This is a genomic window from Fuerstiella sp., from assembly GCA_022447225.1.
GTDB lineage: Bacteria > Planctomycetota > Planctomycetia > Planctomycetales > Planctomycetaceae > S139-18.
In genome coordinates this window covers 1-115,343 of sequence record JAKVAZ010000012.1, presented here as the reverse complement: position 1 = coordinate 115,343, position 115,343 = coordinate 1, and the positions used below count along the sequence as shown (strand labels likewise).

Below are 115,343 nucleotides of genomic sequence, written 5' to 3'. Positions count from 1 at the left end.
CTCCGCGTTGGTTTCAGATACCAAGTGATTCATCAGCAGTCAGTTTAACTGAGTAACGTTTAACCGGGATGGTCAGGCAGACCCGGCCAGATTCGAACAGAGAAATCGCCACCACATCCTGCTCTTCCTGAGCTATAGATTGCTCAAACGGCAGAGGCATTTGTCAAACGCCCTGTGGAGTTTGGTTCTGACGACCATGACGCACTGAATAAGACCAAATAAACACAATGGCAGCGGGGTTCATGCGATGGCCTGGACGACTCCGGACGGTCTGTGCCTTCCTCTACCCCGGCGCCGCCTGGACTGCGGCCGACTACTATAGCCCTTCAGGTTGAAATACGGACATACAACGCACTGCCTCTTCGCCATTCCACCCGGTGGGAGCAGGAACTCAATTCGATACGAGATCCCGAACTTCACGGGTTCAGAGTTTTTTCCGTCGCAATTCGTAAAGAAGCATTCCGGCAGCTACGGCAGCGTTCAATGATCCGACACGTCCACACAAAGGTATGCTGATCTGCCGATCACAAAGTTTGAGCAGTGATTGGTTAATCCCCTGAGCCTCACTTCCAATGATTAGCCCCGTTGGAAGCGATGTGTCGACACTCCAAACGGATACGGGTGACTTTTCACTTGCGGCCAGTATCTGCATCCCCGCATTTCTGAGCAGATCAACCGCATTCTGCAGTGTGTCAACTCGTACAACAGGAATGTGACTGACGGCTCCGGCGGACGCACGAGCAACCTGAGGCGTCACACCGACCTGCTGTGCTTTACCGATAATGACAGCATCCGCAGCCATTGCTTCACACGTCCGAAGAATGGCTCCCAGGTTATGGGCGTCCTGAATGCGGTCCAAAATCACAATCAGAGGAGACAGGGACTGTGACTCGTTGCGTTCGTCCAGTCGTCGCGCCAGACTGACCAGATCGAGATACGGAAATGGCCCCATTTGAACCGCGACACCCTGATGATGTCGGCTGCCACAAAGTTGTGTGAGTCGTTCCGCGGTGACCTGTTCAATGATGGGTTCACCGAGTCCATGTTCCGCAAACGATGGCAAAACTTCCTGCATTTCTGCCCGGAACTCGGAAGTCGAACACAAGCGTCTCAACGGCCATACGTTTGCTTTCAACACTTCAGTGACGGCATGTCGACCAATGAGCCAGTTGCGCTGGTGGCTGGCGTCCAGTTGTTTTCGACGTGACCGACGTTTGTCCGACATGTGACGTTTCCCGACATGATGTGATCGGCAGAAAAGACAAGGTCAAATCGGATGACTGCCGGTTTGTAACGAGAGACAGCAGGTCCATCATGTTTTGCTGCCTGACGGCTAAACTTTTGTTTTGGGCCGGTTGAGCCTGAAGATTTCGGAGTCTGTCTCGCAGAGACGTCAATCTGCACGCAGTCCCTTCACAATGTGTTCAATCGCAGCAGGTGCCATGTGGTTGAAGTAAGCCCATGAATGTCCTCCCGCCGACGTGTCGAAATCACGTTCGTGCATGATCCCCGACGATGACAGTTTCATTGCAAGTCGTGCACATCCGTCAAACCAGTCGGTATCCTGCGGATCACAACACAGGAACTGATGGCGTGGCCAGGCTAGGGGATGCAGATTCAGTACAACGGTTTCCTGACGGGCATCTTCCGTCGAGGCAAACATGCAGTCCAGAGGTAAACCAAGACCATGCAGCTGGTGAAAATCGATGGCCGGCGAGATCGCAGCAATCACGGGGAATTCCCGAGCGTAACGATATGCCAGCTGCAGAACACCCTGACCACCCATACTGACTCCCAGCAGAGCAATTTTTGGTGTTTCGATCTCCCATTGTGACGTAATGTACGGCACCACGGATCTTCGCAGCCAGTGCATGGGAGTGACCTCTGTGTCAAATTCGGGGCAGATTCGGTCAAGCCACCACGACTGCCCGCCGTGAGGGCAAACGGCCATCAGCTTGTGTTCCAGAAACAGCTGCGAGAACACGCAATTGTCACTGAGTCCAATTCCACCATGACCGTGCAGAAAAAGCACGCAGCCGATGCAGTTTCCATCGGCGGGTCGATAGATATCGATCCGGCGTTGGTCCAGATCCACAGTGGACCACTCACCGGACGTATAGACCGATCGGGCAAAACTCGATCTGAAAAATTTTCCAACGGATCGAAACATCAATCAGCGTTTGTAATGGCCAGGTAAATTCACGTCCACGGAGGCTCTGACGCCCGTATGATCATCTGTTCGGTTTCCGTGACGTGCCCTGACGTTGGGTCGAGAGACTGTTTTTGAACGTGCGACGTTTTTTTACTACTCCGGGTCCATCATCCCGACACTGTGCGGCGTTTCGAGGAACGAAGGTATTGTTTTCGACTTTCCGTCAATTCAGAACAGGAATTCACCGTTATGACGACGCAACGGTCGGGTAACATAGGAATCCAACGTCCATTCCGAGGAGATATGAGCCGTGATTATCGAAAAACAATACAAGTTCTATGCTGCTCACCGCAACGAAACTCTGCGCGACAAATGCAGCAATATCCATGGTCATCGTTACGGTTTGAAGCTGCATTTTGAAGTAGAGCGAGACGGCGATATCAGCACGTTGTTCGGGGATTTTGATGCAAAAATTGAACCCTGGCTCAGACAGCAGTATGACCATGGAATGCTGATCAACCGGCATGATCCACTTTACGCTATTCTTCAGCAGTACTGCCGGACTTCCGGTGAGGATCTGCGGTTCAAGGTCATCGACGGTGCCACCAGCGTTGAGAATCTGGCATGGACCATGTTCAGTGAGGTCACTGAAATGGGTTTTCGCCTGGCACGCCTGGAGATCCAGGAAACCGACACCTCCAATTTCCTGTATACCCGTGATGACTGGACCCAGGACAATCGACACTTCGCAGAACGGCAGCACTCGGCAACAGCTTCGCAGATGTGATACTGCCACGACCAAACCATGGCAACCGCAGGAAGCCAGCACGACCCGATACACCGATTCTCCAAAAACGCACACTCAGGTCTTAGACTCCAATGCCAATTTCGCGACCGCCACGAAATGTACAGTCTGTCAGATCCGAAACCCATCGGACGTGGGTACCGGCTCGGACCACAACATGTTCTCGTGGCCGACGGAGCCTGTGTCGTTGCTCAAACCGTTGTGAAATTTCTGGGGCAGCGACACGAATCAAAATTTCAAATTTATAATGAGAGTTTCTCAGCTGCTTCGGTACTGAAATTCATTGGTCAGCAAAACATCAAATGTTCTCAAAGTCACAAATCTAAATCAGGATCTTAAACACCAGAGAGTGAGTCACTTTTTATTTCCGGCGCCGGACATCACAGGAGCGCAGTGAACCGGTCTAAGAGGGCACCCCGGCGGGGGACAACCTGGAATACTGTTTCCGTGTGAGGAACATTCATGACTCCAATTCGATTCACTGCCAACAGCTTCCCCACGATCGGTGTGGAAATTGAGCTGCAGCTTGTTGATGCCGAAACGGGTGAGCTTCGCAGTGTGATTGATGAGGTCATGTCTCGGCTGCCGGAATCTGCCCGGATGTTCGTCAAACCGGAACTGATGCAGTCGTATCTGGAAATCAATTCCGGTGTCTGTCGTACCGTTGCGGAAGTCGGGGAGGATCTCAGCAGAAAAGTAAATACGGTGCTGTCTGCAATCGATCCACTGAATTTAAAACTGCTGTGGGCAGGGACTCACCCGTTTTCGTCCTGGCGTGAACAAAACGTCACAATCGACGACCGCTATTATCGTCTGGTGGAACTGATGCAGGATGTTGCAAGGCGTCTTGTAACTTTTGGGCTGCATGTGCACGTAGGTGTGGATACCGGTGACAAAGCAATCATGATCTGCGATCGGATGATGCGTCATTTGCCGTTGCTACTGGCGTTGTCCTCCAATTCTCCGTTCTGGGAAGGACGCAGTACGGGCCTGCATTCCAATCGTTCCAAAATCATGGAAGGACTGCCCACAGCCGGATTGCCTCATCAGATGCGCAACTGGTCTGAATACGTATGGCTGGTCAATCACCTGGTCGATACCGGATTCATCAACACAATCAGGGAAATCTGGTGGGATATCCGACCGCACCATCAGTTTGGCACAGTGGAGATTCGTGTCTGTGACATGCCTCCCGGCCTGGATCAGGTGAAGTCCATCACGGCGCTGGTACAGTGTCTGGTTCACGCGATCTCCAACGAGATCGATCAAGGCACGTTTCAGTCCGAATACCACCCGATGATGGTGCAGCAGAATAAATGGCGTGCAACCCGCTACGGCGCGGAGGCAAGCCTGGTCAGTACACGGGATTTTAAACCTCGCTCTGTACAAAGGGTGGTTATAGATCTGGTCGATGAACTGCTGCCCATTGCAGAGGGCCTCAACTGTACAAATGAACTAATGGGCGTCAGATCACTGTCGGAGAACACCGGGGCAATCCAGCAGTTGCGGATCTTCGAGGAAACCGGCAGCCGTCGCCAGGTCGTGCGACAGATGCTCACCGACTAACCACATACCTATCGACAGGCCCGGTTATACACTCCTTTTCTGCGACAGAAGAACTTCAGGGCCTTGAAAAGGTACGCAGTGACTTCCTCCGGCTGATATCGTTTTCGCAGCTACAGAATATTTTTCGACGGCAGGGAAATGAGCGGCAACGCCGGTGAGTGGGAAAAACAACGAACTCGAGGGGCCTCTATCACCACCGCGTTTTCGTTATTTGTGACGTAGTGGATCAAAATTCGCATGAGGATCCATTAACTGCGTTCCCCGGGTGGTGAACCGGCTTCCGCCAGCACATATCCGAAGTTCAATCGCTGCTGACTGCCCCATCCAGAAGCGGTCCTGTTGGGAGGTCCGTTTGAAATCATAAGTCAATCCTGTCCTAATGCGGCAGAACACAATCAAAATCGAACGAACGCCGGGAAACACACCCGTTGGTGGCTCTGACCATTGGCGACAAATTCTAAGAGTGCTCGCAGAAAGACTCCGGCAGCTCGGCTCCAATGTTCCAATCTGTTTAAGACTCAGGGGAGAACTACAAGATGTCACGCACCTACCGCGTCGGAATCATTGGCAGCACAGGTAAAGGCAACTACGGCCACGCGGTTGACGTTGCGTTTACCAATCTGGCCAATGTGAACATAGCTGCGGTCGCAGATCCCGATAACGCCGGTCGCGCCGAGGCCCAAAACCGCACAGGTGCGACAAAGGCATACGCCGATTACCGAGAGATGCTGGACCGTGAAATGCCGGACCTGGTTGCCATTTGTCCTCGATGGGTCGATCAGCGCCACGACATGTTACTGGCATCCGCCGAGGCCGGATGTCATGTCTACATGGAAAAGCCTTTTTGTCGAACACTGGCAGAATCAGATGACATGGTACGTGCACTGGAAATGCGGCATCTGAAACTGGGAATCGCCCATGTCTCACAGTATTCACCGGTACTCGACACTGTTTTGTCTCTGATCAGGAACGGGGAAATCGGAGAACTGCTTGAGGTCCGAGGTCGCGGCAAAGAGGATCGCCGAGGAGGTGGAGAAGACCTGTGGGTATTGGGATCACACGTCTTCGGGCTGATGCGAAGCATTGGCGGTGGTCACCCGTTGTCATGCACCGCCACCGTGCAGAGCAAAGGTCATGCAGTCACCCGTGCTGATGTTGTCGAGGGCGCTGAAGGTATCGGCTTGCTGGCTGGTGATCACGTACAGGCACGCTATGAATTTTCAAACGGGGTTTTCGGGCATTTCGCGTCCAGAAAAGCTGCTGCCGGCAAACCGACACGGTTCGGAATACAGATCTTCGGATCCAAAGGAATTATCGAAATGTACAGCGGTTATCTGGCTCCTGCTTACATTTTACGTGACAGCAGCTGGTCTCCCGGCAGAACCGGCAGTCAGTGGGAAACCATCACATCAGCCGGTATTGGCAAACCAGAGCCTCGCCCGGATGGTTCATACAAGGGCGGTCACATAGCAGCAATCAAAGATCTGATCGAAAGCGTTGAAAACGAACGCCCGACCAAATGTTCAGCGGAAGACTGCCGGGGAATCGTGGAGATGATTGCAGGCATCTACGAGTCCCATCGGGTTGGCGGTCCTGTCGACTTTCCGTTGACCACACGAGAAAACCCGCTGGCACTTCTCTGATATTGGTGGATCGTATTCAGCCAAAACCGTGACGATGGACCACAAAATTGATATCCGTTTTGGAATCATGTTTCATGTGATTGAGGTAGTGGCCTGCTTGAGTCTGGTGCAGCGGACCTTTAGGATTGCGTCCTGCCAATCGAGAGTATCGGAGTCAGCGTGTTCTCGACGATCCGGTTCGGACTTTTGCTCGGCCCCAGTGGTCCGATTTCTTCACATGCTCCCCGCAAAGGACTTCGTCATGTTCCGAAAACACCACTCTGTCGCGAGCATCGCAGCTCTCAACGTACTGATAACTCTGTCCACATTGAGAGGACAGGAATTAACAACCGTGCGGAAGGTCGATCGACAGCCGCTGATGGCATCAGTCCGCCGAGTCGAAGAAGCACTGAAGTTTGCCGGGGCACCGCTCAGCGAAAGCATCAGAAAACGATTAAATGAAATCGATCGAATGCAACAGGATCGTCGGGCCGTGCGCGAACTGCAGAAACTACTGGATCCACTATGCGTTGCCGAGGTTCACATTAATCCGGAGAGTCGAGTAAAGGTCGCCCCCGGACCGGTAAAAAAAGAATTGATGCAGCATGGATGGCGAGCATTTCTGGTTAAGGTGCGCAACGAAGCAGGAATCAATCCGGAGCTGATCGCTGACAGCCCGCAGGCTGCTCCGGTGTACATGAGAGGAACGTCCCCGCGGCAGCGACCGGCGACTGTGGACAAGCTCGTCGATGCCAGTGAGATTCCGGATCGATTCCTGGACCTGTCAATGTTAAAGCGTCAGCCCATGAAAGGAACACTTTCGGGCCTCGAACTGGAATATCAGATCCTGATGATCTCCAGCCGTGATACCGGAAAACGTGAGGCAGCGCTGTCCTTCAACGTTGGGCAGGGAACTCAGGATATTGGATTCCGAAATGCGGTCCCGATTCTGTTTAATTGTATACCTGCTGTTGCTGTCAGGCTGCAGGTACTTGATTTTGACGGCAATCCGACCACAGCCTCCTTTGTCGTGAAAGACGACCAGGAACGCATCTATCCGAATGTCGCCAAACGTCTGGCACCGGACTTCTTTTTTCACGAGCAGGTTTATCGCGCTGATGGCGAGACACTCCTGTTACCGCCCGGCGAATACACAGTTAATACTGCTCGCGGCCCGGAATACCTGCCTGTAACAAAACATATCACCGTACCGGATACACCAACGCACACCGAAGTGTTTCGACTGGAACGATGGATTCATGCTGCGAAGCACAACTGGTTTTCCGGTGATCATCATGTACATGCCGCCGGATGCTCTCACTACGACAGCCCAACCGAAGGGGTGGGCCCTGAAGCCATGATGCGTCACATTCTGGGGGAAGACCTGAATGTTGGTTGTGTTTTGAGCTGGGGACCCTGCTGGTATACACAAAAGGAGTTCTTTGAGGGACAAGTGCACACCCTGTCGACGCCCGACAACCTTATGCGATACGACGTCGAGGTCAGTGGGTTTCCCTCTTCGCATGCCGGACACCTGTGTTTACTGAACCTTAACGATGACGACTATCCCGGAACCGAATCCCTGGAAGAATGGCCCAGCTGGACGTATCCGGTGCTCAAGTGGACGAAGGATCAGGGGGGCGTAGCCGGATACAGTCACAGTGGCTGGGGACTGAGCCTGCCCGATATCATGCCCAACGGTGATCGAGAGTTTTCCGGTCAAAAATACGGTGGAGCAGCAGCGGGCTGGAAGGGAAAATGCGCCAATCAGCTGCCAGACTACGCAATGCCGCGATTTAACGGGATAGGGGCAAACGAATATGTCGTCACCACAGCTCTGGGCGTGTGTGACTTTATTTCAGCAGTGGACACACCGGTCATTTGGGAACTCAATGTGTGGTACCACACACTCAACTGCGGCATGACCAGTCGAATCAGCGGTGAGACGGACTTCCCCTGCATTTATGGCGAGCGTGTTGGACTCGGACGGATCTACGTCAAGCTCAAAGATGAGGAACTGACTTACGAAACCTGGGTGGACGGACTCCGCGACGGACGCAGCTACTGCTGCGATGGCCTAAGTCATCTGATGAATTTCAAAGTCAATGATCTGAATGTGGGAGAACAGGGACCCGGCGGTGTTGCCAGTCGCCTGGATCTCGATGGACCTCAAACGGTGCAGGTAACATTCGACGCAGCGGCGATGCTGCAGGAGTCTGTGACATCGGAAACGGAAGCGATCCGCAGTCGTCGGCTGGACGAAAAACCATACTGGCATGTGGAACGAGCACGCATCGGTAACACCCGGACCGTTCCGGTCGAGATTATCGTTAACGGTGAAGTCGTATCGACAACGGAATTGGTTGCAGATGGACACATCCAAGCAGTGTCAGTGCCCGTTGAGCTGGAGGAGTCCTCGTGGGTTGCTGTCAGAATTCTGGCATCCTGTCACACCAATCCCGTATTCGTACATATTGACGGAATGTCGATTCGCGCAAATCGCCGAAGTGCCGAATGGTGTGTTGAAGCCGTCGAAACATGCTGGAATTCCAAGAAGGATCGCATTCGGGAAGAAGAGCGATCAGAAGCGCAGAATGCATACAATCGCGCGACAGCCATTTACAGACAAATCCTGACCGAATCCTCAAAGTAACCACTCAACACGATTTGTTGCCGGGAGGCAGACAATGTGTTGGATTTGCAACATACCTCTGTGCATGAAGCCACGGACGTGTCTTTTGCCATTACATCAGTAGATGTACATAGAGTGAGCGCCTCAGCAATGATAGTCAAACTGACACACTGAGCCGTGTGGTCGATACTAACCTGCGGGATGGAAACATCAGGACTCACGGATCGCGTGTTGCTTCTGTTCGGTCTTCGGAACCGAAGTTGCATTTGAAAACCGAACGAATCGGTTGTTCAATCAGATATCCGTATGTTGGTCCTGCACTATGCTCCACATTCTGCTCATTATACAGGCTGCCGTTGCAGCAGTAACGGTGCCATCGGGATTAACGACCTCGTCGGTCGATGAGCTTTCGCTTGAGTGGATGGCCGCTATCGTCAGAGAGTCTCAGGCATTCGACGAAGAGAAGGACTATCGCAGGCGACAAGAAGCTGAGACGGAACACATTCACAGGCTGGGAAAAGCATCCAAACGCGAACTGGCTCGAGCCGTTGAACGGGCCACCCAGGCAGAAGAATGGTCAGAGCTGCTGCGTCTGCAGCGGACGCAGTTCAACAGGTTACATCGCTTTCCGACTGATCCTATCTCAAAGGTTGTTCTTTTTATTCCTGGTGTACCACTGGCCTTCCGAAACGATCCATGTGCCAGAATCCTCATTCCTCCGGATCGCCGTGTTATGTCAATCGTTCACCGCATTGAGAAGCTGACAGCCAAAACAAAGTCGCGTTTTTCAGACATCGTGCGTAATCGGAACACAAGACAGCTGTCAACGTGGCGAGAAACGGACACCGCTTCTGTGTGTGATTTCATTTTCAAACCCGAAACAGCCACTGAACTCCCGGATCTAATTCCAATGGTCCCCGACCGTCTGGACCGAGTACTGATGAACCCGGTCCAGTTTGAATATGCACACCGGGCTGATAAAGGAGGCGATCAGTATACAGCAGGAACAACAACTATGTCCGACGCTGCTCAACGGTGGGTAGTGGAAAGTCGGCGTCTGCTGGTCATTCAGGCAAAACGCAGCCTGGTCCGCCAGCAAAGTTTTCGTCGATTACTGATGAAGATCAGTGCAGCGTCAATGTCACCTTCCAATCAACTTAAAGCAGTCGATACGAAAATAAATCAGTCCCAAAAACTTATCCATCGCCTGCAGAGAGAGATCCACATTATGAATCGACCGGGTTGCAGCGGTGTCGAAGACTCCGACTGTATCAGCCGAATAAAAAAGATGGGACTGTTGATGAGGATCGCAAAGGAATCCTACGACGCCGGTCGAGAGCAACTGAACACCACTCGGTTACAGACATTACGGTTTGACAAACGTTCCGTGACGCCTGCTGATGCCCCGTTGTTGCCCACACAACACACTGTTTCACGTAACGAAATGAGGCTGGTCAAGGCAATAGAAAATCTAATGACGGCAGAATTGACACGGCGCAAAGCCTTTGTCTTTTATGCCATTTCGCTCTACCGCCTGGAGACAGGTCGTGACCCGGAGACAACAAATGTAAACCGTCAGCGAGAGGTACTATTCAATTTAGCCACTGATCGACAGCCGGAACTGGATGTTATCGCTGCGCAAAAGAAACTCGCTGAGCATCAACTCCACAGCATGCAGCGACTGTATGCTGAAGGTTATTCGACAGAAGAAGACGTTCAGCAGGCTGCAACAGTACTTGACTGCCTGAATGCTGAGCGCAGCCGGACTGAACTCAGCGCAGCTGTTTCAGTTTTTTGCAAACACCTCTTTCAGTGTACGAACATACAGGATGATGTGGCACACATGCCGGCGCAGCATCCAACACTGAACAGGTCTGACGTTAATCACATCCAGGTTGTGAGACATTAGACTTGAAGATTATCTGAGATATCACGACTTGAGTTATATTCCGGAACACAAATTTGACAAACCGGCAAGCTGTTCCAGTGACAGGTTGTCGCGGTGGGATGAAACAATGTTGTCTCTTCCTGTCTGCATTGATGTTCGGATACGGCTCATGATTCAATCATTTTCATGCGTTCCCCTACCGGTCGTTTTCACATCATCGGCGTAGGCTGCAGAACATAACCGTTCAGGTGCACGACCATTCAGTCGGTTCGGATCGCCAAGTTCGTTGTTTCTGAACACCGGCTCAGGCCCCGGACCATTCAATCCGGCAGCAAACCCACCGGTCACAAGAGAATCGGTACTGACTCAATGATTGCTCAGGGAAGTGCAATGATCATGTATCGACACGATCCGACACCGGGGATCGACGGTGGTGTGTTCTTTCCACATCCGCCCCTGCCTGTCATCCCTGAACACGGAGATGGAGCACGCGATTACGGAAGCAGCTTCAGCTTTCCACGCAACCCGTTTTGCCACGGGTACGATGAAGACCTGCCGAATACCATCCACCACCCCTGTGCCACTCCAAACATCCACGGGGATTAGGGATTCAAGTCAGGCCAAATTAAGAATTTGCCGGCTCACTCGGAAACGCCACGGGTAATACCATCGTCTCTGAAACGGTTTGTTCACCTGACGCAGTCGTACCCGCTGTTGGACCGCATTTGGGGAAGTATACAAAATTTCGAATCAACCAGGCAAGACGCTGATCCTGCAGAAAACGAGGCCACAGGTGGCCAACACCAATGAATTCTGACACGTCGTAATCCTGAACCTTACGCGACCAGTTCCCGAGGTCACGTCTGTCTCCGTCAGTAAATCCGATTGAACCAAGTGAACGGCCGGCAAACAGGTTGCTTAACGGATAAATAAAAAGTGCGGGGTCGTATCTGTTTTCCAGATTAATCAGACAATCAGTGCTGCAAAGGGCTCTCCCGTAACGTTCACCAGGGTTCAGCCAATCGTGTCGAATAGCGGCCGCAGCGAACACGGTGCGAATCGGTCGCATGTCGGAACCGGCCGCCAGATGAGTGATTCCCTGCACCGATCCTCCACCCATTAAGTGCAGTGCAGATGCAACCGTTCTGCAGCCATGACTGTGCCCAATGAGACACACGGGACATTCAGGGGGAAGGTGACGAATGAGTTCTGCAAGATACCAGCCGTTCCGAGCCGCTCGACGTCCCAGCAGATTCACATCAATTTTGACGGTCGGAATCAGAATTGGCCGGGAACTCGGCCATATAAAATTGATCACCTGCAGGGGGTGTCCACACGCTGAAGATCTGAGCCAGCGATGGGTCATTCCGGCCTGCTGCCTGTTCTCGGCCAGGCTTACAAAACTTCCGTGAATAAAAATACAGACAGGTACATTCGGCACCAGTGATCGGCACATTTGTTTGAAACAGACGCGCGAGTGACCGCATCCACATTCTACTCGCGTTACAGAGGGAACAAATTCCGGCGATTGCAAGCAGAACGACTGAGGTGATTCATAGGTGGAAACGATCCAGTAGCCACCGTCGGTTCCCCACGAGGTCGCCGGAAGCGAGGCCGGATCTTTGTCCGGAACAGCAGGAACATCAAACGTGTGTGCTCCGCAGACAGTGGCCCAGAACAACAATGCAAGGTTGACGGCTAAATGTCTCAATCGAACTGACACACCGGTGAGAAAACACAAGGACATCGATGACCCCGGAAGTCTGCAGTCGGAAAACGATACACACGCGATCTGCTGTCAGCTGAACTGGAACCGGCCAAACAGCACAGACAATTACATCTCCAAAAAAGATGTAAAAGCCTTCACAGGATGCAGAAACGCGCAACCTGAAGAACTGACTGACATATCGGCTTTTCCGAAAGACGACCTCTGCCATGCCTTCAGATCACCGACTTTGACGAATAAGACGGTAATCATACCGGGATCGGTTGTGAGAACAGTCAGTTGCCGAATACGTCGGTATCCATTTTACACACCGGCGGCTCGCCGGTGAGCGAGAACCCGCGCCGGCTGATTTCATGACCGGCACTGCGAAGAACCATTGAATACCGGCCTGGGGAGAGTCGATTACCGAGCAGGTAGGTAAATTGCCCCCGCAGCATCTCCCGTGTGATCACCTGTCCGACTGTATCAAGCTTGTGTTCGTCTTCATCTTCCAGGACACATTCGACCCACATATCTTCATGAGGTGGATTCAGATTGCACTCGGCAATCACAACATCACCGTACTCAAAAACTTCCCGACGATTTGCCAGCTGGCCTCCAAACGAAGTATTTCCAATCTGAAATGAAAAGAATTTGTCTTTCTCACGCAGGGGAGTCTCACCGCTGATCAAAGCAATAGCCCGTTCACGCTGTATTTCTGTGAGAGGCATCATTCCCGATTCGCCCCGGACTCCATAAAGATCCAGACGGTATTCCGCTTCCACGGTGCCAACTGCAAACAGTCCGGCCGCAATAAACCAGGCAATACCAGAGGGAACGGCTGACGGCATTTGTGTTCGAAGAGCCGTGTTTCTCAGCCTGGTCACCTGCCAGCCTCGGGATTTTAACCAGCGCCGAACCCTGACCACGTCTTCGGTAGTAACAAAACACAGGTAGCCGGAAAGACAAACCGCCGGAAAAATATACAGACCGAGAAGAAGCCAGGTACCAAGATGAAACACAGCGCCTATAGCCAGCATCGGCACACGCAATCGCCGGTTCCACACAAGAACTCCGAACAAAATCTCCCAGACCACCGTCAGGTATGCACTGACCAGCAGCACGGGAGGCCACATCGCCAAAAGTTCTCCAACCGGATTTTCGTAATTCCAGTTACTAAGCATCCAGTACCTCATCTGCTCTCCGCTGAAGAAAGCGTCCGTCTGAATTTTTGTAATTGCGGCTCCAAAATAAACGTATGCAAACAGCAACTGCATAAGCCGAACGGACCACACCGGAAACGCCTGTGGTACGACCGGCACGGCGCCATTTTTCCGCTGTCTCAGCCACTCATCGACGGACCACATTCGGCCACAAGGCGACAGTGTCAGCAGCATCAGTAAGTGTCCTGCGATCACACTGTACTTCGTCATAGTGCCAATCCCATCCATCAGATTGAAGTACACATACAAAGCCGTTCCGACAGCGAGCGAGAGGCGGGTTTTCCATCCCACAACTCCACACATCAGACAAAACACCATGAGCGAATAGAGCATGACAGCCAGTCCGGGGCCTGGGACCGGAAGCACTTGTCCGTTACCGAACAACTCAAACATCTGCACAGGTGTACCGTCCGAAGAATACAGTTCACGTACGCGAGGAAACCGCATCAGCATGGGCAGTAGTGCCATCAGCGGTAAAAAGACACGTGTGAGAGCGGCTCCCACCGGCACCTGCTCGTCGAAGAAGAAATCCGATATCGCATCCCGCAGACTGGCCTCTTTCTGTCGTGGACGATTCATAAGTGAGTGCTCACATGGCTTGAGGGTAATAATCCGAAGCAAAGCGTCTCTCGCTGCTGCACCGAACGGGATCCTCGATGGAATTAGTTAGTGGAAGGCAGTGCTGCTGCTGACTTCCGAAGTCCGTGACGAGACGATCCAGAAGTTGGCACGTACCACATTCCGAAGCTGGAATGCGCCTGACTCACTTCACGACGAAGTCTCGGATTATCTCCGATTGAATTCAGCACCTGCTGATTCAGCCAGTCCGGATTTAAATTGACAACCCTGCCGTCGCCGTTGCAGGTTGCACGAAGATGGTAATACGAAATTTTGTCACGTTCGGTGCCAAAATTCTGCTTCCACAATCGCTCCGGCAGGTTGTACTGTTTTGGCCAGGCCTCCTCGACAACATACACGGAATCAATCGGTTCATGTTGAGTATGGTTCAAAAGATGATTGATGTGTTTTGACACCATGTGACCAAGGACATCGTACTGAAAACGTCCCAGGCTTCCGTATGGATGAAACTCCCCCCACGGTTCACGCAGGTCGTAGTACCGGCCGGACTCCGATTCGGCAATCAAATGAGTACGCTGATCATACGCCTGCCATCCACAGAACATGTCCCAAACAACCAAATAGCTGAGAGTGTTTCCGGCCACACCAAACTTCAACGCATGGCCGATGATTCCGAACGATAACACTGCCAGATAACAACCAATAAACACCCCGACGATCCATTTACCTATCTGGCTCATCTCAGCACTCCATTGCGGATTGTTCCGGAATGCACCGCCAAAGGACGGCCCTCATAACGACGTGCGACACCGGAAGTTACCACGATGAGGCAATCTGGAGCTTTAGTTAAATCTCGTCAAGATCGGAATTTTTTGTGGATGTTAATCTGAGCAGACTTCTCCTGTAGTCGCACCCTGCACTAATTCAACTGCCTGCCTCCCGGCAGTGCTACCGGCAAATCCCGCCGGTGGCGCTGCCGTTCGTTCGGTAATCAAGACAGTGGCATGACACAGACCTGAATTTAATGATGGAGGGAATTTAATAATCCACAGCACGGATAAGTTCAATGTGTGGACAATTCCATTTTATTCATTTGGTTTTTGAGTTCGGCCAGGATGTTTTTCCAAGACTTCTTATAAATTCCATCAAACGCAAAGACTGTAAAATCTTCCAATCCGCCGGCTTAAACAAATACTGGATGAACAGAACATTAGTCTTAAGTGCCGAAACGACTTTCAGTTCACGAAACAGCACTACCACGCTGAAACAGATCCACGACCCGACACAACCGAAGGTTGTTCGCACAGCAGTTTCCTGTTGAGAACCCAGCGCAGCGCTGTTTTGGGTCGTTTCTCAGGCACCGATTCAGTGCCTGAGCCGGTTTTGGTTGCACCGGGCCATGATTCAAGAAACGTTGAGTACGCAGATTTGCGAAATCGTCGACGAATATGGATGGGGTCCATTCCAAACCAGTGTGACGGCTGTACAGCCAGCGTCACATCAGACAGTCGCTGAATCTCTTCGTCCAGTTCCCGTGTTGCATCCACGATTTGTGACAGTGACTGCCGGCACGCAGGAAACAGGGCCGACCGAATAAAACGATATCTCAGTACGGAGAGTGCCTGTACTGACTCAAGCGGAGGACGAGTGACAACGATTCGACAGTCTGGATTCACGTCCCGTAGTCGTGCGACGGCTTCTGCGGCCGCCTGTGTCACCACTGATGCTGAATGACCGTAAACGAGATCGTTGCCAAGATCTGTGACCAAAGCAGCGACCGGCGGCCGGTCTTGAGTCAGTGCTGGCCACAACCCACTATCCAGAATCCCGGGTACCTTGCGCCAGCCAAAGTAACTGGGCGCAACATAGGACCGTCCCATCCCATGCGCTGTATTGACGTGAATAAATCCATTCCATCGACTGAAAACGAGCCTCATCAGTACAGACCAGTGGAGAACAAGGTTGCTGGCCCCCAGCAGCACAACATGCCTGCCGGTATTCGGACATCGAGAGCAGGTCAATGCAGTCTCCAGAATCCGGGGACGAACAGTACCATGACAGCGAACAGTTCGAGACGTCCCAAAAGCATCAGTAAAGTCAGCAAGATCTTCCCTGGATCCGAAAAATGTGTGTAATTACCGTGAGGACCACAGACCCCGAGTCCCGGACCAATATTGTTCAGTGTCGCAGTCACAGCGCCTGCACAATCCGTAAGAATAGAACCCGCCCCCCGGTCGGAGTGGTTCCATTGCTCCAGAGATCGTGGTGAGAATGATTCAAGGCCAACCAGTGCCATCCAGCTCCCCGCAAAGATTGCAGTAATCAGGCAAATGTAGATCAGTACATCTTTGCCAACCGAGTCGTCCACCCGTTGTCCGGAAAGACGTACCGGCCGAATCAGGTTCGGGCGGAACGCGCGTTCTGTTTCGAGCAGCAGAACCTTGAAAAGGACAATGCAGCGAATAACTTTAATTCCGCCGCCGGTTGATCCGGAACAGGCGCCCACAAACATGAGAACCAACAGCCACGCCTGACCAAACCACGGCCAGGCGGCAAAATCCTGCGTACCGAATCCTGTTGTGGTGATCACTGCAACAACATTGAACCAGGCATGGCGTGATGCCGTTGCCAGTGTGTCGTAGGTGCCGGAATTCAAAAGAACAAGCGATACCCCCATTGCTGAAACAACAATAATACTTAAATAAACCCGAAATTCCGGATCACGTGTAATTAACATCAACCGTTGCAGAGGCCCGGTCCGGTCCGGTCCGGGCGGTTGCTTCAGAAATACGTAGTACAAATTGAAGTTAATACCGGCAGCCAGCATGAAAATCGTCAGTGTGAACTCGATCGTGTTACTGCCAAACGCCCCCACACTTCCGTTACGCGTACTGAAGCCGCCGGTCGCCAGTGTCCCGAATGTATGACAGAAGGACTCGAACAAGCTCATTCCCTGACAAAGTAAAATCAGAACCAGAAGGCCTGACAATGCCAGATAAATCGTCCACATAATCATTGCCGTTTCGCGCACGCGAGGTCGCAATGTATCCGCGATCGGACCGGGAACCTCGCGGCGCATCAGTGCCTTCCCGCCGACTCCCAACTGCCCAAGAATCGCCACAAACAACACAATAATTCCCATACCCCCCAGCCAGTGCGTCAATGATCTCCAAAAGAGCACGCTGCGCGGTACATAAGCAATGTTTCGGTTCTTCGCTGCCAGTTCGCAATCAGCCACTCCAGGCGGAACCTCAAGCTGAGTCAGAACAGAAGCGCCCGTTGTTGAAAATCCCGAAATCGATTCGAACATTGCATCTGCCAGCGACATCGGGACACCGGGCAAACGATAAGTCGGAGTCAGCAAATAGGGCAGACTTCCCAGGAATCCGCAAAGCAGCCAACCAAGTCCTACAACAGCCAGTGCTTCTTTCCGTAAAACGCTTCCTGAAGAGTTTCGGCCACAGGCGATGAGTCCGACCCCAAATAACGTACTGACTCCAATCGCCAGCAGCATTCCTTTCAACGCCCGAAATTCAAATACGGCAGTCTGCCCCAGTTCCGGCCAGGACCAGGGGAGGCTGAGTACCATGCACGATGCGATCAACAGGGACAGCAGTCCGAGTAGTCGTGCAACAAGTCGCCAATTCATTGCGTCACGCCAGTTTGCCGATGACTTCGCGGTGATTTCTGCATCACACCTATCCGCACCAGAATCCCGGAACGCCCAATTCAAACCCAGGTTGAAATCATTTCCCGAATACCTGATGAAATGCTATCGACTGCTGCACCGGTGCACCACCTCGCTGCGCTGCCGTTATCTGGCCTGCATCATTCCGTATTTTTTCATTTTGTTATAGAGAGTAACACGACTGATTCCCAGTTCACGTGCGGTACGCGTCCTGTTGAAACTGTTTTCCAGCAGTGCCTGTTCAATAATATCTTTCTCAGTCAACTCAATCCGATTCTCAAGCGTTGCTTCTGCTGTTTCGCTAAAGCATTCGGCGACCGAGGGATCGTTGGCCGGCCCCGCAGTGCCGGCGACAATGTGAGGAGGCAGTGAGGCTGCGATCAATTCACCGTTTTTATTATAAATCACAGCACTTCGTATCGCGTTTTCCATTTCTCGAACATTTCCTGGCCACGGATAGTTCAGCAAAGAACGCAGAAAATCGCGGCTGATCTGCAGAGAATCAATACCGTGTCGCCGGGCATGAGAGTCGACAAAATACTTAGTCAGCGGTTCGATATCGGGAAGTCTCCTGCGTAGTGGCGGAATACGAAACGTCAGTGTGTTCAACCGATAGTACAAGTCGGGACGGAACCTTCCCTGTTCGACAAGTGGCTGAAGTTCGAGATTGCTGGCGGCGATGATGCGAGCTTCCATATGGAGTGTTCGATTAGACCCCACAGCTTCAAATTGTCCTGTTTCAATCACACGCAGCAGCTTGACCTGTTGTTCAGGAGGTAATACGTCAATTTCGTCCAAAAGAACGGTACCACGTCCTACTGCCAGAAATTTTCCGTCCTTGTCTGCGTGTGCGCTGGTGAATGCACCTCTGACGTGACCAAACAGTTCACTTTCAATCAATTCGCCTGGCAGCGCCCCGCAGGCAACGGTCACCAGTGGTTCGGATTCGCGTAACGATGCCTCATGAATCAGTCGCGCAAGATGAGTCTTTCCACAACCGGTTTCCCCGATCAGTAAAATCGTAACATCGTGCTGAGCGGCAACCTGGAGTCGGTCCAGCATCTGGTACAGTTCAGGTGTTTCCGTCCGGTACCGAACTGCAATCGGTGCGTCTGATTCAGGTGTCGCCGGTGTCTGAATTCCTGACGGTGTCCTGTCATCCGTATTGCTGTGACTGTACTGGGCCAGAGCCGTGACGTCGCTGAAAACGGGGTCCTTCCGGGCAGGATTTGTGTTCATTTCGTCCACGAACTCTAGTGTGGTATCCATTGCGGCTGCCACTGCCAGTGAAACGGAGGTCAGGTCGGTGTCGACCGACTGTTGTTCAACAATCTGAACACGATTTGAAAGTTCAATGGGCACGTCAGAAGTTGACAGTTCTTCAGCATGTACGACAGCAATGCATCGACACTGCTGAGCGTTCTGTAATAACGCCCAGATTCGGTCGCATTGCTTACGACCGGAACGGCGCAGGTCAACCACAATAAAATCCGAATCATGCATATGCACCATCTGCCCTGCTTCCGGAATAGAGTAGCATTCAAACTGTCGAATTTTTCCCGCGAGAGCAGCGCTGATGCATCGAATGAATCCAGGCATAGCGCTGCAAATGACGGTCAAATTGAACGACTGCATTCTGATACTCACATTAAAATGACAGGAACGCCGGGGCCTTCGACCAAATCCTTGACTGGTCATTGACAGGCATGAAGGAACCACGACACAGACCGCGACAATGTCAGCATACATCGGTATCAACAAACGGAGTGCCGGACTGTTCCAATCCGTTGACATGAGGAGAAACACTGCCGTTTTCCCGGCAACCGCTGCTGCGACCGTTGAGAAAACACATCAGGTGTTGACGGTTTTCAACACGCTGCCGGCCAACGCGCCCTGACAGACAGCTGACGATGACACCGGTATGACTCGGCATACAGCGATGTCGTCGGTTGAACGTATCTGCAGAGGTCAGCAGACTTCGACTGGTCACGGTGCAACTGCCAAGTTGCCAGTGAACCACCGGGGCGCGCCCTGGAGATTGCGATAAACCGTCAGTCAGCCGGTAAAGAATTATTGAAAACGAATTTCGACGAGGCATCCTGCACGGAGCCAGCGGACGACTTCTCTCGCTCTATAGCGGCTCTAAGGCGTTTCAGCAGTATGCCAACTCGTTTTCGGTCCGGATTTGACTCATGGTCTGCTTCGCTGAACGTGACAACGGCAGCATCATGTCGTTCCAGTGCCATTTCTGACAATGCCTGATTCATTAACGATGGATAGAACCATTTTCCCTCGGGATACTGGCGTCGATAACTCATAAAACTGGAAATCGCAGTACCCAGCTGTGACCGGTCAATTTGACACAGGGCGATCCAGTACAGAGCGTTGCCACCGGCTTCCCGATTGACTTTCTGTAGTGACTCAGGGATCGGAATTGACTTCTGTCCGCTGTGATCAACAGACCGCGGTACAGTGAACTGAATGGCGTCGTCTATGCATGCATTTCGTATCCTGAGCAACTGCTGAATAATCCTGCGATCACTGCTTCCTTCCACCTGCTCCAGCCGAATTTTCAGCAAATAACTTGATGGCCGTCCAAACAATTTTGTAACGTCACGTTCCTTTTCCAGTTCCCTGATTTTCTCGACTTCCATCTTCCATTTCTGTTCCCACAGTGATTCCCGCTGTTGGGCCGTAAGTGTCGGATCACTCAGAACATCGTTGAAGTCCGTGTCCAGTTCCAGTGGTGGACGGTTGTAGGGCGCTTCGAATGGTTTCATCAGTTGATCATGAGTTCGCTGCTGTGCTTCGTCGGGCGCAATGGCGGCAATAGCCTGTTGATCCGGCCAGTCCCATCGGGCGAAATGTTCAGCTAAAAATACGCCAGGACCTGAGGAAATCACACGGTCGATCAGAGGCCTGATTTCAGACGTGCCGCCTGCGATCTCTTCGTAAAGCATGGCCGACAATTCAACGGGAAGCTGATCCTGGAGAATCAGCATTCGGGGACAAATTGCAGATGTTTCGGCAATAATTCGGACCTGTGGCTCGTGCCATTTTTCATTGGCCGCCAAATATTCTGATCCGGCAGGTTCATTGATTTGAATCGAATCGTCTTCTTCCGAAGGAATCGGCAGCCAGGTTAGCGGATCAAACAGTAGAACATCATCATTGACACATACGGCAATCAGGAACTCTGAGTGATCTTCTGAACCTTTTGGTGTATCATGAGGCAACAGAATCACCACGTCCGTTTGCAGTTGCCGCAGCAATACAGCCAAAATCCAGACTCGTGACCGAACAGTCCCTCGCCCGCTCAGCAACGTGTCCAGAAACCCTTTTGATGAAGACAATGCTGCCGTGTCCTCCAGACTGATATTATTTCCAACCCAGCGAAAGATGCTGAGGATACGCGAAACCTCTGAACCGTCGTGTGAACTCGGCCGTTCCACAATGGCCTGCGCCAGCTGTGACGCAATCAGGGAATCACGAATATAGACAGCATCACGAGCTGTGAATCGAGGTGCTGAAACGGAACGCTGTGCCGATGAATCAAGAAATGCCAGATTGGCCTCGCTTACCTGCAGTTCCTCGAGCCCGTCTAGCGCACATTCAGTCAGCCATCCGTTGAATGCACTGACGTTCGAGGCTATCTCATTGACGGCAACCAAAGAGTCCGGACGTAGCCGACGAGCCGCACCTTCGAGACGTGTTCGACACGAATCAAGTGTGCTCTGATTACGCGACTCGGTCGGTGCGATCGATGTCACTGATGGTCCCGGTTCCGGACCGCAGCCTGCAATAACCGTCATAAGGCACAGTAATGCGGCCACGACGGGCACATTGTTTTTTTGAATCCAGGAGGGGCTCACTAATAACATTTCAAATTCCTGATTCTCAGCTCAGAATCATCCGATTGTCGTAACCGATGGATCCTGCTCATGAAACATTCAACTGATCCCCCGATTCCGGCGGGGATGTAACCGTCCGGCTTGGGTCCTGACTGGACAGATTTAAGGTAACTTCACGGATCGCAGACAATTGTCTGACCAGTGTCGCTGCCTGATCAAGCCGGACCAGATTCGGTCCGTCGCTCATTGCTTCTTCCGGATTGGGATGGGTTTCAAAGAACACGGCGTCGGCCCCTGCTGCCACAGCAGCTCTTGCCAGTGGAAACACCATGGCGGACTGCCCGCCTGTCGTTTCGCCTCCGGGAAGCTGGACGCTGTGCGTCGCGTCAAACACCACCGGTACGCCCAAATTCTGCATAATCGGTATACTGCGAAAATCGTTGACCAGGCGACCATATCCGAACGTTGTTCCCCGTTCTGTCAGTAAGACCTTCTTCAGACCCTGAGCCTCACATTTACGTACGGCATGAGCGGTGTCTTCGGGGGCAACAAACTGTGGTTTCTTGATATTCACACAAATGTTCCGGCATACGGCCGCATTTGCTGCGGCCACCAGCAGGTCTGTCTGCCTGGCCAGAAATGCGGGAATTTGCAGGATTGAACAGATTTCACTGCACGGTTCCGCCTGCGATGCTTCATGAATGTCTGTCGTAACCGGGAGACCTGACATCCGGGAAATCTGTTCCAGCATGCGTAGCCCTTCGTGAAGCCCTGGACCACGATAACTGTTCACACTCGTGCGGTTTGCTTTGTCAAAACTGGCCTTGAAGACAAAACGGCACGCCTGTTTCTGTTCTATCTCCGCCAGATGGTCTGCAATCCGTTTCAACAGATCCTCGGATTCGATCACGCACGGCCCCGCAATAAATAACAGTGGCTGATCCGATCCCGTACGATGCCCCCCTATTGCAACCGGATTCTGCAGACATTGCTCTTCCGAATCAGCTCGATCAACCATCAACCGACTCCCCGTGTAAGGTGAGAATCAAACGACGACTTCCACCGTGATTCCGATGCTCACACAGATAAATTCCCTGCCACGTTCCGGTAAGAATCCGACCATCCCTGACAGGAACACTGATCGAAGAATCTGTCAATGATGACTTAACATGAGCAGGCATGTCGTCCGCCCCCTCACAGGTATGACTCCACGGCCAGGTTTCAGGTACCAGCCGGTTACAGGCCATCGTCATGTCCGTCAGCACATCCGGGTCTGCATTCTCATTGAGCGTCAGCGACGCAGACGTATGACATATGAAAACATGCAAAAGTCCTGTCCGCATCTGACGAATTTCGGGACAACCACCCACAACGTGCTGAGTAATCACGTGACAACCACGGTTGCACGCGGGAAGTAAGATTTCGTGTTGACACCACATACCACTGCAGATCACAAAACATAAATGCCCAGTATACGCCACTCCCCCCCAACTCGATTCAAACTGCTCGGACTCCAGAACACGTCCAGCTGAGAGGAACACCCGAAATTCTAGCCTGAAACACTTTTATCCGCTAATGCCGTTTCTCGGAACGATTTGTCTCAATCGAACAGTCCGGTGATCCAAATCTGCTGACGTCACCTGGTACCCGATTACGACACCCCAGCCACAATCGTCTGCACGAACAACGAGATCCGGCGCATCTCCGCAAAGCTGAGATGATTGGGTCGAGCCACCGTATTGATCACAGACGCAAGTATCTGTGCAGGAGAACTGACCGCCCGGAAGTTGTTCTGAGCCAAACCCCGTAAACACAACCGTTCCGCAACGCGCCAACCGTCATCAACCAACATGATGAAGCAAATTTCGGACAATTCCTGACATTCCTGCACTGATGTTACAGTTTGATCCTCGAGAAAAGGTCCGGAAGTCCCCGCCAATGACCACAAATTGACTCATCACTGTTGTCTTCAGCTGCACCAGTAGCCTTCGGTGAAAGCGATATCTTTGAGCACACCCACAGGAAAATGCGATCTTGCGCCGGCAGTGTTATGTACAGGATGACTAAATCTTCGCCGATTTGATTAATTTCAGCATGATTTATTAAGGATCATCAATTGTGAATGTCACCACCTGGTAACCAGTACGCCAATCGCAGATAAAATTGCTGCAACGGCTACGTTTACCCCCATTTGTGGAACCGTTGCAACCCACAGACTCCGTTGGACATTACCGATCCGCGTTTTTTTTGTAGTCGGGGTGACAAATTGGCCGACACTCGAAATGGAGCGATGGATCGGCTTACCACATCATATGGTTATGTTTCGATATCATTAGATTAATATAGATAAATACCTCGTTAGTTGTTTCTAGAGCCATTCATGCAGATCCCCCTGCCTGGTAAGCTCACAGAAAGCTTTGACCAAAGCACCCGTGGAACAAACAAAGATCTTGCATCTCACAATTCCTCAACTAAAAATCTGGAATCAGTAGTAATATGTGTGAGATCGTGGTGGTCGCCAAGTCGCGACTCGCACAATGCAACTTAGAAACGAGTTCCGTGATTTCACAGAACCCGTTCAGTCTGTCCACCCGACTTCTCGGATAGATCGTCGAGCATGGCAAAAAAATATCTGACGCTGGAAGAAGCCGCCAAACGACTCGGGATTACTCCGGTTGAGCTCTCCACTGAACGTGAAGCCGGTGTTATTCGCGGCTTTGCGAACCGTGGTAGCTGGAAGTTTCGCCAAGAAGATATAGACGAGTTTGCGCGCACTCGTGAAACCGATTCGTCACCGGAAATTCCACTTGATGCGATCGAAACGGAAAAAGACGCAGAAGCGGATCTGCTGGACGCCTCAGACAGCGACGTCAAACTCTACTCTCATTCTTCATTGTTTGACGAAGACGGTGTTGAGGACTTGAGCGCCTCGGACAGTGACGTACGTCTTACCGGTGATTCAGGACCCACACTCGAGTCTAACGATTCCTCTGAAACGGATGATAGTGTGCTGGAGTTCGATAACGACTCAGAAGCGTCCCTGTCGGACTCTGACAGCGATGTTAAGATGGCAGGCGGCGATCCGGGTAACAATAAAAAAGATCCCGACAGTGGAATCACACTGGGTTCCGCGGACGACGATAGTGGAATCAGCCTCGACATTTCCGACAGCGGAATCAGTCTTGAAGGCGTTGACAGCAATTTTGCCGCTGACAGCGGCATCTCACTGGAAGTTGGCGACAGCGGGATCAGCCTTGAATCCGGCGACAGCGGAATCTCACTGGATGCTGATCACGGCAGCGGAATTTCACTTGAGACCGATGACAGTGGAATCACGACGGCGATGGTACCACCGGTCTCAGCAGATCAAGGCGACGAAACTCAGCAGATGGATATGAAGGAAGCCGAATTGGGCCTTCAGGATTCATCCGACGATGCGTTCACCACCGGAGAATTCGACCTGGGATTGCTGGACGCAGAGGAACAGGACGCTGGAACGGACACCAGTATCCTGATGTTCGACGACGATGGTGCCACCGACACCGACATGGAATTCTCGTCCGTAGACGAAGAATTTGCGGATGAAGAATCGTTTCAGGATGATGAATTCGGAGACGATTTTGAAGACGATATGGATGATGTCTTCGAGGCAGACGACGAAGAGGAGTTCGAGTCCGGGCAGAGTCAGGTTGGGTTTGAAACTCTTCCGCCCCCCGGCACGCGTGGCGCAGAAGCACCATGGGGAACCGGCGTTGCACTGGGTGTCGTAGGTGGCTCGGTGTTTTCCGCAGTCGGAGCGTTCGCCGGTTTCGAGCTTGTGCGAACAATGTGGATGTGGTTCCAGCCAGGAACCGGTGAATCCGGCTTCCTGAAGTTTCTCGGCGGATTCTTTGTTTAAAGTTTCAATTTAATCACCGAGTACGACACAAAACATTCCGTTCAAGTCGTCGAAACCATTTCCCCAGAAGCCTTACGCCCACGCTGAACAGGACCAGGGCCCACACCATCCATCCTGCGTGAAGCGGGCTGATCACGTAATGAACTGCGGAGGCTGGATCCGTAGACCCGTGACCGGGATGCCCCATCGCGGCGGCCGACGTCAGTACCGGAACGATCAGCAATAGCAAAGCACGCATAATTTGTGTCTTCCTTGGAACGACATAGAGTAAGCGAATATCAGGTCAAAGCTTCTTCGGTCGCAGCCACCTCTTCAACTGAATCTCGGGGGCGGGTGGCTAATTCATCCTTATCACAGTGAAGATACCTCGGATGGTTCGATGGGTGTCGATTGCTGTCATTGCCAAAAAGTCGGCCCACCGCTTCAGAATACAGTCGTACGCGGGATATAAAAGCCGAATTGGCATTAAAGTCGCCTCCAACAAATGTCACAAATTTACGAGACAACCAACCTCCCTGGAACGTCGTGACCATTTTCTGTACCGACGTGTGGCGACTGGCGAGATAAAATGCGTCAACCATGCGGTGCACAGATTTTTCATGTTGGCGCATATCCTTTTCGTACTGATGAAACAGCGACAACGGCAGCGGAGTCTCTCGCGGAGCACCGGCGACAAGATCCGCGATCGCCTCACCCGACTTCATTGCCAGATGGACACCGGACGAATAGCACGGATCAATGAAAAAGGCAGCGTCGCCTACAGCGACCCATCCCTCACCACATAATTGTTCCGATGTACTGCCCATGTTTCCTGTAACCATAACGTCAGAAATCCGCTCGTAGCCGTCTGCCATTCCGGTTGCCAGCAAATCGTTTTCCTGTACCAGATGTTCGAGCAGCTCGGCCGGAGATTTACCTGAATTCCGGAATCGATCCACTGTCATTACGGCTCCAACTGAATACCGATTCCCTGAAAGTTTGAGAAGCCAGGTCCAGCCATCATAAAACATCTGCCCGATGAACCAACCTGATTCAATGTCTTCGCGACCGGGCTGCGCACAGTACTGAGCATAGATACCCATTCGCTGAGGCTTTGTTATGTTTCGCAACCCCATGCCGGCAGAAATCAGCGAACGCAAACCGGTAGCATCGATCACCAGTCGACCGAAAGCTTCAAAGAACTCGCCGGTTTCATCCGTTCCCTGGACACCTACAACGCGCCCGTCACGGACAATTGTGCTTCGCACTTCAGTTCCAAAGCGAACATCTGCCCCGGCCTCAATGGACCGCCGGATCAGGATCTCGTCAAAGACAGAACGTTCAACCAAGTAAGAATACGGAGTCGCGGTAAAACTGGCTTTACGATCCGATTTAGAAAAATCTCCCGCAACTTCTCGGGAGCCATACAGCCACTTACCGCCAGGCTTATGAACGAAGGCGGCACGGATTCGATCGTGAACACCCAGACGTTCAAAGATTTTAACGGTTCCCGGCAACAGGGACTCACCAATATGGAAGCGGGGGAACTGGGATTTTTCCAGAACCAGAACATCCAGGCCGCGTGCTGCCAGCAACGTGGCCGCCGTGCTGCCCGCCGGACCACCTCCGAGAATCACCACATCATGCTGTGTCATCGTACTTTCTGGTCCTGGATCGTCAGCGTGTTATGCTTTCGCGGGAGGACAAATCGCTCTGCCGTTTCTTCCCAAAAAAACTGTGCATCTGACGCATTTCGAGTAACGGTTTCCTTGCAGGCCGGCGATTCCGTCGACCGCTTGCCAATGTGCGTACACCACGCACGCACATATCTTTACATAACTCTAAGACACTTTCAGCCCGTATCCAGTCAGTGTGCTGCGTAACGCTGACCGTTGATCTTCGCTGAGCTCATACAGGGGCAACCGAACTCCGCCGCAGTCACGTCCTGTCATCTTCATTGCCGCCTTCACCGGAATCGGATTGGTAGACAGACCAAGCATGTCGCGACAAAGCGGAAACAACCGGTAGTGCCATTCCACGGCCTGCTGTATGTCGCCCCGAGTCCAGGAACTGACCATATTTTTGACGTCAGCCGGCACGACATTAGCCGCCACAGACACCACGCCGCTCCCGCCTAATGCCAGAAGCGGAAGCGTCAGACTGTCATCACCGGACAGCAGTGTAAGGTCAGATCCGGATAAGATCTGCGAAGCCTGATCCATGTCACCGGTGGATTCCTTCACTGCCACCACACGAGGACAGGCGTCGGCAATCCGGCATATGGTTTCTGCTTCAATATTTTTCGCCGTACGACCTGGTATATTATACAAAATCAATGGAAGGTCGACGGTGTCAGCAATCGTTCGGTAGTGTTCAATGAAACCTTCCTGCGTAGGCTTGTTATAATAAGGAGCCACCTGAAGCGATCCGTCTACACCCGCTTCTTTGGCAGCTCGGGTAAGCCGAACGGCCTCAGTGGTACTGTTGGATCCGGTTCCAGCCATGACACGAATCCGGCCCGCGGCCTGATCACACACCACGCGGATCACACGTTCATGTTCATCATGAGACAGCGTTGGACTTTCTCCCGTGGTCCCAACCGGGGCGATGCAGTCCGTACCTGCCTCAATGTGAAAATCGACCAACTCCCGCAGCATTGCTTCGTTGAGCGAACCGTCCATGTTCATTGGCGTAACAATTGCCACGGTCACTCCTGAAAACCACTCACCTCGACGCGACATAACACACCTGAATCAGTTGTGAACAACAGAATACTGAATCGCCAACAACACTGTCTTTACTGTTTCGTTACTGCGATCAACATAAGCAACGACAATATGGGACCCACAGCGGTATAAGTCGCTGCCCTGACCATCACTGAGGACAGTCCCAATGGCGAAGCCTAAGGTTTACCGTCAGTTCTGACAATTCAACGCTGCTTCCAGTCGATCCCCGACATCTGTGCCAGGGCAAGTTCCAGTGCATGCGTTCCCTCACGCCCATAACCCTGAGCCTGAACTGCGTGATACAACTGGTGTCCCAGTGCCAGACCTGGCAAAGCCAGACCCAGCCGGTGACATTCCTCAAGTGCAATTCCCATGTCCTTGATAAAATGTTCAACAAAAAATCCAGGATCAAAATTATTTTCAATGATTCGAGGCCCCAGATTGGTCAGTGACCAACTGCCGGCGGCGCCACTTTCTACCGACTTGAGAACCGTTTCGAGGTCCAGTCCTGCACGCCAGCCGTACAATAATGCCTCACAAACACCAATCATGTTTGTGGCAATCAAAATCTGGTTCACCATCTTGGTGTCCTGGCCGGCACCTGCAGGTCCCTGATGTACGATAGTTTTTCCCATCGCATCCCAGCACGGCTGCAGTGCAGTGACGACGTCGTTGTCCCCGCCAATCATAATGGACAACGTCCCGTTCCGGGCCCCCACATCTCCACCGGATACCGGAGCATCAACTGAAGCCACATTACGTGCTTTTGCTGCTGCATGAATTTCACGGGCAAGTGATGGCTGACTGGTCGTCATATCCACAAGAATACTGCCGGCCGCTGCCCCTGAAAGTGCTCCATCTTCCCCAAGCAGAACCTCACGTACATCAGACGGAAAACCAACAATAGAAAACACAATATCTGATTTTTCGGCAACCTGACGAGGGGAATCAACCCATTCAGCTCCCTGGCTGAGTAGTCCTTCGGACTTCGATTTCGTTCGGCTGGTGACTGTTGCACGGAATCCTGCACTAATCAGATGCCCACACATACTGGCACCCATCACACCGGTTCCGATCCAGCCAATACGTGTTGTTTCCGGACTGATTGTAGCCGTCATCTGGTTTCCCCTGTTCCCTTTACTGGCGCTATGACATGAATCTGTTTTCTGTACCAGGTGCTCAGTGTAGCTATCCGACAGCGTCCGCAAAGTCTCCGCGGCATTCCATTTGTCACACCACTATCGGCAGGCGGATCTTGCAGTCTGACCCGCCAGTCGTACAAAATGAACACCCCGACAGCTCAACAACTGTCAATCCGATCCATCGGCATCCGCCATACCAAAGGACTGTTCGCGGCACCGATATCTATCTCTACGGAACGGAAACAATTCACTGATGCGGAACGAAAACAGACTCCGAGTGACAATTTTCCGGCGGATTCCAGACGGCAGACTGAGTTGCAGAGGTCTGTGTCTATTGCGGACAGCTGACTTCGTCAGCACGACCCTGATGCGGAGCCACGTGGGAACCGGTGCCGTAGTTCTGATGGCGTGGTTCCTGATTACTGCCGACTGTCCGGCTGACAAATCCACCGGAACCGTCAATCGCCTGAGATTCGATTCGTCCCTGCTCGACGACACCGTTTTTGAGTCGAGGTCGCATCACCGACTGTTCGCGGCAGCTCAGAAGGCTGTTGCCGAAGGCAATTACAACGCCGGTTTCGGTGTTCTGCTCGAACTCTTTCGAAAACCGCACGACAGCAGCCGCTTCATAACAGACGACGGTCCCGTGGTCGGCACACGTTCCGCAGCGGTGCAATTGCTGTCAAGTCTTCCGTTCTCTGTCCGCCGCCGCTGGGACCAGTTCTGTAAGGGACACGGCAGTGCTCAACTTACCAAAGCGCTGCAGTCTGAAAGCCGACTCGCACTGGCTCAAATTGCGACTGCATATCCCTGTAGTTCTGTCGCAGCCGACGCCCTCATCACTGACGTCCTCCTGGCACTCAAAACCCAGGACATCACAGAAGCCCAAATGGCGATACGGCAACTGCAGGAGTTACTGCCTTTATCAATTCTGACCAGGTCCCGAACAACACTGATTCGCAGGCTGAGCGCTGCCATTGAGGCCGAACAGAAATCATTCGCAGCAATACCAAAAGACGCAGCTGGCAGTATCCGGCGTTCCCTGGATCCGAAACCGATCTGGTACTGGAGTGACAACGCGTGGACACACCCCCAGGGACCGGACCTACTGCCAAAACGTAACATCGGCAGTCAGTTTCATCATAGGACCGGCTGGCAACAACCGGTTCTTAACGACGAGACCGTAATATTGCGCAGTCCCGCCGGGATCGTCTGTCTGGATCGGTTCTCCGGAGAACAACAGTGGTTTCTTCCATTGTCATCTGTTGCTGCTCCGCGCAGAACGAACGACGTGGCAACAGATCCTATTTTCGAGCTCGCAAGTGATCCCCTTCGGCGACTCGAAACAGCCGGCGACTTAATCTACTTCGTGGACGGTCAGCGATCTGCACCTGTTGATTCGCCTCGCGGAATTCCTTCCCGTCTGGTGCTGGAACCGGGTGCCACAAACCTGGTTGCGGTCAGAAACGGCCGGTTCCCGGTTGTGTTGTGGCAGGTGACAGGTGAGGACAAAAACATCGCGACCTCAATGCATGGATCATCACACAGCCGCCGGAATTTCCGGTATCGTTTAAAAACAGCACCTGATCGTCCACACACCGCTGCTCCATACCCGGAACATGATCTGTCTGTCTCAGCAGACCCGCGTTTCGCAGGTCATTTGTTCCTTAGCGCTCCGAAAATCTTCGCGGGACGGCTGTATGTAACTACTCTCTATGACGGGATAACCTGGCTCAACTGTCTTTCCGCTGCACACGGAACCTTAACCTGGCAGCAGCCGCTGACCTGGCTTGGAGGAGACTTCGATAATCGGAAAGAGAGTTCGGCTGTGGTTGGGGGAATTACAAATGACACGGTCATTTGTCTGTTTGGTAACGGTTTGATCGCGGCCTGCAGCCCGATCGACGGGCATATTGAGTGGATTCAGAGTGTTCGTTTCGAAGATGAATCAGCCCAGGACATTCAGCATTTTGGGGCTGGACTTCGGGCAGACAGCAGACATGTCCCGCAGACAGCCGCCGGAACTGAATTTGGCGAGCTGTGGATGATGTTGTCACCTGCAGGTATCATCTGTGCCCGACGTGGATCGCACGGGATCACCTGCCTGGACACTCATACAGGGGAAATTCGGTGGGCGATATCACGCGGAGTGCGGAACGGGCCAGCTGCCGGTCAACAGGATCTGGCGTGTATTGGCCTGATCGGTTCCCGACTGATCACAGCGGGCTACGGACATTGCAGAGCCATCAATGTCACCGATGGCTCAGAGACATGGGCACGTCCTTTAGGAAATCATGGCGCCAGGATCTGCACCGATGAACTGGCTGTATACGTCGCACTCAACAGCGGCCGCCTGTTGACAATAGACGGAAACACCGGTTGTGTTATCGGTGTTCAGGAATTGAATTTATCTCAAACCGGCCCAGGGTTTGTGATTGACCTGACTGGTATCGTGGAAACTTCCGCATGGAGCGCTCGTGCATGGCAGTGGCGCACTCAATCAGACAATTCGCCACACCTTACTGCCCAGAAAGCTCTCGACTGTCTGACAGCACATCGCCTGAATCAACTGCATCTGACAACCCCCGATTCAGGCTGGGCAGCAGCCCACTCCCTTAAAAACTGCTACGACGTAGTCAATTCCAGCATCCTCTCCCCCGTTCAATTACTCAAACAGGCACTAATACGGCCCGGAACACCGGGTCAGCGAACCATTCTCAGAGAGCACCTGAATACGACTCCTGACCGGCTGATCGATCTTATTCCCGGCTGGACGGTACCACTCCACACTGCTGTTCGAACGCTTGAAACAGATACACAAGACACCGTTCAGCCTAACAGTCCGGGTGAGTCAGTTCTGCGACCAAACCATTTGGGAGCTACGGATTCTCAGTTTGCAGCTGCGAAGAACTTGATCCACGATAATCAACTGAGCAGAGCTGAACTGCTCCTGCTCAACATGGATACAGGTACGAATTCTGCCGACGCTGTCCAGCGAGACGAACTGCTGAGGACCGTAAGGAACTCTGCGATGGCTCCAGGCATGCGGCGAACTACCCCGGTGGCGTCCGTTAAATCCGAAGTTCACGTCGAATCTTCACATACCGATGGTTTTCGACTGAATGACATCGCGATGAGTTATCAGAAATTTCGACTGCGCTCCCCGGCAGCATCCGTACCGACCTGGAGTCAATCGCTGTTCATTACATTTATTCCGTCCCCACTGCGCAACAATCTGGGTATCGCGCCTCATATTGGTTTAATTGATCTGGGTCGTGGTATTGAAACTGCCTGGGAGCCGCTTTCGAATATTCGTTTTCCTGCCGGGGTCAGTTATACGGGAGACTGGAACAGTCCAGGGCTCGTCGTCGTGGCACGTCAGCAGCGTCTTGGTGTAATTTCTCTTTTGAATGACGCACCACTCACCCCGCTGTGGACTCGCCCTTACGACAGCGATGCGGCAGGTCTGGCAATTGCAATCACTGCTCGCCAGCTTGTTGTTTCCACAAACAGCGGCGTACAAAGCCTTCATCCACTGACGGGTAAACTACTCTGGTCGCGGGACTGGACAAAAAGCTGCGACCTTCACCATCTGGAAGGTCAGTTTCTAAAAGTTTACTGCTCCGATGAACACCTCATTCTGTTGTCATCTCTGGGTACGGGGTACGTCGTGCTGCGTGCTGCGGACGGAGCAGTTGTCAGACAGGGTTCACGTGGTACCGGAAAACTCTCGCGAGTCATTGATGAGTACCTGCTCACGAAGACAGCATCCGACACTCTGGAAATCATTAATCTGGTCACCGGCAACTCCATTCCTGTCGATCCGTCCGTGCAACCAATCTCGGACTTTCATTCAGGCGGAATGCTGGGGCAAAGCAAAGCCATGGTGATGACCGCCGACTCACATTTCATCATTCTGGACCCGGCTTCCGGAAATATGGACACCCGTATCGATATCTCCCACGACTTCAGTGCTGCCGAACACCCTCTGCTCTCTCCCCTGGTCTTTCACCGATCCGGTTTAACCTACGTCGCACTTTCAGTCAGAAACTGGAGGTCTCCGTATGTGCCTGTTTCGGTATTCGGAGAAGCAGTCACCGGGCGGGGTGTTCTGATTTGTATTGATCCGACTACCGGCGAGGAACTTTGGCGACAAAATCGAAATTCTGTAGTCATTCCCCCCGTTTTCGGCGATCCTTGTCCATTTCTGGTTCTTTGGTCACCGAACTACACGAGTGGGCGAAGGCAGTTTACGTTCCCGGACGGACGTCGGCATACTTCACTCGAAATCAAGGTTCTGGATTCATTTACCGGACAATTGGTGGCCCGACATCAGCAACCATATGCCGCTCGTCCACTGCAGGTACTCCATGATGCAACCGGGCAGGAAATCACTATCACAACAGACCAGTCAACAGTCGGTGTCAGTTATTCGCAGTAACCGGAGGGTCACTAACCTGCATTCAGTCCCGATGTTCGGCATCAACGCCGGCTGATGAGCTGTCGTTTTGTCTGCAGCCGGTCACGGTAAGTCCGATACACTTTTCCCTGGAGACTCGACTATGTCTCTATGCTCCAGATCCTTTTCGTGAAAACATGGTCTATGTCCGCACAGGCAACCACCGATGAATCTACCATTCTCATCTTCGGAGCTTCCGGTGACCTTACAGCACGTATGCTCGTCCCGGCACTGTTTGCCCTGTTCCGACAGGGATACGTGCGCCGCGGTCCGATCATCGGTGTGGCCCGACGGAGTAAGACGGACGCCGAGTTCCGATCGCAACTCAGAGAAACCGTTCTGGATGCACCGGACGAAGAAACGTCAAAAGACTGGAATCGATTTGAACAACTGCTGCACTACGTTCAGGTTGACCTGTCAGATCAGGCCGCTTACGGGGGACTCGCAGAAGCTGCAACTGAGATCGAAACGCAACACGGATCACCTCAGCCCGCCCCGCGGGTGGTGTATCTGGCTACAGCTCCGTCTTTGTTTGACGATGCCGTTTCCGGATTACATTACTCCGGACTGATCCCTCCACTGGAACACAAAGAACGTCTGCGCGTCGTGGTGGAAAAACCGTTCGGTCATGACCTGCTGTCAGCTGAAAAACTCAATCACACGCTGACCCGCCGACTACACGAAGATCAGATTTACCGTATTGATCATTATCTCGGGAAAGAAACCGTCCAGAACATACTGCTGTTCCGATTCGGAAACTCAATCTTTGAACCGCTTCTCAACCGCAATCATGTCGACAATATACAAATCACGGTTGCTGAAAGCATTGGAATGGAACGTGGACGCGGGGCATTTTATGACACCGCCGGAGCAGTGCGCGACGTACTGCAGAATCATCTGCTGCAGTTACTGTGTCTGGTTGCAATGGAACCTCCGGCACTTTTTGAGGCGCGTCAGATCCGGGACGAAAAAATGAAGGTTTTGCAGGCCCTGCGTCCTGGTTCAGATGTATCGGTCAATCACTGGGTGGTCCGGGGACAGTACTCTGCGGGGCTCGTTGATCGGAAACCTGCACGTGCCTACCGGGAAGAAGATCGAGTCCCCCCAACGTCCAATTGCGAAACCTATGTGGCAATGAACGTCGGGATTGATAACTGGCGATGGGAAGGAGTTCCGTTCTTCCTGAGAACCGGCAAACGTCTTCCGGAACGTGTCACCGAAATCGTCATCCAGTTCAAGCAGCCTCCCCTGAACCTGTTCAGCACAGTCGAATGTGATGGTGACCTGTGCGATCTGGTGGAGACACAGCCAAATCAGCTTGTACTGCGGATTCAGCCCCGGGAATCCATCTTCCTCAGGTTCTCGACAAAACGTCCCGGAATGCAGTACCACGTAGAGCCGGTTGTAATGGACTTCGATTACGAGGATCACTTTTCGGCAGATCTGCCGGGCGCTTATGAACGTCTGCTGCTGGATGTAATGAGAGGCGATTCCACTCTGTTCACACGCAGTGACGAATTGCTGGCAGCATGGAAATTCGTCACTCCGGTCCTGCAGGCCTGGGAAAAACGTCCATCGTCACCCGAGTTTTACAATGCCGGGACATGGGGGCCGCCGGCGGCCGATCGACTGGTATCAGAAAATGGTCGCCGATGGAGAGAACCCCGCCCGGTTGAATGATACGTACTGTTCGTCGCCAACCGGTTCACAATCCTGCCACCTCACCACCGATGACTATGAAGTTTGTTGATCTCTCAAAACCAATTCGGTTCAATTCCGGTGACCCTTCATTCATGAGGGTCAAAATCCGGCACAAACCACATCGAAAAGCAAAGTGGTTGTTACGAATGCTGGGATTGCCGTTCCGGCTGTTCCCCCACGGATTTATCGGCTGGTCGGACGATACCATCGAAAAGATGGGAGTTCATTCCACAACACACATCGATGCCCCCTGGCACTACGGCCCCGTCTGCGAAGGAAAACCGGCAAAAACAATAGACGAAGTCCCGCTGGACTGGTGCTTCGGAGATGGCATTGTGGTCGACATGAAACACAAAGCCGACTGCGAAGTGATTACGTCATCCGACATTCGCACGTATCTAAGCGAACACGGACTTAAATTGCAGCCCGCCATGATTGTACTGATTAAGACCGGTCGGGACCGGTACATGGGTACGCCGGATTTTTTTCGCAAGGGTACCGGTATGTCAGCCGAAGCCACTCGATGGCTAATCGACCAGGGTATCCGGGTCATGGGAATCGATCAGTGGGGCTGGGATCTCCCCCTGCCTTATATGATCCGCAAAGCCAGGGAAACCAAGCACAACGAGTTATTTTGGGAAGCACACCTCGTCGGCCGGGATCGCGAATATTGTCATATGGAACAACTGACAAACCTGGATGCTCTGCCACATTCCGGATTCAAAATCGCTGTGTTTCCACTGAAACTGGTTGGCGCGTCTGCGGCCCCGGCCCGTGTGGTAGCCATGATCGACACCTGAACGACAGCGGCACGACGTCACGTTTTCCAATGCGTCTGGTTCCTTTTTTGTGTCGCCCCGACTAACCGCAGGGAGACTTCCACATGCAGGAGATGGCAGCATGTTGTGTGACTCGGCAGAATTTGGGATGTTCCCGCTGGAACCTCCCCGCCCACAGAGAACACCCCACATCGTGGTACCGGTCACAACCAAAAACACCCAAACGTCTCCGTTGATCCGGACGGACGGTATAACGCCTCGGAGGTACAGGATATTCGAAGTTTCTGTTTGAGATGACTGCCATCGCGTCGTTCCAGACCAGGAAACCCAGCCATCAACGACTCAGATCTTTACTAATACAAATACCGGTTCAACTTGGAATAACATCGCTCGCAACCCCAAAGGAAACGATCGCAGACAGTTTTCCTTTCACATCAAACGACTCGGCACAGCAGAGGGCTCAGGAGTCTGCATGCTTTTCTCCCTGAGCAACCCGTGCTAGGTTCCGTTTTGTGTTGGTGAACTCGTTCACTTTCGACAGGCAGGATTCTTCGCCGGATGGTCGCGTAAGCCCGTTCGCGTTCCTGGAACGTTTTTCTTTGTCGGACGGGAAACACCACAACTATTTCGGAAAGCCCGCGATGCCAAATCTCGAAGTCCTTGATCACAGTACAATTTACCGTAATTCCTGTCCCAACACGGTCAGTGAATACGTAGCATTTCCATCCGTCTGTGCTCTTAAAAATGACACTCTCCTGTGCCTCTGTCGACACGGTTCAGCCAGGGAGAGCAACGACGCACTGGCAAAGGTTCATCGCTCAATTGACGGCGGCCGGACATGGCAATGTACCGGCCCACTGCCGAATCTGCCCGGTCCGGACGGCGGCGCACCGCGTTCACCGGGGGGCTTCGGTGTCACTCAGGAAGGAGACGTCATTGCGTGGGCCGCGTGTGAGACAGGTGATGATGAGCGAACGATTTATTCGGTCCGGTCACAAGACGGAATTCAATGGTCAGATTTCGCGTTGTTTGAAATTGCTCCCTATCCGGTGTTCTATCTGTGTATGAACCTGGCAAGACTTCCCGACGGCACTCTCGTCATCCCCGGCGAAGCCCCCGGAGGGAGATGTCCTGAAGTTCCGAGTGACCACTGGGCTGGTCTGGTTAGTCGATCGACTGATGACGGGCGTACATGGGAGTCGGTCCGGTCAGCGCATGTTTCCAAAAACCCCTTCTATATGGATCTTCGGCTCACCGCGCTTAACGACGGGCGAATTCTCGGCGTTTATTGGACCCACGACATGGAGAAAGATATCGGGCTCAACGTCCACACAACATTTTCCGAAGATGCAGGTCGTACGTGGACCGAACCGCAGGACGCCGGCTTCTGGGGACAGGTCACTGATGTGTGTGAATTACAAAGTGGTCGTGTGATCGCTGTCACCAATCATCGGCGTGATCCTTTGGGAATCCGGGCCATACTTTCCGAAGACGGCGGCCAATCATTTGATGAAGCAAATCACATGGAACTGTGGGGCGTCGTTCCGGCACAGGTTCGCAGCGCACCGGTCCTGGCTCCAAAGCGTGACGTCGTGGACAATGTGATGCATTCTTATCATCATTTTACATTCGGGACTCCTTCAGTCACCCAATTGTCCGACGGCACGATTATCGCCGCGTTTTATGTAACGGAAGAGTCCGTTACGTATGTCCGCTGCTGCCGCCTGAAGGAACGTGACTAACAGCCCTCAAAGATTCTCCGGCCGGGCTGTTCGGTAAGTTCGTGCTTCCACCCTGTTCTTGCGCAGACGCAACTGTTTCTTTGACAACCAAAAGACGTTTGAATGACAGAGCACGAGTACTCCGTTACGGGTGACGCTTTACACCTTCGAACCACAGTCTCTGATCAGTTAATAATTGCATTCCTGACGACTGCTGTTATTTCGTTGCACCCGTCACGCAACTCCCGGAGTCGATGTGCCTTCAGCAGCGCACAACCGTCCAACGCCACGAAACAATTATTTGTATCTGCGTCAGCGGCAACGCTGATGTCCAACGGATCAATCCTGACCCGTTTCGCGTGTTGCCGTCATTCGGGCTATGTGGCCGTTGTCGACTCAAAACCGGATTCCGGTTTCGGCTGCAGTGGTTTTGCAGCATCCTGTGGCAACGGCGCTCCACTGCACTCTGAACACGACGACCAGGCAGAGCCACAGACGGTCTGGGGCACCAGACGACAGCGTGTGTACGGCACTCGCCTGGTGATCTGCTTCGGCACCATGCGAGTGCACGTGTATTCGACTTCCCGCGGCACGCATCGGGCGACTCGACGTGTTGAGGTGTACTCAACCTGCTTCTGAACACAGTACGGAACCCGCTTCGTACACTGTCTGGACTCGATTCGGCACGCCGTATAAGGAACCCGGCGAGTTTTCTGCTCCGAAACCATACGGCACACCCGGTACGGGATTTTTTTTGTCTTCTGCTCACATTCCATACGGCATACCCGGTACGGAATTCGCTGTACGCGTTCTTTCGGAACCATGCGAACGACCTGCGTGGGAATCTTCCTGACGATTATTTCGGGAACGTACCGGGTCACCTGAACAGGACAGCTCCGGCGCACAACATGCGGCACCATCACGGTGTAGGGAACCTGTTGCTCCACGACCCGAGGACACCAGACACGGCGGCAGACAGTCCGTGGGGGAGCCTGTCGCATGCACCACGTGGGACCGCACGGACCCCAGATTAGTTGTGGACACGCAGCCCCGGGAATGCGGTGTTGTTTGGTAATCCATTGACCGGTTAACCGCCGGACGCAGCGGGTTCGACATTCGGGCCGCATCACCGTGTAACAGCGTTCGCGATTCATCGTTTCACAGACCGGTTTCATAACGGTGTACCGGCACTCACGTTCAACTGTTTCGCAGACCGGCTGCGTCACTGTGGACCTGCACTCGCGGATGCGTTCCTCCCATACAGGACGTTGAACCGTGTAGTTGCACTCACGATACCTGGTCTCCCAGACCGGACGCTGAACACAATATGTTTCTTCACGGACCTGCGATTCCATGACCGGCCGACACACGGTATATGTCTCATTGCGATACGCTGTTTCGGTGACGGTCCGGTAACAGGTTTGAGGAACATCTTCGTAACGTGTTTCATACACAGTCCGTCTGGCTGTGTACTGTTCCGGTTGCATCACGGTTTCGCACACCGTCCGATAACATGTTTCCTGTTCAACTTTACAGGTGGTATAACAGCAGGTGGGCTGACAGGCTTCGGGAGGACAACACGCGTACGAAGGAATCCCACACAACTGAGCAGATGCCGAAACCGACCAGGTCACACAGGTAGTGACAGCAAAAAATCGAAAGACAGACATGGAAGATCTCCGCAATCGAACCTATAGGGCGACTCCATTCGCAGCAGAAACATGAATGGCAAATTGTTCCGGGCAGAAAAACTCAGACAAGGACTTTATTAGAATTTCCGAAATCCTAACCTACCCGTGCACCACAACGGGTAACACGCTAAACCCCAACAGACCGGGAAGTCTTCACGAATTTATTCGATTCCACGACCGGTTCCATAAACAGCTTAACCTGGGATATTTCCAGCAAACTGGAGATATACGTCACTGGCGTAAATTGTGGTGTTCAAAAAAACAACATAACGTCGACGTCGGAACAGTTTGCATGGTGCGAGGATCAACGATGCAATTTCGGGGCCGTTTGTAGGGATGTGCTGCCCAATCGCAACCCGTGACAGACATTCCGCACCTTGGCTCTAAACGGGGATGGCAGTCGGTGGAACCAAGCAGATCTGGGTAAATACCGTCAGCGACAGAACGGATCAAAGATACTGAATTTACAGCACTGACCGAACCTGGCCGCCGACAGCCAGACGCGACGATTGGTTACCTGTTGAGCCCGGACTGTGAACCTGAGGTGCACGGCCAAGGTGACATGTTATGTTTCGACACAGAGCCAGCTCTGATGGCTGTATCTTCGTTTCCCATGCCATGGTTGTGCTGACAGTCATAAGCAGTGAAACAGCAATGCACTCTTTGGTGGTATTCCTGTCTTGTTGAGGACGTCGTCGGACCATCCCCGCGTACCTGACCTCACTGTCCCGGTCCGCTGGAATCAGATTAATTTAATCAGGTCCGTCCCTCGATTGCCGGTTTTCAACAAGCCCTGACCAGCACTTCGTTCGTGTCACTTAAACCAATCGCCCGAGAGACTCTTACCCAACCCTAATGTGGAATCCGTCAACTGAAGAACGCTCCAGTCAGGCGGCCTTCCGGGCACGCCGTTTGCCGCGACGTGATTTTTGCACAGACTTCTTTGCCGAGGGTGTCTTGACTGGTTCTGTAACACCAATCAGTGCCAGATCAGAAGCGTTGGAATCGGAAACCGGATCATCAATCCCGGCATCGGGCTGGCTGGACGGTACTGAGGCGACTTCATCCGATGTATATTGTTCAACACTTGCGGTCGCCGCCGGTGAACACTCAGGAGGATCATTGGAGATGTACAGAACAAATCGTGTGTGAAGCAGTAATGAACACACCAGCAGACCGGTCGAAACCAGCAGGATGCTGTCCATTACATAAACCGGACATGACCAGGGGCTCGCACCGTATGACAGCAATAAACGCCCCGCCGCAGTGATTACACCCGAAACGAACAAGGTCTGCGAGTACCGATTACGTCCTAGATCGGGTATGACCCGACTCAGGATCCAGATACTCACTCCGGTGATCGGAACAATCACGAGCGTTCTTCGAGCCGCGCTGACTCCGCCAATCAGTGGCTTTACGAATCCCTGAGCCAGGTGTGGCAATGCATCCTGACAGTTCGTGATCCATAAGATCCCAATCGTGATCAAAGCTCCGGCAAGCCATTTCCAGCATCGATAACGTCCACTGAAATCGACAGAACTGCGGGAACGAATCCATCCGATTACCAGAGAGAGCTGTCCGGCAAGAACCAGGAATGTTCCGGCCAGTCCCCTGCCAATCCGCGGCTGATTCGGACCGGACAGACCTTCAAGCGCTTCAGGTCGTTCGATTTCACTCCACACCGCTGCCATCGATACCAGCACAACCGCCAGCAGTAACAGGATGTGTTTCCAGAGTTGACCGGAGACCATGCGACATATAACCGGTCGCTCAGATGTGGTGACCGTGTTATTTGGAATGACAGCAGCTGTCGTTTGAGGAGCGAGAGCTTCGAATTCCGCGACCAGCTCCTGGGATTCCTGGCTCACCAGCAGTCGGCGGCGACGGCCATGTTTACTCGATTGTGACGACCATGCATCCATGCAGGCTGACTTTAAAGAGCAGTGCTGTGTAAGAAATACAGGCGACTGACTGAAAGGCTGGGCTTCAAATCAATCACCAGACATTTCTGATGTCCGGAGAACGGGGTCGCAGAAGAACAAACATTGATGCTGCAGGAAACGACAGGGCAGTCTCCTCGCGAAAGTTGCATCTTCAGAATAATCGTCACGGCACCATCATCATCGTGACCGGGACTCATTCGTCCGGTACAACTGCTTCAACTGCGCCAATCCAAACAACGGACATCAAACCATAAATTGGCTGATTACTGAGAATCGGCTTCAGATCTGCGGCTGAGCGTACGTTTGACAGAATCCAGCAGAACTTCCATCGCAAAGGGCTTCCGCAGATAATCAACCACACCCAACATTTCCGCATAGGCTTTGTGTCGACTGCCTTCATTAGCAGTCATCATGATCACAGCAGGGGAATTCTCCATTTGTCCCAAATGTTCCAGCACAGGAAAGCCGCCCATCCGAGGCATCATCATGTCAGTTACAACAAGATCCGGATGACGTGACTCCACCAGCAGTTGCCCGTCATGCCCGTTTGCAGCAGACAGCACGTTATAACCGGCGGCTTTCAGGACTGCCTGGACAGTGTTGGCGACCTCTCGGTCATCTTCGATGACAAGGATGGTTTCACCGGGCATAGACGGTTTCACAACAAAGAATCGGCATTCGAACTGACCTAACCAGCATCAGCACCGGAAACTGATCAACAGGTTCAGGATAACAGTCTTCACTCGTGTTACTACTAAAGAGTCTGATCCGCCAAACGGCAGGACATTGATTTAGAGTCAAATCACGATAGAATAACAATTGGCGTACGTGGTCTCATTTTTCCGGAGTTTTCACAGCAAACCTTTGTAACCGCTGCACTTCGGTCCCAATTGACCACAATGCCCGAAATTTCTCAGTGGATCCTTGAATAAGACCGCTAAAGCTGCCACTAATCGGCGAATGAAGTCATCAGCTGGCGCGTGAGATTGAGGACATATCGATTTGCTCTGGTGCATTCTCCTCCGTTCCGCCCTGGAATACTTTACTCTGCCCTGGAAGTCAGTCATGAATGTTTCATCACTGGTCAAAACCGTGTCCACTCCGGCGTTTTTTGGGGGCGGAGGCTGGGAAATCGTAATTGTTGGCGGCATCGCTCTCCTCTTGTTTGGCAATCGTCTGCCAGGAGCCGCCAAGTCGCTTGGAATGAGTCTGAGCGCGTTCAAGAAAGGTATCAAAGAAGGCGAAGACGACCTCGATGACCATGACCAGAAGGCATCCTCATAGAGGATAAAAAGTCAATCGTCACCCGAAGAAACCGCCATTCCGTCTTCTGTCCGGCCTTTTTACTGCGGTTAATCAAGTGGTTCTTCAGTCCCCGCGTTTGTGATAAGTCCTATGTTCACCATCCTGAATCACCTGCCGATTTCCGATTTCGCATCCCTCAGTTTTATTTTCCCCGGCGGCGGTCTTGGAAGTCAGGAAATGATCATTGTGGGGATCATTGCGCTGCTGCTGTTCGGAAAGAGGTTGCCGGAAGTTGCCCGTAATCTGGGCAAAGGACTCTCGGAGTTCAAAAAAGGCATGACTGGTTTTGAAAATGAGGTTCGTTCCGGAGCCGGAAATATTGATTATTCAAACGGCTCAAGTTCCACATCGGTGGATCGACCGACCCCGTCTGAACAGGACACCGAAGACGACGAGTTCTCGGCTCCAAAATTCGAAGTCCCGAAAAATGACGGCCCGGCCGCAGATGACGCTGAAGTTACGAACGTGGGCCAGCCCGATGATGAAGATGAAACCAGGCTTGCGTCCTCTCAAACTGAAATGCCGCACGACTGATTCGGTTCCGGACAGAGGCATCTGAGTGTCAGGCACAACAGATTCCGATAATCTTAAATAGCCGCCGTGCTGCAGTTTAACTAAACGGTCGAACAGCTTTGTAATGAATTGCCTGAATCAAAAGTCACATCAGTTGACTAGTTTCGCATCAATTTCACCCGCGGTCTGTCCGGATTTTCTCCCGTTAAAACACGAAGTCAATGCGTGTTCTCCTGTTTGAAGACAAGGCCTGTTCGGCGCTGTCCCCCATTGCACTGTTGCGACCGGCGTTTGAACTGATCTGTGGACAATCATGCCTGAGATCCCGAGTTCACTCGGCTCTGCCGATTTCAGAATGGGGTGTCTGCGTGCGTCCGTGGCTGGCAGATGTCTATGCCGAAGCACAGCCTGAGTGTCACGTCAACGACCAGGAATGGACCACCGACGGGAAGACGCTGCTGATCAACGGTCGATGGATACCGCAAACACAGTTGCTGGTCGAATCGTTCTCTGAAGGACAAGTGGGGATTATCGATTCAGAAGTGGCCTGGGCAGTACTCAGCGGCAACGATCTGTCTGAGCTGAGTGGAAATTGGGAAGCGCTGCCTGAATTTGTATCTTCCTGGCCCTCGGTAGCCGCCGGAGGAACCATCATTCGATATCCGTGGGACCTGATAAAACAGAACCCCGTTCAGCTACAGTGTGATTTTAAAGATTCAGGAGTATCTCAGACACCGGCATCTGACCATGTGCAGTGTCTCGGTGATCCCGCTGACGTATACGTGTCCGAAAATTCTATTATCGACCCGTATGTTGTGATCGACGCCAGAGGCGGTCCGGTCTCGATCGGAAACCATGCTCATGTGCAGTCCTTCACACGAATTGAAGGGCCCTGTCACATTGGATCCAACTCACAGCTGTTTCGGGCGCATGTACGCAGCGGCACGACGATTGGTGAGATGTGTCGTGTTGGCGGAGAAATTGAAGAGTCAATTCTGTTGGGTTATGTCACAAAATATCATGACGGGTTCCTTGGACACAGCTATGTCTGTCCGTGGGTCAATTTTGGAGCAATGACGACAACTTCAGACCTCAAAAACAACTACAGCAGTGTCAAAGTTCCTCTTCAGGGACATGGAATTGATTCCGGGATGAATAAAGTTGGCACGTTTTTTGGAGACCATGCAAAAACAGCCATTGGCAGCATGTTCAATACCGGGAGTTCGATCGGCGTCATGAGCATGGTCCTGCCGACGGACGGACTGTTGCCACGGCACGTGCCCTCATTCAGCAGTGTTAGTTCGGGAAGCCTGTCCCTCCCGTGGACGCTTCAAAGTGGTCTGCAAACAGCACGAATTGCGATGCCACGCCGAGGCAAAGAACTTACACCGGTCCTCGAAGCACAGCTTCGCGCTGTTTATGACCTGACACAGCAAGAACGTGATCGCGCCGTTCAACGTGCCAAACGACGTTCCTCTCCGACGGCCGGTTGACGGTCTTCATGTGTTCACAAAACCGACTACAGGACCTGGTGATTTCCCGGTACCGGAATCTGATACGTCATATCGTCTTTGGGCAGTACCGGTGGAGTGTCGCTGTAACTGTGGTAGCTGTCGACATCAGCAAGTCTGTGGTCCGAGTGCAACGCCTGATCCCAGGTCATTTCCTGGCCTGAATAAGTGACCATGCGACCCAGAATTGAAGTCATGGAACTTTTGGCACCGTATACGGCTTCGTTAGGTCGGTTCCCTGCCCGCAGATCGGCAAACAGATCATGGTGTTCCTGCTGATGACCGCCGCGCCCCCCACTGCCGTACTCCCATACCTGTCTGCCCTTGGCGTCAAAAATCTTTGCTCCGCCAAAATCAACCGCGCCCTGAGAACCGGCGGCATATTCATTGACATGATTCCAGCAGTCTGGAATGTGCCTGCACTGACTGAGCAGCGTGACGTTGCTGCCCATCGCGTTGTCTTTGCCGTAGGTGTATTCCACAAAGAAGTGATCGTAGATTTCGCCAAATTCCTGTCCTGTGCGTACCTGGCGTCCGCCCTGTCCCTGAGCTTTTATCGGAAAGTCATCCATCAGCCAGTTGATCACATCCAGGTTGTGAATGTGCTGTTCGGTAATGTGGTCGCCGCACAGCCAGTTGAAGTAATACCAGTTTCGCATCTGGTACTCCATTTCTGTCTGATTGTCCTTACGAGGACGCACCCAGACACCGCGACTGTTCCAGTAAGCACGGGCCGAGATGATGTCTCCGATGGCACCGTCCTTGACGCGCTGCATGGTTTCCATATAGGCACGTTCGTGTCGTCGCTGAAGCCCGATCTGTACCAGCAAGTCACGTTGTTTCGATTCCTCTGCCGCTCGCAGAAATCGGCGTACGCCGGACGGGTCGACAGCAACAGGCTTCTCGGCAAACACGTGCTTTCCTGCAGCCACCGCAGCTTCAAAGTGTAAAGGACGAAATCCTGGTGGTGTCGCGATCAACACAAGATCAATGTCCTGTTCGAGCACACCTTTATAGGCATCGAACCCTGTGAACCGTCGGTCGCGAGGGACATCAACTTTGTCACCGTAGCTGCCCTGCAGGTTTCGAATACTGCGTTCCAGATTGTTTTCGAAAGCGTCTGCAACAGCGACCAGTTTGACAGGTCCTTCGGTATTCATTGCCTGACCGGCTGCGCCGGTCCCGCGGCCCCCGCAACCAATCAGCCCGATGCGAACTGTTTCATCACTGCTGACGTGTGAGGCCTGGACGCTGCTGAGATCCTGCAGGATCGATCCACCGGCAATCGCAGCCGCTGACGACGTCTTAAGAAAACTGCGGCGGGTTGAATTATCGTTATCGGTTTTCATAGGGAGGTTTTCCGCAATTCAGTGAACTGGAACACAAACGACGATTTGTCTGAACATTGAAGCCGTCTGAGGAATTGAATCATCTATTCATCGACCGCCTGACGGGCAACCACTTCCTGGGCAGCAGAAACTTCAGGATTCGGAGACGAAGCTGCGTCACCACTGATGCGAATCCATTTCACACCGGCCGCAATCGAATCGAGATACGCATTATTGGACCAGGTTTCCCTGTTGTGCCCAAGGTTGTTGTAGTAAACCCGGCCTTCGCCGTAAGACTTCACCCACGCCACCGGCACGTGGTAAGGCTTTTTCTTCTCGCATTTTTCCATATCGAGACTCATCAGAACACGCACTTTTTCAGGCTGCCAGTGTCGATACTCGTAGATCTCATCTCGTATTTGAATTTCCTTCCCAAACGGCTTCATCAACGAATGATCCGGTTCATGAACACTGATTGTGACCGTATCCCCGGAATTCCAGGGATGCGCTTTGAAAGTTCCACCGATCATGTCCCAGTACGGCTCGTAGTCGCCGAAGGTATCTGCTGCGGAGTGAAACCCGATAACACCGTTGCCCTTTGTCTTCAGCCATGTGTTAAAAAAGTAATCCAGATCAGACTGCTCAATCGGAAGAGCGCCGGTCGTGTAGAACACGACGATCTGATAATTTTGAAGATTTTCCTGAGTAAAGTCGGCAGCCGCATCCTGGGTGCAGTCCACGGTAAACAGGCCCGACTGCTGACCAAGCTGAATCATGGCCACTTCGGCCGTAGCCAACTGTTCTTTCTCCCGAGTAACGGACGCGTGTCGATATCCCACGCTCTGAGTGACCATAAGAATGCGGGTCTCTTCAGCACAAAGCCCCTGCAGCGAAACCAGCAGGACCATCAAGACAAACCGTGTCACTCGCACGCACATAATGAACTCCAGGGCAATCCAGGAAATAAAACAAGGTTCTTTCAATCACGGATTATTTACGCGGACCTGATTCTTTTCCAGCAATCATCAGCATGGAATGGATCAATGAGTTCAGCCAGTCCGGATTCGGCCAGTTCCGGTCCATCGACAAACCGTCCTGGATTATTCCATTTTTCCAGTGCCTCAGCGGAAATCGGGAACAGCTGTTCAAGCAGATTGTCCAGTCGGGTTTCAAGATGACGAAAATGACGAGCCCATTCGGCTGCTTCCTCAAGGCGGACATCCTCTTCAGACTGCCAGCGCATGGGGTGAAACAATAATGTGGACAGTGGTGTTACGAACCGTTTACGACAGGCTGCAAACGGGATTAAAGCAGCTGAAGAACATTCTCCCAGCACAACACCGGTCGCCATCAGTCCCCTGATGCGAATAACACTGGCAACGGCCAGTCCTGCATACACGCTTCCCCCGCAGGAATCGAACCAAATGATCCCGCGACTTCCCGCGGGGAATTCTGTCAGTCGTCCGAGAAGTTCAGTCTGTTTTTCCGACAATTCGCCTGTAATGCAGACTTCCCAGGAACCTCGATCACCAATCGGGAATCCGGTTTCCTGACCCAGGACCGGATACGGTTTCAATCGTACGGCTTTTGATCGCGCCATCGAATCATTCAGATTTGTAGTGGATGCCCAGTGTTCTGCAGCGGCAGGATCGACTGGCGAACAGTACATGCCGGGATTACAACATGCAGACGGGTTCGTTGTCCAACCATTTGATGGGCTTTGTGGACTTCTACTCGAACCATCCATTCCCGAGATAATCAACCAGCAAAAACATGGCGAAATCAACAAGATACTGGCTTTTCAAATCCGAACCCGATGTCTACTCCATTCAGGATCTGGCCAAAGAAACAAAACAGACCACGACGTGGGAAGGCGTCAGAAATTATCAGGTTCGAAACATGCTGCGGGACGACATCAAGATCGGTGATGGCGTCCTTTTCTACCACAGTCGCGTCGCTCCCCTGGGCATAGCGGGCACGGCACACGTGGTGAAGAACGGCTATCCGGACCACTTTGCGTTTCAGTCGGACCACAGATACTTTGATGCAAAGAGTCAGACGGACAACCCGAGATGGTTCATGGTCGACATTAAGCTGGATCAGATCTTTGATAGCATCATCACTCGGGACATGCTGAAAGAAAACAAAACCACTGAGCGAATGCGAGTCATGGCTAAAGGCAACCGGCTGTCGATCACTCCCGTGACGCCTGCGGAATGGAAAGCGATTCACGTACTGGCGGGTGCAAAAATCACATAGAGGCAAAGGCACCCAATCCAGGTTTCCTAACCTGCTATCGAATCATGTCAAGCAGTCTGGCCGCGTCGCTTTCACTCTCCGGTTGCTGCGTGGACTCCAGATACCATGCGGGGTTATCTTGAAACCGCTTCCGATTCTCGATACTGGCAAAGAAAAACATTTCACCTTTATAGAACGCACCGAACTCGATCGCCCCGGTCCGGGCCAGTTTGCTGAAGTGCAGCTCCACAGGGTCACATCCGTGCAGATGTGGAACGAACCTGTCAGGGTTGGCTTCGAATCGGGAGACCTCCTCCGCTGACTGTAGAAAATAATCAACCTCCTGGAAGCTGACGATGAATTCTTCTTTTCCGGCTTCCCACCTGCGATTTACGGAGAGTGCAACCGGTGAAAATCCGCCAAGTCCAACCATCTTGCCGTCGCGACGAACAATCAGACATGAACGCGTTTTTTCGGTCTGGACGACCTGTCCGCTCCTGGTCTGATCATTGGCACTGGCGGTATCCTTTTCGGAACCGGATGCGGTGACCTGCTCAGCGATGACCTGCAGGCGTGACAGATACCCCTGCAGAGAAATCGCGCCAACGTAACGCCCGCCTTCTGCACCGCCGGGTAAAATCACAATTTCGGTCGGGAGTGTCGCCACCCGATGAGTGTCAATGAGGTCCCGGTGCCGATCGGCGTCAACACGCATCCCGATCAGCCGTGTTCCGAGATATTCGCGGACGGCAGAATCATTCAGAACCTGGGTATCCATTCGTCGACAGGCGCCACACCATGAGGCTTCAAAATGCAGGATAACCGGAATGTTCTTCTCTGCAGACAATCTCCGGGCTTCATCCAGTGAGTTTGTCCAGTGACCCTGGTTCACACTTAAAGTTGTCTCTGTATTCGACGCCTTGACACCGGACAGAGGTTTGTCCGGACCGAGGCCGGCAATCACAATCGGCAAAACAACCAGCGGGAATGACGACAACATAAACAGATAACCCGGGTTAGAATCCGGCACAGCCACCAGGCGGCCGATCCCAACGAATCAGGAGGCGGGATGTTGGGAGAAATCAGCGAGGCGAATGACCGGATTATTCCTCAATCAGGGCCGGACAAAATCCATCGGCCTGTGCCGGGACCTTTTCAGATGATGTTTTCAGTCAGACACTCAGGAAGCCGTTGGATTCCAGATACGTGATGACCTGATTCGCGAGTTCTTCGATTCCATAGCTGTCAGAATCAAGTTCCAGTTCACCAGACTCAGGAGCTTCGTACGGGGCATCGATCCCGGTGAACCCTCGAATTTCTCCGGCGCGTGCTTTCTTGTACAGCCCCTTAGGATCACGACGTTCGCAGGTTTCGAGGCTCGCATTCACATAAATTTCAATAAATTCATTGTCTGCAAACAGTGAACGAACGGCGTCACGGTCGGCCCGATAAGGAGAGATAAATGCAGTCGTCACGATGGTTCCTGAGTCTGCGAACAACTTTCCGACCTCCCCAATTCGACGAATATTTTCCGTACGATCCTCCGGAGAGAAGCCAAGATTTTTGTTGAGCCCCATACGGACGTTGTCCCCGTCCAGCACGTACGTATGCACGCCTCGATCATGCAGCAGGCGGTCAACAGCATTTGCAACAGTACTCTTGCCACAACCACTCAAACCCGTAAACCAAAGCACCGCACCTTTGTGCCCGTTCAGCTGAGCTCGTTCCACTCGACCGACTGCGTGATCGTGCCAGGTAACATTTGTTGCCTTCTGTTCAGCCATGAATTCTACTTTCGCCACGTTCAGATGAACGGAATGGTCTGGAAGTACCGATTCGTGTTTCGGAGACAGGGGTCGCCAACCCAGTGTGTCCATAGGGTGGGATGATAGGCGACTGAGAACGACGGGCAAGTTCACGTAATGACCAATTCAGCTAGTTCTCATGCCCGAAAATCGTGATGTTTCGCGACGCAGCGGTTGCTTCGGCCCGTATTCAAAAAAACACGGCAAAACCGATAAGAGCAGGATTTGCAAAATCCGGAAGACGGGGAGTTTCATCGGCTGGTGACAGTCTAATGTCGTTGATACGCTTGGAACTCCTGATTAGTTCTGATGGGGAATCGTGAATATGAGCAGCGCCGACTGGCCTGATTTTTCAAAACACAAACTCATTCCGGCAATCGCTCAGGATGCCGAAACCGGCGACGTGCTGATGATGGCCTGGATGAATGAAGAGGCATTTCAGGAGACGCTGGCAACCCGTCGTGTTGTCTATTTCAGTCGCAGTCGGCAAAAACTTTGGAGAAAGGGCGAAGAAAGCGGTAACGTGCAGGAGTTAAAGGGGATGTATTTCGACTGTGACGCAGATGCGCTGCTGGTGCGGATTCACCAGGTGGGCGGTGCTGCCTGTCACACCGGGTACCGTAGTTGTTTCTTTCGACGAATTGACACTGGCTCAAATACGGTCGTCGTTGAAGGCGAACGCATCTTCGACCCGAAGCAGGTATATGGCCGTTAACCAACGAGTCTGTTCGCGCAGCCCGCTGTGGCCGGAAATCTGATTCAACATCTTTTCGACTTTTTTGCCTTGGAATCACATCAAAATGACCCAACGAGTACTCAAACTGGGGATCCCCGCAGGCAGTCTGCAGGAGTCAACAGCCGAGTTGTTTCGTCAGGCCGGATACAAAATTACGTTTGCTTCCCGGTCTTACTTTCCAAAGATTGACGATCCCGAAATCGAATGCATGCTTATCCGTGCTCAGGAAATGGCACGATACGTGGCGAACGGGATTCTGGATGCCGGTATCACGGGACATGACTGGATTGTTGAAACACAGGCCGACGTTCAGGAGATCTGCGAACTGAAATTCTCCAAAGTCAGTCGTGGACCGGTTCGCTGGGTGCTCTGCGTCCCCAATAATTCTCCGATTGAGTCAGCGGCTGACCTGGAGGGCAAACGCATTGCCACCGAAGCTGTGGGTCTGACAAAAGCCTACCTGCAACGTCATGGTGTCACGGCCCAGGTCGAGTTTTCATGGGGAGCAACGGAAGTCAAGCCTCCGCGACTGGCCGATGCCATCGTGGAAGTAACGGAGACAGGTAGTTCGCTTCGCGCCAACAATTTGCGTGTTGTAGATGAAGTTCTGCAAAGTACGACTCGCTTCATCGCCAATCGTGAAAGCTTCAAAGACGACTGGGTACGTACCAGAGTTGAGAACATTGCACTGATGTTGAATTCCTGTCTTCAGGCAGAAGGTCGGGTTGGCCTGATGATGAATGTCCGCCGGGACAATCTTGAAGGCGTCGTGTCTATTCTGCCGGCGCTGCAAAACCCGACAATTTCGCAGTTGTCAGACCCCGACTGGATCTCAGTTAACACGATTGTGGAGGAGCAGATAGTACGAACTGCGATTCCTCAGCTGAAACAGGCAGGCGCGCGCGGAATTGTTGAGTACTCCATCAACAAGATCATCGACTGATGTGCCACGGTGGAAAGTGCACCGTAGTCAAGCTGGGAGGCAGTCTGCTGGATCTGGACGATGTTGCAGACCGCCTGACGTGTATCGTCACTGATCTTCACAACCCTGTCGTCGTTGTGGGTGGAGGTCCGACTGCAAACCTCGTCCGCCAATGGCATACACGACGACTCGTGGACAGCAGCGAAGCTCACCGGCTTGCGATTGCAGCAATGTCATTCAATGCCGTCAACCTCTGCGGAAACGATCGTCGAATGTGTCTTGTGTCATCAAAACCTGAAGCGACAGCGGCCGCAAAACGTGGAAAGGTCCCTTTGATCGACATACTTCAGGTACTTAAGTCGGAACAGGTGTCGAACCCACACGATCCCGGTCTTCCTGTCTCGTGGGATGTGACCAGCGATTCCATCGCCGCCTGGCTGGCCCGCGTCTGGGAAGGAGAATTATGTCTGCTGAAATCTGTCGAGGCAGGGTCAAATCCCGCAGTTCACCTCGATGCGTGGTTTCAATCGGCCTTAGGCAACCGTACACAGTTCATGTGGGTCAACCTGAGATCCAGCGATCGTGTGCCGACGAACATCACCCTGTCGCACACTGGCGACGTAAATGTCTAAACTCAAAAAACTTCAAAAACCCAGGCTGGCAGCTGTTGTCCGCCTGATTCGACAAACTTGAATCCTGATACAATACGTTGGCCACGTAAAATCCCGTTCTTGTTCCACAGTCCGCTCATGTTTACACTTGTAGTGTACCCAATGAATTTTGCGTTGTGGGTTCGTCCACGAACTTACCAAACAGTCCTGCGTTCAATTCTGTTAGTGTCGTACGTCAATTAATGAAATTCGTATGATGTGACAGTCATTCCAGGAACATCGTAATGTTAAATCTCACCGGAAACGGATCCTCGCAAACATGCAGCGGAGTCAGGCGGCGTGATTTTTTGCAGGTCGGTTCCTTAGGCGCGGCGGGACTGTCTCTGCCGACCTATCTGGAAGCAAAAGAACGGGGCGCAGTGGAACCGGGACAGGACGAAAAATCGTGCATCATGATTTTCAATCTCGGTGCGCCCAGTCAGCTTGATACGTTCGATCCAAAACCCGGCGCACCGGCTGAAGTTCGCGGTCCTTTTCAGCCGATCTCCACGCGGGGCGACTTTGAATTATCTGAGATCCTGCCCCGACATGCAGAACTGGCCGATCAGTTTTCACTTGTCAGATCGGTTCATCATGGTGGTGCCGCTGTCCATGATGCGGGCTGGCAGATGATGCAGACCGGACGGCAGTTCACCGGAGGCGTAAATTCACCCCATGCCGGTGCCGTTTTATCCTGGTTACGCGGCCGACGGTCTGACTTGCCGCCGTTTGTAGTTCTGCCGGAAACGATGGGACGTGGTGGCGGAAATCTGCCAAATGGTCAGTCCGGTGGATTCCTGGGCAAAGCACACGATCCGTTCGCGCTGATGGCTGACCCTTCACAGGAAAATTTTCAGGTACCCGATCTGTTACCGCCGGACACAATCGGTGATGTGCGTCTTCAGCGTCGTCGTAAACTCAGAGACCTGATTGACAATACTGTCCAGGATTTTGAATCAGCAGAAGATGCTCGTCTACTGGATGATAATTTCCAGGCTGCGTGGCGAATGATGACCAGTACACAGGCTCGAGACGCCTTTGACCTCACAAAAGAACCTCAGGCTGTCCGCGAACGTTACGGGATGAACCGATTTGGCCAATGTTGTCTGTTGGCACGTCGACTGGTTGAGGCCGGCGTGCGGTTCGTCACAGTCAATACATTCCTGACAGTGTTTAATGAAGTTACGTGGGATATCCACGGTTCAGCCCCGTTCACTTCAATTGCCGGAATGAAGGACATTGTGGCCCCAATGTATGACCAGGGCTACTCCGCCTTAATTGAAGACCTGAATCTCCGCGGATTGCTGGACACGACCATGGTGTGTAATGTCGCAGAGTTTGGCCGAACGCCCAAGGTAAATCCGGCCGGAGGCAGAGACCACTGGCCTCAGTGTTTTTCGGTCTACTTCGCAGGTGCCGGTGTCAAGGGAGGACAGGTGGTCGGAGCAAGCGATCCGATGGGAGGAGTTCCGGCAGACCGACCTGTTGTTCCGGCTGACGTCATTGCAACGATCTTTCGCGGTCTTGGTCTTAAACTTGATGATCATCTGCCGGGTCCGGGTGGCCGTCCGTTTCCTCTGGTCGATTTTGGTCATCAGGACATACATGAATTGTTTTAAAACCTTGACTGTCCTGCCTGACACATGTGTCGTTTTGTGTTTGTCATCACAGGCTGTTTCAAATTGTGCAAGGAAGGCACACATAAGCGTCACAAAACGTTGTTCGTATGACCTGCACACTGGGTTGTAATACACCGCGAACCTGGTGCGATCAGTCGGAGCAGGTCCTGGGATTCAAGGGCAACAGCATACGGATAAATTCCCATAGCTTCTGTTTCGCTGAATATTTCCAGGTAATCAAATGAGTGACTGTCTTTATGGTGAATTCTTAATCGCGGCAGATCATTTACGTGATCAGAATTTCTACCGGACCGTAATACTGATTCTGGAACACAATGCCGAAGGAGCCATGGGACTTGTTATTAACCGCCCTTCGTCGATTGCAGTTGATGCCGCGCTCGGCAGCAGTGCCTCCCTGTCACTCGACGCACCCGTCTATATAGGCGGCCCCGTGGAAACATCAGCCCTGTTCGTTCTGCATAACCACCTGCGGCCCGGACTCCGGGATCGCGAAGTCATTCCCGGTTTGTTCCTGGCAGATAGTGATGATTCCCTGGAAGCTGTGTTGAGTCCGAAAACTGATTCGGACCCGCAGGTTTTTTTTCGTGTCTATTGCGGATATGCCGGGTGGCAACATCAACAGCTGGAAGATGAAATTTCACGAGGTGACTGGTTCAGTGTTCCGGCAGACTGCAGCACTGTTCTCGAAGAAGATCCCTATGGCATCTGGGAAGCATGTACGAATCGTTTCCGCAGGTCTCATCGCATACTGCCACATGACGTGCGCCATCCGGAGTGGAATTAGCGTGATGGTTTTACGTACGGATCATGTTCCATACCCCCCCCTGATCGGCCGCTGCGTAAACGATGATTCCGCAGCACAGAGACCACAGAAACGATATTTGCAGCTAATGAGCAGAAGCCTTCTACTGTTCTCTGCGGCCGCACTGATACACGTCTCATTTCCGTAACGAGATGTTCACTGCCATTCGGAAAGAATTGTTTGCTTAGAAAGCCGGGAATGAATCACGAGCGTTCTTCCAGCGTGCCATGGGTACTGATGTTCTGTCTGACCGGAATGTGCATTACTCTGGGATTGCTGTTTTTTGTTACTGAGCCGTCTGGTGGCCACGGCACAGTGCATGCCCGTTTTCCCGACACAATGAATCAGGGCAGTACCGGAACTGACCGCCTCGGCAATGTGCGCTGGATCGGACTGTCTTTTGCACTGCTGCAGGCATCGTTCTTCGTCGTTGTCCTGTTTCTGGGCACGAAAGAACGGAGAGCACTGGGAAGCTGGTTTGGCTCAGTCGGCTTCCTGTATCTGATGATGATGACAGTGATGATCTTCGTGGAGGCAGCCTACGCGAAGGGCGATACTCGGGACATCGTACTGGGCCTGCCGCTGCCGACCGCCATTATGGTTTACGGGGTTGGAGGCATCCCTGTTCTGTTCAGTGTGTTTTATCTTCTCCAGTTTGATCGGTGGATCCTGAAGCCGGAAGACCTGCAGCGCATTGAAGAATTCGTCCGAACGCGACGTCAGGAAACCATGGAGAAGGCTGACTGATGGAAGAATATCGGCAGGGCATTGTCGTCACCTGTGTATTGATCTACATGATTGTCTGTATTGCGGTTGGCCTGTGGGCGATGAAACGCACCAGGGACTCCGGCGACTTCTTCATGGCCGGCCGCCACCTTGGGGCCTTCGTGACTTCGATGGCCGTGTTTTCCAGCACCCTGAGCGGCTTTGGGTTCGTGGGTGGTCCGGAGCTGGTATACCGAATGGGGATGAGTTCGATCTGGATGGTCGTCTCTGTCACCATCGGGTACACAATTTCATTCTTTCTGCTTGGAAAACGCCTGCGACTGTTTGCTGAAGTTCATCAGCCATTGTCACTTCCCGACGTGATTGCCGCGAGATACGGAAATCAGTCGACTCGTTTGCTTGCATCGATTGCGATTCTGGGAGGAGTGGTCGGCTATCTGGCATCCCAGATGAAAGCCATGGCTGTCGTCCTCAGGAGTATCATCGAAGAGAATACAGTGATCATGGGAGTGATCCAGAATCATGCCGTGCTTCAGGCACTGTTGCTCGATGCCGACGGCACATCCGTCACTATGGAAGCCACCATCACGATAGGATGTGTCGTCCTGGTGTTCTACTGTGTCACAGGAGGCATCATTGCGTCCGTCTACACGGACGTCTTCCAGGGCCTGATCATGATCATTGCGGCCATTCTTGTGTTTCTGACTGCGGCGACGACCGTCGACGGCGGATTCACTGAAATGTCACGAACAATCATGGCCGACGATCCGGAAGCGATGGGCCCCTGGGGAACACTCGGCATGATGGGCTGCCTGTCATGGTACTTTCTGTTCGCGCTCGGTGGGGCCGGACAGCCTCAGGTTGTCACCAAGATCATGATGAACCGTCGAGTGAAGGATGCCAGAACAATCCTACCGTTATCGATGGTGGGTTACACGGTATCGGCACTGTTATGGCTGAGCATCGGTCTGGCGATGCGAACCGTTGTATTGCAGGGGCGTTATCCAGAACTGGAGAGTTCCGGAGATGCAGCTACCGCGTTTCTGCAGACCTACGCACACCCCCTGCTGGCCGGCGTTGTGTTTGCCGGTCTGTTTGCTGCCATTATGTCGACAGCGGACGGATTCCTGAGTGTAGGCACCGCTGCCCTTGTACATGACATCCCTAAATCAGTTCTTGGACGGCCTTTGAAAAACGAACTATTGTGGGCCCGCATTGCCACTCTGGTCCTGGCAGTCGCAGCATCTGTGTTCGCCCTCAAATCCGGAATCTCGCTGATCGCACTGCTGGGGGCCTACGGATGGGGCATTTTCGCGTCAACACTGGTACCGGCAGTGGCAATCGGACTCAACTGGAAACGCGGAACCGCCCTTGCCGCCAACTGTTCCATCATTGCCGCTCTGACTGTGAATGTTTCTGTTCTGCTGTGTGAACAGAAAGGAATTCGACTGCCATGGGGACTCAACGGTGGCGCGGTGGCACTGCTTGTGTCGCTCACCGTTTACATGGCAATTTCCTTCTGTTCCCGAGCCCATCCGCTGCCAAAAGATGTCGAGATCGTCATGGACGTGTAGGCAATTCAATTGGCCCGTCACTTCCTGAGGCATCTGTCACACCCATCTGCTGATCCGCCGGAGGTGAGATCTCCGGCGCGCTTTGAATAAAGCGCATATTTCCAGAGTGCACAAACCTCAGCAGCAATTGCAAAAACAATCGTGGATCGGAGTGCAGCAGATCGAAAACACATTTCCACTGGCGGACTGTCTCAGGGGTAAAAACGCTGAGGCGGCTGCCATGGCTCCACTGTCACGATTTACCAGCGGAAACAGGGTTGTACGATGGGCGGTTTGCCGGACGAAATGCATCAAACCGAGGTGACGATCGTTCAAAACACGAACGGCTCAGCACATTGTTAAAACTTATGACGGAACTGTTCAGGTGTTTAGTAATGAAAGTGACAAAACATTCGCACAAATAACTGAACGTTCGATGCTGAGGATGTTGTGGAAAGGGATACACCACTGCGCTCCAAATACAACACCGCTGTAACAACCCGATTTTGCATTTGCTTGCGTGGAAGCGACCAACAGTTAATCTGATTGATGAGTTGAGTGAGTCCAGTCACATTTCCTTGATAACTTTACAGTGACTTTTCTCCCCGACACCCTGATTCAGGAGAAGGACTTGTCAAGATATTGCGTCTTCTGGTTCACAACGATCTCTGTGCTGATCGTATCCTGCGGCCTGTCTGCGGAAGAACTCACGTCTGTCTGTCTGGATAATTCCACCATCGTGAGGATGGTGAAACAGATCGAAGTCAATATTGATCCACAGCGGGATCTGCACGGACCATGTGTTATTCGGGCGGCGAATGGCGATCTTTTGCTCAGTCATCAGGACTCAAACAAACATCGAGGTGGTGATGGATTTGTGCGTCAGTGGCGCAGTACTGACAATGGACTGACCTGGCACAACGAAGGACCTGTCTCAGACTGGCGCAGTGATGACATCGATTCACTGTTTGGCGAATACGGTCTGGCCCCGGATGGGCAACTGGTGATGATCACTCAGCGTCGCAGAACGCTGACCGGAGATCCCGGGATTACTGCGTCATGGGTCCAGACAAGTCAAGACCACGGGAAAAGCTGGCAGCGAATCGGCCCGATGGATGACAGCAATAAATACGCTGTCATGTTTGCACGAAATCTCATCACACATCGAGGTGTTATGTATGCCGGAGTCTGGTCAAGACTTGGAAACTCGCTTTACGTTTCTGAGGACTGCGGCGTTTCGTGGATCAAACGAAGTGTGATGTTTCCTGTTGAATTTCCTGATTTCACCAGTCTACCAAAGGCCGGGCCTCCGTTTTATCCCCACGTTGTATTTTGTCCCGACGGTTCACTACTGGCAATGACCTATCACACACCACCGAAAAATCACTGTTATTCACGACGCAGTCACGATCACGGCAGGACGTGGGAACCAATTGTGAAAGAAACCGGCTTGAAGGTATGGGCTCCCCGGATGAATCGTCTCGACCACAACACGTTGATCCTGACCGGACGTGATATCTCTGAACGTGCAACCGTCGCCAGTTTTTCGACGAACAATGGTCAGAGCTGGAGCAGTAAAATGATTCTCGACCGGCCGAGACATGGTGGTAGTTATGCCTATAGCGACTCCATCAGTGCGGGTGACGGTATGTTCTGGGTCTTTACAAGTAGTCCGAAAACACCGAGCAAGGGTGACATCGTGGCAATTTTACTTGAGATCAGCCGACCACAGGTGAACTGACGTCATGCGAATTGTGTTTGCTGTGTTCTCCGGACTGACCCTTTCGCTGTCACTGAATGTGCAGGCGGAAAACTGGCCACAGTGGCGGGGATCTCGTGGTGATGGAACCAGCTTCGAACAAAACCTGCCCGTTCAGTGGAGCAGCACTGAAAACATCGCATGGAAAGTCGTCCTGCCGGGACAGGGACATGCGTCTCCGGTCGTGTGGGAAAATCGGGTTTTTCTGGTGGCCTGTATTCCGGGAACCAGGGAACGGGTTTTGCTGTGTCTCGATCGGCGAAACGGACACAAGCTGTGGAATTCAAAGGTCATCGCTGCGCCGCTGGAAAACATGCATGACCTCAACAGCTATGCTTCAGGAACTCCGGCAACCGACGGTGAACTGATATACGTAGCATTCCTGGAGCCTGACGGCAGTGAACTGGATGCCGCCGTTGTCAGGGCCCGTTCCGGAAATCTGCGTGCCGACAACTCCGGACGGTCCGTGAGTCCTGGCCGGATGGTTGTCGCTGCTTTTGACTTTGACGGAAACCTGCAATGGCTAGTCCGCCCCGGTCCCTACGTCAGCGTCTGGGGATTCTGCAGCAACCCTGTCGTGTTCCAGGAAACCGTGATTCTGAATGCTGATCATGACGGCGATGCCTATCTCATCGCACTGGATCGGCGTACAGGCCGAACGATGTGGAAAGTGAACCGACAGCATCGTATACGCAGTCATTCCACACCATTATTTCGAACGGTAAACGGTCGCCCGCACATGTTTATGTCGGGAGGGCACGAAATCGTGAGTTACAATCCCACTGATGGATCCGAGCACTGGCGCATCAACGGTCCCAGGGGACGCGCCGTCGCTTCGCTGGTTTACGACGGCAGTCGTCTGCTTGTGCCGTGTGGCTACCCGAATCGTCAGGTCTGGGCTGTTCGTCCCGACGGCCAGGGCAACGTTACGGATACTCATGTGGAATGGCGTATAAGACGAGCATGTCCCTACGTCCCGTCTCCGGTTGTCGTCGGCAACTCCTTTCTGATGGTTTCCGATAACGGCGTTGCTGGTTGTTACAACGCAACATCGGGAGAACAGTTGTGGATGGAACGTGTCGGACGAAGATACAGTGCATCACTGATTTCTAGCGGGCGACTCGTGTACTTTCTGTCAGACGACGGTGACACAAAAATTGTCCGTGCCGGACCGACATTCGATCTGCTCGCTGATAATCCACTGGACGAAGCCTGCAGTGCGTCGCCGGCTGTCAGCAACGGACAAATCTTCATCCGTGGCGACAGGCACCTCTTTTGTATCGGCCGCTCCGGCCGTGACCAAGAATAGTCTTGGTACGAACAAGGACACTCCGACTGCTGGAGAACACAATGTGAATCAGCAGATTCTGGAAACAATCCGGCCAGAACAGGCAGGAGCCACATAACGGGCGAATGCAATACGTACCAGGCTTTACCAGGCGCAGCAACGTCTCCCCACAGTGAACACCCGACGTTTTCCTCGTTCGGTGCGACTGCTGACATCCGGCCCGGGTGAGACGACTTGTCTCAATCAGCATTTAACACCAACTGCAGGCAGCCTGATCAATCCACTGGACCTTCAGGAATCCGGACTCGACATGTCCTGTCAGGCGTTGGCCGAACGATGAAAGTGTACGTGTTTCCAACATTCGTTTTTACGATGCCAGACACGAGTTTCCTCGAACCGACATGTACACGCCTCACCGGAAGAGTCCACCTGCTGTACCAAACGCACATAGCTCACAACAGCCACATCTGCCCCCAGCAGTCGAACGTGTGGCGAAGCAATGGTCGTCTGTCCTGGATTGTTGCCACCCAGTTCGAAGTAGAATTTGTGAAACGGCATTCCCTGCACCAGGTGTCCCCGAGCTTCCGGCTCGAAACAGCTCAGTGAGGGATCACATAATTCGGAATAGACCGGCCAGTCTCCACCTGAAATGGCGTCCAGAAGACGGTCAGTCAGTTCGATTAATTTTGTTTCATCAGGGGACATAACGGATCCTCGCAGCGTCGGTGGATTTAGAAGGGTTGATAAAGCAGCCGGTGAAAATCCCAAACTGGTCATATTAAGTGTTCAGCCATTCTGATATTCCTGCTCACGAATTCACGCAAAACCGTCGTTCACCCGCTGACTTTTTGAATGGTTTTCAGACCAGCTCGTGTGGCGGTGAACTCTACTGAACTCTTTATGCAACAACACAAACACCAATCCCTTCAATCGGTTAAATATTCCGGCCCCAAACACTGGTGTCAGCCTGGTATCATGTGGCGACTCACGGCTATAAGCGGTTGGAGTGCCGTGATAATATCGCTGCTAACGGTGTTTGCAGATCATTGGTGGCTCGCAGATTTGTTTGCAAATCTACGAGTGCAGTTAACCATATGTCTGCTGGCAACTGCTGTTCTGCTGATGTGTTTCCAAAAATGGAAGCTCGCAGTCCTGCAATTGGTGCTTGCCGGCCTGCACCTGCCGTGGCTTATCTGTGATTTCAGATTTGAGACAACCGGAGCAATGAATGATCCCCCACTATTAACGGTCACGACGGCCAATGTGCTTACCGGCAACCAACGCAACAAAGACATTGAAGAGGAGCTTATCGCCGGCAGTGCTGACGTAATTGCCGTTCTGGAACTCAGTACAAACCTCAGGGAACAACTGGCCGGCGACTTCGCTCAGATCTATCCGTATTCAGTATTAGCGCCGCAGGATTCTGCAAACTTCGGTATTGGGCTGTATTCAAAACATCCCCTGAATGATCCACGGATCGACGAATTCATCACGGAAGGCATCCCGTCCGCTTCAGCGTCAATCAGCTGCGACGGGCGTCAAATCCACATCCTGGCAACTCATCCACCGCCACCGATCAGTTCGATGGGTTATGACCAGCGAAACGAACACCTGAACAGACTGAGCACCTACGTGCGGCAATATCGCCATCTTCTCCCCGATGTGCCGGTCGTGGTGATGGGTGATTTGAATCTGACACCATGGTCACCGGTTTTCAGTTCCTTCCTGAACAATGCTGCTCTCCGACGTGCCGGAACACAAACCATGTGGTCTCCCACGTGGTATCACCGGTTTCCATATTTTCCTTTCGGCCTTGTAATCGACCATGTGCTGATGACCAATGATTTGACTGACGTCTATTACACAACTGGCCAGGATGTTGGTTCCGATCATCGCTTCGTCTCAGTCAGCTTGTCGGTAAAGCAGGTGGCGCAAAACTCAGCATCCGCCGATTGACCATCTCCTACACGTCTGATGGTGCAAAATCGTGTTTGACCTTCAGGACCCCGCAGGTTTCACAAATCTGGCTCCAGGTGGTGTCGTCCAGATCGATTCCATGTTTCAGACGATGATTCCTCATGCGCTGCTCGATCTCACCCGGCATGAGAATCTCACCGTTTTCATCGATCGTTCGCGAACTCCTGACGAATTCTATGAACCGGGACACTTCCGGAACGAACTCATCGTCCGAACTGAAGAAACTACGATCCATAAAAATTGACAACATCCCGTTTACAACACGCCAGCTGTGCTCCGGATTCGTACAGGAACTTCCGGTCAAGGCACCCGCCAGCATCTCAATGATCATTGAAAGCCCGGAACCTTTATGACCGGCAATCGGTAGAATGGAGCCCGGTTCACTGTAGAACGCCGCGGGATCGTTTGTGGGGTTTCCGGCGGCATCAATGATGCAGCCATCGGGAACGGGCTCACCTTTGTTGAGCGCCACACGAATCTTGCCTTCAGCAATGGTGCATGCCGACATATCCAGAATCAACGGAGTACCGCTACCGGTTGGAACACCAGCCGCAAAAGGATTTGCCGAAAGCCGTCGGTCAATTCCTCCAAACGGTGCGACCAACATGCCGGCACCACTGGTGTTGACAAAATGCAGAGAGAGAAGGCCGGCGTCAGCTGCCATCTCGGCCCAGTCTCCAATTCGTCCAAGATGCCCGGAATTTCTCAGGGCGATGACGGACACTCCATGTGTTGACGATTTATCGATTCCCAGTTGTGTCATCTGTTCACCAATGATCTGTCCAAGACCAAACTGCCCATCGACAACGGCAAGGACATCGTTCTCAGTGACAATCTGCATCGACTGGTTGGGAATCACCTTACCGTCCTGCAGCCACTGCACATAGGAAGGCACCCGAATCACACCATGCGAATCATGCCCCGCCAGATTCGCGCCAACCAGATGTTCGGCCACTCTCAACGCTTCATCAGCGCCGCAACCCGCTGCGGCAAAGATGTCGGTCACCAGAGTGATCAGTTGATCCTTTTGAAAATTCATGTTCGGTAACGTTCCGGTATTCGATGTGTCGGAAATTAGTTCAGAAAGAGAAACGTTGGCCCTCAACACCGGCTCAACGGCACCACGTCTGAAGAACACAGTTTACCGCGTCTGATGCTTGTAAGTCAAAAGACGAAAACAGAGCCTCAGTCTCTGATGACCGTCATGAACGAACCTCAGTCAAAGAAAGCATGCCGTCCTCTTTTGCCGGCGTCCTGGAGTTGCAGCAAACGGGTGCTGCGCGTGAGCTGATCTGTTGAATCGTGCCGGTGATGCCCCGTTTCGGCCGGCTCAGACATTTTATCAGCCGGACACAAAACACCCCTTCTTCTGTTGACGGAGATGAAAAATGGCAACACTCGTTGACCTGGCCCAACATAGGTATGTCAAAAAGCATTCATGAATTACACTCCCACAGAGGCTACCGCGTAAAAAATGACTGCCGATGGACGTCCTGAACGTGTAAGATAATCGTCAGGTTTTTTTCGCCGGCATCGATGTTACTTCAGCTGAGACGTTCGTTTTGATGTCCTGGGTCAACCAGTAATTTCAGATGAATACGAATCTTTGGTTTTCAGCCGCCATTTTGGTACAGCTGAGCATAGCGACCGTTGCATCGGGCGGTGTGAACGCTGATGTCGTGAAAATTGTCACCGACCCTGAGGTTGTACAACTCAATGGTCCGCGGGCGAATTATCAACTGCTGGTTGACGCCCGGAACACGGATGGAAGCGTTGAGGACATAACAGCTACCGCTGACTACGATTCCCTGTCGCCTGAGATTGCGACAATTACGAATGATGGACTCCTGCGGGCAGTTTCCGACGGCAGTGGTCAGGTCCGTGTGACATTTGCCGGACATACGTCACTGGTTGACGTGGTGGTCCGCGAATCGGACCGCGCAGAGTCTTTTGATTTCGAAAACGACATTACACCATCCCTGACCAGGTTTGGATGCAACATGGCCGCCTGCCATGCGAAAGCTGAAGGACAAAACGGGCTGAAATTCTCTGTATTCGGTTACGATCCTCGAGCCGATTTTGAGGGTCTCGTTTGCGGTTCACGAGGACGGCGTGTGTCACTGGCTGCACCTGCCCGCAGTCTGTTTCTGCTCAAGGCAACACAAACCATTGCACACACGGGCGGACAGCGAATCACACCGGAAAGTGATGCCTATCAGAATCTGCTGAAATGGGTCGAAGCAGGTGCTCCGTTTCGTGATGAGAACGCGCCCCGAATCACAGGCATTGAGATTACACCTGGCCAGCGTCAGATCAAAATGAACGGATCACAGCAGTTACGAGTGACGGCTGTTTTTGATGACGGTAGCCGCAAAGATGTGACCCGCATGGCTCGGTATCGCTCGAATAACGATGGTCTGGCAACCGTCGACAGGAATGGACGCATCACGATCGGGATGGTCCCTGGTCAGGTGGCGGTCATGGCCATCTATCTTGGCGCCGTCAACACATTCGTGACATATATACCTCAGGCCACTCCTGTCGTTCCCTATCCTACGCTTCCCGAAAACAATTTCATCGACACGCTGGTCCATAAAAATCTGGAAAAGCTGCATTTGCTGCCGTCACAGCCTGTCAATGACTCCGATTTCATGAGGCGGGTCTATATTGACATCATTGGCACACTGCCAACCGCACAGGAAGCCCGACGATTTCTTACTGACGAAAATCCACGTCGCCGGGAATTGCTCGTTGATGAACTTCTGGATCGGCAGGAATATGCAATTTACTGGGCACTAAAGTGGTCAGACCTGTTGCACGTCGACCGTGCAATTCTGGGTCATCGAAGAGCCTACGCGTTCTACCGCTGGATTCGGGACGGCCTTGCTGTCAATCGTCCAATGGATGAATTTGCAAGAGCCATTGTGACCGCCGACGGCCCACTGGACGAATCGCCCGAGGGTGGTTTCTACAAGGCCGTCGTCGAACCTGGTGACCGGGCCAGTGCGTTTTCACAGGTTTTTCTGGGGATCCGAATCGATTGCGCGGAGTGTCACCATCATCCGTTCGACCGCTGGAGCCAGCAGGACTACTATGGCATGACCGCCTATTTTTCCAGGGTAAGGGCAGAGTCGGCCCCGACCGGTGATGCGCTGGTGATGGACACGACGGTGAAGACAATTCATCCGCGAACGGGTGAAGAAGTGTCCGCACAGCCACTCGGAGGATGGGGGTCTGCAGCGCCCGCTGACGGTGATCTCCGTCAGCGTCTTGCCAGATGGTTGACGGCTCCTGACAACCCGTGGTTTGCACGTAATCTAGCCAATCGAACCTGGGGCCACTTTCTCGGACGTGGATTAGTGGAACCCGTCGACGACGTACGTCAGACAAACCCATCGTCAAACAGTATGCTGCTGGACCAACTGGCGGACTGGCTGCAGTCTCATGATTACGACATAAAATCTCTAATCCGTCTCATAACCCGATCTCAGGCCTACCAGCGCACCGCACGTACAAATTCGACCAACGAAACCGACGTTCAGAATGCGTCCCGGGCACTTCTCAAGCCGCTTGACGCGGAAGTGTTGCTGGACGCCATCACCCAGACGACCGGCATTCCGGCTCGTTTCGACGGTGCATCCGCCGGCACCCGTGCCATTGAACTTTGGGACAGCAAACTTCAGCATCCGTTCCTGCGTCTATTCGGGCGCCCCGAGCGCAAAACAGCCTGCGAGTGTGAACGCGTCAGTGAACCCAGCATCAGTCAGGTGCTGCATATCATGAACTCACCGAAGATATATGCCAGATTGACCCATCACGGAGGGACCGTTTCCAGACTGGTTCGCGAGATTCCGGAGAACAGCCGCCTGGTGGAAGAGCTGTATTTAACATTTTTGAGCCGATTCCCGACTGCTGCAGAGCGACGGGTCGTCGACGATTATTTTACGGTCCACTCCGGATCTCGACGCGACTCTGCAGTTGATCTGACGTGGAGTCTGCTCAACTCGCTGGAATTTTCATTCAATCACTGACACAATTTGCTGAGGAAAGTGGCCACGACAGCAGTTTTTGTCGGTAAACTTGGTGGAGAGGGGTAAATTCTGCTTGGTATTACGGTTTGCCCGTCTGACGCCGTGAATCTACCAAATACTCCGATTTCTTTTTTTCTAATACGGTCAATCCGTTCTATGATATCAGTTTCGACTCGATTGATTGAGCCGGGCAGAATGAGGATGAGTCGCGGCTAAGTAAAAAGACGAATATCCGGATACACTTCGTGTTCTTCCTATGGAGACGGATCTTGTCAGGTATCAGACATCAAACATCAAATTTTTGTGACGGAATTGCCCGACGCGACCTGATTTCCGTCGGCAGTGCGGCCCTGTTCGGTGCTGGATGGAACCTGAGCGGACTGATGCAGACTCAGGCGCGCGCCAGCGAGCACCGTGCTGCGGGAGTGGACAATGACAAAGATGATGTCTCCCTGATCGTCGTATTCCTGCGTGGTGGCCCCAGTCATATTGACATGTTCGATATGAAACCAAACGCCCCCATGGAAATTCGCGGTGAGTTCTCACCCGTTTCGACAAATGTACCTGGAATCCAGGTCACCGAGCACTTGCCTCTGACTGCACAGCAACAGGACAAATTTTCACTAATTCGTTCGTTTACTCATCCCAACTCAAGTCATGGCCTGGCCGACCATTACATGCTGACCGGTTATCATCCGACTCCGGCATTTAATCCGAAACTGCTGCCAAATAATGAACGACCGTCTCACGGTTCGATCATTTCAAATCGCAAAGGACCGCGTGGTTCGGTTCCTCCATATGTGTGTCTTCCGAAAATGCACAAGAGTGCCGGGTCAGCCTATCTGGGTCCGGGTTCAGCACCATTTGTTATTCAGGCCGATCCGAACGCTCCGAACTTTTCTGTTCCTGACTTGATGCCACCGCTGCAAATTTCACCTGCACGACTGGATGATCGAGCAGGGCTGCGAAAACGACTTGCCAGGTTCGAGCGTTCCGCAGAGGAAGCCCATAATCGTAAAGCACAGTCTGTGAGCGTTTACCGTGAAAAGGCTGTTGCACTGATGGCCTCGGCAGAAGCCAGGCGAGCGTTTAACATCGACGCCGAATCTGACCGCATGCGGGAGGAGTACGGTCGCACCACACTTGGCCAGAGTTGTCTGATGGCGCGACGTCTGGTTGAGGCCGGTGTGCGTTGTGTCACAATCCAGCATATTGACTGGGATACGCACCAGGAGAATTTTCGAATCCTCAGAAACGACCTGTTGCCGGCACTTGATTCCGCAATGGCAACATTGTTCAAAGATCTTGCCGATCGTGGAATGCTGGATAAAACCATGGTCGTGGTAACCGGAGAATTCGGTCGCACGCCAAAAACTGATGGAAAAGGAGGCCGTGGTCACTGGGGTCCCGGATTCACAGTGGCCATCGGGGGTGGTGGTGTCGAGGGTGGTCGTGTCATTGGCCGAACTGATGCCCATGCGTCAAAACCTGTCGAAGACCCGCATGGTCCCGAGGACCTCGCGGCGACGATTCACCATTCAATGGGAATCGACCCGAACGATGAATTCCTTTCAGCGGAAGGAAGACCGTTTAAGATCGTCAATGACGGCAATGTGATCAGCAAACTACTGTAGCATTTTCGATTGCCGGCCAGGTGTTGTTAACTCAGCAGGCTGGCCGTTGCAGTTCAACTTATGTGCAACCGCCTGAATCATTTTTTTGTTGCTGCCCTGCTCCTGATATACGGAGGGGTTGTAAACGCACAAACGTCCAGTCCAGCTGCCTCTTATATCTTTCCTGCCGGCGCTCAACGCGGACAAACCGTTGAATTCAATGTGGGAGGTCTGTTTTTACTGAACGATCCCTGGTTTGAAATGTCCGGAACGTCCGTTCACGTGCCGGAACGTCTGCGCAGCGGGAACACGGTTTGGTTTGACGGGCAGCTACTGACCGGCCAAAGAGCTTTGGGACCTGATGAATATCCCAAAGACCATCAGGGCATTGCCACCATTTCCGACGATACACCTGTTGGGGCTCAGTACTGGCGAGTCTGGACGTCCCAGGGTGCGTCCGCTGCAAAAACATTTATCATCGGCGACCTGCCTGAAGTCGTCGAACAGGAAATTGATGGAGATCCGCTCCCGGTTGGAATTGATGTACCAGTGACCGCCAATGGTCGGATTTTCCCACGATCTGATCTCGATATCTGGACATTCGACGCCCGACGTGGAGAGATCTACACCATTGAGTTACATGCCAAATCATTCGATTCGCCGCTCGACGCCCGAATCGCCGTGTTTTCCGGCGGCAAGCTCATAGCAGACGACATTGGAACGCAAGGTACTGATCCCGTCATCCAGTTTCTGGCGGAATCCGACCAGGAACACGAAGTTCACGTGCATGATGTCGGCTATGCAGGTAACCAAGCCTGCGTCTATCGTCTCACAGTTCGGCCCGGGGTGCATGCTTCCTGGGTTTATCCGCTGGGTGGAAGACGAGATGCGCAGACCGAGTTTGAAGTTGGCCTGATGCCAGTCAACGGTCAGACTAAAATACACAGGATGTCGCTCGCCCTGACACCAGATAAGTCACATACCGAATTTATCCGACACCCATTCACAATCAACGGACGAATAACCCAGCCTGTACGACTTGAGGTCAGTGATGTTCCGGAGCGACTGGAAGTGGAACCGAATGATTCCCTTTTAGTAAACGCACCCATGGCCGGTCCCGTGGTGCTCAACGGCCGCATTGACCATCCAGGGGATGTGGACTTCTGGCCAGTTGCCGCGTTGGCGGATCGACAAATCGAATTGAGACTTTCCGCGGGCCGGTATGGCTCACATCTGCTGCCGGATCTGGCGATCGTAGACAGACAAGGAACCGTCCTGGCGCCGAATGACACACAAACTCTCAAAGAGAACACGATTTCATCAGACCGGTTACTTGTGTTTAATCCGGAACAGGATGGTGTCGTCTGGCTGCGGGTGCGTGATCAGTTTTTGACCCGCGGAGGTCCGGCATTCGGCTACCGTCTGCAGCTTGGCTCACCAACTCCGGGATTTCATTTAAGCTTTGACAACGATGCGCCGACTGCTGTACGGGGCGGTGAGGTAACCCTACCGATCCATATTGAGCGTTACGGCGGACTGACCGGTCCTGTGACAATTGAACTGTCCGGCCTGCCACCGGATACGGAAGCAGGTGATCTGCTGATTCCGGCCGACAGGGATGAAACTGCAATTAAACTGAAGCCTTCAATGACGGCACCCATTGGAGGCCATCGACTCCGTCTGCACGGCACGCACAGACTTAACGGTCACTCAGTGACCCGACTGGCAATCAAGAAAACATCAAATACGGACACACCTGTTGATTCGGTATTGTTCAGCATCACCATTCCCACACCGTTCAAGTTCAAAAACCGCGGCCCCTATTTTGCCTTCGCCAATGCCGGAACCGTGTATTGGCATCCGTTTGCGGTTGAGCGAAACGGTTACGACGGTCCAATTACTGTCCGACTTGCAGATCGGCAGCGTCGACATCTTCAGGGAATCCGAAATGTTCGCGAATTTGTTGTTCCGGCCGGACTCAGCGAATTCGAATTTCCGTTTTATCTGCCCCCCAATATGTCACGAGACAGTTTGCGGCGGGTCCTGGTAATGGGGATTGGTCAGGTCGCTGACGAAAACGGAAATCATCACCAGGTGGCATTCACAGATGGAGAAGAGTCGCAGGCCCCAATCAATGTACAGGCACCGCGGCTCGACATTGTTTCCAGAGTCTCATCTGTCTATGTCCGGTCCGGTTCCAAAAACGCAATTGAATTCGAAATTCAGCGGGGCGCTAATCTCGACCTGCCGGCCACAGTCGAATTGATCGTGCCAGCTCATATTGAAGGATTCAATGTGAGTCCTGTTACCGTACCATCGGACCGAAACACCGGTCGGTTACTTCTTGACGTCGATCAGGATGCCGGACCGGTGAATATGCCGTTAACATTGCGGGCAACAATCCTGGAAAACGGAGATCCGGTCGTCGGTGAAAGCACAATGACTATTGTTACAGCCCCTGCCGACGGCAAACTGCTCATATCCCAACAGATTACCTCTCCGCCGGTTGACACAGACTGAATCAGTCAAGTCACGCAGCTGACAATGACCCTGAACAGACGGACGATCAACTCGGTTGTTGATTTCATTACAGAAAGAACGGCCGTATCCGTTGCTGCCCCGGACCCTCGGACCCCATGCTCGCACAGTGATTCAAAATCTGCTGCCGAATTACTGATTTAACCGAGTGCCCCTGCTGAAGACCGGACAACGATGTTCAGCAGCTGGCCGAAACAGGCAGGAGCTTAAGGACGGAAACGGGACTTCGCGCTCCCGTCAGTAACTGCTCAACGATCCTCCGTGTTCGGTTCCGGGGTGTTGTGTCCGGGTGCCACCCAAGCGGTGAACAGGAACGTCGCACAGTCCTGCCCCACGTTTGAAACGGATGGCTACTTCAGACCTCGTCGGATCAGCAAAGCATCAACAGCAGGCTCCTGACCCCGGAATGCTTTGTAGGATTCCATAGGATCCCGACTGCTGCCTCGGGAAAGGACCTCTCTCCGGAGATCGTCACCATTGGCACGCGTGGCTCCGCCTCCGGACTGCATAAACGCAAACGCGTCGGCCGCCAGGACTTCGCTCCATAAATAGGCATAGTAGCCGGCCGCATAACCCCCGCCCCAAATGTGAGCAAAGTACGGTGTGCGATATCGAGGCGGCACAGCAGGTATATCGACACCATATTTACGCAGTGTGACCGCTTCAAAAGATTCTATATCATCGGGAATTTCATCCGGATTCAGGGAATGCCATTCCAGATCCAGAATAGCAGCAGCCAGATATTCCAGCGTCTCGAACCCCTGATTAAACCGGCTGGCCTGAACCACGTTGTCCAGAAGTTCCTGAGGAATCGATTCACCCGTTTCGTGATGCCGCGCATAGCGGCTCAGAATTTCGGGTTGAATGCACCAGTCTTCTTCAAACGTCGACGGAAATTCCACAAAATCACGCGGTGTAGACGTTCCTGCAACCGACGGATACGTCACATCAGAAAACAGTCCGTGCACCGCATGTCCCATCTCGTGAAACAACGTGGTGACATTGTCGAGACTGATCAATGCCGGTGCTTCCGCTGCCGGTCGCGGATTATTGAGCACATTGACAATCACAGGTTTTGCTTCCAGCAGATGAGACTGAGTTACCCATGAACTCGCCCACGCACCCCCACGTTTCGAGTCACGTTTAAAAAAATCAATATAAAACAATCCGAGCTGGCTTCCGTCCGTATCCAGCACATCAAACACCCGCACTTCCGGGTGATAGACCGGCAGGTCTTTACGTTCGCGAAATTTGATACCGAACAGGCAGTCCATCGTGAAGAACACACCGTTTTCCAACACACTGTCAAGTTCAAAATACGGCTTCACAGCAGCCTCGTCGACGTCAAATCGCGACTGGCGGACCCGTTCTGCATAGTACTCCCAGTCCCATGGCTGCAGAGCATGGTCAGCACCAAGACTCGCGATCATGTCTCTCAATTCCCTGGATTCCTCCCGAACACGCGCCACGACTCCGGGTACCAGATCTGTCAGCATTCGGCGTGCGGCATCCGGCGTTTTTGCCATCTGAGTCTGCAGTTGGTACGTGGCGTAGTTTTCGAAGCCGAGCAGTCTGGCTCGTTCCGAACGCAGCTGAGCGATCTCAAGCACCAGGGGACGATTGTCGATACCGTTATTTTCACCCGTCGCCCGGTTGGCTGAAGCCTCCCAGACTCGTTGCCGTAATTTACGATTGTTCAGTGATGTCAGAATCGGAACACGTGTGGTGTTGGTTATCTCCAGAAGATATTTGCCCTCAAAGCCACGCTCACGTGCACCTTCCGCCGCAGCTGCGATGTCTCCGGCTGACATGCCATCAAGTTCAGCAATATCATCTACAAGAACCGAACGTTCTTTCATAACCGCCAGCAGATTGTCCTCAAAACTGTTTTGTAACGTCGACAGCTGCTCATTCAGTGACCGAATCTGACTCTGCAGTTCGGGAGAGAGTCTTGCGCCGGCGCGAATGAACGCCATATAGTGCTGTCGAACAACTTCCCGCTGTTCGTTGCTGAGCCCAGTTGACTCTCGTGATTCGTAGAGTGTTTCCACGCGTTGAAACAATTCACGATTCAGCAGAATATTGTCGGAATGGGCGGCAAGCAGAGGTGCCATCTCAGTCTGGATATTTTGCAGATGCCTGCTGGTGTGAGCAGATGTCATGTTAAAAAACACCCGTCGAACGCGTTTGAGCAACGTTCCTGACTTTTCGAAAGGCACGATCGTGTTGGCAAACGTCGCAGCCTCGGCCTGTGCCGTAATAGCAGCAATCTCCTCACGTTGCTGCTGCATGCCGCTGTTGAAAGCCGGCTGGTAATGTTCGATCCGAATCGTGTCAAAGGGCGGCGCATGAAACGGCAGAGGGCTCGGCATCGAGAACGGATTTTCAGCCGGAAGTCCGGAAATATTTACGACAGGCTCATTATTCACAATGACGTCACCAATCAGACGAAACAGAAGGGATGCCTGGGCAGCCGCAAACATCGGAGAAAACATGGATGTGACCGTTACAGCAAAGCGGAAAACCATTCGGGCAGACGCTCACAATCAAACGTCCTTCTGCTGGTGGTTTGCCGGCTGTATGTCGTCATAAAAACTGTGAGATTTTTCAGCCATTTCAATCAGGAGTGGCGCCGGTTCGTACCGGTTACTGACATTTTTTTGCAGCTTTCTCATAGCAGCCACAGTTACTGACAGTCCCCGCTGATCCATGTAACGGAAAGGGCCTCCCAAAAACGGCGGAAATCCGATACCAAAGACGGCGGCGATATCACCGTCTCGCGGGCAAAAGATAGTTCCATCCTGCAGGCAAAAGACGGCTTCGTTCAGCATCATCAACAGACACTGGTCTACGATTTGTGATTCTGAGATTTGTTTGTGGGGACTAATACCCAGTTCCTGGTAGATCGTTTCATCAATTGTTTTGCTGTTCTTCGGTTTGTCGTAACGGTAAAAACCTTTTCCTGCCTTTTTACCGACACGATTCGACTCAACCAGCTTCTTCTGCAGATCGCTGCCCAGCATGCGGCTTCCGTACGCTTCTTCCAGGATGGGCTGTACTTTGCTGCCGACGTCGATGCCCACTTCGTCAAGCAGTTTGAATGGCCCCACGGGGAATCCAAAATTCACCAGGGCCTGATCAATTTTATTAAACGGGACCCCATCCATTCCGCAGCGCATCGCAGCATTGATATAAGGCGCCAGAATACGATTCACATAGAAACCGGGACCGTCCTTGACCACCACAACGGTCTTGCCCTGTTTCCTGCCAAAGGCGACTGCTGTTGCTACTGCCTGATCCGAGGTGCCGGAATGTCGAATAATCTCAAGCAGAGGCATTTTTTCGACCGGTGAAAAATAATGCATCCCCAGAACATTACCTGGGCGAATCGCATTTGCGGCGATCTCTGCAACAGGAATCGACGACGTGTTAGTCGCAAAGACAGTGTCTTCATTTCCCAGAATCTCCACGTCGGAAAGCATCTGCTGCTTCAGAATTAAGTCTTCGAATACAGCTTCGATAACCAGGTCACAGCGATCGAAGCCACTGTAATCCAGCGTTCCGGAGAAACGGCTCATCCGTTTCTTCGCCTGCTCCTGAGACAAAACCCTGCGTTTGACACGTTTGCTGTAAAAGGTATCCACGTGTCGACAGGCACTAAGAATTCCTTCGTGTCGAATGTCTTTCATTCTGACTGCAACATTGGCTTTATCGATGGAAACAAGTGCGATACCGGCCCCCATGAGACCTCCGCCAAGAATTCCCACTCGGTTCACTTGACGCTCATTAACATCTGATTCGATAAAACGCTCTTTTTTGAGATCATTGGACGCGAAGTAAATATTCATTAGCTGGTTCGCTTCCGCAGACATCGCCAATTCAGCGAATCGCGTACTTTCGACCTCCAGAGCCTCTATCAGTGAAGATGACAATGAGGTCTCAGCGACTTCGAGGATGGCCAGCGGAGCCGGGTACAACCCTCGTGTCGTTTTCATTACCTGCTGGCGAGCTTTTCTCAGGATAAGGCCGCGGACCCCGGGCATCCTTAATATTCTGTCCCTGAGAGACTGTTTGCGTTTGGACCTTGTTGACAGTACTGCATTTAATGCTGTCTTTCGGGCAACGTCCTTCAAAATTGCGGACGGCACCACTTCGTCAATCAGTCCCAGACGTCGGGCTCGTTTTGCATTAAGCTGCCGGCCGGTTAATAGCAGATCCAGCGCCTGAGGCAGATTGACCATCCGAGGAACCAGTGATGCACCGCGACCTCCGGGCAAAAGTCCGAGCATGACCTCAGGCAGCCCAATCTTTGTTTTTGTGTCGTCACTGGCAATCCGGTAATGGCATGCCAGGGCCAGTTCCAGACCACCACCGAGGCAAGGGCCGTGAATGGCTGCAACGAACGGTTTGGAACTCTCACTAACTCGTTGGAAAAGTTCATGCCCATTGATAATCAGCTGCCGGGTTTCTTCGAAACTTCTGACAGACTGCAGCATCTTGATGTCCGCTCCGGCGACGAAGCTATTGTCCTTGCCACTGATCAGGATTACGGAACGGATCCCATTATCATCTTCTATTCTGGCAGTCAGCTTATCGAATTCCTGGGCCAGGGCCTGATTCAGCACATTCATCGATTCGTTCGGCACGTCAATCGCGACGGTGAGAATTCCCTGATCGTCCAGCGTTGTGGTCAACGTGTCCATAAGGTCTTTCCTGAATGCTCAGATCACGCTTCTGCTTCGACAATCATGGCAGCGCCCAGTCCACCGGCAGCGCACGCGGTTGTGAGCGCCACTCCTCCGCCACGACGTTTCAGTTCATTAATTGTCTGCGTGATCATGCGGCCGCCGGTCGCGGCGAACGGATGTCCGTAAGCAAGAGAGCCGCCAAGTACGTTGAATCGATTCATGTCGATTTCACCAATTGGCTGGCTTCGATTCAGAAAGGTTTCCGCATATCTCCGGGAACCGAATGCTGTCAGATTCGCCAGCGTCTGCGCCGCAAACGCTTCGTGCATATCAACCAGCGTGAGATCGGTCAGCTGCATACCGGCTCTGGCAAGAACCTTCGCAGATGCCTGCGTCGGCCCCATAAGCAGATCCGCCGCAACGGTGTTTGCAGTGAACGCATATTGGCGAATATAGCCCAGCGGTTCATAACCAAGCGACTTTGCTCTGGACTCCTTCATCAGCAGTAGTACGGATGCACCATCCGTCAGTGGCGTACTGTTGCCGGCGGTAACAGTACCGTGCCTGCGATCAAATACAGGGCGCAAGGATGAGAGTTTCTCTAACGTGGAATCGGCGCGTATATTCTCATCACGAATGAACACCTCTTTGTAGGGTTTGGGATAAGCGGCGATTACTTCTTTGTCCAGTCTGCCATCTTCCCAGGCCTGGTGAGCCAGTTGGTGAGAACGCTGTGCCAGCCGGTCCTGATCGTCCCGAGTGATTCCGTAGTCCCTGGCCATCTGTTCGGCACTGTCGCCCATTCGCAGGTTTGTCGAGTACTCAGCGATCGCCGGGGGCACCGGGGCAAGATCACGGAATCGTGTGCCTCGAAGCGCTCTTAATTTACCCAACACGGACCGCTGTTTACTGACCTGAATCATCTTCAGAGCAAACCTGTCGCTGAAGCAAATCGGTACAACACTTGACGAATCAGCACCTCCGGCCAGACCAATTTCAATATCTCCGACCTCAAGACTGTCACAAATCGCGGACACAGACTGAAAACTGGTCGCGCACGCTCGTGAGACACTGTAAGCATCACATGTCACCGGCAAATCAGTCCCCAACACAATTTCGCGGGCGATGTTCGGCGCCTTGGGGAGTGCCACTACCTGACCAAAAACAATCCGGTCGATGCTGTCAGGATCAATATTTGTGCGGGCAAGCAGTTCGCAGACCACCATTCTGCCCAGATCGATGGCGTTGAGTGTCGAATAGTGGCTCGCCTGTCGGGCAAAAGGTGTTCGCAGACCTGCGACAACTGCAATGCGGTCTTCGTTTGAGCTGATCACAATCGATATCCCCGAGTTGTGTCTTCGCGATGGAAGACCGGCACGGTAGTTGTCCTGCCCTTGAATGCAACCTAATTGAGACTACCTTCAATGCCGTTCGCGGAGTAATACACGTTCCGGTTGTCGCCATCAGGATCGAGACAACGAATCAGACCTTTCTAAGCAATCGCGAAGTCGACGGGTTCACCTTTGATCTGCAATGCTGTAGCCGGCGGCCCGCAGCGTCGCCTCATGCACAGCCAGTTCGTGAGACAGAGGATAGTCGGTCTCCTTTTCCTGGCGAATAATTGATGCCATGTCACGGAACGCACTCACAAACACGCCAGGCCCTCCGGGAACGGTCACCTCCTGATAACCGGTTTTGTAACCGTCGCGAGGACGTTCCAGAGCCAGGCGAAACGAGTGACCACCGAGCGGCCGAAGATCAAAGGTGCCAAATTCGCCGCAAACCGTAAACTGTCTCCGTTGTTGTCCGGAGTATTCAACAAGAGCGCTGCGAACGGACGCAATCGCGTTCGGATAATCAAATACAGCAAGCTGATTGTCGACCAGAGAGTCCTGTTCAGGATGAGTCTGACGGGAGAATGCAGTCGTCTTGAGAGGATGGCCAAGAACCCGAACCATCGCATCAATCAGATGGCAGCCGATTTCAAACATCGAACCACCGGTAAACCGCGACAGATACGTTCTCGACGAAGCGCTCACCTTTTTGCTCATCACCCCGTGCAGTTCGAAGATATCACCAAGCCAGCCTTCCTTAATAATCCTGTAACAGAACTGAAAGGCGGTATGGTAGCGGTATATATAACCCAACTGAAGATGCAGTTCCTGCCGCTGCATCATCTCAACGAGGGTCTGAAATCCTTCAAGCGTTTCTCCAGGCGGTTTATCGAGATGGATGTGCAGACCGGCTTCAGCGCACCTCTTCGCGGTCGGTAAAAGATGTTCCACCTCCGTTTCAATGACAACAGCCTGCAGTCCTCTGGTATTCAGAAGCTGATCCTCACTGACCAGTTTTATATCGTGATACGATTCACCCAACGCACGACGACGCATGGGATCGTTTTCAACAACACCAACGATCTGAAAATCATCAGTCTGTTTGAGCTGTGAAAACACACCCGAAGCATGCGCGTGGCCGGTACCGATTTGTCCGATTTTGATCCGGTCAGCAGACCGGTTTGCTCTGACGCCCGAAAGACCGGCCGTCAGACTGCCGGCAGTTGCAACAAAGGCTCGTCGATCAAATAACTGCATAAGTTTTGTCCGGAATGGTTTTGTTGGCAGTCTCGGCCGGAAAAGTCCGGGACCTGACATTGTGTCCGAAAGACCGGTCGGAAGCGGCAACCGCTGTATTTGACCGCTTCATCACTTGCCGCGTCCGTCGGCAGTTGTTCGTTTCTCTGTTGTGCCGGATTGTTTCAGTAACACACCACAGAAACCCCCGTCAGACTCCATCAGACAAAGATTAATCGATTCAACGTTGTGGCACAGCCAGACCCAGATGGTCGTCTCAATGAAACGTTACAGCGTCCAACCCTTTCGATACTCCTTATGGATCATGTGCTGCGCCCGGGGCGAATTTCTAACTTTCAAATTTTCTGCATCCCAGTCCAGTGTTTCGCCACTGCGATACGAAACCACTCCCAGCAGCACAGCTTCCGTCAGCGCCCCGGAATAACTGAAATTACAGGTTGTGGGTCCACCGGATTTGATGCCCTCAATCCATTCGTTGTGGTGACCGATTGAACTAGGTAGATACGGTTCAGGACGCTGGAACTCTACTGACGAATCTGCAGGTAACAGCATATGCGTACCATAGTCTGAAATAAGAGCCCCCCGTTCGCCAACAAACAACTGTCCACCGCGCCAGTCCAGCGGCTGACCGTTTTTGTCTCTGTACTTAGCAAGAAGATCGGGTTTGCGGGGGCCATCGTACCAGGTCAGATTTACGGGCGGTTTGTCTCCTCTCTGCGGATATTGATACTTCACAACAATGCCGGAGGTCGTCGCATCCTGATCAGGCGCAGGGCCGGTTGCTGCCACGGACGTCGGATGTTTCAGGTCAAGAGCCCAGTGCGCCAAATCCATGAAATGACAACCGAAGTCACCCAGACCTCCATTTCCATAGTCCCAGAACCACCGCCAGTGAAATGGCGCGATGGTTTGGTGTGTACCATTGATTGTTGCCTCGACGTAATCCCGTCGGGAAATCGGGCCAAGCCACAAATCCCAATCCAGGCCCGCCGGTTTGTCTCGTTTCATCAAACGTCCGGTGCTGTAATCCACATCCTTCCAAACATGCACTTCCCGCACAGGTCCAATCGTTCCGCTTTGAATTAATTCCACAACCCGACGATAATTGTCTCCGGCATGAATCTGGGTCCCCATTTGGGTGACAAGGTTGTTTTCTGCGGCAAGATTCGCCAAGACACGGGCTTCATATACGGTGTGAGTCAGCGGCTTTTCACAGTAGGTGTGCTTACCCATACGCAGCGCCATTGCTGCTGCCGGGGCGTGTGTGTGATCGGGAGTTGCCACAATCACCGCGTCGATCCTGTCTGATTCTTTTTCCAGCATCACCCGGTAATCACGGTAGCACCGGGCGCCCGTGTATTTGCTGCCTGCCGCCTCCAGAAAACCGGCATCGACGTCAGCAACCGCGACAATATTCTGGCTCTCGCACCCGGCGATGTTACTGCCTGCCCGATTACCAGTTCCGATTGCAGCGATGTTAAGTTTTTCGAGCGACGAAACGGAAGCAGCAGCCGGCCCTGGATTCAAATACCACATTGATGCTGCAGTAGCCCCAGCCAGACTGCTACGGGTCAGAAAATCACGCCGATTCACGGAGATGGGCATCAGGTTTTCCTCAAAGTTATACGTTGCCGACAACAACTGCTGATCCTGACTCAGACTAACGCACACGTGTCGGCAAAACAACGATGCACGAGTTTGCCCCGCACGATGGACGAATGTCCGGGAATTTACGACAGTGGACCGTTGGTGCAGGTAACACACGTTTCAGTCCATCAAGTGAATTCGGAGTTTTCAATGTTTGAAAATCGCGTCAAGCAGTGTCTAAAAGACGGTGGTGCCGCCTGGGGAGCCCACTTGGCAGATGCGTCCGAAGCGGTTGCAAAGTACACCGTAGACTGCGATGTTGATTTCCTGTGGATTGACCTGGAGCACCGCCCACACGGAACACATGAAATCCGATGGCTGCCGATCATCTGCCGTCAGGCGGGTTGCGCTTCAATGGTGCGGGTTCCTGGACTGGATCCAATCTGGATTAAGAAAGCGCTCGATATTGGGGCGGACACAATTATGGTGCCTCAGATTAACACTGCCGACGAAGCAAAACGAGCAGTCGAGTTCGCCAAGTATCCACCGGAAGGTTCCCGCGGTGTGTCACCACTGTGGACAACTCTGATGGACGTCAGCTGGGACGACTATCTGCCTGCAGCCAATCAAGAGGTCTGCGTCGTTGTGCAGGTCGAATCACCGGCCGGTATAGAAAATCTTGGCGCTATCGCCGAAGTTGACGGTGTGGATGTGGTGTTTGCTGGGCCCGCCGATCTTTCAGCCTCACTGGGAGTAATTGGTCAGTTTAACCATCCTAGGCTGCAGCAATATCTGGCAGATTTTCCGAAACAGGTTAGAGAGCACGGCAAGTCAGCCGGCATTACCTTTATCACACATGACGAGTGCCGACAGGCGTATGAGCAGGGCTACCGGCTGATCAACGTTGGAACTCTGATCCATCATGGTATCGACGGTCTTAAGTCTAATCTGCAACAGTTGCGTAATCTGGAACATTAACACTGCGGAAGAACTTTATAGCACTTTAATAACAATTGCCGCCATGTCGTCTTTTTGAGGGGTTTCCGGTGTGTAGCTGCATGACGCTGTGTACATCGCACGAACAATACCGTTCGCAGTTTGATCGCGATTGTTTCTCACAACATCCATCATGCGATCGACCCCGAATAAACTTTCACCTTTTCCCACCGCCTCATAAAAGCCATCTGTCGGAATGACAACGATGTCACCGGAATTCAGGAGAATTTTTTCATCATCTTGTTCCGACATTGCGTCAACAATTCCAACAGGGTAATCCATCCGTACCGAAGTGTGAACATTTCCGTCAGCTGTAAGGTGAAATGCCGGATGCCCGGCTGAAGAGTAATGAAGAACACGCTTCGCTGTATCCAGGCGTCCAAGAAACAACGTGAGAAAGAGACCACCCTCAGCGAAGTGCTGTCCGCCGCAGAACACACGGTGTACCCCGGCAATCAGTTTGCCAAGGTTGTTTTCATATTCACTGAACGCGTGCAGGGCTGCTCGGGCTTCGACCATTTTAAGGGCCGGCCCGAGGCCATGGCCTGAGACGTCACCCACAACGACCCCCACATTTTCACCTCCCATGGGCAGGAAGTCATAATAATCACCGCAGGCGTGCTCGGCTGCCCAGGCAGCCCCCGCGATATCGAATCCGTCACACGTCGGTGCTGACAGGGGATACAGCCCTTTCTGTAATTTGCGAGCAATCCGAATCTGCTCGTGGGCAACTTCAAGCTGCTGTTCGGCTCCGATCCGTTTGCTCCGCTCAATGGCAAACCGTACTTCGAGTGCCAGCGTGTGCGCACTGAGTTCGTGTTTAAGAATATAATCCTGAGCGCCATCACCAACCGCTTTGACTGCAGTCTCGCCCGCTTCATCGCTGCTCAGGATCAGAACCGGATCATTTCTCGTGTGTTTCAATACACTGTAAAAGGTTCCAATTCCTGAACTGTCCGGCAGTGTCAGATCCAGCAGCACCAGATCAAAGCGTCTCCCGGCAAGAGATTCGATTGCAGCAGCAAGGGTTTCGACACGCTCTACAAAAAGGGGGAGGTCAAGACCATTCTTGAGATGTGTCTGGATCAAATACGCATCTGTGGCACAGTCTTCAACCAGCAGGAAGCGAAGAGTACTGTCAGGATTCCCCATATTTATAAGGAAATCAGAGTCCTGATCGCTGGACATTTCTACCATGACGGAAGCGACTTCTAAATTTGCAGTGCTCACGGTCAGTATGACCGGTTTTGACCGGTAACATGTAACAAACTTCGCCGAACGCTTAACAGCATGCTATCACTCCACTGTACGGTTGGGCAGGAATGCATTTCTTCAAATATTTTTCAGTAAACAAACCTGCCAGCTTTTAATGCGGACCACGTGACTTCACGCCCGTACCTTTGAACGAAACGAATTCGTCAATATGCCTGTAACAAAGAACTGGCAAAAAGAAACTGGTGCTCGACTCGCGGGTTCCCGGGAACTTGACAGCTCAAAGCTTCAGGCCCCTTGTATTGTCCGTGTTCCGACTGGTGGCTATCGACTGTTTTACACGGCAGTGGGACCGGGCAAACCATTTCCCGCATGTCAGGGGTATATTCTTAGTGCGGTTTCGGACAACGGGCTGACATTTCGTCCGGAGCCGGGAATTCGTCTGGCGCCACGGCCGGAACTGGAGTACATGTCACTGCGTTTACTCGCACCAACGATCACACCTTGTGGTGATTACTGGCGAATGTACGTTGAATCTCGCGGTTCAGCCGATCGACCAACTGTGATTTGCAGCGCTGTATCAACAGACATGATTCACTGGGAATTAGAAAACGGCATTCGACTGCAGACACCTGGTGGCGTTGGCGGTCCGAGATACCTGCATCTTCCGGACGGCCGTGGTCGACTGTACTGTTTTCAACGTGAGTACGGCGCCGATGGTATGGGAAGCGGACCACCCATTTCTACGAGTGTAATCAGCGCAATGACAGCTGACGGACTGAACTTCACCCTGGAGCCAGGTCTTCGCATGCAGGACAAGCAGACAGAGTTCGACACGTCAGGGATCACAGCTGCCGAAGTCATCGCTCCACAGAATGCCGACGATCGCTGGACGATGTTCTATTCTGCGTGGCAGGACGTCCCACCGGGAACGGCGGTACCACTGCACCCAGCTCTTGACAGTAATGCCGTCACCAGCGGAAAAAGCGACTCCTTTGCTTCGGCGTCGATTGCAACCGACATGGCAGGTTACAGGTCGAGAATTCACGTGGCTTATTCAGGCAACGGTCTGACGTGGACCCGAGCAGCGTGTGTTATTGAAGGTGACGGATACGAGGGAAGCAGACTGGACGCCGTTCATGCGGAAGACATGTCGCTGATCCGTATCGGACGGAAGAAATATCGGATGTACTATGCGGCCTGCGACAGGCATGGAGTCTGGCAAATAGCCAGCGCCGTCACCACCGATCTCCCCTGAGGCATCACAGATGACCTCGCCCCGATTACGAAAACCCAGTCCGTCGGGGCAGTTAAACTCAGCGACGAACCACAACAACGGCAGTCACATCATCCTCCTGGGGGGCATGATCAGCAAACTGCCGCACCGAGTCGATGAGCGCCCGAACAATCTGCTCCGCAGATTGTTCGCGGTTCTGTCGAAAACACTCAAACATTCGATTGTGACCGTACAATTCTCCGGACGGTGATTTTGTTTCCGGAATTCCGTCGCTTACCAGCAGCAGTGAGTCACCCTTCTTCATTTGGACCGAGTCAGCCGTACTCAGATCTGCATCACTCAGCACTCCCAGCGGAGGCCGTTCCATCCCTAGTGTTCTCACATTCCCGTCTTCTGTGAAGAAATATCCGTTCTGCCCGGCATTACTGTAAACCAGTGTCCCAGTTTTCGGCTCGATACCGGCTGCAAACATGGTAACGAACCAACCCCGTTCAAGATCGTCTGACAGCGAGCGATTGGCCGAACTGAGAATGTCACCAATGTTGGATGAGGCCTGGGCCAATGCGCGAAGAAGCGCACGGGTAGTTGCCATCAGAAGCGCCGGACCGGTTCCGTGCCCCGTAACATCCGCAATCACGACACAAAGAGTACCGTCGTTCATTTTGATATAGTCAAAGTAGTCGCCACTCGTCCATTGTGCAGCCGTGCACTGGCCGGAAATGTCAAATCCCGGGATGTCCGGAGATCTGCGGGGCAATAGTCTTTGCTGGATCTGCTGTGCCAGGCGCAGTTCAGCATCTGTTGCCCGGACGACCGACTCCAGTTCCTTCTTTTCCTTCTTAAGCAACGATTCCGCTTTTGCGGCACCGATGAACAACGGTTCGATCAGTGCCACTCCTCCCAGAAACAGAACAGACGCCAACAAAGCCGATACCATCAACGTGTTCAGACAGGAGACCCAGCCCGAAGACGAGATACCGATCTGCAGTTGCCCGTCTGCCTGCAGTGGACCGTCTGTTTCCCAAAAGATCAGCAAAACAGCGAACTGCATGATTGCGAGCAGTACGGAAGACGCAGAAATCAAAGCCCACGCAGAATATCTTCGGTAACGTGCGTTAATCCGCAAAGAAAGACATGTGGCGACCAGCTGTGCCAAAATGGAACCGATCAACACAACTTTAAAGGCCATATTGAAACCCGTTCTGCCTGTCGGCAGATTCATTTAACTTTACTCAGGCTGACTTCCGAATACGCTGAGAGCTTCATTTTCAAATCTCGAACCTGTAACCACTCTCCGTACAAAGAAATTTACAGAGCGTCGACCGTTACCTGATATTAAATCAGTACCGAATCCCAAAGTTTTCGCCCTCGTCCAAACAGTGGACGAAGACATCTGCTTCCTTGTCGCATCGAGCGCAATTCGAACTTTTGTAGTATACACAACAGGACCAGACCGTGTGATTCCTTTCAGAAACCGATCCAGAAGTGACAGTGTGCCCTTGATAAATCCGACGGTGTCATGGTGGCGGACCAGGTCAGCCGGTGGATTTCTCAAACTGAATGAGCTGCGATTGAACAGTAGAAGGACCGTTCTCTGCGTTTTGTTTGTGTCTGCGGTTTGCAGCACAGTACATCGACAGGCGGCAGCCACAGATTTGTCTGCAGCCGATCAGCAGCCTGATTCGGCACATCAAATCACTGACCCGGCGGAAATTCGACAACGCAACAATGCGGAATATGTTGATGTGACAATCCGGACAACGATTCCGCAACGGTTCGAAATGTATGATCCGCGTTCGGAACAGGCACTCGCTGACCTCAAGGCGATGGGATTCACTCAGGTCATACTGGACCGGCCAAACCTTCACTCGGCTGCCACCTCTTTGGGGCTGGATGTGGTGCTTGCCAACTGGTGGACACAGGACACCAAGCCTGACGAAATCCAATCCGGACTGGAACGCGCCCGGGCAGTTGCACCGGATCGACTCATCGGTTTCAGTGTGATGGACGAACCGGGCCGAAATGCGCCTGACACTCCGTTTGGCTTTTACGTTGATCTTTACAACGAACTGAAACCCGCATTCGAACAGGAGATGCCCGGCACGCGTCTGGAAATCTCTCACTGGGGTCCGATGGCGGGCTGGGATGAGGATTATTACAACTATTTTTCATATTTATACGAAGCGGCGGATGTCATGCGGATCATGCCCTATCCCGACCTGGGTGAAGCACCGCTTGACGATGTGTTCTTCATGATCCAGCGCAGCCAAAGAATGATGCAGATTGCTCGGCGCAAACTACCCCTGGTGGTCATTTTGCAAACGTGGCTCCTGCCACCAAATGGCAAACTTCCGGAGATTGATGAACTTCGCGTCATGGCAATGCAGGTGATGTTGTCAGGCGCCGACACGTTGTCCTTCTTTGAATACAACCGGGAAATCTGGGACCGGACACCGGAGTTTCACAACCAGTTTCAGAGTCTGATGCTGGAGTTGACCAGCTTCAGCCGGCGTTACCGTAACTACAGCGTGGAAACCACCATCACGGAACACGGGATCCTGAACTCAACGCTTCGGTCCCCGACAGGTGCAATCACTCGGATGACCGTCAATACGCAACGATACGACGTCGGGGTGCTTAAACGGCTCGAGATCCAAAAAACCAGCGTGGGTTCACGAAACCATTGTCAACCACAGCCGCACTACCGTTGCGTTGTGAATCAACGCTCAGGTCGCCGCTGTGTACACTCAACCATGACATGTAAACGGCACAGGCAGCTTCGTTGTCGTCCACGGCTTCACAAATGATGTCGGTAATCGTGATGGCGAGCAATGGTACAAGTAATCGGACCGTCCCTCGCCGAAAGAAATACCAAAATTCAGTTGTGAGCGAATCGGGCAACGTCCTGTTTTCCTGAACAGATACAGGAAAAACAATGATCAAAGCACAGACCAACACCACACCTCTCTGCGCACCGCGGGTCCGGGAACATCAGGACTTAAGAGTGAATTCCGGAGGCGTGGTCCCATCATTCCGATTCAGTTCAAACAAAACCGTCAATTCTGTTTCACCAATGCTGATTGTGTCCTGATGCTGAAGCTGTGTCGGACCGGAAATTCGTCTACCGTTAACTGTTGTCCCGGTGCGACTGTTCAGGTCTGTGACCTCCAGTCGTCCGTTGACAAATGCGATCACACAGTGCTTCGGGCTGACAGACGTGTCCTCAAATAATCGAAGACTGCATTGAATTGATCGCCCAACGTGAATCTCACCCTGCCGTGAGATCGGATAGGTGACAGCATTACCCCGAATCCACGCTTGTTCCTTCTGGATCATCAGATCAGAACCCACTTTGGATGAGAGACAGAACGTAATCCGACGGATTCTTTGGTATCCAACTAGTCTCGCCACAGACACCGTAATGGTATGCGTTGCCACTCTGCATGTATAGAACAGGCAAATAATCGTCACACAGGATCTGTTTACCGGCTAACAGTATCAATCTCTGCGGAGATCCGAAGCCGGCCCGGCAGCCAAACCAGATATCTGATGTGCAGAACGCAAATCAACCGTGAGTGTTCCCTGATGGCCGGCCGACGGCACAACGCCCCCGATTACAGCAAACGCGTCACCAAAGCGTTATTCTTTGGGACCGACGGACGTGACGAAACTACAGAGACTCAACAGCCTCTTTGACCAGGCTCATAACATGGTGCGCTCGTCTGCGACCAAGCCACACCTCCGATGAGGTTGACTCCAGGATAACAGAACCGGAAAGTTTATCGGTGAACCGGAGCGAGAAATGCCTGTTTTGCGTGCTCGCTGTGAAGCCGCATTACCGGTTTCGTTACGACACAGCCCTCGTACGGAACAGGGGTCGCTGACTGAAACTGCGTGATTCTCATCACGCAGTTTCAATGCCAGTGCTTCCGCAACCCAAGGACCATTAACGCGACAGGAACGCCACAATCTGTCCCACATCCACTCGAAGTGTGACATCGTCATATGTTGGGGCAGCAGTAACAGTAGCCGTTAATGTTCCCGGATCGAAATTGATCCAGTTGCTCTGTGGAGCTGTAGATGATTCTACAACCTGCTTGTACAGCTTCTGCACATTGGGACGACTTCGCAGTGAAACTACATCGCCTGCTCTAACCATCATGCCGGGTGTATTGACAGTAATCCCGTTGACTTGAAAGTGACGGTGAACGATCCCCTGTCGAGCCTGGGGACGCGTCAGGGTAAACCCTGCCCGACGCACAAGGTTGTCGAGCCGAGCCTCACAAATCAGCAGGAGCTGTTCACCGGTATTGCCTTTCATGCGACGAGCTTTGGAAAAGTACCGGTTCAGCTGTCGGTCACGAAGTCCGTAAAAAAACTTGATCTTTTGTTTTTCCGCCAGACCAATGCCATAATTGGTTGGTTTTTTTCGCCGGCGGTGCATGCCCGGCGGATACTCTTTTCGCTCCAGCGCTTTGATACTGCCACTGGATTCGTAAACATTGACGCCAAGGCGTCGATTAATGCGTCCCTTTGGACCTGTGTAACGTCCCATTTTGTTCCGGAACTTTCAAAAATGTACAGGCTCCGTACCGTCGCTGCGTCACACACGCACCAACCGTCTTCTCAGATACCAATGGCGATGCGACTCACCACAGACGTACTCGACAGACAGACATTTTGAAAATGTCTGCGTACAGAGAGATTATTTTCCGGCAGAACCATGAAAGAGACCGACGGAATAAGTCCGGGAGAGTACCCACACGTCGGTCGATAATCAACAGTAGCCATGTTTGTTCACATTGGGAGCAACAACCCAGGCAGGTCCCGGCAACAGCACTCAAAGCATCCCTGCAGGAATTACGGCAGCAGGAATGCTGTTCCCTTAAGCTGCCGTCAGGTGGAATTTGATGCAGATTGAACATTATGACGCACTGTTGATTCAGTCCTTCGGTGGTCCGGAACACCAGGACGATGTCATTCCCTTTCTTGAGAATGTACTGCGCGGTCGTAACGTGCCTCGTCAACGTCTGCTTGAGGTGGCCGACCACTACCGAAAGTTCGGCGGGATAAGCCCCATTAATCAACAGTGTCGTGACCTGATTGCCGCTCTGAAGCAGGAACTACAGACACACCATATCGATCTTCCTATTTACTGGGGTAACCGCAACTGGAACCCAATGCTGGATGCAACATTCCAGGAGATGCAGGACCATGGAGTAAAGCGAGTCTTGAGTTTCGTGACGTCCGCATTCAGCAGCTATTCGGGATGTCGTCAGTACCGTGAGGACGTTATCCGATTCCGATCCGCAGTTGACGCGGACGAAATCAAGGTCGACAAGCTCAGAGTGTTCTACAACCATCCGGATTTCATCGAAGTCGTTGCGGACTGTGTTCATCAGGCAATTGTCGCACTGGATCTCAACCATTTGCCGATGGTCGTATTCACAGCCCACAGCATTCCAAGCGGGATGGCCGCTGCCTGTGACTATGAGCAACAGCTGCGTGAAAGCTGCTCTCTGGTCGCAAACCATCTGGATCTGCCGACAGACAAATGGGCACTTGTGTACCAGAGTCGCAGCGGACGCCCTCAGGATCCGTGGCTGGATCCCGACATTTGCGACTTCATCGAAACACTTCACAGTCAAGGCATTTGCGATCTGGTCCTCTCACCTATTGGCTTCATCTCAGATCACATGGAAGTCCTGTTCGATCTGGACACCGAAGCTCGCAACGTCTGTGAACGCCTGAACATCAATATGCGTCGTGCTTCCACCCCGGGAATCCACCCACAATTCATCAGGATGGTACGCAAACTGTTTCAGGAGCGACTCAGCGGCACAGAACGGGAAGCGATCGGCCGGTTTCCGGCGAATCATGATGTTTGTCCTGAGGATTGTTGCTTCTCCGGACGTCCGGCGTGAAGTCGGTTCGGGACCCAAAGGCCGCAAGCGGATCCGGGCAGTCGCAGTGCCACCACAGGTATTGTAACGGGCAACGAACATCTACCCGGTTCACAGAAACTTTCCACCTCAACCTGCAGCGGTGGTCACCGGATCAAGCAATGCTCCTACCGCGATCACGCCAAAGACGCCCGCAAAAAGAAGCACCGAAAGGACGGTCCCGCATATCGCGACAGTCTTCGGTCGATTTGGAACAAACAAACCGATCACACACAACACCAGTCCCGTGAGATTCAGTACGAATGTCGCAATTCCCAGCAGCAACACCTGAAAACGTTGCCCTTCAAGCGCTGCCCTGGTGAGTTCCGCATGCACCGCTAACTGTTCGTCCATTTCCGGATTGAATTCAGGAACCTCAGTTGACCGCAAATCCTGACCGCTGCCGCCGCCTGACCGGACATCTCCAGGCATTCCCTCAGATAACCTTGATGAATCATTCTGCTCCGGAAGCTGAGTCGCGGCCACGAACAACAGCGCACACAACAGTCCGGCCAGCAATGTGAGAATTAAACCGATCGTAGCAACTGTGTTGCCGGCCGTTTCAGCAGCCGTTCGGACACTGACGTTCGCATCCGGCGGACGCGTGGAACTGTTCACTGCTGAGCTCCAGCGGCCAGGGCTGTGAGCAGGAACACGAAGGTCAGAAACGCACCGGTGAAAAATGACAGGATCAACCCCACAATGGCGGGAGTTTTAGGTTCAGCGCTGACACTGCCGTAGATGGAAAAAAACAGTGCCGAGAGAGTTGCGACACAACTGATAATCAGCAGTCCTACGATCAGCCAGCGCTGCCCGGGACTGGATGCCACATCGCTGAATACGCGACGGCCGACAGCACTTTCAGTAATCCCCAGCCAAAGTCCGTGCATCAGAAGCTGGATGAAGCTCAGAACCAATCCAAAAAATCCCGGTTGATTCGATCTCCACTGTGCAATGACGCCAGGTTCCCGGGAAGATCGCTGAGTTTGATCTGGCAGTGCCCCCACAGACATTACTCCTCACCGTCCACTTCAGACATGCCCAGTTGTTTCATCTTTCGGTAAAGATTCGAGCGATGCAGACCCAGCAGTTTGGCGGCCTCCGTCATGTTCTCCTTCACCTGGTGAATACTGCGTCTGATGAAATCTCTCTGAAATGCACGTGTGGCCTTCTCGAGACCCAGTTCCAGTGACGGAAGTTTTCCGGTTTCGTCTTCCGGACTGAGAATGAAAGCCAGATCATCAACATCCACTTTGTCGTTCGGACACAGAAAAGCAACACGTTCCATGAGATTTCGCAGTTCACGAATGTTTCCCGGCCACTGATGAGTCTGCAAACGACGACGGGCTTCGTTGGTAAACTGAAGATCAGCCCGTCTGGCCTGAGCGGAAAACCCGGCAATGAAATATTCCGCAAGCGGGAGAATATCCTCAGGTCGGTCGCGCAGAGCCGGCAGGTCCAGCGTGACCACACTCAATCGATAATACAGGTCCTCACGAAAGCGTTTTTCCCGCACAGATTCTGGCAGATTCGCGTTTGTGGCCGCGATGATGCGGACGTCAATCGGTATGGCCTGAGATCCACCGACGCGTGTGATCAGTTTTTGTTCAAGCACTCTGAGAAGTTTGGCCTGACCACCGGGACTCATGTCTCCAATTTCGTCCAGAAAAAGTGTTCCTCCATCGGCGAGTTCGAATTTACCCTTTCGGGTATCCCGAGCATCTGTAAACGCCCCCTGTTCATGTCCAAACAGTTCACTTTCCAGCAGGCTCTCTGTGAGAGCAGCACAGTTTACCGCAACAAACGGAGACAGAGCCCGATCTCCCTGATAGTGCAGACTCTGCGCCGCAACCTCCTTTCCGGTTCCACTTTCACCTAAAATCAATACCGGAAGGTCGGTCGACGCCAGTCGACGAATCGTATCCCGAAGTGCACTAATGGCAGAACTTTCGCCAATGATCTCAACGGCGCTTGTCACCCGCTCTGCCAACTGGTCCCGACTCCGATGAAGAAGACTGCGTTCCCGCAGGTTGCGCAGTGCAACAGCGGCCTGAGTACCGAGTTGCTGCAGACATTCAACGTCTTCCGACGTAAAATCGAGGGCATGATTTCGGTTAATTCCCTCAAACGCTCCTACGATTGTGCCGTCGGAGTCCTTCAGGGGCACACAGACAAGATTGCGAGTGCGATAGCCGCTATCACGATCCACCGCCTGATTGAAACGAGGATCAGCATAAGCGTCATTGACGGTTACTGCAGATCCCGTTCTCAATGTCTCGCCCACGATTCCTTCGCTGGCCGGAACCCGAAGAGAGGAACCAGGGACTCCGAGAGCCGGTCGAGCCTCAACCTCATCTCTTTCCCGATCCCACAGAAAGATACTGCTGCGATCACAATCCAGCAGTCGGGCTGCCTCTGCCGCGATAAGTTCCAGCAGCGGCGCTGTTTCCTCGTTCACGGACAGGCGTGATGCAATATCCAGCGTGGACCGCAAACGATCCACCTGTCTGTATGACTCTCCCTGTCGCAGCGCCAGGGGAATCGCAATGTTCATGCCCCGGACAAGCATAGTTATGGGCAAACCCAGTTCTGCCACACTTCTGCGACTACAACCCACAATCAGCCGCCCTACGCCACAATCAGTGATCGGTAGAGCAAACTGACACACTGAGGATGTCAGAAAACCAACACACTCCCGCTCAGACACAGAATCCCAAAGCTGAAAGGGACATGTCTCCGGAGCACGACCAAACTCGGCAACCGTTTCCCAGTCGGGTCCAGGAACTCGCCGAACAATCGCCAGCCAGGTTGCATTAAGTTCACCAGCAAACACAGCACACTGGTTTTCAAGAAATTCGAGAACATCCGTGGCATTTACGGCAGCTCCCTGCAGCCGGCCAAACAGTTCCAACAGTGCCGGAAGTTCGCTGGTTTTGTCGGGTTGAAACGTGTCCTCCACACGAATCCATTGTATCTCGTTGTTAGACATGCGCTAGCTCCCATCCTGCGGTTCTCTCCGGCGAGGCAAGCCGGGGCTGGCACCATCCCTGGAATGTTGTGGCTTTCATAGCAGATTGCGATGAGGAAATAAGCCGTTTTCCGTTTGACTGTGTCGCGTTGTGTTCTGACAAAATGTGACAGACAGGGATCAAATTGACCGTTTCACTCCCAAACTGGACCTTTTGCTCCACCACCGTGACAACAAAGACACGGACTGATGCGGTCTAATTGACACCACCACCCGCGATGCGCCATCGAGATGATGTCGCGAAGATTAGTCGCAGAGATCAAAAAGTCAACTGGCTGGTAAGTAAGGCTCGAGAGACTCAGTATTCCGACACACAAATCCAGTTGCCGGCATCCGAGACCAGCACCTGGAGTCCACCAAAACATCTGTCCGCAGCAACACGCCGCCTGTGTTTTGTGGAAATATCGATGCAGACGGTTCCATGGCCGTCTGCACCGCCCACGTTTGAGTGTGTGTAACAACGGGCAACCGGAATTGACGGACCGTAGTCATCCGGTAACTACTGATCGATGGACTCTCCCAGACCGTATTTCTTATCCGCCTGTTCATAGAGCCGCATGGCCTCAGGTAAACGTTCCCGCAGACTTTGGGAGCGTCTGGAATCCGAGGGATGGGTCGACATGAATTCCAAGGGACTGTCTCCCCCCTTAAGACCTGCAAAGCGTTCCCAAAACTCAGGAGCGGCGGACGGATCGTAGCCAGCTTCTGCCATTAATCTGATCCCGATGGAGTCGGCTTCCAGCTCATGTTTGCGACTGTAGGGCAGGATGGCACCGTATTCAGATCCAATGCTGAACGCAGTCAGGGCAATCTTTTTCTTTTGGTCATCCTGATCCTGTAGTAGTCGTCCGACGGCCTGCTGACCCAGATTCTGCGCCATCTTGTGACTCATACGTTCCCCACCATGACGAGCGATGGCGTGGGCAACTTCGTGAGACATCACAACAGCTAAACCGGCTTCCGTCTGACAGACCGACAGCATTCCGGTATAAACGGCGACTTTGCCTCCAGGAAGACAGAATGCATTTTGAGTGTCGGATTCGATGACCTTGAATTCCCAGTCAAAACCCGGACGATCGGCCACGGTGGCAATTCGGTTTCCCACTCGCTGCACCAGTTGATTGTACCGGTCGTTCCTTGAAAGAGGTTCTTTTTCCAGAACCTCTTTGTACGCTGTTAACCCCAGTTGGTTTTCCTCAGCCTCCGAAATCGTCAACAGCTGACGTCGACCTGTCACCGGTACAGAGGAACACCCCACAAACATGATTGCGCCGGACAGGCCGACAAAGAAAAGCAGAAACAACAATCCTACCGATGAGTGTCGTAATCCAGGCATTGTCACATCCGTGTGATTGCGTACAGGTCCCTGAGTCAGTTCAAGTGCTGACCAGCTGAACCAACGAGTTATCAGCAATTTATTGCTGTAGTGCAGAGTTCCGCAAGAGAACCTCAGCCTCCGATTTTCTGTCAACATGGCAATTCCCGATGAGTCAAATGCTCCACAGGCGAACATTGCCGATACCTCCGCCGGGATGCGTCGAATGCCCATGCCAACGCAAAACATCATGCTGACCGTGGCCTACGACGGTACGAATTACTGCGGATGGCAGGTACAGCCAAACGGTCGCACTGTGCAGCAGTGCGTTGAGTCGTCGATTACCCGGCTCACAGGCGAAACCGTGCGAATTCTTTGTGCCGGCCGTACGGACTCCGGCGTTCACGCTCTTGGCCAGGTGGCCAGTTTCCGGACTGAGTCGAAGATTCCGGCAAAGCAGTTTAGACGCGGACTGCAGCGTTACCTGCCGGAAGACATCACCATTATAAAATCGGTGCGGGTCTCCGATGAATTTCATGCCACATTCTCTGCCAGGCGGAAGCGTTACCGCTATCTGATCTGGGACGGCCCGGTACTTCCACCGGGATTACGTCATCACGTGTATCAAACTCGACGGGCAATCAAAATTGAGCCGATGGTGGCATCCCTGAAGGCCCTGCGGGGCACTCATGACTTTCGCTGTTTCGAAACAAATTATCCCAACAAAAAGACCAGTGAGCGAACAATTATGGATGCAACCATTGAGCGTTGTCCGGCTCCTGTCTTTTGGACCGGGGTCGATTTCTGGCCCACCGATGCCCGTCCGCACGAAGCACCCCAGTCACCGCTTATCAGTTTTGAAGTCGAAGCTGACGGGTTCCTCTACAATATGGTGCGAGCCATTGTGGGCACACTGCTGCGAATCGGGAACGGCCAGCGATCTGTAGAATATTTGGGTGAAGTCATTATGAGTCAGAATCGCAGCATGGCCGGCACAACGGCTCCTGCACACGGTTTGTACCTTGTGGAGGTGGACTATCCTTCTGAGCTACTCACAGTGCCCGACAAAACCCCCTGAGATTCATGATCGCGGCAAAGACCATAAAGCCCGAAGCCTGAAAACGGCCAGGGGCGGCCCGGTCGGGACGTTTCAATTTCGGATCTCAGTAAGACGAAAGGCCGTGACAGGCTAATTCGCCCGAGCTTCGCTTTCTACTATGTGTATGTGATAGTCATCGGAACGGCCGTATCTCCAGGAATTGTAAGAATCGCAGACTCGGGCTGTGTCGCTGAACTTGTATGTGACCGCATACTGCAGAGTCCCGTGATGGATCCAATCACCAGAATGGTAACCGTCAGCACCACTTCCGACGACCATATCATACCAGCAGCGTCATCCCATAAGTGTGTGATGCAATGTAACATCAGTTGTCACACCTGGGAGACACCGAAAAGGAAACCGGACTGTTTGTCGGTTTGGCTAATATTTATCTCAGCACCATCACCGCTGAGTTACCGAGCAACAAATCTCTATATTTGGCCATTCAGATTCAATGGAAGGCATTGGCGATATCGATCGCTGCGGATCTCGACCAAAATCCCTACGAATGAATGCCAATTTTCCAGAGATGGCTAAACTGTCACGCAACGTCCGTTGATCCCCACTCACATGTCCGCGAATTGAACAAACCGTCAATGGCCAGCAAAAATGTTAAACCTCTGCGAGGTTTCCGTGATTTTTTACCCGACCAGATGATTGCCCGTGAGTATCTCGTTGATACGGCACGCCGAGTATATCGCAGCTATGGGTTCGCTCCGATTGACACACCGGCGCTGGAATATGCAGAGGTGTTGGTGGGTCAGGGCGGTGAGGAGTCAGACAAACAGGTATTTCGATTTACCGACCAGGGAGATCGCGATGTCGCGATGCGCTTCGATCTCACCGTCCCCCTGGCCCGTTATGCAGCCAGGCACATTCAGGAAATTGGCACACCGTTCCGGCGGTACCATATAGCTCCGGTGTGGCGCGGTGAACGACCGGCGCGGGGTCGTTACCGTGAATTCATGCAGTGTGATTTTGATACCATCGGCACTGCCAGTAATACTGCCGACATTGAAACCCTGCTGGTGATCAACGATTTGTTTGATGCCATCGGCATCGATCGTTTTACTGTACGAGTCAACAATCGCAAAGTACTTAACGGCTTTCTGGAAAAACGACAGCTGCAGGAGTTTGCATCAGGGATCCTGAGGTGCCTCGACAAAATGGACAAAATTGGCCGTGACGCGGTCGCCGCTGAGATGCAGGAGCGCGTCAAACTCAGCACATCCGACGTCGCTGGTGTGCTGGATATGGCCCAGGTAACCGGAAAACCCGAGGCTGTCCTTTCACAACTGGACGGTATCCTGAAAGGCAGTCCGACAGGTGAAGAAGGACTGAGTCACCTTGAGGAACTGTTCAAAACAGTTCGTGGCTGCCGACTTCCGGAAGACCGTGTGCGTCTGGATGTATCGATTGCCAGAGGCCTCGATTACTATACAGGAACCATCTATGAAACCATTCTCAATGACCTTCCGACAATCGGCAGTGTCTGTTCCGGTGGTCGCTACGATGATCTTGCATCAAAATTCACGTCTCGCCAACTGCCAGGCGTTGGAGCAAGCCTGGGCCTGGATCGAATGCTGGCGGCAATGGACGAACTTGGCATGACAGCCGGAAAATCCACACCCGCCAATGTGCTGATTACCATGTTTGCCAGGGAACATCTGGTGGAATATCAGCGAACCGCCGGAATGTTGCGTGGCAGCGGAATTGGTGTGGAAGTCTATCCGGAGGAGGGAAAGATCGGTCGTCAGCTCAAATATGCCGATCGACGGGGATTCGCGTTAGCTTTGATTGCCGGCACAGACGAGTTAGCTGCCGGAACATGGCAGGTCAAAGTCATGCACTCCGGAGATCAGACGGAAGTCGCCACTGAAGTCCTCGCTGATACCATTCGCGAAATTCTTTCCGAAACCGGAGATTAGGCTGCCTGGCGTAAAACAACGGCCGTACCGGACAATCAGGCAGGACTGCGAAATCGCGTCAGGCCTGCGACCGGTTTCGTACATTTTTATCACCAGTGGACAGGACGAATCCGGCAGGCATCCGGTTTGCCTGGTGCCTGGTCCTGCCTCGCGATGTGCCGTAAAAACCGGTCATTTTTTCTACACCACAGGAGTGGCCGACCGGAACAGTGAGTGCGACACGGCGTTTTGGCGGTGATTGCCTCCAGAATCGAAAGAAATTCAATACCGTCCGTGGCAAAAACGTTACCAGGGACCGACTACTGACTTCGCCGTCCGGCACTCGGACCACAACCTGCACGAACAATCCACTGAACGACCGCTGAATCACCTATCTCACGCACACCGTCGGGTTTACAGGCTTTCATAAACCCTGTATATGTTCGTCGCCTTCGCACGCTTCACGGTCTGCGGTGCGTCCTGTCTTCAACGGACAGGACTCGGTTACCCCGACGCATCAGGATTGCTTCGTATTGTCCGCTCAGCCGTCGAAGGCTCTTGATTCCTGGTTCCTGCAAACACTTTACCGAGCTCATACAGTCGGGATTTGAACGGAGGTTATTTCAGTGTCCAACGAAGAAAAAATTATCGGAATCGTGAGTGATCAACTCGACTCTCCGCGGGAAGATATTTCACGGTCGAGTTCGTTCGTTGACGATCTCAAAGCCGATTCACTGGATATCGTCGAACTGGTGATGGCTCTGGAAGACGAGTTCGACATCAAGATTCCCGATGAAGACTACGACAAGATTGCAACCGTTGGAGACGTGATCGAATATGTCGGCTCCAAATCATAATCTGGTACGGTCAGCGAATTGTAGTGACCGGAACTCCCGGTATGACATCGCCGGAACGTGAGTCCCGGAAGCTTGAGACGTGCCTGCAGCAACAGCATGTGACGTCAGAGAATTCCAGGTCAGGTTTGAACGGCAGACTTTGCCCATGTGCTCGTGAACCTCTGAGTTGACACGAATTTTACCGTTTCCCTGCTTTGACACGTTCTCGTTCACACGGCCCGCAAAGCCAGTAATGATTTCAGGAGAATTTTCTCCACAGGCGAATCATTTCTCTATGATTCACCTGCGGTTAAGGATGCAAACTCCTGCACTTTACTTAGTCTTCGATGACGGAATAGTTTCTCTTTCGGTTAACTTCAACAGGGCAAACCCGGCCCGTCAGGCTGACCGTCTATTGAATACTGCAGAATACGGCAGAATACGGCACAGAAAAGACAATAGCGGGAGTGTTGCTGAACAGCAGATTAACTGCGGAGGTCACAATGAAGATTGTATGCTGAGAGAATACCTTTGATTTTGACATCGTCGACATGTCAGAATTGGATGTGGTGTTCAATTCGGAAACCGACGGAAGTTCGGTAAACTGACCGACCGGGTGCGTATTATTGTAAACACGGCGAGCAGCACAGCATGATCCTCGGTCGCCCCGTCGAATGACAGTGTTCCTTCTGAAAAGAGTTTGTGCTGCCGCTGGCAGCGGATTAACCCATCATGACGCAAAGTGGCTCTGACGACGTTGTGATAACCGGAGTGGGAATGTTCTCACCGATCGGCACTGGAGCCGATCGATTCAAGGCCGGACTCGCAGCGGGTGTACCTGGTTTTCGACGTACGGAACGACTTTCCTATATCAGTTCGCCCGACTGCGTGTGCGGTGAAGTGGAAGGGTTCTCTGACGCAACCGCCCGAAAGAAGCATCTGCGCCCTTTACGGAAAAGCGTCAAACTGATGTGTCGGGACATTCAGCTGGGCGTGGCTGCAGCGTTACAGGCCATGGAAAATGCAGGATTGGAAAAAGGCTCCTATGCTCCGGAACGCACAGGAGTGTCTTTCGGGGCAAACCTGATGTCGACTCCCCCGGAGGTACTGGCAGGCGGAGTGACCAAATGTCTCAATGACTCCGGGAACTTCGATTACGATCTCTGGGGCACAGAGGGACTTCGGGGAATGGAGCCTCTCTGGCTTTTGTGTTATCTGCCCAACATGCCTGGCTGTCACATCGGGATCGCTCTGGATGCCCGCGGCCCAAATAATTCCATCACGCACGACGAAGCCGCCGGCGGGCTGGCAATTGGCGAAGCGATGGGAGCCATCCGGCGGGGCCGGGCTGACATTATGCTCACCGGCGTAACGGGAACACGGCTCCACAATGTCAAAACGGCGCAATCATACAAGTGGGACGTTCTGGCAGAAGGACCTCCGGAATCCCGTTGCCGACCACTGGACGCGACCCGTAACGGTGAAGTCGTGGCTGAAGCGTCCTGTACACTGGTTCTGGAGTCTCGTGCGCATGCTGAGAAACGTGGAGCTAATCTCCTGGGAACAGTGCTTAGCTGCGGAAACAGTTGCGTCCAGTCACTGAACGGCCAGCCGGATGAGCAGCGAGCGGTTGAACAGGCAGTGGATTCGGCACTCCGAGCCGCCGGAATGACTCCCGATGAACTCGGTCACGTCAACCTCGGGGCATCGGGGCACCCAAAACGTGATCTATTTGAAGCTCAGGCCGTACGTAACGTTCTCGGTGATCGGGCAGACATAACGCCGGTGACAGCGCCAAAGAGTTATATTGGCAGCGCGGCCAGCGGATCTTCCCTGACAGAACTGGCAGCATCACTTCTTACACTGCAGGACGGTGAGATCATTCGCACGCTGAACTGTGGAAATCCGGACCCGCTGTCGCCTCAAAATGTGGTGAGTGAACAAAACCAGCCTACCAGTAATCGAGTATTCCTTAAGACAAGTGTCACCCGTATGGGGCAGGCCAGCGCCGTTCTGATTCGGGCTTAGAATCAGCTGAACGAGCGGGGGCCCGATCAGGACAACACTGATATCAGGACAACACTGATGACGGCGTCCAGAAAACGAACTGCGACCTGACACCTGTGCCAGAAACACCAGACCACACGTCATCCGGCTGCCCCAGACTCCAGCAGCGTTCAAACCTCACTTCAGAAGCAACGTCCCGTAAAACAGAGAACACCGCGGTCACGCTGCGGGGCGCTGCAGATCTTCAAGTGATTCGACAGACGGCCTTCGGTCGAATCCACTTCGCCGAAGGCTTTCCAGTTCATCCAGCAGAGATCGAATTTTCGTTTCCGATCTGATGCACTCCCTCTCACGCTGAGTCCGCAATTCATCAAGTTCTTTCTTCAGCTGCACCTGTTCGGCCGCTGGTTCCGACGGTGAAATCGCGGGAGTCGACAGTAAAGCGTCCTGATTCTGTTCGAACCATTCTTCCAGCTGTTTTCGATCAATTCGAAATGCGGCGCGATCTTCTTTCAGCTGAGTGATCTGAGATTCAACTTCCTGACGTTCCTTACGGATTCGCTGATGTAATTCGTCAAAAAATCCCTGTAACGATTCGCGTGCCTTTCTTTGCCGGACAGTTACTTCGGCTGCCGACTCCTCTGTCTGCAAAGTCCCCTGGACTTCTTCCAGAATGATTCGCAGTTCCAGCAGATCGCGCTGCTGAGCATCAAGATCGGATCTCAGTCGACTGAGCTGCCTGGTCTTCTCAGCATGACGCTGTGTCGATCGCGAAATCGATTCCTCCTGAAGAACGACCTGCCGAGACCGTTCGTCCAGTTCCTGATTAACAGCATCCCGATGTTCCTGCATCTGCCGTTGCTGCCGTCGAATATCCATCTCTGACGCCGTTCGACTGCGTTCGATCAATCGCAGTTCGCGTCCAAGTGATGCTTCTCTTTCGTCCTGCAGCGTTCTGATACGGCTGAGTTGCCCCAACTGCATTCGATGCTGTTCCAGAAAACCATGACGTTCAGCCCTGAAGCTCTGCTGATCGCGACGGAATTGCCGAACTTCTTCATCAAAATCGTTTCGGGCACGGGCGAGATGTTCAAACTGGAAACGATATCGACGCTGGAGATTCGTCTGTTCCGTGAGCAGGGTCTGACGACGTTTCTCTAATTCATCCCGCAGTCGTGACTGCTCGTGCGAAATCTGCTCACCCAACAGTTCACGCTGCTGCTGCAGATTTTCAGCTTCTTCACTCAGCTGATCACGCTCCAGTTCGCAACGTTCATTCCATTCCTGCTGTTCACGCTGCAACTGACTAAATTCGGAACTAAATTCTTCACGGACACGGTCACGCAGGGATTCTCGTTCCTGTTCAATTTCAAGCTGAGCCTGTGACTCACGCTCCTCGAAAGACGCTTCCAGTTCGGTTTGGCGCCTTTCCAGAGCATCTCGCTGTTCATTCAGAGTTTTCCGCTGCGTACGGAGCTCGTCACGGTCAGGTTCCAGTTCAGAACTGAGTTTTTGCCGCAGCTGAACACGTTCCTCCTCCAGATCCTGACCGGCACTGTCAAGATGCGCACGTCCCTCTTCCAGGCTTTGCGCCAATTTTTGAAGTCGGACGGTCTCATCGTCGAGTTGTGCTCGAATTTGCCGTTGTTCGCTCCGATCACGGGCCACCTGTTTCGCAAATTCGCCGGCTCTGATTTCAAAAGCCGTTCGGTCCGCCTGCAGCTGACTCTGTTGACCTGTAATTTCGGTCTGACGAGTCTGCAGCTCAGCAAAACGAGCATGCAAAGATTCTGCGGCCTGGCTGGCCTGAATCAGCAATTGCATCGGATCTTCTGCCGGAACAGAATCGGCGCACAGCGGTTCACAGGGCAGATCTGATCCGCCTTGCGGAATCGCGGCACTCTGATCGGGCACCGACTGATCATCATTTGACACGTTTCGGGACTCCTTCCCAAAACATTGGCTGTAATGACAATGACCCAGGCTGACAACAGCCGCATACAGGAATCACTCGCTTCTGCACGGCCTCAGTGATCATAGAGGAAACACGTCTTCCGACTGCAGCCCAATTTGATCATTAGCCAAAACGACAGGAGGTCGAGGGAGTCGATCACTGACTCCGCGAGCAAACCATCACGAAAGTTCGGCAAAATCAGCCGATTGCCCCGTTTAACATGGTATTGAAATGCGCCTTGGGGGGAGCTCCGACCACCTTATCAACAATCTCACCGTCTTTAAAAAGGATGACCGTTGGGATCGAGGTGACAGCATACTCCACCGCGGTTTGCTGGTTGTCATCCGTGTTGATTTTTCCAATCTTTACTTTGCCTGCATATTCTTCAGACAGCTCTTCAATTATGGGAGTCAGCATGCGACAGGGACCACACCAAGGAGCCCAGAAGTCAACCAACACCGGTTCTGATGACTTCAGCACGTCTGCTTCGAAATTGGCGTCGGTAAATTCCAGGAGATTTTCTGACATTTCAATGTTCCTGAGTACAAAAAAGACATCATCTCACTCTGAAATGAATCATGCCGCTCGCAGAAAACATCCGGATTAACTGGAAACATCAAGTTTGAGTTTCAACTGTCATGTTCCCCTTCAGCAATCGGTATCCGCTGTTCCTGCACTGCTATTTAAAGAACATCCGATGCAATTCTGCCGTACCGACGGTACGAGCGTCACCGTTTCAACGGGGCCGCCGTCAGGCGATTATCGAGCAACGCCGTAAGAGTGTCAACGTGACCCCGGCATGGATGTTTGTACAGATGGGCTGGATTCTCCGTAATGAAACTGCCTAGACTGGCAGAAGGAGTTAAAATGATGTGCTGCGGGTTCAGGTTAAACACGATTCTTTCCTCAACGGTCTGCCCCGTCAACATTGGTATACGTGCAACTCGTCGGGTTAAACCGTCTGTCCTCAGGCAGCAACTGGAAGTTTTGATTACGGTTGTCTGCGTTCTTCTTTTTGGTATTCGAGCTTCGGCTCAGAATGATACGACTGACGAATTCCGTTTTGACTGGACGCATTATCGCGCGTCTCCCATTGACCTGGTCATCCGGAACGCTGGTCTCATTCAGCACCGGGAACCCGGTCTGAATACTGAAGAGCAACGAATCTGGCAGGACCTGAGCGACGAAATGATTCGTCGTCGACAGGCGATGAGAGACGAAAATCCGAAGACAGCCATAAGTCAATGGGAAATGGCGTTTTACCGATTCGCCGATGTACGTCGGACAGCATGGGAAAACGGAACTCTTCAGATTCGTAACCCAGGCCCAAAGAAAGACCCGTTCCGAAACACGGATGATCAGACTTTCCTCGAAGAAACAGCAACTCGGAACGCTGACTACTCGGTTCTGGCCGACATCCAGAATCATCCGGAGGACTTTGTTGGTAAGCCTGTGGTACTTCAGGGGGTTCTTCAGCGTCCGGCAGAAGAGATCATGCCTGCTCCCTCGGAACAGGCTCAGCCGGAGGATTTTGTGCTGTCAGTTGGAAACCTGTTTCCGCTTCACGGCGGCACCGCGCCAATTGCCCGGCTACATACCACGAGCGTAGAAAAGACCTGCGGAGAAAATGCCGGTATCCGCCCGTGGCCCTCAAACAAAAAGGCACTCCCCGTGCTGGTAAAGGGCTGGGTTGTTAAACTGTGGGACAATCGCCGACCGTTGATTTACTGTGACTCGGTCCGCGAACTTGATGCACGCCCGCCGACGGCATTGATTCGACGCCACACACTCTCACAACAGCCGCTGACCGCTGAAGAATCGTGGCTGTATTACGAAACACTCAGCACACTGGAAACAATCGGGCAATTTCGAACCGAGCAGGGCAAACGTTTTTGGGACGCATTTTCACTCGAAAGTCCACAACAGACCGCAGAGACTTTTCTCAAATCACGACTCACAGATCTCCTGGTGGACGTCAGAGAAAAATTTGAGTCCGACAGGTCCGTTCTTATTCAGCAGCGAGAGGCCGCCGGCATCAGTGAGGCAACATACCAGTTCAAATTGAAGCGTCTGAATTATCTGCTGACCGAACGGGGAAAACACTACGACCAGGCGATGAACAACCTTCAGCAGTTTGAAACATATGTGGATCTGTTCATGAATCCGGATGTGTGGCATGGTCAACTCGTGACACTGCGTGGACATGTCAGACATGTGGTCAGCTATTCTGCAAAACATCCGGCGTTTCACGGTCGCAGGCTGAACGAGCTGTGGCTGTTCACGGGTGACTCCCAAAACAACCCCGCCGTAGTCGTCGTCCCGGGGCTGCCTGAGGAATTCCCGACAGATGCTGACCTGATCGATCAGGTCAGCGTAACAGGCTGCGTATTCAGACAGTATGTCTATCGTGATCAGGAATCGCGACGCGTGGCTCCACTGATCCTGGCTGACAGAATTGAATGGTCTCCCAGCGACAGCCATCTTTCAGCACTTCATAAATCAGGGGATCTGGTAACCGGTTCACGGCTGGCCCAACGAGCAGCTGCAGTACAGTCTCGTGCCCCCGACCGGACATCCGTGCTGCTGATTTGTTTCGTAAGCATTCTGACCATCATGATCCTGTGGGGACGGGCGCAGCGAGACCGCCGTGAAAGAAGGAATCTGATGGATCGTATTACTGACCGGCCGGAGTTTGAATCCATACAGGAAGGTCGTTACGCTCCCCGGGTTTCCCGGTACACATCCGGTTATGATGTATGACATCCGGAATCAGCGGCTCGATTTCCCGACAATCCCGCTGCCCTGCCCCGGTTTGCCAGTGACCTTGTTTCCACATGCCGGGACTCCGTTGTTGTCTGTGTACCGTGAACAAAAAACGGCAAACTGAGGTCACATCACTCCGACATGGTCTCTGAAACCGGCACAACTCGGGACTTTCACTTGAAACGACTTCCTGAAATCACCGACCGGCCGGTCCGCCTGGGTACTCTCATCAGCGGCGGCGGCCGGACCATGCTCAATCTCGCAGACAGAATTCAGGACGGCAGCCTGTCAGCAGAAATCCCTGTGGTTTTAGCCAGCCGGTCGGACTGTATCGGAATCGATCGCGCCCGAACGGCCGGACTTGTCTGCCAAACCCTTCAGCGTAGCCGTTTTGATTCCGTGGAATCGTTCAGTGATGCCGTCTTTGATCGAATGAGAGAACAGTCTGTCGACCTGGTCGTGATGGCCGGATTTCTGTGCCTTTTAAAAATCCCCGATGATTTTGCACTGCGAGTTCTCAATATTCATCCTTCATTGATCCCCGCATTCAGCGGTCAAGGATTTTACGGAAATCGAGTCCACCAGGCAGCCATAAAACGCGGAGTGCAGGTATCCGGCTGCACAGTGCATTTTGTAGACAACGAGTACGACCACGGACCGATTATTGTTCAACGCTCCGTCACGATTCCGGATCACGCAACACCAGAGCAACTTGCTGCTCTGGTGTTTGAGCAGGAACAGATCGCATACCCTGAGGCAATTCGCCAGGTCACATCCGGAAGGCTGTGCGTCGACGGTCAACGAACAGTCATGCTGCCGGACTCATGACTCCACCCGGAGTGTTGGTGAGACATCTAAGTCCGCGGTTCAACGAAGCGGACCTGCATCGACACAGGTTCTTAACATTTGCCATGTGGTCGCCGGCACGGAACAATGGAACCTGAGAAACAATTGGGCTTGTACGAATATCCGCTCGTCGATCAGTGAACAGGAGGAAATGATGCCGGATCAGTTTCTGAAAGACCTGCTGGCTACCCCGGGAACATCCGGATTCGAACAGGAGGTGCAGGATGTCGTCCGAACATTTGCGTCTCCTTTTGCAGATGAAACAAGGACCGACGTCCACGGGAACGTACTGTGCACCGTTAATGAAACGGCCTCCCCCAGAATCCTGCTGGACGCCCACTGCGATCAAATCGGTCTCATCGTTCGACATATCGATGACAAAGGATTTCTTCGAGTGAATGCTGTTGGTGGCTGGGATATGCAGATTTTACTGGGCCAGAGGATGCTGATTCATACGCAGCATGGTTCCATTCCGGGTGTCATAGCCCGAAAACCTATCCATCTGCTTAAAGAGGCCGAAAGAAAAACGGTTCCCACAATCAGCGAATTGTGGGTCGATATTGGTGTTTCCACCGCCGAGGAAGCAGGACAGCTTGTCCGCGTCGGTGATTCGGCCACGCCGGAACCGAGTCTTCGTGAATTGCAAAATGGTCGGCTGTCCGGAGTCGCAATGGATGACCGAACCGGGCTCTGGGTTATTTTCACAGCACTTAGAATGATCCAGGAAGCAAGTCCGGCAGCGTCTGTCACTGCAGTATCATCTGTTCAGGAAGAAATTGGTTTACGGGGTGCCACCACCAGTGCCTACAACATTAACCCACACGTCGCGATTGCTGTGGATGTGACACATGCGACTGACTGCCCGGGTATCGACCAGAATGAATTTGGCAGAATCGTTCTGGGTGGAGGTCCGGTGATTGTCCGCGGAGCAAACGCCAATCCGCGTGTGGTGGAACTACTCACCTCGTGTGCAGAGAAGAACGAAATCCAGGTTCAGATAAATGCACTGGCCCGACCAGCCAGCAATGATGCGGCCGCGATTCAGATCAGCCGAGGAGGCTGTGCCACCGGGCTGGTCACAATTCCCAACCGCTACATGCACAGCCCGGTTGAAGTTGTCGACGAGTCGGATCTTCGGAATGCGGCCCGACTGATCGCAGAGTTCTGTCTTTCCATTGACGAACACACGTCATTTATTCCGTAAAGAGACCGAAACCTGACACCATTAAACTGATGTTTCCAGTGATCCTCAGCGTTCTACGGTGGAACAGTCAGCTGCCGGCGTTGATATTCGGGGGACAAACCTGCGTCAACCGGGTCTCAATTCACAACAACTGGAGATACCAGGTCACAGGCGCGGGGAAACACACAAGGGACGCCCAACCGGCCGGACCATTGCCTTAGACGCAAACATCTGCTTGCCACGGAGTGCAGCATTCGTTGTACTATTAAGCTGTAAACGATTCAGTCCTGTCGAAGCCCTGACAGAGTTCCGTTAAACTTGTAATGTTAATTCGTTAACCTACTGTCCAGGACGGCGCCCTGTGCGTTTCATCCACATGCCCCATAGGGTCAGCAGCCTGAACAGACCAACATCAGCCACATCGTTCCTTCCACACGGAAAATCCACATGTCCAACACACGTCGCCAGTTCCTCAAACAATCCACCGCCGCAGGGACAGCCATGTCCCTGCCGCTCTTTTGGCAGAAAGCACAGGGAGCGCGTCAGGAAGCCAACGACCGCAAAACAGTCGCTTCAGTCGGCGTGGGGGGAAGTCGCGGTCGCTACAACCGAGGCGGCAGTATAGCAATGCAGGCTTCAAAACTGGGACAAACGATAGCAGTCTGTGACGTTGACCAGCCACATAACCAAGAATTCAATGCGAAATTTGATAACCAGCTGTACATGTTCACCGACTACCGGGACATGCTTGAAAAGACGAGTCCGGATATCGTAACAATCGGAACTCCCGACCACTGGCATGTTCCTATTGCCATTGCGGCAATGCGTGCCGGCGCAGATGTCTATTGTGAAAAACCGCTCACACTGACGATTGAAGAAGGCCAGCGGGTCAGCCGCATCGCCAAAGAAACCGGCTGCGTGTTCCAGGTAGGAACTCAACAACGCTCTGAATACGATCAAAAATTCCTACAAGCTATTGCCATGGTTCGTGAAGGCTACATTGGCAATAACGTGACGGCTCATATTGCAATCGGCGGTGCACCCGAGGGTGGTCCTTTTGAAGCCACCGAACCGCCGGAAGGGCTCGACTGGAACATGTGGCTCGGTCCGGCTCCCGAAGCACTTTACATGGAAGAGCGTCGCAAAAGGTTCCGCTGGTTCTTTGAATACTCTGGCGGCAAGATGACCGACTGGGGGGCCCATCACATTGATATCGCACATTGGGCACTGGGAAATGAAAACACCGGGGCCGTCAAAATCAAAGGAACCGGAAACTTTCCCTCCAGCGTGCCTGAAAACTTTGATTTCAATCGTTGGTTTGAGGGCGAAATAACATTACCAAACGTGTTCAACACGGCCATGAATTTCAATATCGAACTTGATTTTGCCAATGGCACAAGGATGACCGTCAATGACAAATACGTCTCTGAAGACGGCAGGATCAAGGAAGGCAACGGGATCCTGTTTGAAGGTAGTGAAGGTCGCTTCTTCGTGAATCGTGGGAAGATGGTCGGCAGACCGGTTGAACAATTAACCGAAGCTGACCACCGGAAACTCAACGACGTGGTGGCCGATCTCTATGGTGGAGAACCAACACGCCACATGCAGAATTTTTTCGACAGTATCGAAAGTCGCACAGATCCAGTGTCTGATGTGCATACACATCACCGAACCATGACATCCTGCCATATGTGCAATATTGCTCTGATGCTCGGACGTGAACTGACATTTGACCCTGATACTGAAGAATTCATTGGTGACGACCAGGCTAATGCCTTAAAGACCCGTCCCAGTCGGCCAGGTTTTTCAGCCTGATACGGTTATTTCCAGTATTTCCAGACTGTCAGAATAAAACGCCCGAATGCTTCCAGCATTCGGGCGTTTTTTGTCGATTGAGGCCTCAGACGCACAGTCCGTGAAGGACACGTACTCTCCCCTGTGATGGGTAGCCTGAAGTCGGAAATTGAACACCTGCGACCAGTACTTCCGGCACACAGCATCGCGAAATCGACTGAGCCATCAAATGCCTAAGTTCGATGTGTCTGTTTGGAAGCAACTGTTAGAAGCCAGGATCCTGCTCACCGGCATCACTTCGCGACTTTTCTGAAAATTATCACGACAGTGTTCCGGTCAGTTTCATACGACATCACGAACGCCCGAACAGGCAAAACACGATATCTGGGCAACTTAGTATTAACGAAAGGATATGCACCGGCCCTGGTAATCAACAACACAGTCTCTTGAGTCTCCGGAGTTAAACCCTTCTAATTGCAGGGATTGAGGGTGTTTCGTACAGGCGAACATCATCGGCGACTGGAATGTGAACACGACTGACGTAAGTTCACCGAGGAAATCAGACACGCAACAGCAGACCGATCAGCCAGACTTCAGTAGCTGATCCTTTGAATTTCGAATCCCCCTTGAACAGTTTCCGCAGCGCATGGTGATTTTTTCATTAGCGTCGGCCGGGTTAAGTGGAGCAATACATGTCTGACTGGCTGCAACGATTTGTGGAAGACGGCACAGTTGGTGACTCTCAACTGGAGGAAGCCCGCAGCATGGCGGCCAACGTGGGACTCACGGTGGAAGATGCGCTGGTTCGGCTGGGATATATCCAGGGAAATGACCTGGCAAGAGTTCAGGCAGATCACTTCGGTCACGAATTCGTCGATCTGGAAGGAAGACAGATCCCCAATAGTGTCATTGAAATGGTGACGGAGTCGCTGGCTCGTGAAAACATTGTCATCCCCGTCGAGGTAGATGGTGCCGCCGTCGTCATCGCCATGCACAATCCGAACAATATTGATGTGCTGGACAAACTCAGATTTATGCTGAACCGGGAGTTAAAGATCGTCATGGCTCCCATGGAATCTATTCAGGGGGCAATTAACCGTCACTACGGTCAGACAGAGACAGAATCTGTTGACACCATGATTTCTGACTTCACTGAAACAGAGATCGATTTCACGGAAGTGGAAGCCACTCGGGCGATGGAGGGCGAAGAAGATGACGGCGCGCCCATCATTCGCCTGGCGAATTTGATCGTGGCAGAAGCCATGCAAATGAGGGCCAGCGATATCCACGTGGAACCGTTCGACGACCGGATTCGAATTCGTTATCGCATCGATGGTGCACTGATTGAACGAGACAGCCCACCCAAACGCCTTCTGGCGGCGTTGGTTTCTCGTTTCAAGATCATGGCTAACATGGACATTTCTGAAAAACGGCGTCCGCAGGACGGACGCATCAAACACCGTCTGGGCAACAAGGAATTCGATCTGAGAGTCAGTATCTTGCCCACCAATCACGGGCAGGCGATCGTGATGAGAATCCTCGACCGCGACAATATTAAAATCGGCATCCGGAATCTGGGATTTGGAGAAGACAACTACCGCACGTTTCAGAACATCATTCGCAGGCCGAACGGCATTTTCCTGGTAACCGGTCCCACGGGATCAGGAAAAACGACCACACTTTACAGTGCTTTGGGTGAACTGAACCGGCCCGACCGCAAGATTATTACTGCAGAGGATCCCGTTGAGTACTACCTCGCCGGTATCAATCAGGTGGAAGTGAAGCACAGCATTGGGCTCGATTTCGGCAAGATCATTAAGGCCATGCTCAGGCAGGCACCCAACGTCATCCTGGTGGGTGAAATCCGCGACACAGAGACCGGAGAAATGGCAATCCAAGCGTCCTTGACTGGACACCTGGTTTTCAGCACACTTCACACGAACGATGCGCCCGGCGCCGTTACACGTCTAATCGACATGGGGGTCCAGCCTTTTCTGGTCGCCTGTTCGCTGATGGCGGTACTGGCTCAGCGTCTTGTCAAGGTAACCTGCGAGAAATGCCGCGAGCCGTATCAGCCAACGCCTGAGGAAGTTGACTTTTTCGGAATGACACCTGACGAACTGGAAGACGGAAACTGGGTTCGGGGCCGTGGCTGTTCGGCATGTCAGCACACCGGTTATCGTGGACGTCGTGCTGTCTTTGAATTGATGACGATGAATTCAACACTTCGTGAAATGGCATTTAACAGTGAACCGTCTCAAAACATCCGCCGACAGGCTCGATTGTTTGGGATGAGAACTCTGGCAGACGACGCCAAAGACAAGGCAGCACAGGGGGTGACTACACTTTCCGAAGTCCGCAAACTAACAATGGGGGGACACTGAGCAGATCAGGAGTGCGTCATTTCGCTGACCTCGTCGAGCGGATCTCCTGTCTAAGCACAATAGCCATATCCGCTTTGAAGAAAGCCTGTAAGTCAGAGTAGTAGTTTACATGCCGGCGGCTTCCATCCGAGTGTTTGATTACACAACATCCGACGGCAACCTCGCAAAACCAGAAACTGACAATGGGGTGGAAGAAATCACACGGGCTTATCCAGGACGAGTCAGCAGCGTCGGCAGAGGCCAAACCAGTCGTATTGTACTAAATGAATTTCAACAGGAATTCTCGTAATGGCTCGTCAGATTCAAATTGACAAGCTTCTTGAAACTGTCTGTCGCGAAGACCTCAGTGACCTGCATATCACTGTCGGTCAGCCGCCGGTAGTGCGTTCGAGTGGTCGACTGGTTCAGCTGGAAACCAAGACCCTCACTAAAGAAGACACAACTTCGCTGATGAAGAGCATCACTCCTGAGCGAAATCAGCAGGAGTTGCAGGAAGTTGGAGGGACGGACTTCGGGTTCGCTTACGGGGATCAGGCAAGATTCCGCGTCTCCGTATTCAAGCAACGCGGTATGATCGCGATGGTCCTGCGGCGAATTCCCAGTGAATTTCTAACCTTTGAGCAACTGGGCCTGCCGCCCGTCGTTCGAGAATTGATTCAGCGTACTCGGGGCCTGTTCCTGGTAACCGGACCAACGGGCTCCGGGAAAACAACCAGTCTGGCCAGTATGATCAACTGGCTCAATCAGAACACGGATCATCACATTATCACACTGGAAGATCCGATTGAGTACTATCACGATCATAAAAGATCGACAATCAACCAGCGTGAAGTGGGAGTCGATGTCCCCAGTTTTCCGGAAGCGCTGCGTCGAGCACTCCGCATGGATCCGGATGTCATCCTCGTAGGAGAAATGCGAGATCTGGAGACCATTTCAGCAGCAATTACGGCTGCCGAAACCGGACACGTTGTCTTTGGAACTCTGCACACCACCGGTGCCCAGGGGACGGTAGACCGAATTATCGATGTGTTCCCCACCAACCAGCAGGAACAGGTTCGAACTCAGCTGGCCAACGCTATCATTGGTATTCTCAGCCAGGCCCTGTTGCCTCGAAAACCTAAAGGACTGGTTGCGGCTTACGAAATGCTGGTCGTCACCAGTGCCATTGCCAACCTGATTCGTGAAGGCAAGACCTTCCGCATCAATTCGTCGATTCAAACGGGACGCAAATTCGGCATGACCCTGCTGGACGATTCCCTGTTCAACCTGTGGAAGAACGGATTGTGTGACGAACATGATGTCATCACCCGTTCAAATAACCCGGGCGAACTCCGGGTACGCGTCGAACGGGCAAAACGCGGAATATTTGACGACGACGAAGATGATGACGATGATGAATATGATGATTAGAAGTGGAAACAGGTTTCCGTGTCATGAAAACAGAGTGCTGTATTTTCCCCCTGACGGTCGACAAAAGTTAACTGGCAGGCAGCGGACTCTGGTCCCCTGTTTGTGTGTCAGTCCCTATAACGGGATATTAGAATCCGGTATGTAACCTGCCATTCGCTTACCCCTAACAGTTTTCGAATCAAGACATGGCCCAGCGCAAACTCGGACAGATCCTGATCGACCTCGGTTATCTCACCGATGACCAGCTTTGGGATGTTCTGGAAGAACAAAAACAGAGTCCCGGTGAAATCATCGGACAGGTCGCGGTCCGCATGGGGCATGTGACACAGGATCAGGTCACTCAGGCACTGGCGGAACAGTGGGGAATGCCGGTCATTGACCTCGGCGAAACCAACGTTCCGTCAAACGTGCTCGAAATCGTTCCGGAGACAATGGCAGAGATCTATAAGATCATGCCCATTTCTCTGATAGACAATGTGCTGACAGTGGCGATGGCGGATCCGCAGAATGTCGCCACCCTTGACGACCTGCGGAATTTTCTGGGACACGAAATTCGAGGAGCGGTCTCCAGTCAGACAGCGGTCGAAGAAGCCATCTCCCGTTATTACGCAGACCGCGAAGAAACAATTGAAGACGTCATCGGAGATCTGACCACTGACGAAGATCAGCTGTCAAGTGTTCGAGGATACGATCTAGCCTCGGAGGAAGAACTTTCAGATGCAGCACCGATTAAGAAGCTGCTGAACATGGTCATTTTGTTGGCCATTCGGGACCAGGCCAGTGATATTCATCTGGAACCCTTTGAAGACGAATTCAAAATTCGTGTACGAGCCGACGGTGTTCTGTACGAAATGGTGCCACCGCCACGACATCTTGCCAATGCCATCGTGTCACGTGTGAAGGTGATGTCCGACCTGGACATCGCGGAACGCCGACTGCCCCAGGACGGACGTATTGAACTGAATGTTGGAGGCAACCAGGTCGACCTGAGAGTCAGCGTACTGCCCACGCTGTTCGGAGAAGCGGTCGTAATGCGGATCCTGGACCGTACCGTGGTCGCACTGGACCTGAACAAGATCGGTATGGACCCGTCAATTTTGACACGCTTCCGCAATATCATCAAAGCACCCAACGGAATTGTGCTGGTTACCGGCCCCACAGGCAGTGGCAAGACGACCACGCTGTATTCGGCCATCAACGAACTGAACGACATTGAAACCAAGATTATCACGAGTGAGGACCCGATTGAGTACGACATTGAAGGTGTTGTGCAGGTCCCGGTGAATCCCGATGTTGGCGTAACGTTCGCTAACGTTCTGAGGGCGATTCTCCGTCACGACCCGGATATGATTCTTGTTGGCGAAATCCGCGACTACGAAACCGGCGAAATCGCGGTCCAGAGCGCCCTGACAGGACACCTCGTCTTCAGCACACTGCATACGAATGATGCGCCCACGGCGATCACCCGACTCCGCGATATGGGAGTACCTGCGTTCCTGATCACCGCGACGGTCGAAGCGATTCTGGCGCAACGACTTGTCCGCCGCATTTGCACGGATTGTCGTACAGAATTTGAACCATCAGATGAACTGCTGCTGGAACTGCAACTGCCTCTGGATACAGCTCGCAAATACAAATTTTACTATGGAAAAGGCTGTGCCCGCTGCAACAACACTGGCTACAAGGGTCGCATCGGGATTTACGAATTACTGACAGTCACAGACGAGATTCGTGACGCGATTGCAGCCGAACAGTCAGCTGATGAAATACGAGACGTTGCCCGCAGTCAGGGAATGACCACCCTGCGTGAAGCCGGTCTCAAACTGATCTTTGATGGCAAGACAACAATCGATGAAGTGGTGCGCGAGACCATAATGGAAGATGTGGAATGATGGAGAATTCAGCAATTCAGTTCTGGACGGCTTCGCGTTCAGTCAGGCTGAACACAGACCTCTATCGTGATAACACGAGATAGCCGGCGGCTGAAAAACCAACATTTCGGACATCCAAGTCGCGGTTGCAGGATAAGAACGAGACCCGATAGACTGCGGGTAATTGGTACGAGTTGTTTTGATCAACATTTGTTCGCGGAACGGCGTCTGCTCGCTTTTAGCGGACTCTGCGATGTTCAGTTGCGATGACTCAGCCTGAACCGCAGAGTGTGGATCGTCAGACCGTTAGCTCCGATTGGAGAACATGGTATGCCAACGTTCCAGTATGAAGCGATGGACAGTACAGGGCTTGAGGTCAAAGACACCATTGATGCCCCTTCGGAAGCTGAAGCTCAGACCATTATTCGTGAAAAGGGCTTTTACGTTACCAAGATTCGCGAACAGGAGCGAAAAAAGAAGGCTGAGGCCGCGAAGCAGAAGACAGACAACCGCAGAAAAGCGTTCACGATTGGCGGGGTAAAATCCAAGCAGCTCACAATGTTCACCCGTCAGCTGTCAACACTGCAGGACGCCGGGTTGCCGGTACTGCGAAGTCTCAGAATTCTGGAAGGTCAGAACAGGCCGGGCGCATTGAAAAATGCCTTAATGGATGTCATCGAAGACATTGAATCCGGCCAAACGCTTTCGGAGGCCATGACAAAGCAGCCAAAGGCATTCAACAACCTCTACTGCAACATGGTAAAAGCCGGTGAAGCCGGCGGTGCCCTGGAAGTGATTCTGCAGCGACTTGCTGAATTCCAGGAAAAGGCCCAGTCGCTAAAGCGGAAGATTATTGGGGCCATGATTTATCCGGCGGCAGTGATCAGCGTGGCAGTCGGAATCGTGTCATTCATCATGGTGTTCATCATTCCGAAGTTCAAAGAGATTTTTGAAGGCTTTGATCTCGACCTGCCCGTAATGACGCAGGTGCTCATCAGCTGCAGTGACATTGTCGCCAAGTACTGGTACATGATCTTCATCGTACCCATCGCGTTTTGGTTGTTCATTAAGATTGTGAAAAAGAACAAGACCGGGGCATTCGTCGCTGACTGGGTCTCGTTACGCCTCCCGCTCCTTGGCAAAATTTTACATATGGGGGTGATTGCGCGCGTGACCCGAACCCTTGGAACATTGATTGCCTCAGGTGTTCCGATTCTGGAGGGCCTGCTCATCGCCCGCGATACATCGGGAAATGCGGTGTTTGTGCGGGCATTCGACAACATTTACACGGCCATTCGCGAGGGGGAAACCATCGCGGTCCCGTTGAAAGAAGCAAAAATTGTTGACGACCTGGTGGTCAACATGGTGGATGTCGGAGAAGAAACGGGGGCCCTGGACGACATGCTGTACAAGGTCGCCGATGTGTACGACGAAGAGGTAGAAGTCCGTGTGGAAGGCCTGGTGAGTCTGCTGGAACCGATCATGGTGGTGGTGTTGGGGCTGATTGTTGGATTCATTGTGATCGCCTTGTTTCTACCGCTGGTTCAACTGCTTAACAGCCTGTCGTAATCCCCCAAATGGAAGCTGTCGAAGTTCACCCGTCGGGTGTCAGATTGAACGCGTGGTTCAGCGCAAGCCGCAACCACGCAGAACTGAACTACCGCACAAATGGAATTCCGTTATGAGAACTCAGACAAAGACCGGTCACCAACATCGCACCGCCTTCACGCTTCTGGAATTACTGATTGTGATCGTGATCATTAGCGTGTTGGCTGCATTGCTGTTTCCTGTGGTTTCGGGGATCTTTATAAATGTGGGTAACAAGGAGGTGTTGGCCGAATTTACCCAACTCGAATCCGCTATTGCGGCTTTCAATTCTGAGATGGGAGCGAATCCCTATAGTTCTATCATCTTATCGGATCCGGAGGCCGAATGGACCGGTCCGTCCAAGGCACGAATCCGCAAGATATGGCCGGAGTTTGATTTCAAAAATACCGATTTCGACGAC

General features: G+C 52.7%; 89 protein-coding genes and 1 pseudogene. 48 read left to right on the top strand and 42 right to left on the bottom strand.

From position 1 onward, the window contains the following. Positions 1-13 precede the first annotated feature (13 nt). The 3 genes from MK110_14645 to MK110_14635 all read right to left on the bottom strand — a co-directional run bounded on the left by MK110_14645 (position 14) and on the right by MK110_14635 (position 2,170). Positions 14-160: a hypothetical protein gene (locus MK110_14645; GenBank protein MCH2212541.1), complete on the bottom strand. Its 147-nt coding sequence runs from the start codon at positions 158-160 to the stop codon at positions 14-16. A gap of 264 nt (positions 161-424) precedes the next feature. Further along, a complete protein-coding gene (rlmB, locus tag MK110_14640) occupies positions 425-1,225 on the bottom strand; it encodes a 23S rRNA (guanosine(2251)-2'-O)-methyltransferase RlmB (protein MCH2212540.1) in 801 nt (266 codons plus the stop codon). A 168-nt stretch (positions 1,226-1,393) separates the two neighbouring features. Continuing rightward, entirely contained in the window at positions 1,394-2,170 is a 777-nt protein-coding gene (locus MK110_14635; GenBank protein ID MCH2212539.1) for an alpha/beta hydrolase-fold protein, read from the bottom strand. A gap of 292 nt (positions 2,171-2,462) precedes the next feature. Here MK110_14635 and MK110_14630 point away from each other — a divergent pair, with 292 nt between their 5' ends. The 6 genes from MK110_14630 to MK110_14605 all read left to right on the top strand — a co-directional run bounded on the left by MK110_14630 (position 2,463) and on the right by MK110_14605 (position 11,271). Continuing rightward, positions 2,463-2,939 carry a 6-carboxytetrahydropterin synthase gene (locus tag MK110_14630; protein MCH2212538.1) on the top strand — a complete coding sequence of 159 codons (477 nt, stop codon included), beginning with the start codon at positions 2,463-2,465 and terminating at the stop codon, positions 2,937-2,939. Positions 2,940-3,419: 480 nt separating this feature from the next. Next, positions 3,420-4,523, top strand: coding sequence for a YbdK family carboxylate-amine ligase (locus MK110_14625; protein ID MCH2212537.1), 1,104 nt, complete (start codon positions 3,420-3,422; stop codon positions 4,521-4,523). A 536-nt stretch (positions 4,524-5,059) separates the two neighbouring features. Beyond that, the gene (locus MK110_14620; protein ID MCH2212536.1) at positions 5,060-6,166 is read left to right on the top strand and encodes a Gfo/Idh/MocA family oxidoreductase; all 1,107 of its coding nucleotides are present in this window, start codon (positions 5,060-5,062) and stop codon (positions 6,164-6,166) included. Positions 6,167-6,407: 241 nt separating this feature from the next. Continuing rightward, positions 6,408-8,798 (top strand): CehA/McbA family metallohydrolase, encoded by a 2,391-nt coding sequence (locus MK110_14615; GenBank protein MCH2212535.1) that lies wholly within the window; start codon positions 6,408-6,410, stop codon positions 8,796-8,798. 301 nt (positions 8,799-9,099) lie between these two features. Continuing rightward, entirely contained in the window at positions 9,100-10,686 is a 1,587-nt protein-coding gene (locus tag MK110_14610; protein ID MCH2212534.1) for a hypothetical protein, read from the top strand. Between the two features lie 348 nt (positions 10,687-11,034). Further along, complete coding sequence (locus tag MK110_14605) at positions 11,035-11,271, top strand: hypothetical protein (protein MCH2212533.1); 237 nt, start codon at positions 11,035-11,037, stop codon at positions 11,269-11,271. A 19-nt stretch (positions 11,272-11,290) separates the two neighbouring features. On the opposite strand, the gene MK110_14600 is transcribed toward MK110_14605, so the two are convergent. From MK110_14600 to MK110_14555, 10 genes are all read right to left on the bottom strand, one after another. Further along, positions 11,291-12,412 carry a hypothetical protein gene (locus MK110_14600; protein ID MCH2212532.1) on the bottom strand — a complete coding sequence of 374 codons (1,122 nt, stop codon included), beginning with the start codon at positions 12,410-12,412 and terminating at the stop codon, positions 11,291-11,293. Positions 12,413-12,666: 254 nt separating this feature from the next. Then, positions 12,667-14,172: an HTTM domain-containing protein gene (locus MK110_14595; GenBank protein MCH2212531.1), complete on the bottom strand. Its 1,506-nt coding sequence runs from the start codon at positions 14,170-14,172 to the stop codon at positions 12,667-12,669. 83 nt (positions 14,173-14,255) lie between these two features. Continuing rightward, a complete protein-coding gene (locus MK110_14590; GenBank protein MCH2212530.1) occupies positions 14,256-14,912 on the bottom strand; it encodes a hypothetical protein in 657 nt (218 codons plus the stop codon). Positions 14,913-15,425: 513 nt separating this feature from the next. Continuing rightward, positions 15,426-16,193: an SGNH/GDSL hydrolase family protein gene (locus MK110_14585; GenBank protein ID MCH2212529.1), complete on the bottom strand. Its 768-nt coding sequence runs from the start codon at positions 16,191-16,193 to the stop codon at positions 15,426-15,428. After that, positions 16,190-17,821, bottom strand: coding sequence for a TrkH family potassium uptake protein (locus tag MK110_14580; protein ID MCH2212528.1), 1,632 nt, complete (start codon positions 17,819-17,821; stop codon positions 16,190-16,192). The genes MK110_14585 and MK110_14580 overlap by 4 nt, the downstream gene beginning before the upstream one ends. Positions 17,822-17,986: 165 nt before the next feature. Further along, entirely contained in the window at positions 17,987-19,495 is a 1,509-nt protein-coding gene (locus MK110_14575) for a sigma-54 dependent transcriptional regulator (protein MCH2212527.1), read from the bottom strand. 103 nt (positions 19,496-19,598) lie between these two features. Further along, positions 19,599-19,850, bottom strand: coding sequence for a hypothetical protein (locus MK110_14570; GenBank protein ID MCH2212526.1), 252 nt, complete (start codon positions 19,848-19,850; stop codon positions 19,599-19,601). Between the two features lie 61 nt (positions 19,851-19,911). Then, positions 19,912-21,741: a hypothetical protein gene (locus MK110_14565; protein ID MCH2212525.1), complete on the bottom strand. Its 1,830-nt coding sequence runs from the start codon at positions 21,739-21,741 to the stop codon at positions 19,912-19,914. Between the two features lie 58 nt (positions 21,742-21,799). After that, a complete protein-coding gene (gene kdsA, locus MK110_14560) occupies positions 21,800-22,729 on the bottom strand; it encodes a 3-deoxy-8-phosphooctulonate synthase (protein ID MCH2212524.1) in 930 nt (309 codons plus the stop codon). Beyond that, a complete protein-coding gene (locus tag MK110_14555) occupies positions 22,722-23,054 on the bottom strand; it encodes a secondary thiamine-phosphate synthase enzyme YjbQ (GenBank protein ID MCH2212523.1) in 333 nt (110 codons plus the stop codon). Before MK110_14555 ends, kdsA begins: the two co-directional genes overlap by 8 nt. Positions 23,055-24,328: 1,274 nt before the next feature. Here MK110_14555 and MK110_14550 point away from each other — a divergent pair. Further along, entirely contained in the window at positions 24,329-25,609 is a 1,281-nt protein-coding gene (locus MK110_14550) for a helix-turn-helix domain-containing protein (GenBank protein ID MCH2212522.1), read from the top strand. Positions 25,610-25,622: 13 nt separating this feature from the next. Here MK110_14550 and MK110_14545 read toward each other — a convergent pair whose 3' ends face one another. The 4 genes from MK110_14545 to MK110_14530 all read right to left on the bottom strand — a co-directional run bounded on the left by MK110_14545 (position 25,623) and on the right by MK110_14530 (position 29,432). After that, complete coding sequence (locus MK110_14545; GenBank protein MCH2212521.1) at positions 25,623-25,847, bottom strand: hypothetical protein; 225 nt, start codon at positions 25,845-25,847, stop codon at positions 25,623-25,625. A 40-nt stretch (positions 25,848-25,887) separates the two neighbouring features. Further along, positions 25,888-27,243, bottom strand: a complete 1,356-nt coding sequence (locus tag MK110_14540) for an NAD(P)/FAD-dependent oxidoreductase (GenBank protein MCH2212520.1) — start codon at positions 27,241-27,243, stop codon at positions 25,888-25,890. Between the two features lie 186 nt (positions 27,244-27,429). Further along, on the bottom strand, positions 27,430-28,293 hold the full coding sequence (dapA, locus tag MK110_14535; GenBank protein MCH2212519.1) for a 4-hydroxy-tetrahydrodipicolinate synthase: 864 nt from the start codon (positions 28,291-28,293) through the stop codon (positions 27,430-27,432). A 224-nt stretch (positions 28,294-28,517) separates the two neighbouring features. Further along, a complete protein-coding gene (locus tag MK110_14530; GenBank protein ID MCH2212518.1) occupies positions 28,518-29,432 on the bottom strand; it encodes an NAD(P)-dependent oxidoreductase in 915 nt (304 codons plus the stop codon). Between the two features lie 391 nt (positions 29,433-29,823). On the opposite strand from MK110_14530, the gene MK110_14525 reads away from it, so the two are divergent. The 5 genes from MK110_14525 to MK110_14505 all read left to right on the top strand — a co-directional run bounded on the left by MK110_14525 (position 29,824) and on the right by MK110_14505 (position 38,755). Then, positions 29,824-33,897, top strand: coding sequence for a PQQ-like beta-propeller repeat protein (locus MK110_14525; GenBank protein MCH2212517.1), 4,074 nt, complete (start codon positions 29,824-29,826; stop codon positions 33,895-33,897). A gap of 129 nt (positions 33,898-34,026) precedes the next feature. Continuing rightward, positions 34,027-35,595: a glucose-6-phosphate dehydrogenase gene (zwf, locus tag MK110_14520; protein MCH2212516.1), complete on the top strand. Its 1,569-nt coding sequence runs from the start codon at positions 34,027-34,029 to the stop codon at positions 35,593-35,595. Positions 35,596-35,708: 113 nt separating this feature from the next. Continuing rightward, positions 35,709-36,416, top strand: a complete 708-nt coding sequence (locus tag MK110_14515) for a cyclase family protein (protein MCH2212515.1) — start codon at positions 35,709-35,711, stop codon at positions 36,414-36,416. A 497-nt stretch (positions 36,417-36,913) separates the two neighbouring features. Next, positions 36,914-38,137 carry a glycoside hydrolase gene (locus tag MK110_14510; protein MCH2212514.1) on the top strand — a complete coding sequence of 408 codons (1,224 nt, stop codon included), beginning with the start codon at positions 36,914-36,916 and terminating at the stop codon, positions 38,135-38,137. Between the two features lie 306 nt (positions 38,138-38,443). Continuing rightward, positions 38,444-38,755 carry a hypothetical protein gene (locus MK110_14505; protein ID MCH2212513.1) on the top strand — a complete coding sequence of 104 codons (312 nt, stop codon included), beginning with the start codon at positions 38,444-38,446 and terminating at the stop codon, positions 38,753-38,755. A 38-nt stretch (positions 38,756-38,793) separates the two neighbouring features. On the opposite strand, the pseudogene MK110_14500 reads toward MK110_14505, so the two are convergent. From MK110_14500 to MK110_14490, 3 genes and pseudogenes are all read right to left on the bottom strand, one after another. Next, positions 38,794-39,603 (bottom strand): annotated as a pseudogene (locus MK110_14500) (hypothetical protein). Positions 39,604-40,694: 1,091 nt separating this feature from the next. Continuing rightward, positions 40,695-41,729 carry a hypothetical protein gene (locus tag MK110_14495; GenBank protein MCH2212512.1) on the bottom strand — a complete coding sequence of 345 codons (1,035 nt, stop codon included), beginning with the start codon at positions 41,727-41,729 and terminating at the stop codon, positions 40,695-40,697. A gap of 284 nt (positions 41,730-42,013) precedes the next feature. Beyond that, a complete protein-coding gene (locus MK110_14490; GenBank protein MCH2212511.1) occupies positions 42,014-42,412 on the bottom strand; it encodes a response regulator in 399 nt (132 codons plus the stop codon). A 403-nt stretch (positions 42,413-42,815) separates the two neighbouring features. Here MK110_14490 and MK110_14485 point away from each other — a divergent pair, with 403 nt between their 5' ends. From MK110_14485 to MK110_14475, 3 genes are all read left to right on the top strand, one after another. Continuing rightward, entirely contained in the window at positions 42,816-43,034 is a 219-nt protein-coding gene (locus MK110_14485; GenBank protein MCH2212510.1) for a twin-arginine translocase TatA/TatE family subunit, read from the top strand. A 111-nt stretch (positions 43,035-43,145) separates the two neighbouring features. After that, positions 43,146-43,589 carry a twin-arginine translocase TatA/TatE family subunit gene (locus MK110_14480; GenBank protein MCH2212509.1) on the top strand — a complete coding sequence of 148 codons (444 nt, stop codon included), beginning with the start codon at positions 43,146-43,148 and terminating at the stop codon, positions 43,587-43,589. Between the two features lie 200 nt (positions 43,590-43,789). Further along, positions 43,790-45,061: a hypothetical protein gene (locus MK110_14475; protein MCH2212508.1), complete on the top strand. Its 1,272-nt coding sequence runs from the start codon at positions 43,790-43,792 to the stop codon at positions 45,059-45,061. A 26-nt stretch (positions 45,062-45,087) separates the two neighbouring features. Here the strand turns inward: MK110_14475 and MK110_14470 are convergent, their stop codons facing one another. From MK110_14470 to MK110_14460, 3 genes are all read right to left on the bottom strand, one after another. After that, positions 45,088-46,428, bottom strand: a complete 1,341-nt coding sequence (locus tag MK110_14470; protein MCH2212507.1) for a Gfo/Idh/MocA family oxidoreductase — start codon at positions 46,426-46,428, stop codon at positions 45,088-45,090. Between the two features lie 83 nt (positions 46,429-46,511). Continuing rightward, on the bottom strand, positions 46,512-47,345 hold the full coding sequence (locus MK110_14465) for a ThuA domain-containing protein (GenBank protein ID MCH2212506.1): 834 nt from the start codon (positions 47,343-47,345) through the stop codon (positions 46,512-46,514). Between the two features lie 56 nt (positions 47,346-47,401). After that, entirely contained in the window at positions 47,402-48,007 is a 606-nt protein-coding gene (locus tag MK110_14460; protein ID MCH2212505.1) for an ATP-dependent Clp protease proteolytic subunit, read from the bottom strand. Between the two features lie 173 nt (positions 48,008-48,180). Between MK110_14460 and MK110_14455 the strand changes: the two genes are divergently transcribed. Then, positions 48,181-48,666: an EVE domain-containing protein gene (locus MK110_14455; protein MCH2212504.1), complete on the top strand. Its 486-nt coding sequence runs from the start codon at positions 48,181-48,183 to the stop codon at positions 48,664-48,666. Positions 48,667-48,700: 34 nt separating this feature from the next. Here the strand turns inward: MK110_14455 and MK110_14450 are convergent, their stop codons facing one another. Further along, complete coding sequence (locus MK110_14450; protein MCH2212503.1) at positions 48,701-49,645, bottom strand: thioredoxin family protein; 945 nt, start codon at positions 49,643-49,645, stop codon at positions 48,701-48,703. 172 nt (positions 49,646-49,817) lie between these two features. Then, complete coding sequence (gene cysC, locus MK110_14445; protein MCH2212502.1) at positions 49,818-50,429, bottom strand: adenylyl-sulfate kinase; 612 nt, start codon at positions 50,427-50,429, stop codon at positions 49,818-49,820. A 346-nt stretch (positions 50,430-50,775) separates the two neighbouring features. Here cysC and hisI point away from each other — a divergent pair, with 346 nt between their 5' ends. The 9 genes from hisI to MK110_14400 all read left to right on the top strand — a co-directional run bounded on the left by hisI (position 50,776) and on the right by MK110_14400 (position 60,547). Beyond that, positions 50,776-51,165 carry a phosphoribosyl-AMP cyclohydrolase gene (gene hisI / locus MK110_14440; protein MCH2212501.1) on the top strand — a complete coding sequence of 130 codons (390 nt, stop codon included), beginning with the start codon at positions 50,776-50,778 and terminating at the stop codon, positions 51,163-51,165. Between the two features lie 85 nt (positions 51,166-51,250). Further along, a complete protein-coding gene (gene hisG, locus MK110_14435; protein MCH2212500.1) occupies positions 51,251-52,129 on the top strand; it encodes an ATP phosphoribosyltransferase in 879 nt (292 codons plus the stop codon). After that, entirely contained in the window at positions 52,129-52,740 is a 612-nt protein-coding gene (locus tag MK110_14430; GenBank protein ID MCH2212499.1) for a hypothetical protein, read from the top strand. Before hisG ends, MK110_14430 begins: the two co-directional genes overlap by 1 nt. A gap of 263 nt (positions 52,741-53,003) precedes the next feature. Continuing rightward, entirely contained in the window at positions 53,004-54,377 is a 1,374-nt protein-coding gene (locus tag MK110_14425; protein ID MCH2212498.1) for a DUF1501 domain-containing protein, read from the top strand. Between the two features lie 241 nt (positions 54,378-54,618). Then, positions 54,619-55,182, top strand: coding sequence for a YqgE/AlgH family protein (locus MK110_14420; GenBank protein MCH2212497.1), 564 nt, complete (start codon positions 54,619-54,621; stop codon positions 55,180-55,182). Between the two features lie 216 nt (positions 55,183-55,398). Beyond that, a complete protein-coding gene (locus tag MK110_14415; protein MCH2212496.1) occupies positions 55,399-55,947 on the top strand; it encodes a hypothetical protein in 549 nt (182 codons plus the stop codon). Then, positions 55,947-57,500 carry a hypothetical protein gene (locus tag MK110_14410; protein MCH2212495.1) on the top strand — a complete coding sequence of 518 codons (1,554 nt, stop codon included), beginning with the start codon at positions 55,947-55,949 and terminating at the stop codon, positions 57,498-57,500. Before MK110_14415 ends, MK110_14410 begins: the two co-directional genes overlap by 1 nt. Before the next feature lie 610 nt (positions 57,501-58,110). Next, complete coding sequence (locus MK110_14405) at positions 58,111-59,220, top strand: glycoside hydrolase (GenBank protein ID MCH2212494.1); 1,110 nt, start codon at positions 58,111-58,113, stop codon at positions 59,218-59,220. Between the two features lie 4 nt (positions 59,221-59,224). Then, positions 59,225-60,547: a PQQ-like beta-propeller repeat protein gene (locus MK110_14400; protein ID MCH2212493.1), complete on the top strand. Its 1,323-nt coding sequence runs from the start codon at positions 59,225-59,227 to the stop codon at positions 60,545-60,547. A 297-nt stretch (positions 60,548-60,844) separates the two neighbouring features. Here the strand turns inward: MK110_14400 and MK110_14395 are convergent, their stop codons facing one another. Continuing rightward, entirely contained in the window at positions 60,845-61,231 is a 387-nt protein-coding gene (locus MK110_14395) for a nuclear transport factor 2 family protein (protein MCH2212492.1), read from the bottom strand. Between the two features lie 306 nt (positions 61,232-61,537). Here MK110_14395 and MK110_14390 point away from each other — a divergent pair, with 306 nt between their 5' ends. Next, positions 61,538-62,482 (top strand): endonuclease/exonuclease/phosphatase family protein, encoded by a 945-nt coding sequence (locus MK110_14390; protein MCH2212491.1) that lies wholly within the window; start codon positions 61,538-61,540, stop codon positions 62,480-62,482. Positions 62,483-62,489: 7 nt separating this feature from the next. Here MK110_14390 and MK110_14385 read toward each other — a convergent pair whose 3' ends face one another. Continuing rightward, positions 62,490-63,542, bottom strand: coding sequence for a malate/lactate/ureidoglycolate dehydrogenase (locus tag MK110_14385; GenBank protein ID MCH2212490.1), 1,053 nt, complete (start codon positions 63,540-63,542; stop codon positions 62,490-62,492). A 553-nt stretch (positions 63,543-64,095) separates the two neighbouring features. Here MK110_14385 and MK110_14380 point away from each other — a divergent pair. The 3 genes from MK110_14380 to MK110_14370 all read left to right on the top strand — a co-directional run bounded on the left by MK110_14380 (position 64,096) and on the right by MK110_14370 (position 70,667). After that, complete coding sequence (locus MK110_14380) at positions 64,096-66,534, top strand: DUF1553 domain-containing protein (protein ID MCH2212489.1); 2,439 nt, start codon at positions 64,096-64,098, stop codon at positions 66,532-66,534. Positions 66,535-66,803: 269 nt separating this feature from the next. Next, positions 66,804-68,168, top strand: a complete 1,365-nt coding sequence (locus MK110_14375; protein ID MCH2212488.1) for a DUF1501 domain-containing protein — start codon at positions 66,804-66,806, stop codon at positions 68,166-68,168. Between the two features lie 60 nt (positions 68,169-68,228). Beyond that, positions 68,229-70,667, top strand: a complete 2,439-nt coding sequence (locus MK110_14370; protein ID MCH2212487.1) for a hypothetical protein — start codon at positions 68,229-68,231, stop codon at positions 70,665-70,667. 368 nt (positions 70,668-71,035) lie between these two features. Here the strand turns inward: MK110_14370 and MK110_14365 are convergent, their stop codons facing one another. From MK110_14365 to MK110_14345, 5 genes are all read right to left on the bottom strand, one after another. After that, the gene (locus MK110_14365) at positions 71,036-73,180 is read right to left on the bottom strand and encodes a M3 family metallopeptidase (GenBank protein MCH2212486.1); all 2,145 of its coding nucleotides are present in this window, start codon (positions 73,178-73,180) and stop codon (positions 71,036-71,038) included. Between the two features lie 51 nt (positions 73,181-73,231). Then, positions 73,232-75,388 carry a fatty acid oxidation complex subunit alpha FadJ gene (gene fadJ, locus MK110_14360; protein ID MCH2212485.1) on the bottom strand — a complete coding sequence of 719 codons (2,157 nt, stop codon included), beginning with the start codon at positions 75,386-75,388 and terminating at the stop codon, positions 73,232-73,234. A gap of 23 nt (positions 75,389-75,411) precedes the next feature. Next, the gene (fadI, locus tag MK110_14355) at positions 75,412-76,707 is read right to left on the bottom strand and encodes an acetyl-CoA C-acyltransferase FadI (GenBank protein MCH2212484.1); all 1,296 of its coding nucleotides are present in this window, start codon (positions 76,705-76,707) and stop codon (positions 75,412-75,414) included. Between the two features lie 183 nt (positions 76,708-76,890). Continuing rightward, positions 76,891-77,964 (bottom strand): Gfo/Idh/MocA family oxidoreductase, encoded by a 1,074-nt coding sequence (locus MK110_14350; GenBank protein MCH2212483.1) that lies wholly within the window; start codon positions 77,962-77,964, stop codon positions 76,891-76,893. Positions 77,965-78,231: 267 nt separating this feature from the next. Continuing rightward, positions 78,232-79,569 carry a Gfo/Idh/MocA family oxidoreductase gene (locus tag MK110_14345; protein MCH2212482.1) on the bottom strand — a complete coding sequence of 446 codons (1,338 nt, stop codon included), beginning with the start codon at positions 79,567-79,569 and terminating at the stop codon, positions 78,232-78,234. Between the two features lie 192 nt (positions 79,570-79,761). On the opposite strand from MK110_14345, the gene MK110_14340 reads away from it, so the two are divergent. Continuing rightward, entirely contained in the window at positions 79,762-80,529 is a 768-nt protein-coding gene (locus MK110_14340) for an aldolase/citrate lyase family protein (protein ID MCH2212481.1), read from the top strand. 15 nt (positions 80,530-80,544) lie between these two features. Here the strand turns inward: MK110_14340 and MK110_14335 are convergent, their stop codons facing one another. Next, positions 80,545-81,777 (bottom strand): response regulator, encoded by a 1,233-nt coding sequence (locus tag MK110_14335; GenBank protein MCH2212480.1) that lies wholly within the window; start codon positions 81,775-81,777, stop codon positions 80,545-80,547. Between the two features lie 193 nt (positions 81,778-81,970). Between MK110_14335 and MK110_14330 the strand changes: the two genes are divergently transcribed. After that, complete coding sequence (locus MK110_14330; GenBank protein MCH2212479.1) at positions 81,971-83,017, top strand: hypothetical protein; 1,047 nt, start codon at positions 81,971-81,973, stop codon at positions 83,015-83,017. A 58-nt stretch (positions 83,018-83,075) separates the two neighbouring features. Here the strand turns inward: MK110_14330 and MK110_14325 are convergent, their stop codons facing one another. Further along, positions 83,076-84,218, bottom strand: a complete 1,143-nt coding sequence (locus tag MK110_14325; protein ID MCH2212478.1) for a PP2C family protein-serine/threonine phosphatase — start codon at positions 84,216-84,218, stop codon at positions 83,076-83,078. 523 nt (positions 84,219-84,741) lie between these two features. Between MK110_14325 and MK110_14320 the strand changes: the two genes are divergently transcribed. After that, a complete protein-coding gene (locus MK110_14320) occupies positions 84,742-85,803 on the top strand; it encodes a hypothetical protein (protein MCH2212477.1) in 1,062 nt (353 codons plus the stop codon). A 184-nt stretch (positions 85,804-85,987) separates the two neighbouring features. On the opposite strand, the gene MK110_14315 is transcribed toward MK110_14320, so the two are convergent. Both MK110_14315 and rpsD read right to left on the bottom strand, forming a co-directional pair. Further along, positions 85,988-86,332, bottom strand: coding sequence for an FHA domain-containing protein (locus MK110_14315; protein MCH2212476.1), 345 nt, complete (start codon positions 86,330-86,332; stop codon positions 85,988-85,990). 610 nt (positions 86,333-86,942) lie between these two features. Then, on the bottom strand, positions 86,943-87,551 hold the full coding sequence (gene rpsD / locus MK110_14310) for a 30S ribosomal protein S4 (GenBank protein ID MCH2212475.1): 609 nt from the start codon (positions 87,549-87,551) through the stop codon (positions 86,943-86,945). Positions 87,552-87,906: 355 nt separating this feature from the next. On the opposite strand from rpsD, the gene MK110_14305 reads away from it, so the two are divergent. Further along, entirely contained in the window at positions 87,907-88,920 is a 1,014-nt protein-coding gene (locus MK110_14305; GenBank protein ID MCH2212474.1) for a ferrochelatase, read from the top strand. A gap of 108 nt (positions 88,921-89,028) precedes the next feature. Here MK110_14305 and MK110_14300 read toward each other — a convergent pair whose 3' ends face one another. From MK110_14300 to MK110_14290, 3 genes are read right to left on the bottom strand one after another with little or no spacing between them, the layout of a single operon-like run. Continuing rightward, the gene (locus tag MK110_14300; GenBank protein ID MCH2212473.1) at positions 89,029-89,556 is read right to left on the bottom strand and encodes a hypothetical protein; all 528 of its coding nucleotides are present in this window, start codon (positions 89,554-89,556) and stop codon (positions 89,029-89,031) included. Further along, positions 89,553-89,945 (bottom strand): hypothetical protein, encoded by a 393-nt coding sequence (locus MK110_14295; GenBank protein ID MCH2212472.1) that lies wholly within the window; start codon positions 89,943-89,945, stop codon positions 89,553-89,555. Before MK110_14295 ends, MK110_14300 begins: the two co-directional genes overlap by 4 nt. Positions 89,946-89,950: 5 nt before the next feature. Continuing rightward, positions 89,951-91,927 (bottom strand): sigma-54-dependent Fis family transcriptional regulator, encoded by a 1,977-nt coding sequence (locus tag MK110_14290; GenBank protein ID MCH2212471.1) that lies wholly within the window; start codon positions 91,925-91,927, stop codon positions 89,951-89,953. 239 nt (positions 91,928-92,166) lie between these two features. Here MK110_14290 and MK110_14285 point away from each other — a divergent pair, with 239 nt between their 5' ends. Beyond that, positions 92,167-92,424, top strand: coding sequence for a hypothetical protein (locus MK110_14285; protein ID MCH2212470.1), 258 nt, complete (start codon positions 92,167-92,169; stop codon positions 92,422-92,424). 41 nt (positions 92,425-92,465) lie between these two features. On the opposite strand, the gene MK110_14280 is transcribed toward MK110_14285, so the two are convergent. Beyond that, positions 92,466-93,302: a M48 family metallopeptidase gene (locus MK110_14280; GenBank protein MCH2212469.1), complete on the bottom strand. Its 837-nt coding sequence runs from the start codon at positions 93,300-93,302 to the stop codon at positions 92,466-92,468. 136 nt (positions 93,303-93,438) lie between these two features. Here MK110_14280 and truA point away from each other — a divergent pair, with 136 nt between their 5' ends. The 5 genes from truA (at position 93,439) to MK110_14255 (ending at position 99,151) form a co-directional block, all read left to right on the top strand. Then, positions 93,439-94,359, top strand: coding sequence for a tRNA pseudouridine(38-40) synthase TruA (gene truA / locus MK110_14275; GenBank protein MCH2212468.1), 921 nt, complete (start codon positions 93,439-93,441; stop codon positions 94,357-94,359). Positions 94,360-94,709: 350 nt separating this feature from the next. Then, positions 94,710-94,892, top strand: a complete 183-nt coding sequence (locus tag MK110_14270) for a hypothetical protein (protein MCH2212467.1) — start codon at positions 94,710-94,712, stop codon at positions 94,890-94,892. An 84-nt stretch (positions 94,893-94,976) separates the two neighbouring features. Further along, positions 94,977-96,308: a histidine--tRNA ligase gene (gene hisS / locus MK110_14265; GenBank protein MCH2212466.1), complete on the top strand. Its 1,332-nt coding sequence runs from the start codon at positions 94,977-94,979 to the stop codon at positions 96,306-96,308. 605 nt (positions 96,309-96,913) lie between these two features. Continuing rightward, the gene (acpP, locus tag MK110_14260; GenBank protein MCH2212465.1) at positions 96,914-97,144 is read left to right on the top strand and encodes an acyl carrier protein; all 231 of its coding nucleotides are present in this window, start codon (positions 96,914-96,916) and stop codon (positions 97,142-97,144) included. A gap of 756 nt (positions 97,145-97,900) precedes the next feature. Beyond that, positions 97,901-99,151, top strand: coding sequence for a beta-ketoacyl-[acyl-carrier-protein] synthase family protein (locus MK110_14255; GenBank protein MCH2212464.1), 1,251 nt, complete (start codon positions 97,901-97,903; stop codon positions 99,149-99,151). A 198-nt stretch (positions 99,152-99,349) separates the two neighbouring features. Here the strand turns inward: MK110_14255 and MK110_14250 are convergent, their stop codons facing one another. Both MK110_14250 and trxA read right to left on the bottom strand, forming a co-directional pair. Beyond that, positions 99,350-101,065 (bottom strand): hypothetical protein, encoded by a 1,716-nt coding sequence (locus MK110_14250; GenBank protein ID MCH2212463.1) that lies wholly within the window; start codon positions 101,063-101,065, stop codon positions 99,350-99,352. Between the two features lie 217 nt (positions 101,066-101,282). After that, positions 101,283-101,612 carry a thioredoxin gene (gene trxA / locus MK110_14245; protein ID MCH2212462.1) on the bottom strand — a complete coding sequence of 110 codons (330 nt, stop codon included), beginning with the start codon at positions 101,610-101,612 and terminating at the stop codon, positions 101,283-101,285. A 306-nt stretch (positions 101,613-101,918) separates the two neighbouring features. Between trxA and MK110_14240 the strand changes: the two genes are divergently transcribed. From MK110_14240 to MK110_14200, 9 genes are all read left to right on the top strand, one after another. Further along, entirely contained in the window at positions 101,919-103,844 is a 1,926-nt protein-coding gene (locus MK110_14240; GenBank protein MCH2212461.1) for a hypothetical protein, read from the top strand. A 180-nt stretch (positions 103,845-104,024) separates the two neighbouring features. Further along, complete coding sequence (gene purN, locus MK110_14235) at positions 104,025-104,675, top strand: phosphoribosylglycinamide formyltransferase (protein MCH2212460.1); 651 nt, start codon at positions 104,025-104,027, stop codon at positions 104,673-104,675. Positions 104,676-104,847: 172 nt separating this feature from the next. Continuing rightward, positions 104,848-105,897, top strand: a complete 1,050-nt coding sequence (locus MK110_14230; GenBank protein MCH2212459.1) for a M42 family metallopeptidase — start codon at positions 104,848-104,850, stop codon at positions 105,895-105,897. Positions 105,898-106,323: 426 nt separating this feature from the next. Next, positions 106,324-107,691 carry a Gfo/Idh/MocA family oxidoreductase gene (locus MK110_14225; GenBank protein MCH2212458.1) on the top strand — a complete coding sequence of 456 codons (1,368 nt, stop codon included), beginning with the start codon at positions 106,324-106,326 and terminating at the stop codon, positions 107,689-107,691. Positions 107,692-108,362: 671 nt separating this feature from the next. Next, on the top strand, positions 108,363-110,054 hold the full coding sequence (gene tadA, locus MK110_14220) for a Flp pilus assembly complex ATPase component TadA (GenBank protein ID MCH2212457.1): 1,692 nt from the start codon (positions 108,363-108,365) through the stop codon (positions 110,052-110,054). 288 nt (positions 110,055-110,342) lie between these two features. Continuing rightward, the gene (locus MK110_14215) at positions 110,343-111,464 is read left to right on the top strand and encodes a type IV pilus twitching motility protein PilT (protein MCH2212456.1); all 1,122 of its coding nucleotides are present in this window, start codon (positions 110,343-110,345) and stop codon (positions 111,462-111,464) included. Between the two features lie 185 nt (positions 111,465-111,649). Beyond that, complete coding sequence (locus MK110_14210) at positions 111,650-113,356, top strand: GspE/PulE family protein (protein MCH2212455.1); 1,707 nt, start codon at positions 111,650-111,652, stop codon at positions 113,354-113,356. A 309-nt stretch (positions 113,357-113,665) separates the two neighbouring features. Then, the gene (locus tag MK110_14205) at positions 113,666-114,904 is read left to right on the top strand and encodes a type II secretion system F family protein (GenBank protein MCH2212454.1); all 1,239 of its coding nucleotides are present in this window, start codon (positions 113,666-113,668) and stop codon (positions 114,902-114,904) included. 112 nt (positions 114,905-115,016) lie between these two features. After that, a partial coding sequence (locus MK110_14200) for a type II secretion system GspH family protein (protein ID MCH2212453.1) occupies positions 115,017-115,343 on the top strand: 327 nt, incomplete at its 3' end.

What these genes read in the sequence shown, in the direction of transcription:
- rpsD (MCH2212475.1), bottom strand. Translation starts at nt 87,551, where the DNA reads ATGGGACGTTACACAGGTCCAAAGGGACGCATTAATCGACGCCTTGGC.
- MK110_14515 (MCH2212515.1), top strand. Translation starts at nt 35,709, where the DNA reads ATGAGGGTCAAAATCCGGCACAAACCACATCGAAAAGCAAAGTGGTTG.
- MK110_14555 (MCH2212523.1), bottom strand. Translation starts at nt 23,054, where the DNA reads ATGCGGACAGGACTTTTGCATGTTTTCATATGTCATACGTCTGCGTCG.
- MK110_14340 (MCH2212481.1), top strand. Translation starts at nt 79,762, where the DNA reads ATGTTTGAAAATCGCGTCAAGCAGTGTCTAAAAGACGGTGGTGCCGCC.
- MK110_14325 (MCH2212478.1), bottom strand. Translation starts at nt 84,218, where the DNA reads ATGAATCTGCCGACAGGCAGAACGGGTTTCAATATGGCCTTTAAAGTT.
- MK110_14410 (MCH2212495.1), top strand. Translation starts at nt 55,947, where the DNA reads ATGGAAGAATATCGGCAGGGCATTGTCGTCACCTGTGTATTGATCTAC.
- MK110_14380 (MCH2212489.1), top strand. Translation starts at nt 64,096, where the DNA reads ATGAATACGAATCTTTGGTTTTCAGCCGCCATTTTGGTACAGCTGAGC.
- MK110_14625 (MCH2212537.1), top strand. Translation starts at nt 3,420, where the DNA reads ATGACTCCAATTCGATTCACTGCCAACAGCTTCCCCACGATCGGTGTG.
- MK110_14400 (MCH2212493.1), top strand. Translation starts at nt 59,225, where the DNA reads ATGCGAATTGTGTTTGCTGTGTTCTCCGGACTGACCCTTTCGCTGTCA.
- MK110_14565 (MCH2212525.1), bottom strand. Translation starts at nt 21,741, where the DNA reads ATGTTATTAGTGAGCCCCTCCTGGATTCAAAAAAACAATGTGCCCGTC.
- MK110_14505 (MCH2212513.1), top strand. Translation starts at nt 38,444, where the DNA reads ATGTCCAACGGATCAATCCTGACCCGTTTCGCGTGTTGCCGTCATTCG.
- MK110_14470 (MCH2212507.1), bottom strand. Translation starts at nt 46,428, where the DNA reads ATGAAAACCGATAACGATAATTCAACCCGCCGCAGTTTTCTTAAGACG.
- rlmB (MCH2212540.1), bottom strand. Translation starts at nt 1,225, where the DNA reads ATGTCGGACAAACGTCGGTCACGTCGAAAACAACTGGACGCCAGCCAC.
- MK110_14255 (MCH2212464.1), top strand. Translation starts at nt 97,901, where the DNA reads ATGTTCTCACCGATCGGCACTGGAGCCGATCGATTCAAGGCCGGACTC.
- truA (MCH2212468.1), top strand. Translation starts at nt 93,439, where the DNA reads ATGGCAATTCCCGATGAGTCAAATGCTCCACAGGCGAACATTGCCGAT.
- tadA (MCH2212457.1), top strand. Translation starts at nt 108,363, where the DNA reads ATGTCTGACTGGCTGCAACGATTTGTGGAAGACGGCACAGTTGGTGAC.
- MK110_14385 (MCH2212490.1), bottom strand. Translation starts at nt 63,542, where the DNA reads ATGAATTTTCAAAAGGATCAACTGATCACTCTGGTGACCGACATCTTT.
- MK110_14525 (MCH2212517.1), top strand. Translation starts at nt 29,824, where the DNA reads ATGCGGAGCCACGTGGGAACCGGTGCCGTAGTTCTGATGGCGTGGTTC.
- trxA (MCH2212462.1), bottom strand. Translation starts at nt 101,612, where the DNA reads ATGTCAGAAAATCTCCTGGAATTTACCGACGCCAATTTCGAAGCAGAC.
- MK110_14330 (MCH2212479.1), top strand. Translation starts at nt 81,971, where the DNA reads ATGCCTGTAACAAAGAACTGGCAAAAAGAAACTGGTGCTCGACTCGCG.
- MK110_14475 (MCH2212508.1), top strand. Translation starts at nt 43,790, where the DNA reads ATGCGTGTTCTCCTGTTTGAAGACAAGGCCTGTTCGGCGCTGTCCCCC.
- MK110_14425 (MCH2212498.1), top strand. Translation starts at nt 53,004, where the DNA reads ATGTTAAATCTCACCGGAAACGGATCCTCGCAAACATGCAGCGGAGTC.
- MK110_14550 (MCH2212522.1), top strand. Translation starts at nt 24,329, where the DNA reads ATGGCAAAAAAATATCTGACGCTGGAAGAAGCCGCCAAACGACTCGGG.
- hisI (MCH2212501.1), top strand. Translation starts at nt 50,776, where the DNA reads ATGAGCAGCGCCGACTGGCCTGATTTTTCAAAACACAAACTCATTCCG.
- MK110_14215 (MCH2212456.1), top strand. Translation starts at nt 110,343, where the DNA reads ATGGCTCGTCAGATTCAAATTGACAAGCTTCTTGAAACTGTCTGTCGC.
- MK110_14350 (MCH2212483.1), bottom strand. Translation starts at nt 77,964, where the DNA reads ATGCAGTTATTTGATCGACGAGCCTTTGTTGCAACTGCCGGCAGTCTG.
- MK110_14430 (MCH2212499.1), top strand. Translation starts at nt 52,129, where the DNA reads ATGTGCCACGGTGGAAAGTGCACCGTAGTCAAGCTGGGAGGCAGTCTG.
- MK110_14575 (MCH2212527.1), bottom strand. Translation starts at nt 19,495, where the DNA reads ATGCAGTCGTTCAATTTGACCGTCATTTGCAGCGCTATGCCTGGATTC.
- MK110_14460 (MCH2212505.1), bottom strand. Translation starts at nt 48,007, where the DNA reads ATGGCGCGATCAAAAGCCGTACGATTGAAACCGTATCCGGTCCTGGGT.
- MK110_14420 (MCH2212497.1), top strand. Translation starts at nt 54,619, where the DNA reads ATGAGTGACTGTCTTTATGGTGAATTCTTAATCGCGGCAGATCATTTA.
- MK110_14485 (MCH2212510.1), top strand. Translation starts at nt 42,816, where the DNA reads ATGAATGTTTCATCACTGGTCAAAACCGTGTCCACTCCGGCGTTTTTT.
- MK110_14455 (MCH2212504.1), top strand. Translation starts at nt 48,181, where the DNA reads ATGGCGAAATCAACAAGATACTGGCTTTTCAAATCCGAACCCGATGTC.
- MK110_14620 (MCH2212536.1), top strand. Translation starts at nt 5,060, where the DNA reads ATGTCACGCACCTACCGCGTCGGAATCATTGGCAGCACAGGTAAAGGC.
- MK110_14280 (MCH2212469.1), bottom strand. Translation starts at nt 93,302, where the DNA reads ATGCCTGGATTACGACACTCATCGGTAGGATTGTTGTTTCTGCTTTTC.
- MK110_14225 (MCH2212458.1), top strand. Translation starts at nt 106,324, where the DNA reads ATGTCCAACACACGTCGCCAGTTCCTCAAACAATCCACCGCCGCAGGG.
- MK110_14595 (MCH2212531.1), bottom strand. Translation starts at nt 14,172, where the DNA reads ATGAATCGTCCACGACAGAAAGAGGCCAGTCTGCGGGATGCGATATCG.
- MK110_14230 (MCH2212459.1), top strand. Translation starts at nt 104,848, where the DNA reads ATGCCGGATCAGTTTCTGAAAGACCTGCTGGCTACCCCGGGAACATCC.
- MK110_14600 (MCH2212532.1), bottom strand. Translation starts at nt 12,412, where the DNA reads ATGTCCTTGTGTTTTCTCACCGGTGTGTCAGTTCGATTGAGACATTTA.
- MK110_14480 (MCH2212509.1), top strand. Translation starts at nt 43,146, where the DNA reads ATGTTCACCATCCTGAATCACCTGCCGATTTCCGATTTCGCATCCCTC.
- MK110_14315 (MCH2212476.1), bottom strand. Translation starts at nt 86,332, where the DNA reads ATGATCCAGAAGGAACAAGCGTGGATTCGGGGTAATGCTGTCACCTAT.
- MK110_14545 (MCH2212521.1), bottom strand. Translation starts at nt 25,847, where the DNA reads ATGCGTGCTTTGCTATTGCTGATCGTTCCGGTACTGACGTCGGCCGCC.
- MK110_14210 (MCH2212455.1), top strand. Translation starts at nt 111,650, where the DNA reads ATGGCCCAGCGCAAACTCGGACAGATCCTGATCGACCTCGGTTATCTC.
- fadJ (MCH2212485.1), bottom strand. Translation starts at nt 75,388, where the DNA reads ATGGACACGTTGACCACAACGCTGGACGATCAGGGAATTCTCACCGTC.
- MK110_14495 (MCH2212512.1), bottom strand. Translation starts at nt 41,729, where the DNA reads ATGGATGCATGGTCGTCACAATCGAGTAAACATGGCCGTCGCCGCCGA.
- MK110_14365 (MCH2212486.1), bottom strand. Translation starts at nt 73,180, where the DNA reads ATGTTTTCTCCGATGTTTGCGGCTGCCCAGGCATCCCTTCTGTTTCGT.
- MK110_14530 (MCH2212518.1), bottom strand. Translation starts at nt 29,432, where the DNA reads ATGACGGCTACAATCAGTCCGGAAACAACACGTATTGGCTGGATCGGA.
- MK110_14305 (MCH2212474.1), top strand. Translation starts at nt 87,907, where the DNA reads ATGCAGATTGAACATTATGACGCACTGTTGATTCAGTCCTTCGGTGGT.
- MK110_14635 (MCH2212539.1), bottom strand. Translation starts at nt 2,170, where the DNA reads ATGTTTCGATCCGTTGGAAAATTTTTCAGATCGAGTTTTGCCCGATCG.
- kdsA (MCH2212524.1), bottom strand. Translation starts at nt 22,729, where the DNA reads ATGGTTGATCGAGCTGATTCGGAAGAGCAATGTCTGCAGAATCCGGTT.
- MK110_14345 (MCH2212482.1), bottom strand. Translation starts at nt 79,569, where the DNA reads ATGCCCATCTCCGTGAATCGGCGTGATTTTCTGACCCGTAGCAGTCTG.
- MK110_14605 (MCH2212533.1), top strand. Translation starts at nt 11,035, where the DNA reads ATGATTGCTCAGGGAAGTGCAATGATCATGTATCGACACGATCCGACA.
- MK110_14450 (MCH2212503.1), bottom strand. Translation starts at nt 49,645, where the DNA reads ATGTTGTCGTCATTCCCGCTGGTTGTTTTGCCGATTGTGATTGCCGGC.
- MK110_14205 (MCH2212454.1), top strand. Translation starts at nt 113,666, where the DNA reads ATGCCAACGTTCCAGTATGAAGCGATGGACAGTACAGGGCTTGAGGTC.
- MK110_14465 (MCH2212506.1), bottom strand. Translation starts at nt 47,345, where the DNA reads ATGTGCGTGCGAGTGACACGGTTTGTCTTGATGGTCCTGCTGGTTTCG.
- hisS (MCH2212466.1), top strand. Translation starts at nt 94,977, where the DNA reads ATGGCCAGCAAAAATGTTAAACCTCTGCGAGGTTTCCGTGATTTTTTA.
- MK110_14240 (MCH2212461.1), top strand. Translation starts at nt 101,919, where the DNA reads ATGAAACTGCCTAGACTGGCAGAAGGAGTTAAAATGATGTGCTGCGGG.
- MK110_14590 (MCH2212530.1), bottom strand. Translation starts at nt 14,912, where the DNA reads ATGAGCCAGATAGGTAAATGGATCGTCGGGGTGTTTATTGGTTGTTAT.
- MK110_14615 (MCH2212535.1), top strand. Translation starts at nt 6,408, where the DNA reads ATGTTCCGAAAACACCACTCTGTCGCGAGCATCGCAGCTCTCAACGTA.
- hisG (MCH2212500.1), top strand. Translation starts at nt 51,251, where the DNA reads ATGACCCAACGAGTACTCAAACTGGGGATCCCCGCAGGCAGTCTGCAG.
- MK110_14645 (MCH2212541.1), bottom strand. Translation starts at nt 160, where the DNA reads ATGCCTCTGCCGTTTGAGCAATCTATAGCTCAGGAAGAGCAGGATGTG.
- MK110_14610 (MCH2212534.1), top strand. Translation starts at nt 9,100, where the DNA reads ATGCTCCACATTCTGCTCATTATACAGGCTGCCGTTGCAGCAGTAACG.
- MK110_14415 (MCH2212496.1), top strand. Translation starts at nt 55,399, where the DNA reads ATGAATCACGAGCGTTCTTCCAGCGTGCCATGGGTACTGATGTTCTGT.
- MK110_14290 (MCH2212471.1), bottom strand. Translation starts at nt 91,927, where the DNA reads ATGTCTAACAACGAGATACAATGGATTCGTGTGGAGGACACGTTTCAA.
- MK110_14540 (MCH2212520.1), bottom strand. Translation starts at nt 27,243, where the DNA reads ATGACACAGCATGATGTGGTGATTCTCGGAGGTGGTCCGGCGGGCAGC.
- MK110_14370 (MCH2212487.1), top strand. Translation starts at nt 68,229, where the DNA reads ATGTGCAACCGCCTGAATCATTTTTTTGTTGCTGCCCTGCTCCTGATA.
- cysC (MCH2212502.1), bottom strand. Translation starts at nt 50,429, where the DNA reads ATGGCTGAACAGAAGGCAACAAATGTTACCTGGCACGATCACGCAGTC.
- MK110_14580 (MCH2212528.1), bottom strand. Translation starts at nt 17,821, where the DNA reads ATGAATTGGCGACTTGTTGCACGACTACTCGGACTGCTGTCCCTGTTG.
- zwf (MCH2212516.1), top strand. Translation starts at nt 34,027, where the DNA reads ATGCTCCAGATCCTTTTCGTGAAAACATGGTCTATGTCCGCACAGGCA.
- MK110_14395 (MCH2212492.1), bottom strand. Translation starts at nt 61,231, where the DNA reads ATGTCCCCTGATGAAACAAAATTAATCGAACTGACTGACCGTCTTCTG.